Origin of the sequence: Lactobacillus panisapium (assembly GCF_019469265.1) — a bacterium.
Lineage (GTDB): Bacteria > Bacillota > Bacilli > Lactobacillales > Lactobacillaceae > Lactobacillus > Lactobacillus panisapium.
Window position 1 is genome coordinate 1 of the sequence record NZ_CP048268.1, and the last position, 115,000, is coordinate 115,000.

The 115,000-nt window shown below is 37.0% G+C and carries 105 protein-coding genes, 1 tRNA gene and 1 pseudogene (1 of these 107 cut by a window edge); 79 read left to right on the forward strand and 28 right to left on the reverse strand.

What is annotated here, in order from left to right:
• The first annotated feature begins 665 nt into the window (after positions 1-665).
• The 9 genes from dnaA to rpsR all read left to right on the forward strand — a co-directional run bounded on the left by dnaA (position 666) and on the right by rpsR (position 10,705).
• Entirely contained in the window at positions 666-2,033 is a 1,368-nt protein-coding gene (dnaA, locus tag GYM71_RS00005; RefSeq protein WP_220220416.1) for a chromosomal replication initiator protein DnaA, read from the forward strand.
• 172 nt (positions 2,034-2,205) lie between these two features.
• On the forward strand, positions 2,206-3,336 hold the full coding sequence (dnaN, locus tag GYM71_RS00010; RefSeq protein WP_103752639.1) for a DNA polymerase III subunit beta: 1,131 nt from the start codon (positions 2,206-2,208) through the stop codon (positions 3,334-3,336).
• A 217-nt stretch (positions 3,337-3,553) separates the two neighbouring features.
• Positions 3,554-3,775, forward strand: a complete 222-nt coding sequence (yaaA, locus tag GYM71_RS00015) for a S4 domain-containing protein YaaA (protein WP_103752640.1) — start codon at positions 3,554-3,556, stop codon at positions 3,773-3,775.
• Between the two features lie 5 nt (positions 3,776-3,780).
• A complete protein-coding gene (gene recF, locus GYM71_RS00020; protein WP_220220417.1) occupies positions 3,781-4,917 on the forward strand; it encodes a DNA replication/repair protein RecF in 1,137 nt (378 codons plus the stop codon).
• Entirely contained in the window at positions 4,910-6,874 is a 1,965-nt protein-coding gene (gene gyrB, locus GYM71_RS00025) for a DNA topoisomerase (ATP-hydrolyzing) subunit B (protein ID WP_103752642.1), read from the forward strand. Before recF ends, gyrB begins: the two co-directional genes overlap by 8 nt.
• A 9-nt stretch (positions 6,875-6,883) precedes the next feature.
• On the forward strand, positions 6,884-9,373 hold the full coding sequence (gene gyrA, locus GYM71_RS00030; protein ID WP_103752643.1) for a DNA gyrase subunit A: 2,490 nt from the start codon (positions 6,884-6,886) through the stop codon (positions 9,371-9,373).
• A gap of 198 nt (positions 9,374-9,571) precedes the next feature.
• A complete protein-coding gene (gene rpsF, locus GYM71_RS00035) occupies positions 9,572-9,868 on the forward strand; it encodes a 30S ribosomal protein S6 (RefSeq protein WP_220220418.1) in 297 nt (98 codons plus the stop codon).
• A 50-nt stretch (positions 9,869-9,918) separates the two neighbouring features.
• A complete protein-coding gene (ssb, locus tag GYM71_RS00040; protein ID WP_103752645.1) occupies positions 9,919-10,446 on the forward strand; it encodes a single-stranded DNA-binding protein in 528 nt (175 codons plus the stop codon).
• Positions 10,447-10,468: 22 nt separating this feature from the next.
• Positions 10,469-10,705, forward strand: coding sequence for a 30S ribosomal protein S18 (gene rpsR, locus GYM71_RS00045; protein WP_090093298.1), 237 nt, complete (start codon positions 10,469-10,471; stop codon positions 10,703-10,705).
• Between the two features lie 112 nt (positions 10,706-10,817).
• Here the strand turns inward: rpsR and GYM71_RS00050 are convergent, their stop codons facing one another.
• Complete coding sequence (locus GYM71_RS00050; RefSeq protein WP_220220419.1) at positions 10,818-11,141, reverse strand: DUF4260 family protein; 324 nt, start codon at positions 11,139-11,141, stop codon at positions 10,818-10,820.
• 16 nt (positions 11,142-11,157) lie between these two features.
• Entirely contained in the window at positions 11,158-11,556 is a 399-nt protein-coding gene (locus tag GYM71_RS00055; RefSeq protein ID WP_103752647.1) for a MerR family transcriptional regulator, read from the reverse strand.
• Between the two features lie 341 nt (positions 11,557-11,897).
• Here GYM71_RS00055 and GYM71_RS00060 point away from each other — a divergent pair, with 341 nt between their 5' ends.
• The 4 genes from GYM71_RS00060 (at position 11,898) to GYM71_RS00075 (ending at position 16,130) form a co-directional block, all read left to right on the forward strand.
• A complete protein-coding gene (locus GYM71_RS00060) occupies positions 11,898-13,919 on the forward strand; it encodes a DHH family phosphoesterase (RefSeq protein WP_220220420.1) in 2,022 nt (673 codons plus the stop codon).
• Positions 13,920-13,930: 11 nt separating this feature from the next.
• Positions 13,931-14,386 carry a 50S ribosomal protein L9 gene (gene rplI / locus GYM71_RS00065; protein ID WP_103752649.1) on the forward strand — a complete coding sequence of 152 codons (456 nt, stop codon included), beginning with the start codon at positions 13,931-13,933 and terminating at the stop codon, positions 14,384-14,386.
• Between the two features lie 30 nt (positions 14,387-14,416).
• Positions 14,417-15,802 carry a replicative DNA helicase gene (gene dnaB / locus GYM71_RS00070; RefSeq protein WP_220220421.1) on the forward strand — a complete coding sequence of 462 codons (1,386 nt, stop codon included), beginning with the start codon at positions 14,417-14,419 and terminating at the stop codon, positions 15,800-15,802.
• Between the two features lie 169 nt (positions 15,803-15,971).
• Positions 15,972-16,130 carry a YtxH domain-containing protein gene (locus GYM71_RS00075; protein ID WP_127326213.1) on the forward strand — a complete coding sequence of 53 codons (159 nt, stop codon included), beginning with the start codon at positions 15,972-15,974 and terminating at the stop codon, positions 16,128-16,130.
• Positions 16,131-16,198: 68 nt separating this feature from the next.
• Here the strand turns inward: GYM71_RS00075 and GYM71_RS00080 are convergent, their stop codons facing one another.
• The 3 genes from GYM71_RS00080 to GYM71_RS00090 form a co-directional block, all read right to left on the reverse strand.
• On the reverse strand, positions 16,199-17,398 hold the full coding sequence (locus GYM71_RS00080; RefSeq protein ID WP_220220422.1) for a DUF2974 domain-containing protein: 1,200 nt from the start codon (positions 17,396-17,398) through the stop codon (positions 16,199-16,201).
• 118 nt (positions 17,399-17,516) lie between these two features.
• Complete coding sequence (locus GYM71_RS00085) at positions 17,517-18,218, reverse strand: MgtC/SapB family protein (RefSeq protein ID WP_220220423.1); 702 nt, start codon at positions 18,216-18,218, stop codon at positions 17,517-17,519.
• A 217-nt stretch (positions 18,219-18,435) separates the two neighbouring features.
• The gene (locus tag GYM71_RS00090) at positions 18,436-19,191 is read right to left on the reverse strand and encodes a MurR/RpiR family transcriptional regulator (RefSeq protein WP_220220424.1); all 756 of its coding nucleotides are present in this window, start codon (positions 19,189-19,191) and stop codon (positions 18,436-18,438) included.
• Positions 19,192-19,351: 160 nt separating this feature from the next.
• Between GYM71_RS00090 and GYM71_RS00095 the strand changes: the two genes are divergently transcribed.
• The 5 genes from GYM71_RS00095 (at position 19,352) to GYM71_RS00115 (ending at position 24,092) form a co-directional block, all read left to right on the forward strand.
• Entirely contained in the window at positions 19,352-20,755 is a 1,404-nt protein-coding gene (locus GYM71_RS00095; RefSeq protein WP_220220425.1) for a glycoside hydrolase family 1 protein, read from the forward strand.
• Positions 20,756-20,779: 24 nt separating this feature from the next.
• Positions 20,780-22,183: a PTS transporter subunit EIIC gene (locus GYM71_RS00100; protein ID WP_220220426.1), complete on the forward strand. Its 1,404-nt coding sequence runs from the start codon at positions 20,780-20,782 to the stop codon at positions 22,181-22,183.
• A 153-nt stretch (positions 22,184-22,336) separates the two neighbouring features.
• Positions 22,337-22,409 (forward strand) — tRNA-Thr (locus GYM71_RS00105).
• 273 nt (positions 22,410-22,682) lie between these two features.
• On the forward strand, positions 22,683-23,177 hold the full coding sequence (locus tag GYM71_RS00110) for a hypothetical protein (RefSeq protein WP_220220427.1): 495 nt from the start codon (positions 22,683-22,685) through the stop codon (positions 23,175-23,177).
• An 81-nt stretch (positions 23,178-23,258) separates the two neighbouring features.
• Positions 23,259-24,092: a hypothetical protein gene (locus GYM71_RS00115; RefSeq protein WP_220220428.1), complete on the forward strand. Its 834-nt coding sequence runs from the start codon at positions 23,259-23,261 to the stop codon at positions 24,090-24,092.
• A gap of 109 nt (positions 24,093-24,201) precedes the next feature.
• Here the strand turns inward: GYM71_RS00115 and GYM71_RS00120 are convergent, their stop codons facing one another.
• Positions 24,202-25,206, reverse strand: a complete 1,005-nt coding sequence (locus GYM71_RS00120; protein WP_220220429.1) for a hypothetical protein — start codon at positions 25,204-25,206, stop codon at positions 24,202-24,204.
• A gap of 152 nt (positions 25,207-25,358) precedes the next feature.
• On the opposite strand from GYM71_RS00120, the gene GYM71_RS00125 reads away from it, so the two are divergent.
• From GYM71_RS00125 to GYM71_RS00170, 10 genes are all read left to right on the forward strand, one after another.
• A complete protein-coding gene (locus tag GYM71_RS00125) occupies positions 25,359-25,673 on the forward strand; it encodes a hypothetical protein (protein WP_220220430.1) in 315 nt (104 codons plus the stop codon).
• Position 25,674: 1 nt separating this feature from the next.
• Positions 25,675-26,730 (forward strand): AAA family ATPase, encoded by a 1,056-nt coding sequence (locus GYM71_RS00130; RefSeq protein ID WP_220220431.1) that lies wholly within the window; start codon positions 25,675-25,677, stop codon positions 26,728-26,730.
• Positions 26,731-26,748: 18 nt separating this feature from the next.
• Positions 26,749-27,345, forward strand: a complete 597-nt coding sequence (locus GYM71_RS00135; protein ID WP_220220432.1) for a hypothetical protein — start codon at positions 26,749-26,751, stop codon at positions 27,343-27,345.
• A gap of 174 nt (positions 27,346-27,519) precedes the next feature.
• On the forward strand, positions 27,520-28,560 hold the full coding sequence (locus tag GYM71_RS00140; protein WP_220220433.1) for a Rep family protein: 1,041 nt from the start codon (positions 27,520-27,522) through the stop codon (positions 28,558-28,560).
• Between the two features lie 101 nt (positions 28,561-28,661).
• Positions 28,662-29,027: a hypothetical protein gene (locus GYM71_RS00145; RefSeq protein ID WP_220220434.1), complete on the forward strand. Its 366-nt coding sequence runs from the start codon at positions 28,662-28,664 to the stop codon at positions 29,025-29,027.
• Positions 29,024-29,218 (forward strand): helix-turn-helix transcriptional regulator, encoded by a 195-nt coding sequence (locus GYM71_RS00150; protein WP_220220435.1) that lies wholly within the window; start codon positions 29,024-29,026, stop codon positions 29,216-29,218. Before GYM71_RS00145 ends, GYM71_RS00150 begins: the two co-directional genes overlap by 4 nt.
• 85 nt (positions 29,219-29,303) lie before the next feature.
• Positions 29,304-30,506 (forward strand): tyrosine-type recombinase/integrase, encoded by a 1,203-nt coding sequence (locus GYM71_RS00155; RefSeq protein ID WP_220220436.1) that lies wholly within the window; start codon positions 29,304-29,306, stop codon positions 30,504-30,506.
• A gap of 546 nt (positions 30,507-31,052) precedes the next feature.
• Positions 31,053-31,343: a type II toxin-antitoxin system MqsR family toxin gene (locus GYM71_RS00160; protein WP_220220437.1), complete on the forward strand. Its 291-nt coding sequence runs from the start codon at positions 31,053-31,055 to the stop codon at positions 31,341-31,343.
• A 13-nt stretch (positions 31,344-31,356) separates the two neighbouring features.
• A complete protein-coding gene (locus tag GYM71_RS00165) occupies positions 31,357-32,280 on the forward strand; it encodes a type II toxin-antitoxin system antitoxin SocA domain-containing protein (protein WP_220220438.1) in 924 nt (307 codons plus the stop codon).
• A gap of 1,150 nt (positions 32,281-33,430) precedes the next feature.
• Complete coding sequence (locus tag GYM71_RS00170) at positions 33,431-34,027, forward strand: hypothetical protein (RefSeq protein ID WP_220220439.1); 597 nt, start codon at positions 33,431-33,433, stop codon at positions 34,025-34,027.
• Between the two features lie 250 nt (positions 34,028-34,277).
• On the opposite strand, the gene GYM71_RS00175 is transcribed toward GYM71_RS00170, so the two are convergent.
• Positions 34,278-35,126, reverse strand: coding sequence for a helix-turn-helix domain-containing protein (locus GYM71_RS00175; protein WP_220220440.1), 849 nt, complete (start codon positions 35,124-35,126; stop codon positions 34,278-34,280).
• Between the two features lie 126 nt (positions 35,127-35,252).
• Between GYM71_RS00175 and GYM71_RS00180 the strand changes: the two genes are divergently transcribed.
• From GYM71_RS00180 to GYM71_RS00215, 8 genes are all read left to right on the forward strand, one after another.
• Positions 35,253-36,509, forward strand: coding sequence for an MFS transporter (locus GYM71_RS00180; protein WP_220220441.1), 1,257 nt, complete (start codon positions 35,253-35,255; stop codon positions 36,507-36,509).
• 419 nt (positions 36,510-36,928) lie between these two features.
• Positions 36,929-37,603 (forward strand): CPBP family intramembrane glutamic endopeptidase, encoded by a 675-nt coding sequence (locus GYM71_RS00185; protein WP_220220442.1) that lies wholly within the window; start codon positions 36,929-36,931, stop codon positions 37,601-37,603.
• A 108-nt stretch (positions 37,604-37,711) separates the two neighbouring features.
• Positions 37,712-38,317, forward strand: coding sequence for a hypothetical protein (locus GYM71_RS00190; protein ID WP_220220443.1), 606 nt, complete (start codon positions 37,712-37,714; stop codon positions 38,315-38,317).
• Complete coding sequence (locus GYM71_RS00195) at positions 38,314-38,892, forward strand: hypothetical protein (protein WP_220220444.1); 579 nt, start codon at positions 38,314-38,316, stop codon at positions 38,890-38,892. The genes GYM71_RS00190 and GYM71_RS00195 overlap by 4 nt, the downstream gene beginning before the upstream one ends.
• A 372-nt stretch (positions 38,893-39,264) precedes the next feature.
• On the forward strand, positions 39,265-39,471 hold the full coding sequence (locus GYM71_RS00200) for a helix-turn-helix transcriptional regulator (protein ID WP_220220445.1): 207 nt from the start codon (positions 39,265-39,267) through the stop codon (positions 39,469-39,471).
• A 112-nt stretch (positions 39,472-39,583) separates the two neighbouring features.
• The gene (locus GYM71_RS00205) at positions 39,584-40,108 is read left to right on the forward strand and encodes a DUF3278 domain-containing protein (protein ID WP_220220446.1); all 525 of its coding nucleotides are present in this window, start codon (positions 39,584-39,586) and stop codon (positions 40,106-40,108) included.
• Between the two features lie 235 nt (positions 40,109-40,343).
• The gene (locus GYM71_RS00210) at positions 40,344-41,000 is read left to right on the forward strand and encodes a hypothetical protein (RefSeq protein ID WP_220220447.1); all 657 of its coding nucleotides are present in this window, start codon (positions 40,344-40,346) and stop codon (positions 40,998-41,000) included.
• 160 nt (positions 41,001-41,160) lie between these two features.
• Positions 41,161-41,736 carry a hypothetical protein gene (locus GYM71_RS00215; RefSeq protein WP_220220448.1) on the forward strand — a complete coding sequence of 192 codons (576 nt, stop codon included), beginning with the start codon at positions 41,161-41,163 and terminating at the stop codon, positions 41,734-41,736.
• A 226-nt stretch (positions 41,737-41,962) separates the two neighbouring features.
• Here GYM71_RS00215 and GYM71_RS00220 read toward each other — a convergent pair whose 3' ends face one another.
• Positions 41,963-42,805 carry an Rgg/GadR/MutR family transcriptional regulator gene (locus GYM71_RS00220; RefSeq protein ID WP_244986829.1) on the reverse strand — a complete coding sequence of 281 codons (843 nt, stop codon included), beginning with the start codon at positions 42,803-42,805 and terminating at the stop codon, positions 41,963-41,965.
• Positions 42,806-42,918: 113 nt separating this feature from the next.
• Between GYM71_RS00220 and GYM71_RS00225 the strand changes: the two genes are divergently transcribed.
• The gene (locus GYM71_RS00225; protein ID WP_220220449.1) at positions 42,919-44,499 is read left to right on the forward strand and encodes an ATP-binding cassette domain-containing protein; all 1,581 of its coding nucleotides are present in this window, start codon (positions 42,919-42,921) and stop codon (positions 44,497-44,499) included.
• Positions 44,500-44,667: 168 nt separating this feature from the next.
• Here GYM71_RS00225 and GYM71_RS00230 read toward each other — a convergent pair whose 3' ends face one another.
• Positions 44,668-45,225: a hypothetical protein gene (locus tag GYM71_RS00230; protein ID WP_244986830.1), complete on the reverse strand. Its 558-nt coding sequence runs from the start codon at positions 45,223-45,225 to the stop codon at positions 44,668-44,670.
• Between the two features lie 492 nt (positions 45,226-45,717).
• Here GYM71_RS00230 and GYM71_RS00235 point away from each other — a divergent pair, with 492 nt between their 5' ends.
• Positions 45,718-47,301 carry an ATP-binding cassette domain-containing protein gene (locus tag GYM71_RS00235; protein ID WP_220220450.1) on the forward strand — a complete coding sequence of 528 codons (1,584 nt, stop codon included), beginning with the start codon at positions 45,718-45,720 and terminating at the stop codon, positions 47,299-47,301.
• A 444-nt stretch (positions 47,302-47,745) separates the two neighbouring features.
• On the opposite strand, the gene GYM71_RS00240 is transcribed toward GYM71_RS00235, so the two are convergent.
• A complete protein-coding gene (locus tag GYM71_RS00240) occupies positions 47,746-48,279 on the reverse strand; it encodes a hypothetical protein (protein WP_220220451.1) in 534 nt (177 codons plus the stop codon).
• A 307-nt stretch (positions 48,280-48,586) separates the two neighbouring features.
• The gene (locus GYM71_RS00245) at positions 48,587-49,435 is read right to left on the reverse strand and encodes an Rgg family transcriptional regulator (protein WP_220220452.1); all 849 of its coding nucleotides are present in this window, start codon (positions 49,433-49,435) and stop codon (positions 48,587-48,589) included.
• A gap of 704 nt (positions 49,436-50,139) precedes the next feature.
• Between GYM71_RS00245 and GYM71_RS00250 the strand changes: the two genes are divergently transcribed.
• From GYM71_RS00250 to GYM71_RS00275, 6 genes are all read left to right on the forward strand, one after another.
• Entirely contained in the window at positions 50,140-52,086 is a 1,947-nt protein-coding gene (locus GYM71_RS00250) for a M13 family metallopeptidase (RefSeq protein WP_220220453.1), read from the forward strand.
• A gap of 161 nt (positions 52,087-52,247) precedes the next feature.
• Positions 52,248-52,463: a hypothetical protein gene (locus GYM71_RS00255; RefSeq protein WP_220220454.1), complete on the forward strand. Its 216-nt coding sequence runs from the start codon at positions 52,248-52,250 to the stop codon at positions 52,461-52,463.
• A 9-nt stretch (positions 52,464-52,472) separates the two neighbouring features.
• Positions 52,473-53,249: an alpha/beta hydrolase gene (locus tag GYM71_RS00260; RefSeq protein ID WP_220220455.1), complete on the forward strand. Its 777-nt coding sequence runs from the start codon at positions 52,473-52,475 to the stop codon at positions 53,247-53,249.
• A gap of 404 nt (positions 53,250-53,653) precedes the next feature.
• Positions 53,654-54,430 (forward strand): alpha/beta fold hydrolase, encoded by a 777-nt coding sequence (locus tag GYM71_RS00265; protein WP_220220456.1) that lies wholly within the window; start codon positions 53,654-53,656, stop codon positions 54,428-54,430.
• A gap of 160 nt (positions 54,431-54,590) precedes the next feature.
• Positions 54,591-54,956, forward strand: coding sequence for a hypothetical protein (locus tag GYM71_RS00270; protein ID WP_220220457.1), 366 nt, complete (start codon positions 54,591-54,593; stop codon positions 54,954-54,956).
• Between the two features lie 75 nt (positions 54,957-55,031).
• Positions 55,032-55,343, forward strand: coding sequence for a hypothetical protein (locus tag GYM71_RS00275; protein WP_220220458.1), 312 nt, complete (start codon positions 55,032-55,034; stop codon positions 55,341-55,343).
• A 358-nt stretch (positions 55,344-55,701) separates the two neighbouring features.
• Here the strand turns inward: GYM71_RS00275 and GYM71_RS00280 are convergent, their stop codons facing one another.
• Positions 55,702-56,706 (reverse strand): LacI family DNA-binding transcriptional regulator, encoded by a 1,005-nt coding sequence (locus GYM71_RS00280; RefSeq protein WP_220220459.1) that lies wholly within the window; start codon positions 56,704-56,706, stop codon positions 55,702-55,704.
• Between the two features lie 233 nt (positions 56,707-56,939).
• Between GYM71_RS00280 and GYM71_RS00285 the strand changes: the two genes are divergently transcribed.
• The 12 genes and pseudogenes from GYM71_RS00285 (at position 56,940) to GYM71_RS00340 (ending at position 68,540) form a co-directional block, all read left to right on the forward strand.
• Positions 56,940-58,394, forward strand: coding sequence for a PTS galactitol transporter subunit IIC (locus tag GYM71_RS00285; protein ID WP_220220460.1), 1,455 nt, complete (start codon positions 56,940-56,942; stop codon positions 58,392-58,394).
• A gap of 19 nt (positions 58,395-58,413) precedes the next feature.
• Positions 58,414-59,385 (forward strand): amidohydrolase family protein, encoded by a 972-nt coding sequence (locus tag GYM71_RS00290; protein ID WP_220220461.1) that lies wholly within the window; start codon positions 58,414-58,416, stop codon positions 59,383-59,385.
• A gap of 12 nt (positions 59,386-59,397) precedes the next feature.
• Positions 59,398-60,354 (forward strand): NAD(P)-dependent oxidoreductase, encoded by a 957-nt coding sequence (locus GYM71_RS00295; RefSeq protein ID WP_220220462.1) that lies wholly within the window; start codon positions 59,398-59,400, stop codon positions 60,352-60,354.
• Between the two features lie 111 nt (positions 60,355-60,465).
• A complete protein-coding gene (locus GYM71_RS00300; RefSeq protein WP_220220463.1) occupies positions 60,466-61,470 on the forward strand; it encodes a hypothetical protein in 1,005 nt (334 codons plus the stop codon).
• A gap of 10 nt (positions 61,471-61,480) precedes the next feature.
• The gene (locus GYM71_RS00305) at positions 61,481-63,001 is read left to right on the forward strand and encodes an FGGY-family carbohydrate kinase (RefSeq protein WP_220220464.1); all 1,521 of its coding nucleotides are present in this window, start codon (positions 61,481-61,483) and stop codon (positions 62,999-63,001) included.
• 9 nt (positions 63,002-63,010) lie between these two features.
• Complete coding sequence (locus tag GYM71_RS00310; protein ID WP_220220465.1) at positions 63,011-63,889, forward strand: L-ribulose-5-phosphate 3-epimerase; 879 nt, start codon at positions 63,011-63,013, stop codon at positions 63,887-63,889.
• 18 nt (positions 63,890-63,907) lie between these two features.
• Positions 63,908-64,636 (forward strand): L-ribulose-5-phosphate 4-epimerase, encoded by a 729-nt coding sequence (locus tag GYM71_RS00315; RefSeq protein WP_220220466.1) that lies wholly within the window; start codon positions 63,908-63,910, stop codon positions 64,634-64,636.
• Between the two features lie 185 nt (positions 64,637-64,821).
• Positions 64,822-66,117 carry a PTS cellobiose transporter subunit IIC gene (gene celB / locus GYM71_RS00320; RefSeq protein WP_220220467.1) on the forward strand — a complete coding sequence of 432 codons (1,296 nt, stop codon included), beginning with the start codon at positions 64,822-64,824 and terminating at the stop codon, positions 66,115-66,117.
• 25 nt (positions 66,118-66,142) lie between these two features.
• Positions 66,143-66,853, forward strand: coding sequence for a MurR/RpiR family transcriptional regulator (locus GYM71_RS00325; RefSeq protein WP_220220468.1), 711 nt, complete (start codon positions 66,143-66,145; stop codon positions 66,851-66,853).
• Positions 66,854-67,100: 247 nt separating this feature from the next.
• Positions 67,101-67,716 (forward strand): annotated as a pseudogene (locus GYM71_RS00330) (Type 1 glutamine amidotransferase-like domain-containing protein).
• 100 nt (positions 67,717-67,816) lie between these two features.
• On the forward strand, positions 67,817-68,014 hold the full coding sequence (locus GYM71_RS00335) for a hypothetical protein (protein ID WP_220220469.1): 198 nt from the start codon (positions 67,817-67,819) through the stop codon (positions 68,012-68,014).
• A 127-nt stretch (positions 68,015-68,141) separates the two neighbouring features.
• The gene (locus GYM71_RS00340; RefSeq protein ID WP_220220470.1) at positions 68,142-68,540 is read left to right on the forward strand and encodes a DUF2087 domain-containing protein; all 399 of its coding nucleotides are present in this window, start codon (positions 68,142-68,144) and stop codon (positions 68,538-68,540) included.
• 258 nt (positions 68,541-68,798) lie between these two features.
• Here the strand turns inward: GYM71_RS00340 and GYM71_RS00345 are convergent, their stop codons facing one another.
• Positions 68,799-70,610 (reverse strand): FAD-binding protein, encoded by a 1,812-nt coding sequence (locus GYM71_RS00345; RefSeq protein ID WP_220220471.1) that lies wholly within the window; start codon positions 70,608-70,610, stop codon positions 68,799-68,801.
• Between the two features lie 65 nt (positions 70,611-70,675).
• Positions 70,676-72,478 (reverse strand): FAD-dependent oxidoreductase, encoded by a 1,803-nt coding sequence (locus GYM71_RS00350; RefSeq protein WP_220220472.1) that lies wholly within the window; start codon positions 72,476-72,478, stop codon positions 70,676-70,678.
• A gap of 138 nt (positions 72,479-72,616) precedes the next feature.
• On the opposite strand from GYM71_RS00350, the gene GYM71_RS00355 reads away from it, so the two are divergent.
• Positions 72,617-73,498, forward strand: a complete 882-nt coding sequence (locus tag GYM71_RS00355) for a LysR family transcriptional regulator (protein ID WP_220220473.1) — start codon at positions 72,617-72,619, stop codon at positions 73,496-73,498.
• A 14-nt stretch (positions 73,499-73,512) separates the two neighbouring features.
• Here the strand turns inward: GYM71_RS00355 and GYM71_RS00360 are convergent, their stop codons facing one another.
• Positions 73,513-74,055, reverse strand: a complete 543-nt coding sequence (locus GYM71_RS00360) for a PAS domain-containing protein (RefSeq protein ID WP_220220474.1) — start codon at positions 74,053-74,055, stop codon at positions 73,513-73,515.
• A 117-nt stretch (positions 74,056-74,172) separates the two neighbouring features.
• On the opposite strand from GYM71_RS00360, the gene GYM71_RS00365 reads away from it, so the two are divergent.
• Together GYM71_RS00365 and GYM71_RS00370 are read left to right on the forward strand one after the other, a co-directional pair.
• Positions 74,173-75,081 carry a LysR family transcriptional regulator gene (locus GYM71_RS00365; protein ID WP_220220475.1) on the forward strand — a complete coding sequence of 303 codons (909 nt, stop codon included), beginning with the start codon at positions 74,173-74,175 and terminating at the stop codon, positions 75,079-75,081.
• Positions 75,082-75,358: 277 nt separating this feature from the next.
• Positions 75,359-77,335 (forward strand): PTS sugar transporter subunit IIABC, encoded by a 1,977-nt coding sequence (locus tag GYM71_RS00370; protein WP_220220476.1) that lies wholly within the window; start codon positions 75,359-75,361, stop codon positions 77,333-77,335.
• 388 nt (positions 77,336-77,723) lie between these two features.
• Here GYM71_RS00370 and GYM71_RS00375 read toward each other — a convergent pair whose 3' ends face one another.
• Positions 77,724-78,560: an AraC family transcriptional regulator gene (locus GYM71_RS00375; protein WP_220220477.1), complete on the reverse strand. Its 837-nt coding sequence runs from the start codon at positions 78,558-78,560 to the stop codon at positions 77,724-77,726.
• Positions 78,561-78,713: 153 nt separating this feature from the next.
• Here GYM71_RS00375 and bglX point away from each other — a divergent pair, with 153 nt between their 5' ends.
• The 8 genes from bglX (at position 78,714) to GYM71_RS00415 (ending at position 87,963) form a co-directional block, all read left to right on the forward strand.
• Positions 78,714-80,933 (forward strand): beta-glucosidase BglX, encoded by a 2,220-nt coding sequence (bglX, locus tag GYM71_RS00380; RefSeq protein ID WP_220220478.1) that lies wholly within the window; start codon positions 78,714-78,716, stop codon positions 80,931-80,933.
• Between the two features lie 111 nt (positions 80,934-81,044).
• Positions 81,045-82,454, forward strand: coding sequence for a sucrose-specific PTS transporter subunit IIBC (locus tag GYM71_RS00385; protein ID WP_244986831.1), 1,410 nt, complete (start codon positions 81,045-81,047; stop codon positions 82,452-82,454).
• Positions 82,455-82,520: 66 nt separating this feature from the next.
• A complete protein-coding gene (locus GYM71_RS00390; RefSeq protein ID WP_220220479.1) occupies positions 82,521-84,053 on the forward strand; it encodes a sucrose-6-phosphate hydrolase in 1,533 nt (510 codons plus the stop codon).
• 97 nt (positions 84,054-84,150) lie between these two features.
• Positions 84,151-84,828 (forward strand): SDR family oxidoreductase, encoded by a 678-nt coding sequence (locus GYM71_RS00395; protein WP_220220480.1) that lies wholly within the window; start codon positions 84,151-84,153, stop codon positions 84,826-84,828.
• A gap of 27 nt (positions 84,829-84,855) precedes the next feature.
• Positions 84,856-85,155 (forward strand): nucleoside triphosphate pyrophosphohydrolase family protein, encoded by a 300-nt coding sequence (locus tag GYM71_RS00400; RefSeq protein WP_103752673.1) that lies wholly within the window; start codon positions 84,856-84,858, stop codon positions 85,153-85,155.
• 318 nt (positions 85,156-85,473) lie between these two features.
• Positions 85,474-86,424 carry an ABC transporter ATP-binding protein gene (locus GYM71_RS00405; protein ID WP_220220481.1) on the forward strand — a complete coding sequence of 317 codons (951 nt, stop codon included), beginning with the start codon at positions 85,474-85,476 and terminating at the stop codon, positions 86,422-86,424.
• Positions 86,414-87,184, forward strand: a complete 771-nt coding sequence (locus GYM71_RS00410) for an ABC transporter permease (protein ID WP_220220482.1) — start codon at positions 86,414-86,416, stop codon at positions 87,182-87,184. Before GYM71_RS00405 ends, GYM71_RS00410 begins: the two co-directional genes overlap by 11 nt.
• Before the next feature lie 2 nt (positions 87,185-87,186).
• Positions 87,187-87,963, forward strand: a complete 777-nt coding sequence (locus tag GYM71_RS00415) for an ABC transporter permease (RefSeq protein WP_220220483.1) — start codon at positions 87,187-87,189, stop codon at positions 87,961-87,963.
• A gap of 48 nt (positions 87,964-88,011) precedes the next feature.
• Here the strand turns inward: GYM71_RS00415 and GYM71_RS00420 are convergent, their stop codons facing one another.
• Positions 88,012-88,707 (reverse strand): carboxymuconolactone decarboxylase family protein, encoded by a 696-nt coding sequence (locus GYM71_RS00420; protein ID WP_220220484.1) that lies wholly within the window; start codon positions 88,705-88,707, stop codon positions 88,012-88,014.
• Between the two features lie 99 nt (positions 88,708-88,806).
• Complete coding sequence (locus GYM71_RS00425; protein WP_220220485.1) at positions 88,807-89,682, reverse strand: LysR family transcriptional regulator; 876 nt, start codon at positions 89,680-89,682, stop codon at positions 88,807-88,809.
• Between the two features lie 169 nt (positions 89,683-89,851).
• Between GYM71_RS00425 and GYM71_RS00430 the strand changes: the two genes are divergently transcribed.
• The 3 genes from GYM71_RS00430 (at position 89,852) to GYM71_RS00440 (ending at position 92,080) form a co-directional block, all read left to right on the forward strand.
• Positions 89,852-90,235, forward strand: a complete 384-nt coding sequence (locus GYM71_RS00430; protein ID WP_220220486.1) for a DUF2255 family protein — start codon at positions 89,852-89,854, stop codon at positions 90,233-90,235.
• Between the two features lie 928 nt (positions 90,236-91,163).
• Entirely contained in the window at positions 91,164-91,538 is a 375-nt protein-coding gene (locus GYM71_RS00435) for a hypothetical protein (protein ID WP_220220487.1), read from the forward strand.
• A 188-nt stretch (positions 91,539-91,726) separates the two neighbouring features.
• Positions 91,727-92,080, forward strand: coding sequence for a MerR family transcriptional regulator (locus tag GYM71_RS00440; RefSeq protein ID WP_220220488.1), 354 nt, complete (start codon positions 91,727-91,729; stop codon positions 92,078-92,080).
• Between the two features lie 11 nt (positions 92,081-92,091).
• Here the strand turns inward: GYM71_RS00440 and GYM71_RS00445 are convergent, their stop codons facing one another.
• Both GYM71_RS00445 and GYM71_RS00450 read right to left on the reverse strand, forming a co-directional pair.
• Positions 92,092-92,964, reverse strand: coding sequence for an alpha/beta hydrolase (locus tag GYM71_RS00445; protein WP_220220489.1), 873 nt, complete (start codon positions 92,962-92,964; stop codon positions 92,092-92,094).
• A gap of 27 nt (positions 92,965-92,991) precedes the next feature.
• On the reverse strand, positions 92,992-94,737 hold the full coding sequence (locus GYM71_RS00450; protein WP_220220490.1) for a 1-deoxy-D-xylulose-5-phosphate synthase: 1,746 nt from the start codon (positions 94,735-94,737) through the stop codon (positions 92,992-92,994).
• Positions 94,738-94,990: 253 nt separating this feature from the next.
• On the opposite strand from GYM71_RS00450, the gene GYM71_RS00455 reads away from it, so the two are divergent.
• On the forward strand, positions 94,991-95,842 hold the full coding sequence (locus GYM71_RS00455) for a helix-turn-helix domain-containing protein (RefSeq protein ID WP_220220491.1): 852 nt from the start codon (positions 94,991-94,993) through the stop codon (positions 95,840-95,842).
• A 106-nt stretch (positions 95,843-95,948) separates the two neighbouring features.
• Positions 95,949-96,812 (forward strand): NAD(P)-dependent oxidoreductase, encoded by an 864-nt coding sequence (locus GYM71_RS00460; protein WP_220220492.1) that lies wholly within the window; start codon positions 95,949-95,951, stop codon positions 96,810-96,812.
• 82 nt (positions 96,813-96,894) lie between these two features.
• Here the strand turns inward: GYM71_RS00460 and GYM71_RS00465 are convergent, their stop codons facing one another.
• Genes GYM71_RS00465 through nrdJ form a run of 4 tightly spaced genes read right to left on the reverse strand, consistent with a single transcriptional unit; the run spans position 96,895 to position 100,630 of the window.
• Positions 96,895-97,434 (reverse strand): cob(I)yrinic acid a,c-diamide adenosyltransferase, encoded by a 540-nt coding sequence (locus GYM71_RS00465; protein ID WP_220220493.1) that lies wholly within the window; start codon positions 97,432-97,434, stop codon positions 96,895-96,897.
• Entirely contained in the window at positions 97,431-97,946 is a 516-nt protein-coding gene (locus GYM71_RS00470) for an ECF transporter S component (protein ID WP_103752689.1), read from the reverse strand. Before GYM71_RS00470 ends, GYM71_RS00465 begins: the two co-directional genes overlap by 4 nt.
• Before the next feature lie 6 nt (positions 97,947-97,952).
• Positions 97,953-98,342, reverse strand: coding sequence for a DUF4430 domain-containing protein (locus GYM71_RS00475; protein ID WP_103752690.1), 390 nt, complete (start codon positions 98,340-98,342; stop codon positions 97,953-97,955).
• Between the two features lie 53 nt (positions 98,343-98,395).
• Positions 98,396-100,630, reverse strand: a complete 2,235-nt coding sequence (nrdJ, locus tag GYM71_RS00480; protein WP_220220494.1) for a ribonucleoside-triphosphate reductase, adenosylcobalamin-dependent — start codon at positions 100,628-100,630, stop codon at positions 98,396-98,398.
• Positions 100,631-101,253: 623 nt separating this feature from the next.
• Between nrdJ and GYM71_RS00485 the strand changes: the two genes are divergently transcribed.
• The 3 genes from GYM71_RS00485 (at position 101,254) to proC (ending at position 103,683) form a co-directional block, all read left to right on the forward strand.
• Positions 101,254-101,955, forward strand: coding sequence for a YjjG family noncanonical pyrimidine nucleotidase (locus tag GYM71_RS00485; protein WP_220220495.1), 702 nt, complete (start codon positions 101,254-101,256; stop codon positions 101,953-101,955).
• 73 nt (positions 101,956-102,028) lie between these two features.
• Positions 102,029-102,892, forward strand: coding sequence for an aldo/keto reductase (locus tag GYM71_RS00490; RefSeq protein WP_220220496.1), 864 nt, complete (start codon positions 102,029-102,031; stop codon positions 102,890-102,892).
• A gap of 23 nt (positions 102,893-102,915) precedes the next feature.
• The gene (gene proC / locus GYM71_RS00495; RefSeq protein ID WP_220220497.1) at positions 102,916-103,683 is read left to right on the forward strand and encodes a pyrroline-5-carboxylate reductase; all 768 of its coding nucleotides are present in this window, start codon (positions 102,916-102,918) and stop codon (positions 103,681-103,683) included.
• 130 nt (positions 103,684-103,813) lie between these two features.
• Here the strand turns inward: proC and GYM71_RS00500 are convergent, their stop codons facing one another.
• Complete coding sequence (locus tag GYM71_RS00500; protein WP_220220498.1) at positions 103,814-104,536, reverse strand: phosphatase; 723 nt, start codon at positions 104,534-104,536, stop codon at positions 103,814-103,816.
• A gap of 25 nt (positions 104,537-104,561) precedes the next feature.
• Positions 104,562-106,136, reverse strand: coding sequence for an alpha-glucoside-specific PTS transporter subunit IIBC (locus GYM71_RS00505; RefSeq protein WP_220220499.1), 1,575 nt, complete (start codon positions 106,134-106,136; stop codon positions 104,562-104,564).
• A 188-nt stretch (positions 106,137-106,324) separates the two neighbouring features.
• Between GYM71_RS00505 and treR the strand changes: the two genes are divergently transcribed.
• Both treR and treC read left to right on the forward strand, forming a co-directional pair.
• On the forward strand, positions 106,325-107,053 hold the full coding sequence (gene treR, locus GYM71_RS00510; RefSeq protein WP_220220500.1) for a trehalose operon repressor: 729 nt from the start codon (positions 106,325-106,327) through the stop codon (positions 107,051-107,053).
• A 13-nt stretch (positions 107,054-107,066) separates the two neighbouring features.
• Positions 107,067-108,734 (forward strand): alpha,alpha-phosphotrehalase, encoded by a 1,668-nt coding sequence (gene treC / locus GYM71_RS00515; protein ID WP_220220501.1) that lies wholly within the window; start codon positions 107,067-107,069, stop codon positions 108,732-108,734.
• 147 nt (positions 108,735-108,881) lie between these two features.
• Here treC and GYM71_RS00520 read toward each other — a convergent pair whose 3' ends face one another.
• Complete coding sequence (locus GYM71_RS00520; protein WP_220220502.1) at positions 108,882-109,892, reverse strand: D-2-hydroxyacid dehydrogenase; 1,011 nt, start codon at positions 109,890-109,892, stop codon at positions 108,882-108,884.
• Between the two features lie 375 nt (positions 109,893-110,267).
• On the opposite strand from GYM71_RS00520, the gene GYM71_RS00525 reads away from it, so the two are divergent.
• Both GYM71_RS00525 and GYM71_RS00530 read left to right on the forward strand, forming a co-directional pair.
• A complete protein-coding gene (locus tag GYM71_RS00525; protein WP_220220503.1) occupies positions 110,268-111,095 on the forward strand; it encodes an exodeoxyribonuclease III in 828 nt (275 codons plus the stop codon).
• A gap of 88 nt (positions 111,096-111,183) precedes the next feature.
• Positions 111,184-114,033 (forward strand): DEAD/DEAH box helicase, encoded by a 2,850-nt coding sequence (locus GYM71_RS00530; protein ID WP_220220504.1) that lies wholly within the window; start codon positions 111,184-111,186, stop codon positions 114,031-114,033.
• An 87-nt stretch (positions 114,034-114,120) separates the two neighbouring features.
• Here GYM71_RS00530 and GYM71_RS00535 read toward each other — a convergent pair whose 3' ends face one another.
• A protein-coding gene (locus tag GYM71_RS00535) for a serine hydrolase domain-containing protein (RefSeq protein ID WP_244986832.1) crosses the window boundary here: on the reverse strand, positions 114,121-115,000 show its 3' portion. It continues 254 nt past the right edge of the window; only the last 880 of its 1,134 coding nucleotides appear in the window; the start codon falls outside the window, past its right edge; it ends in the stop codon at positions 114,121-114,123.

The following is a 115,000-nucleotide window of genomic DNA, read 5'->3' on the forward strand; positions in this document are numbered from 1 at the left end:
CTAAAATGTAAGCAAGTTATGAAAACAGCCACTAACTAATTCAATGAAGTTGAATTCTTCACGCGTTTACCTTGCAGTTAAGCTAAAAGCAGTTAAGCTAAAAAGCACTGGTATAAGTTTTATTTTATGCATGCTAATCGCTATCATCTTTTTTTAATAAAAAGTGTTTTGCCCATGAACAACCGCTAGCATGAATTAGTTAATTTTGAGCTTTAATTTGTAAAACAAGCAGCCCCTTTTTACCGACAATAGCATTTTTATTATTCAATGTATTTAGGAGCAAATTGGTACCAAGTTTTAACATTTTTTCAGATAATTACTTATGTATCTTGTTTACAAAAGACCGGCATTTTTTATCCACAATTTATGACACACAGCAGTTTGCACAAGTTTATCCACAAGACACAACCTGTTAAAAAAGATATTCACAGCATGTGGATATCTCGCTGCCTTATTCATCTCTTTTACTGGTAAATTAATAAAAATAATCCACAGGATTGCCTGCAAATTTCTCATTTCAAGATTTATTTCTCGCAAAATTTGTGTATCTTTCTAAAATATCTATCCACAACTTGTTGATTTTGGATTAATGTTATTCACTTGTGGAAAACATTTTATTTAGATGGTACAATAAGTTTTGCTTAACGTTATCGGAGGGACTTATTTTGTTTGACATCAATAAATTTTGGCAGCATTTTAACGATGAAATGCGTGAACGTTTTAATGAAGTTGCCTACAATGCTTGGTTTAAAAATACTAAACCCGTTTCCTATAATAAGGAAACTCATGAACTAAAAATTGCCGTCCAAAATCCGGTTACTAAAGGATATTGGGAAAAGAATTTGTCTACGCAGCTCATTCAGTCAGCATACGGATATGCCAATATTGAAGTGATTCCTGTTTTTCAGATCGAAGGCGATAGCAGTACTGAACGGCTCGTAACCCCAAAGCCGCAGACACAGCCATTACGTGAAAAGACGCAAAGACAAGAAACCAATGCATTTGTCCGCAATCTTAAGCTGAATGATAAATATACTTTCGATAACTTTGTTCAAGGTGAAGGAAATAAACTTGCAGCAGGTGCTGCTTTAGCTGTTGCCGATAGTCCTGGTAGTTTTTATAATCCGCTTTTTATCTTTGGTGGCGTGGGGCTAGGTAAGACACACTTGATGCAAGCGATTGGTCACCAAATGCTGGCAGAACGACCAAATGCGAAAGTCGTTTATATCCAAAGTGAAACCTTCGTTAACGACTTCATCAATTCCATTAAAAATAAAACGCAGGATCAATTCCGGGAAAAATATCGTACCTGCGACTTATTGTTAGTCGACGATATCCAATTTTTTGCCAAAAAAGAGGGTATTCAAGAAGAATTCTTCCATACTTTTGAAACACTCTATAACGATCAAAAACAGATTGTTATGACGAGTGACCGGCTGCCAACCGAAATTCCTGACTTGTCCGAAAGACTGGTATCTCGGTTTACCTGGGGGCTGCAAGTTGAGATTACGCCACCCGATCTGGAAACGCGAATTGCAATCTTGCGGAAAAAAGCCGAAGCTGAAAATCTCATTATTGATGACAGCACACTCGATTACATTGCTTCACAAGTTGATACCAATATTCGTGAGCTTGAGGGTGCCTTGGTTAAAGTCCAGGCGCATGCAACAATTGAGCATGAAGACATTAATGTCAATTTAGCTCGCGAAGCCCTAGCAGATCTAAAACTGGTGCAAAAAAATCAAGGCTTACAAATTTCTAAAATCCAAGAAGTCGTTGCTAATTATTTCCAAACTTCAACTTATGAATTGAAAGGAAAAAAGCGGGTAAGGCAGATTGTCGTACCGCGCCAAATTGCAATGTACCTGTCTCGTGAATTAACTGATTCCAGCTTACCTAAAATCGGCCAAGAATTTGGCGGCAAGGACCACACAACGGTGATGCATGCTTGCGATAAAATTAGTCGCGAAATAAAAACGGACTCAGATATCAAAACAGCAGTTTTTGATTTGAAACAGATGCTTGATCGCTAAAAAGTGCTTAAGTGTGGAAAACTTTCAGTCTTGTACACATTTTCTTAACCGTCATAATTACGTTATTTTAGGGCAAATTAAGTTTTTCAACAGAAATCACAGGACCTACTAATACTACTTAATTAAATATATAATTAATAAATAAAACAAATGCCAATCTAGGAGGTAACAAATGAAATTTACCGTAAACAGAAATCTGTTCGTTGATAATCTAAACAATGTAATGCATGCTATTTCTTCTCGCGCTACGATACCGATATTAAGCGGAATCAAACTCAACTTAACTGAAGATGAACTTCTTTTAACTGGTAGTGATTCTGACATTTCAATCGAAATTAGAATTCCGGTAAGTGAAGATTTAACTGTTGAATCAACTGGTGCAATTGTGTTACCAGCCCGGTTTTTCAGTGAAATTATTAGACGTTTGCCAGGTAAGGAATTTTCACTTGAAGTAAAAGAAAGTTTCCAAACACAAATCATCTCTGAAAATAGTGAATTCACGATTAATGGTCTTGATGCCAATAACTATCCAAGATTACCGGAAATTCCTGACGAGTCCTCTTTTATCATCTCAGGAAAAACTTTCCGTGAAATCATTAATGAAACCCAATTTGCAGTTGCAACCCAGGAAAGCCGTCTGGTTTTAACAGGTGTTCACTTTGACTTTGGCCCTGAGCGGATTCACGCTGTAGCGACTGACTCACATCGTCTTTCGAGTCGCGCATTGACGTTAGAAAATGGACCACAAGCTAAAACTGACTTAATTATTCCTGGTAAAAGCCTGCTTGAATTAGCACGTATTATCGGGGAAACTGATCCAGAAATTAAAGTTTGTCCGGGTGAAAATCAAGTACTCTTTGAAATTGGTAATATTCTGTTCTATTCACGTTTGCTTGAGGGCAGCTACCCTGATACTGAACGCTTGATTCCAAGCGAAAGCACGACAAGTGTTGAATTTGATTTAGCTGAGCTTTCTAGCGCACTTGACCGTGCAAGTCTGTTAACTCACGCTGGCCGCAACAATGTTGTTGATTTAACCCTAGATACTGAAAATCAAACAGCTAAATTATCGGGTGAATCGGCAGAAATTGGTAACGTAGAAGAAGATGTTGCCTTTAAGAAATTGGAAGGCAAGAACTTGAAGATTTCCTTCAACCCTGATTATTTGCGTGATGCTCTGCGAGCTTCGGTAACTGATTCGGTTGTAATGGAATTTACCCAGCCGCTGCGGCCTTTCACTGTAAATCCAGATAAAGATGATATCGACTTTGTGCAATTAATCACACCAGTTAGAACTTTTTAAACAAACTTTTAGTTAATAATGAAAAAGGCCATCGAAATGATGGTCTTTTCTTTGGCAATTTTCTCAAAATAGACAAAAAAGGCGTCTTATTCTATTTTTACTGTCATTCACTGTGATATGTTTATTTATAAAAAAATCGTTTATAGGGCTTTATATTGCGCTTAAAGTTGTATTTTACCTGTGAAACGCATATACTTAACTATAGGTAATTAAAGTGATGAAGGTGGATATTATCAAAGAGTTTAAGGTAAAGGGTGAGTATGTCACTCTCAGTCAATTTTTAAAAGAAGAAAGTATCATTTCTTCCGGTGGTCAAGCTAAGTGGTATCTGCAAGAAAATCCCGTTATCTTGAATGGGATTAAGGAAAATCGCCGTGGAAAAAAGATTAGACCTGGCGATCAGATTGAAGTTGCCCAAGAAAGATATGAATTTCGGTAACCTGAATGTATCTCAAGCACTTTATTGCACAAAATTATCGTAATTTACAGCAATTAGACGTAGTTTTTGATCCCAATGTCAATATTTTTATCGGGCAAAATGCGCAGGGCAAGACTAATCTGCTTGAGGCGATTTACTTTTTGGCATTAACGAGATCACATCGGACAAGTAGTGATAAAGAATTAATTGCTTTTGACCAGGATTATGCAAATATTTCTGGTCATGTATATAAAAGCCAAATTGATTTATCCTTAAGGGTATTAATTACCAAAAAGGGTAAAAAAGTCTGGGTTAATCGGATCGAACAAGCCAAACTGTCAAAGTATGTTGGACAGTTAAATGCAATTTTGTTTTCTCCAGAAGATTTAGATTTAATTAAAGGAGCACCGACACAAAGGCGGCGCTTTATGGATCAAGAATTTGGCCAGATTAATTCGGAATATCTTTATTTTGCCGGTAAATACAGACAGGTATTGCAACAAAAAAATAACTATCTGAAATTACTGGCAAAAGGACAAGCACGGGACATGATGTTTCTAGATGTTTTGTCCGATCAATTGGCTGGGGTTGCGGCTGAAGTGATTGTTCGGCGATTTAAATTCTTAAAGTACTTAGATCGTTATGCTCAAAACGCATATGAACACATAAGTTCCAGCAATGAAAAATTGACACTTCATTATCGACCATCAGTCAAGGAAGTAACTGAATCTGATAGTGTCGAAGAGGTATATCGCAAACTACTTGCTAATTACCAAAAAAATCAAAAGGTCGAATTACTGAAAAAAACAACTCTTAGTGGACCTCATCGTGATGATATTGAATTTGAATTAGATGGCAAGGATGCACATTTATATGGCTCGCAAGGCCAACAGCGAACAATTGCGCTTAGTGTTAAACTTGCGGAAATCCAATTAGTACATCATTTAACTGCCGAATATCCATTACTTTTACTCGATGATGTAATGAGTGAGCTTGATCATGACCGTCAAAGTGCTCTGCTCAACTACATTCATGGTAAGACACAAACTTTTATTACAACAACAGATCTCGAAGGTATTTCCTGGGAAATAATTAAAAAGCCTAAGGTATACCGGATTAAATCAGGGAAGATTTATTTAGAAGAGGGGAAATTGAATGGCTGATCAGAAGAAAGACAACCTCGACCAAATCAAGCAATATGAAAAAGAAGCTGATAAATATAATGCCAGCCAAATTCAAGTTTTAGGCGGGCTTGAAGCTGTTCGTAAACGGCCGGGTATGTATATTGGCTCCACAAGTTCTCAAGGCTTGCACCACCTAGTTTGGGAAATAATTGATAATGGTATTGATGAGAGCTTGGCAGGCTTTGCAACTAAGATCGAAGTTACCATCAATGAAGATGGTAGCGTAACTGTTCAAGATGATGGACGGGGAATTCCAGTTGACATTGAGAAAAAGACCGGTCGTCCAGCGCTTGAAACTGTCTTTACTGTTCTTCACGCCGGTGGTAAATTTGGCGGTGGCGGCTATAAAGTATCTGGTGGATTGCACGGTGTTGGTGCTTCAGTAGTTAATGCATTATCAACCAAGCTAGATGTTACAACAATGCGTGATGGCAAAAAGTACTTTATTGACTTTGATCACGGTCGTGTTGATCATGAAATGAAAATGACTGGTACTGTGCCGTTGACTGATCATGGTACAATTGTTCACTTCTTCCCAGATCCTGATATCTTCACTGAAACTACTTCATTTGATGATAAAATCTTAAAAAATAGAATACGTGAATTAGCCTTTTTGAATAAAGGCTTAAAACTGACGTTTACGGATAAGCGAAAAGATAGCGCCGAAACGGATGTTTATCATTACGAGGGTGGTATTCAAGAATACGTTTCGTTCCTAAATCGTGATAATGAAGTTTTATTTGATAAACCAATTTATGTAGAGGGGACTTTCAGCGACATTAATGTCGAAGTTTCTTTGCAATATACTAAGGGTTATAAAACAACTTTGATGACTTTTGCTAATAACATTCATACCTACGAAGGCGGAATGCATGAAGCAGGGTTCAAGACAGCCTTAACGCGTGTAGTTAACGATTATGCTCATAAGACTAAATTACTGAAAGATAATGATGATAATTTGTCTGGTGAAGATATTCGTGAGGGTATGACAGCAATCGTTTCTGTTAAGCACCCAAACCCACAATTCGAAGGTCAGACTAAGACCAAATTAGGTAATTCCGATGCTAGAACGGCAGTTGACCGGGCATTTTCTGAAACTTTCAATGCTTTCTTAATGGAAAATCCGCAAGTTGGCCGAAAGATTGTTGAAAAAGCACAGTTAGCTGAACGTGCTAGAACTGCTGCTAAGCGTGCTCGTGAAGTTACCCGAAAGAAATCAGGCTTAGAAATTGCTAATTTGCCAGGGAAATTGGCAGATAATACAAGTAATGATCCAAGTATTTCAGAATTATTCATTGTCGAGGGTAATTCAGCTGGCGGTTCTGCTAAGCAAGGCCGTTCAAGATTAACACAAGCAATTTTACCGATTCGTGGTAAAATTCTGAATGTTGAAAAAGCTTCGATGGATCGTATTTTGGCCAATGAAGAAATTCGGTCATTATTTACAGCATTAGGAACTGGTTTTGGAGCTGATTTCGATGTTTCCAAGGCCCGTTACCATAAGCTGATTATTATGACTGATGCCGATGTCGACGGGGCCCATATTAGAACGCTGCTGTTAACACTCTTTTACAACTATATGCGTCCAATGATCGACAAAGGATATGTCTATATCGCTCGTCCGCCTCTATACCAAGTTCGTCAAGGCAAGGTAATCAGATATTTAGATACTGATGAGGAATTGCATGACTACCTAGGCAGCTTGCAGCCAAGTCCAAAGCCAACGGTTCAGCGGTATAAGGGATTGGGTGAAATGGACCCAGAACAATTATGGGAAACGACCATGAATCCTGAAAATAGGCGGCTAGATCGGGTTAGTCCGGAATATGCTAAAAATGTCGATGAGGTGTTTGAATTACTTATGGGTAACGAAGTCGCACCGAGACGTAGTTTCATTGAAAGCAACGCTAAGTACGTTGAAAACTTGGATGCTTAGGAGGTTTAAATGGATAACGACAACCAAAGTCAAGATCACAGAATAAGAAACGTTGACTTGACCAACGTGATGAACAGTTCATTTTTGGATTATGCGATGTCAGTTATCGTAGCACGGGCTTTGCCTGATGTTCGCGATGGTTTGAAACCAGTCCAGCGTCGTATTCTTTACGGAATGAGCGAATTAGGCGTTACACCTGATAAACCATATAAGAAATCGGCCAGAATAGTTGGGGAAGTTATGGGTAAGTTTCACCCCCACGGAGATTCCTCAATTTATTTGGCGATGGCGCACATGGCACAAGATTTTAGCTACCGGTATATGCTGGTGGACGGTCACGGTAACTTTGGTTCGGTCGACGGTGATGAACCAGCCGCAATGCGTTATACCGAGGCACGAATGAGTAAAATCGCGGTTGAAATGCTGCGTGATATCAATAAAAATACTATTGATTGGCAACGTAACTACGATGACTCTGAAAATGAACCAGTTGTTTTACCAGCTAGGATTCCTAACCTGCTTGTCAACGGGACAAGTGGAATTGCCGTTGGTATGACCACGAATATTCCACCACATAACCTTTCTGAAGTTATTCAAGGATTGCATATGTTGATGGACAATCCAGAAATAACTACTAAAGAGTTGATGAAGGCAATTCCGGGACCAGATTTTCCAACTGGCGGAACGATTATGGGTCGAGGCGGTATTTACCGCGCTTATGAAACTGGTCGGGGCAACATTGTTGTTCGGGCTAACACTAATATCGAAACCGAAAAAAGTGGTCGTGAGCGAATTGTAGTTACTGAGATTCCGTACTTGGTCAATAAGGCTGAATTAGTAAAGAAGATTGCTGATTTAGCTCGTTCTAAGACAATTGACGGAATCACTGGCGTTCGTGATGAATCCGACCAATCTGGGATGCGAATTACCATTGATGTTCGGCGTGATGCCAGCGCAAGTGTTATTTTGAATAATTTATTCAAGCAGACACAGATGCAGGCCAACTTCGGCATGAATATGGTGGCAATTGTTGATGGCGCCCCACATTTCCTAAGCTTAAAGGAAATGCTGCAATACTACTTGCAACACCAAGAAGATGTTGTTACTAGAAGAACCAAGTTCGATCTTGCTAAAGCTGAAGCTAGAGCTCATATTCTTGAAGGTTTGAAGATTGCACTAGATCACATTGATGAAATTGTTCATATTATTCGTCAAAGTGAATCAAGTGATATTGCTAAAGCTGCTTTAATTAGTCGGTTTGGATTAGATGACAAGCAGTCGCAAGCGATCCTGGATATGCGGTTAGTTCGCCTGACCGGATTGGAACGCGATAAAGTTGAAGCTGAATATAAAGAATTAAAAGCCAAAATTGCGGACTACCAAGATATTCTTGCACGACCAGAAAGAATTAACGAGATTATTTATGACGAACTGCTTGATATTCAAAAGCGCTTTGGTGATGATCGCCGAACCAAGATTGGCGAAGGAGAAGTTGTTTCGATTGAAGATGAAGATTTGATCGAAAAACAAGATGTCTTGTTAACCTTGACTCACAGTGGCTACATTAAGCGGATGCTGATTAATGAATTTAAGACCCAAAACCGTGGTGGTAAAGGGATTAAAGGCATGGGCATTAAAGATGGTGACTTCATCGAAAACTTAATGTATTCAAGCACGCATGATTTATTGTTATTCTTTACTAATAAGGGAAAAGTCTACTCTAAGAAAGCTTACGAAATTCCTGAATTTGGTCGGACAGCTAAGGGTTTGCCGATTGTCAATCTCCTTCAGTTTGAGAAGGGCGAAAAAATCCAGACAATCATTAATATTCCTGAAGATGCAGATGATAAGTACCTCTTCTTCATTACCAAGATGGGAACTGTCAAACGGACCCACGTTAGTGAATTTGCCAATATCAGAAATAGTGGTTTAATTGCTCTAACGCTGCGCGATGGTGATGAATTGAGTAATGTCTTACCAACCGATGGTAAGCAAGATATCTTGATTGGTACTCATTTGGGCTATGCTGTTCGCTTTAACGAAACAACTGTCCGCTCTATGGGACGAACTGCTGCTGGTGTCCGGGGAATTAATCTTCGTGACCATGACTATGTAGTCGGTTCCGGTGTCGTTAAAGATAGCGATGAAGTTTTAGTCATTTCTGAAAAAGGCTACGGCAAACGGACCAGCGCTAGTGAGTATCCGGTTAAAGGCCGTGGCGGTAAGGGAATTAAGACTGCCAATGTCACGGAAAAGAATGGACCATTGTCTGGCGTTACTGTAGTAGATGGTTCACAGGATATTATGGTCATTACGGATGACGGAATTATGATCCGCTTTAAGATTACGGATGTTTCTCAAACTGGTCGAAGCACAATTGGTGTTCGCTTGATTAAAGTTGGTGATGGTAGTAAGGTTGCAAGTCTTGCTGTTGTGCCTGCTGAAGAAGACCAAGAAGTTGCAAATGACGAAGAAACAACTGCTGAATCAGAAGAATAATTAAGAAAAAAATTATCAGACTTTTTTGCGTATTTAATTGTGAGGGATGAAAAAATTCCTTGTAGGATCACGTGAAGATAGTTTGGTAATTTTTTGTTTCTGTGCTAAAATTAGTGCTTGCGAGTAATAAAACTAAATTACTCCTTGTTCTTGAATTTTTAGCAAGAACCATTTAGTCCAAAAGGAGGTGCACTAGTAATGACAACTACTAAGTATGAAATAACTTATATTATTAAGCCTGATATTGATGAAGAATCAAAAAAGGCGCTAGTTGAAAACTATGATAAGGTTATTGCCGATAATGGTGGTACGATGGTTGAGTCAAAAGACTGGGAAAAGCGTCATTTCGCATATGAAATTAACAAATACCGTGAGGGAACTTATCACGTTATGACTTTCACTGCAGACAACGCTGACGCAGTTAACGAATTTGACCGTTTATCTAAGATTGACACTGCTGTTTTGCGTTCAATGACTGTCAAAGTTGGCGAATAAAAAATAGTAACTTATCGTTTTCGTGATTTAGGAAAGGAAGGACCTAAAGTATGATTAATCGAGTTGTACTTGTTGGCCGTTTAACACGTGATCCTGAATTACGTACTACTGGGAGTGGAATCTCGGTTGCTACGTTTACTCTTGCCGTTGATCGTCAGTATACTAACGCTCAAGGCGAGAGAGGTGCGGATTTTATTAGCTGTGTAATTTGGCGAAAAGCAGCAGAAAATTTCTGTAACTTTACGTCTAAAGGATCACTTGTTGGTATTGACGGCCGAATTCAAACCAGAAGTTACGATAATAAAGATGGGCAAAGAGTATATGTGACCGAAGTTGTCGTTGATAACTTTGCATTGCTTGAATCACGTAAAGATCGTGAAGCCCGTGGTCAAAATGGTGGCTTTACACCAACTGATAACGGCAATTTTGGTAATCAAAATACCAATAATTCGCCAAACATGGGACCATCTAATCAGAATAATCCGCTAAATAGCAGTAATCAATCTGATAATACCCAAGATCCATTTGCTGGTTCGGGTGACACGATTGATATTTCTGATGATGATCTTCCATTCTAATTTTAAGGAAAGGACCTAGGATATGGCTCAACAAAGAAGAGGCGGCCATCGTCGTCGTAAGGTTGACTTTATCGCAGCCAACCACATTGATTACGTTGACTACAAGGACGTTGATCTGTTGAAACGTTTTATCTCCGAAAGAGGTAAAATCTTACCACGTCGTGTCACTGGCACTAGCGCTAAGAATCAACGTAAAGTAGCTAAGGCAATCGAAAGAGCTCGCATTATGGGCTTGTTGCCATTCGTTACTGAAGACTAATTAAGTCAAATAAAATAAAAGGCGGAAAAGTTAATTTTCCGCCTTTTTTGTGGTTTATTAAATATTTTTTTGTAAAGCGGCAGTTAATTCCGCCCAAAACTAAAATTATTCTTTATCGCGGCATTAAGCCCCAGCCAAATGTCCGGTCTAAGCAGATATGTGCCAGCCATATTAGGTTAAAGTTGATTAACTGGGTTGTTCTTAAATGGGGAAACAAAGTCAAAATGGTCAAAAAGATTAACGGAAATACAAGTAAATGACCGAGATTATAAAGAACATTTCCCACCTGAGGTGATATTGCATAGCCAGCTGCCCCAAGATCAAAAACTAGGTACCAGGCAATAAAAAATAGTAATGAACCATCGTTTTTCCAGTATGCTACTAATAGAAAAATTAGTGCGGCAAGATAGTCCAATTTATAAAGATAAGCAATCATATTTTTTCCTTCCAGTTTATAATTCGCCTAACTGTTTTAAGCTATTTTCGATTTCGTCAATTGAGGCTTCTTCTTCAATTTTGTTTTTAAGTTCAGCTAGAATTTTTGTCATTTTGGTATAAAAAATGGCTTGTTGCTGACAATCCTGTGCTTTTTTCGTTACTAGTTTTAAGGTCTCTTTGTCGCAGTAATTGCTTTTAGGGCTTTGATATAAGGCAACAGCTTGTTTAACTTCTGGTAACTTGAGCTGTGCGTGACGCAGATTGGTAATAAACTTCATTAATGCAGCATCGGCATCAGTGTAGTCTCTATAGCCATTTCTGTTACGTTGGGGATGCAATAGCCCAATTTTTTCATAGTAACGCAGGGTATCAGTACTAATATTTACTAGTTTAGCGAATGCGGCAATTTTCATTATCCAAAGCCTCCATGAATTCAGTATCACATTGGAGTATACTCCAAAGTCAAGAATTAATAATATAAAAATAGCGCCTAGTACCACCAGCTAGGTGACTTTTTATCCGCTGTTTTGCTGACTTTAATTTTTAAGCACCAATTTTTATTAGAATGATGCAAGGAAAGCAAGCAGCCTGCTCCAGCCTGCGATAATCGTCGACTTTAGCTTAATTTAAAGATAACCCGGTACCTGCTACTTGTTAGCAGCAATAAAAGCTTAATATTCAGGAGTTTCTTATCAAGTGATTACAAGGTATAATAATAATGATGTACTATACATTAATTTAGGAAGGATCTTACATGAAAGATTTTTTACGTAAGCTTGAATTTCCTGCTTTTATCAAGGATTCACGTTTGACAGCTTCTGTCATTATCATCTTGGCACTGTCACTTTTAGGCAGTATTGTTGCGATGATCATGAATCCATTATTCGGTTTGGCAATGGTACTAATTTTTATTTTGACTGTTGCTTGTACCGTTTATGGTGCTTATATACTTGCTGGTAACGCGAATAACTTTGCTGTCAGTTTGTCTTATCGGATTAAGCGCAGCGAACAAGAAGCGATGATTAAAATGCCTCTTGGCATCTTGCTGTATGACAAGGACAGACAAATTCAGTGGGTAAATCCATATTTACAGCTTTATTTAAAGGATGAAGACCTGATTGGACACACGATTAAATCAGTTGATCCAGATTTAGATAAGTTAATTGATGATTTGTTAAAGGCTAAAACTGCTGAAAATCACGTTGTGAATTGGGATGGTCACCAATTTGAAATGGTCATCCAGAATAATTTGGGTGTGATCTATTTACTTGATATTACGCGTTATGCGAAAATTGAACAGAAATATAATAATGAGTTGTTAGCAATTGGCCAAGTATTTATTGATAATTACGATGAACTAAGCGAAACGATGCATGATCAGGAACTTACGACTACGAGTTCTTATGTGCAAAATACTCTGAGTGATTACGCCAAAAATTACAATGCCTACCTTAAGCGGATTGATGAGGATCATTTCTTGCTACTGTTACATATGCAGGATTTAGCTAAAATGGAAAAAGATAAGTTCTCCGTTTTGGATAAAATGCGGCTAGAAACCAGCCGTAATAATACGCCATTGACCTTATCGATTGGAATTGCTTTTGGCAGTAGTTTAATTACCGAATTGGCTGACCAAGCCCAGTCTAACCTTGACTTGGCTTTAGGACGAGGCGGTGACCAGGTTGTTTTAAGTCAACCTGGAAAGGCCGCGCGTTTTTATGGCGGCAAGTCCAATCCAATGGAAAAACGGACACGTGTGCGTGCACGAATGGTTTCCCAAGCAATTAGTGAATTGTTTAAAGAAGCTGACCGGGTTTTTGTTGTTGGTCATGCTAATCCGGATATGGATTCAGTGGGTAGTGGAATTGGTGTCGTTAAGATTGCCAGATTGCATAATGTTAAGGCGAACTTTGTGCTAGACGTCAACAAGACAAACTATGATGTTGGCCGGTTAGTTGCCAAGATGCAAAAAGTTAAAGAAGACACCGATATGTTTATCTCGCCAGACGATGCTTTGGAAAGTTTAACTGACAAGTCAATGCTAGTTATGGTTGATCATTCAAAATATTCGATTACTTATTCAAAAGATTTATACGATCGGCTGAAGAATCGCATTATTGTAATTGATCACCATCGCCGCGGTGAAGAATTCCCTGAAAATCCTATGCTGACATACGTTGAGCCCTATGCCTCGTCCGCATGTGAACTTGTCACTGAAATGGTAGAATACCAACAACCAAGTTCAGGTCAGCGGGTCTTGACCGATTTGGAAGCGACAGCAATGCTAGCTGGTATTACGGTTGATTCACGTGAATTCTCGCTAAGAACGGGAACGCGGACATTTGATGCGGCGAGCTATCTGCGCTCAATTGGTGCTAGCTCTGTTGGCGTAAGCGAGCTGCTTAAGGAGGATATCGATAGTTTCCTTGAGCGCACACGCCTAGTCAGCAGCCTAAAAATGATCGGGCCAAAAATGGCTGTTTTGTGCGGTGATGATGACCAGATTATTGATCCAATAATTACTGCTCAAGCCGCGGATACGGCACTTGATTTGGAAAATGTTGAAGCTAGTTTTGCAATTACTCGGCGCAGTAAAGACACCATTAGCATTTCTGCTCGTTCGATGGGCGAAATCAATGTCCAGGTAATTATGGAAAAATTAGGCGGTGGCGGCCATTTATCTAATGCTGCAACGCAAATTAAAGGTGTTACAGTTCAAGAGGCACTTGCCAAACTGCTTAATGCAGTTGATACTTATGAAAAAGAAAATGAATAGAGGTAAGCAAAATGAAAGTTATTTTTACTAAAGATGTTAAAGGCCGCGGCAAACGTGGTGAAGTTAAGAACGTTCCAGATGGCTACGCCCAAAACTTTTTATTAAAACGCGGTTTAGCTAAAGAGGCTAATAAGGCCAACATGCACACTTTAGAGCGCGTAGAAGCCAATGAAAAGGCTGCTTACGAAAGTGAAAAGGCAGAAGCTGAAAAAATTAAGGCTCAGCTTGACCAAGATGAAACTGTAGTCAACTTTAAGTCAAAGGCTGGTTCAGATTCACGTCTCTTTGGTTCAATTTCCGGCAAGAAAATTGTTGAGGGCTTAGAGGATCAGTTCGGAATTAAGCTCGACAAGCGCAAATTAAACCTGCCTGAGCCAATTAAAACCTTAGGCTATACAAATGTACCTGTTAAGTTATTTAAGGGCATAGAGGGCAAAATTCGTGTCCACGTTACTGAACAGGAATAACTTTAATTTAATAAAAAGTGGTCATGATTAATGGATAATATCGTTTCGCAACAAATACCGCACGATGATGAAGCGGAAAAAGCCGTTTTAGGTGCAATTTTTATTGATCCAGAGGCAATTGCCGACGCCAGTGCGGAGGTTGAGCCGGGTGACTTTTATAAAAAAGCTAATCAATTAATCTTTCAAGCAATGCTTGATTTATCAGATCGCGAAGATGCAATTGATCCGCTAACTTTACAAGATGAATTAACCAAAAAGAATCAGCTGGATGATATTGGCGGAATTGCTTATGTTTCGGAACTTGCCATTGCCACCCCTACGGCTGCTCATATCGTTTATTATGCCAAGATTGTTCACCGTAAGGCATTATTGCGGCGGCTTATTTCTGCCAGTCAAAAAATCATTTCGAACGCAATGCAGGATTCAGACGATGTTACTGCAATTCTAGATGATGCCGAAAGTGAAATCATGAATGTTTCTTCGGAAAACAATGCAAATGGCTTTCGGGGAATCAAGGATATTGTTAATGCCGCAATTGAAGAAATCAATAGTATTCCTGAAGACGGCAACATGGTTACTGGTCTGCCCACAGGCTTTGTCGAACTAGATAAAATGACTACGGGTTTCCACGATGATGAATTAATTATTATTGCTGCCCGTCCAGGTGTTGGTAAAACTTCTTTTGCACTGAATGTTGCTCAGTATGTTGGGTTGCATACTGACAAAACGGTCGCCATGTTTTCTTTGGAAATGAGTGGCGAGCAGCTGGTACAAAGAATGCTAGCCTCTGAAGGCCTAATTAATTCGCAGCATCTAAGGACTGGTCAATTGGACGAAGAGGAGTGGCGCAAATTGATCGTAGCGTCTGGCTCTTTGGCCAATGCCAGCATCTATATTGATGATACGCCAGGAATTAAAATGAGTGAGATTAGAGCACAGGCTCGCCGACTTGCCAAGGAAAAAGGCAACTTAGGCTTAATTGTGATCGATTATCTGCAGCTGATTGAAGGGCCACGCAGCGAATCACGCCAACAAGAAGTCTCGGCAATTTCGCGGCAATTGAAAAAATTGGCTAAAGAACTACATGTGCCGGTTATTGCTCTGTCTCAGTTATCGCGTTCAGTTGAGCAGCGCCAGGACAAGCGGCCTGTCTTATCTGATATCCGTGAATCTGGTTCTATTGAACAGGATGCCGATATTGTTTCTTTTTTGTATCGGGATGATTATTACCGCGAAGAAAATGAGGAAGATGGTGATGATCAACAAGAAGTTGGTGCAGAAGATGATAATGGTGAAGTAGAAGTCATTATTGAAAAGAACCGGTCTGGTAGCCGGGGGACGGTTAAATTAATGTTCTCTAAGCCATATAACCGCTTTTCAAACCTCGATTATAGTCACGATCAACCTGATCAGTAAACAATACTATATAATTTGTGCTTAAAATATAAAAATCCTATTATTACAGCTGTTATTCTGAATACTAATCCAAAAATAAAGCATATTTAATGACTTAGTTAATTTAAGATTGTACTATTAAGGTGTAAATAGATTATTTTGCTTATTTTTTAGGAAAGGACCTAGAATTATGGCTGATAAAGGATTTAAAGATAAAGTAGCAGGAAAAGCTAAAGAATTAAAGGGTAAGGTACAGCAAGCTGCAGGTGATATGAAAGACAAAGCCCAAGATGCTGCTGACAATGTCAAAGATAAAGTCGATGACGCCAAGGATAATATGAAAAAATAATACTTGGTAAAAAAAGAGTTGAGGAATATTTCCTCAACTCTTTTTTGTGTTACACGTGAAACTAATTGCTAACGTAATTTGTTTTTAACTTCTGGGGGCAGCTCCAAATTAGGGTGCTCCGGATCATAAAATTCGTAAAAGACAGGAGCCTTATTTGAATCATTACTCTTAGGATAGAGTTCATAATTATTAGCCATTAACGGCAGCGTCATATTATTTTTATAGGAATCCCAAATCTTACCTAAAATTTGAGCAATTAGCTTACGCTCTTGGGGCTCAAGTGATAAAAAGACCCGACTGAAACGGTAAGTTCCAACCAGTTTATTATTTGTCAGCTGATGTGCTTCCTCAATATCGGCATTTTCAAAGGCTTCGAATAAATCAGAAAATGCTTCACCGCGTTCTTCTTTGGGAATGGAATGATTAAAGTTAATTAGAGCATGACGGAGTACACGACTGCCAGAAGATAATCCTTTTGCCAGGGTAAAACTGTCACGACCAACTGACCAGCGTCGTGGGTCATGCTGGTTGCGCATTGCCGCCGTACTTTTGACAACAATTGTTTGCTCAGGATGGTCAAGCATTGCACCAAAAATTGAACTCTGTGGAATGTAGGTTTTCATTTTAGGCATTGCCTGGACAAAACCGGGACTAGTATAAACCTTATGGAAAAATCCCGGACCATCAAAACTAAGCGCTTTAACCACTCTTTCTTGTGTTTCGGGCTTAGCAGCACTTAGGGCATATTGGGCAAAATTCCCGCCTTTTGAATGACCCAAGAGATAAATTCGCTTTTCAGGAAACTTGGTCGCGATTTCTTCCAAATATTTTGCCGCTACGCTTTGACCGTAAATTTCCGGCAAATAGTTCATGCGCATATCTTCTTTCCAACCAATCATGGTACCATCAGTACCACGAAAGGCGATAGCAATGGTATCTTTTGCAATTGAAAATGTTGCAGCACTGAATTGTAGTGGATACGGGTCGTCTTCTAGCCTGTCAGTCCAGTCAAGAATTTTTATATTGCCGATTCTAGGACTCTCGGCAAGTAAGATGATTTCTGCAGCAGTTTCAGAATGCATCTGGTGCTGAAAAGATGCCAAATTACGCAATTTTTCTGCTAATTCAGCTAATGTGTGTCCAACGCTAGAATCGTCTGCGGGAAGATAAACTAATGAAGATAATAAAGCGGCATCGATACTGTTAAAAGGCTTTTCTGCGAAAGTAAGATCACCGCGCCAACGTAAATAATCAAGTGGACCAGCCATAAAAATTACTCCTTTTTATTAAAATTACCACTTTTCAGCAGCCATTGTAGCTAATTTGATTTTTAAGAACAAAAAATAAGCAATAGTTAATTTCTATTGCTTATTGTAAAACAATCAGTTATTTACCGAGACTATCGTAACTGATTCGTTTAATGTCAGGATATTTCCGCAAGGCCATAATAATATCATTTTCATCAATATTATTATTAATAATACCATCGGCAAAGAAAATAATCTTTTCATCACTAACAAATAAAATTTTGACAGAGGCATTTTCAACGTGATTTGCGGCTAATTCATGTTGAATTGTTTCCAAAATATGGGGGCGATTAACTGCCTCAATTTGAACATTAAACCGGATATGCATGATGATTTTATCAATAATATTGTCATCATGAAATAGCATCTGAATAACAAATAACAGGGCTGTAGCCAGAACGCCTAAGAAGTATAATCCAGAACCAATAGCCATACCAATTGCGGCTGTTGCCCAGATGCCTGCAGCTGTAGTCAATCCAGAAACCTGATCTTTTTTGATCAAGATTGTTCCGGCACCAATAAATGAAATACCAGATACAATTTGCGCGGCTATACGTGAGGCATCAAATTCTATGCCGGAAGTTTTTATCACATCATAGAATCCGTACTTGGAAACGATCATAAATAGTGCAGAAGAAAATGCTACAACAATGTGGGTTCTAACACCCGCACTCTTTCTCTGTATTGCTCGTTCATAGCCGATTAAGGCCCCGCATAAAGAGGCCACCAATAACCTTAATAACCAGGGTAATTGGGCATTAATCGGTGTTATATTTGCCATTATATCAATATCACTCCATTTCTAAATAAACCACGTTATATTATACTCTAAAATAAATGGTATTAGAATATAGTTTTTTAATGTTTACGCAAAAATGGGCGGATAAGACCAGTAAAATCATTGACTTTATCGGGTTTCAGCAGGTTATCAAAGTGAAGTTGCTTTTTAAGTAGTCTATAAAAAATAATTATTAAGGTAGTAGATAATAATTACTTAACTAATATTTATTTGGCTTTGAATACTTAACGACTTCGTTAGTTAATAAATCATTGAAAAGATAAAACAATAAGTGATTGCTAATTGAATATTTATTGAGGTCACGGGCATTAGGCAAGATATAGGTTTCGGTTGTAGCAAAGGGCAGGCTCTTAGCAGCAGTGACGGCAAACACATTTGCCTTACTTTTAACTGCACCGCCAGCAATGCTATTGGTCAAAGCGCTTTTACCGGAAACCGTATAAATGATGACTAAGTCACGTGGTTGAAAGACATAACTAAGATCGTCAGAATAGTAAATTTTTTCAACGACTTCACTATAAATATTCAAAGTCTGCAAATTATACTTCAATTGATCTGCGCAGGGGGACGATTTTCCGGTGGCCACAATCTTAATAGAAACAGATTGGAGGATTTGTTCAGCCAGTTTTTTAAGATTTAAATTAGTCGCAATTAACTGATCCAGCATTTGCTTATATGATTCAATCATCAGATTAATTGACGAGTTGTTTGAATTGCGGTCGATTTTTTGCGCAAAATACGCATTGACGGCATATTTAAATTCGGTGTAACCCTGAAAGCCTAATGTTTTACAAAAGCGCGTAACGGTATTGCGGGATACGCCGATACTTTGCGCTAAGCTAGTTATATTTTTTTCAACGACTAATTCTGGAAATTCTAGTAGAGAATCAGCGACAATTTTTTCTTGCCTGGTTAATTGCGGAAGTGCAGATTTAATTAATAAAAAAATATCCATAACGGTTGCCTTTCTAAAGTTTGTTTCACTTTTTGTGCAGTCGCACATATAAAATATTATAGATGTGCTATTGCATAAGTAAAAGAAACATTTTAAAATTAGTAGTGAATATACAATATAAGTTGTTATTCACTACTTTAAAGTAAAAGGAGGTACTTAGGTGAACAATAGATTTCCAGCAGATTTTTTATGGGGAGGTGCTATTTCAGCTAATCAAAGTGAAGGTAATTGGCGTGCCGATAATAAAGGTCCGTCAGTTGCGGATATCATGCGGACAAATGAGCGTATTTCACCCTCACTAGCAGAGGTTACTGCGCGACTGCAAGATAAGCATGATGAACGCTATCCTAAAAGAAACGGGATCGACTTTTATCATACTTACGAGCAAGACTTGCAATTGCTTGCGCAAACGGGTTGCAAGGTCTTCAGAACATCAATTGCTTGGAGCAGAATATTTCCACGCGGCGATGAAAAAGAGCCTAATCAGGCTGGACTTGACTTTTATTATAAGCTATTTAGTAGTTGTAAAAAACTAGGACTAAAAATAATGGTCACTTTGTCTCATTATGAAATGCCAATTTACTTAGTTGAGCATTATGGTGGTTGGAAAAATCGCCAGTTGATTGATTTTTATGTCAATTATTGTCAGACAGTGGTCAAAGAATACGCGGATTTAGTTGATTTTTGGCTACCATTTAATGAAATCGATAGCGTATTTCGGCATCCGTTTATTAGTGCTGGTTTGGTCAAAGAAGATCAGAGTATGGCTAACTTGTGTCAAGCAATGCATTACCAATTTGTAGCTAGCGCAAAGATAACCAGTTATATTCACCAAATAACTAAGGCGCAAGTGGGTTGTATGATCACAGGAATCCAGATTTATCCGGCAACAAGTAAGCCAGAAGATAATTTCTTAATCGAGCAAGTGCGCCAACAAATGTATCTTGCTGGGCAAGTTCAAATACAGGGCAATTATCCCAAGCGAATTTTAAAGATGATGACAAAAAAGTTCGATTTGGATATTACTGCTGCGGACTTGCACTTGCTTAAGCAAGGTACGGGCGATTTTCTGGCTTTTAGCTACTACACTTCAATCATGAAGGGGGTTGAAAATAGTGGCGCAAAAGCTGAAGGCAATACGATTAGTGGTCAAAGAAATCCATATTTAGCATCGTCGAAATGGGGTTGGCAAATTGACCCTGTGGGCTTGAGAACATTATGTTTAGATTTAGCCGATCGGTTTGATGTTCCCCTTTTTATTGTTGAAAATGGTTTGGGAGCAGAAGATCAAGTAACACAGGATCACCAAATCCACGACGAATATCGCATGCAGTATTTGCAAAAGCACATAGAACAATTGAGTCTGTCTTTGAACGAAGATGGCGTTGATATTATGGGCTATCTTATTTGGGGAATGATTGATATTGTCAGTTCTTCAACTGCGCAAATGAGTAAACGCTATGGTCTAATTTATGTTGATTATGATGATGAAAATCATGGCAGTGGTCGCAGGTTAAAAAAGGATAGCTTTTACTGGTATCAAAATTTGATGAAGGAAAATTAATGTTAATGATTGGGGGTTAAGCGAATGGATGATAGATTATTTGCCCAAAAAATTCTTGAATTAGTGGGCGGTCAGGATAATGTTGAAAAATCCTGGCATTGTGCAACGCGTTTACGGATTATTCCTAATGATGCAGCAAAAATTAACTTGGAGGAGTTAAAGAAACTTAAAGGTGTATTAGGTGTTGTTCAGAGTGGTGAACAATGTCAAATTGTTATTGGTAACCAAGTTGGCAGTATTTACCAAGAGTTTCAAAAATTGCTAACACAGAAAAACGACAATGCAAGTCAGCCAGCTAGCGAAACTAAACCCGAAAAAAAGAAGACTAACATTTTTAGTCGAATGTTATCAGCTTTAGTTGGTTGTATTACGCCGTTAATCCCAGTTTTGATTGCAGGCGGAATGGGCAAATGTATTGTCATGCTATTGCCAATGCTCAAAATCTTAGATAAAACTTCTAGTACTTATCAAATTTTATACTTTATCTTCGATTCATCGTTTTACTTCTTACCTGTTTTTGTAGCTATTGCAGCAGCTAAGCAGTTTAAAACAAATATTTACTTATCAGCCTTAGTTGGCGCGACTTTGATTAATCCGACTTTTATTGCGATGATTCAAAGCGGTAAACCGCAGAACTTGTTTGGTATTCCGGTTGTCCCAGCCAGTTATGCCAACTCTATTATTCCTGCTATTGTGGCAATTTGGGCACTTAGTTATATAGAACATTTCTTTGACCGTTATCTTTGGCGGCCAATTAAAAGCTTTATGGCCCCTTTATTAAGTATTATGATCGTAGTACCGCTAACATTGTTGGCCATTGGACCAGCAATGACATGGGTCTCGAAGGGGATATCGTTAGTCATGTTTTTCCTAAGCGGAAAACTTGGGCCATTTGCTATTGCTATATTTGCACTAATCTACCCATGGATTGTAACTACAGGGATGCATTCGGCCTTAGCAATTGCAGGGCTAGAAGCAATTACCAAGCGCGGATTTGACCCGTTTACACGAGTGCTGACACTATTGCACAACATCACTCAAGGTGCTGCAACATTGGCAGTTGCTGTTAGAACCAAAGATGAGGAATTACGTGCAACAGCCATCTCAGCAGCGTTAACAGTCTTTTGTGCCGGTATTAGTGAGCCATGCTTATACGGTGTAACACTAAAATATCGTAAGCCAATGTATTCTTGTATGATTGGCGGCTTTGCTGGTGGTATTTATGCGGGAATCATGGGCGTTAATGCCTATGTCTTTATGACACCAGGATTAATTACCCTACCAATGTGGATTAACCCCAATAATACCGGTAACTTACAAAACTTACTAAATGCAGTCATTTCAGCAGCAATTGCTGCAATCGTGACTTTTGTTGTTCAGCTCTTCATGGGAATCGACGAGCCAAAACAAGAAGCAGTAAGTGAGTAAAATTATTTGTAAATTAGATTGAAATAGCGATTTTAAGCCTTCAGCTGGCAACAAAATCGCTTTTTTGCTGCAAAAAATAAATTTACTGGTAAAAAGTACTTGCGTAAAGCTAACTGATATGGTTTAATAAATATCGTTGTCGAGTTTGACAATGCTGACTTAGCTCAGTTGGCAGAGCACGTCACTAGTAATGATGAGGTCGGAGGTTCGAATCCTCTAGTCAGCATTTAGAAGAATTATTCAAATTCATTAACCTTGATTTATCAACGTTTTACGCAGGTAAGTTAAGGTTAATTTTAGTTTATAAAAGATAATAAAGAACACAAACGGAACACGCAAAATAGCGTGTTCCGTGAAAAAACTTTTAGATAGAAATAAAAGCTAATATATCAACCTTATTAGCCACTTTTACGTGTGCAGAAGTGTGCACAAAACTAATATTGTATTATTGTTTTAAAATTAGAATTTCTAATAGTATACTGAATTATAAGAGAATTGCTTGAAAATAGAAGGAAGTAAAATTGAAATGAATCAAATGAGTAATAATAGAATAAAAAAAGTAGTAATAAGTACAATTAGTATAGCTTTTACGATTTTATTATTTGGTTTATTTGCTACGCATACTAATAGCAAAAATAATATTACTAATCAGGTACAAGCTTCAAGTCTCACAATTCCAAAAAAGATGCGTGGGACTTGGAAATCAAAACCAATCTACTCGTCCGATGCAAAACATATTAAGAAGAATATGGCTGTTCCGGCTATGAAAATGAAGGTGACTGCTAAAAAAGTTAGATGGCATTTTATTGGCTATGTTCCAGCACCCTATAATAGAAAAAAACATACAATTAAATTGGTTTCTAAACAAAATGGCCAACCAGTATTAAAAGGCCATGGTCCATTTCGTGATGATAATTACTTACAAATGAGTGGGAAAAAATTGATTCTTGCATATCATGGTGGCTTTAATCAATTTACTAAAGTAGCAAAATAAAAAAACTAGCTATTTAGTTAATTAAGAACAAATAGTTAGTTCGAATCGGATAGATCAATTTATACGAAAGAAGTTTTTATCATGAGAAACAAGAAGTTATTAACAAACACAATTATTGCCGGGACCTTATTATCTATTGGAACGAGTGCATTCCTATTTACTGATAATAATGTAGAAGCCAAAGCATTAACTGTAGCAACAGAAAAAGATTATAATAAATTACAAAAATTAGCTAAACAACCAGGAACACACTACACGAAGCATAAAAAGCTATATACAAGCTTTATTCCTGGCAACAATGTAGAAGCTATTTATTATTTCAAGTCACATAAATTAACAGGTGCAAGAACAGATCCCGGAAAAGATGACTATCAACCTTGCATTGGTACTAAAAATATAGGTGGTACTGGTTATTTCATTATGAATAATAAGGAATCAACCGGTAAAGAAAAATTTTTAATTCCTGCTGAGTATTGTCAAGTACCACATGCTTATAAGTTTAAGAAAAAACATAAAGTTGTTCATGATTATTGCGGCTCTTTAGCAAATGCTTGGAATGGCTACAATCCATATCGGGATGGCTATGGCGAAACCTTAACTAAAGAAAACATTATTTATAGTAATCATAAGAATGGTACCTTTACTGTAACTTTAGATGAAGATGGTCAAAATACTGGTAAGAACCAAGGGTTCTGGATCGGTAAAACACCAATTACATTCAGAGTTGATGGTACTAACACCTATGAAGATTACTACCCATTGTACAACTATGATCCATCTGGTGAATTAGTAGTCAGCTACATTAAGACCGAAGATCTGGATCAATTCGAGCCAGCTACGGTTACTTACAATTGGTTAGGTACGATCACCAAGAATCACAAGTTTAAACCAGAAGATAAAAAGTTAGACCTTTAATTATCAGTAACGGAAGATAATTCATAATTCAATAAGTCGTATTATTTAGTATTATGAAAGGAATCATACATGTCTAGATTTAGTAATGTTATTTCTAAGACAAAGATTGTTAAAGATGAAGCGTATCGTTCGAAATAAATTGTTTTTCTAGCATATTCGAAAGACGCAGTTCGGGCATAATTCCAAGTTTTTCTAACAATTTAATATAATGGTTATCTAGTTCTTTTAGCCATTGAATAATTAAGTCTATTGCAACTGTGCAAACAGTTAAAGCCTCATTATTGTTAGTGACTATTAATTTAATTTTGAAATAATTCCAAATAAAGTTTGAATTGAAAGATGATGAAGTATCATTTTTACTTTTTAAAATCATTGCTTGGAATAAAAGTAGTAGTGAATTCAGTTCTGAAGATATTGTCATTAGCATTTCATAAGCTCCATGAGGCACTTTTGTTGATTTTTCGTCAATAACATACATATTCTCCAACGAAAACAGTAAAAAAGTTTTTGGTTGTTCTGAAAAAGAAATATCGATACTTTTGTCTCCCTTATTTCGTTTTTCATTAAGAATGGAGTATTCCTGAACATCTTCATATGTAATTGTTAGTTGTTGAATTAATTCATTTAGATTCCAGTAATTTTTGGCTTCTTTATCGCCAGCTAAGTAAGCAGCTATATTATATCTATTTAGTAACAAAGGGATTTCTGTGGATCTAATAGCAACCCGTGAAAATAGTAATGCTAGTCTATAAACGACTTCCATAGTGTAATCTAGTATTTGCTGATGAGTGATAAAAAATGTTTCTAAATAAGTGATGCCCAGAATCCTTGAAAGGGCTAATCGAATTCTATAATCCGCCGGACGAGTCGGCGGATTTTTTTTGTACCATTTTTTGATTGCTGAATTAGCACTGAGCTTTGGTTTTGAAGGAGCTAAATAATCTTTTGGGATTGAAATTAAAGTTAAGTTTTTATCGCCAGTAATTTTTTGAATTTCTTTATTAATTTGCTCGGCTAGGTCATTTTGTGAAAGGCTATTACTTTTTATGTAGTTACTAATGAACCTAGGCAGTTCATTTGGACAATCGATGATGCATTGTTTGGATTTAGTCATGATCATTCTCCTCTTTATAATTTTTAGTACTTTAAAAAAATTAAAGTGTGCGATCGTAGGTTCTTATCTAATTTTACAATGAAATTATGAAGTTTGGTGAATAGAACTTCATAAAATTTTTTAAGGGCCCATGCCCAGAAAGGATCTCTATCATGAGAACTAAATTAAGAAAAGGCGGCTATTCCGCTGATATAGCAGCCGCTTATATCAATCAAAGTCAACCAGTCCACAATCTTAGTGTAGAACTTGAACCGCAACATAAATGGCAAAATAACGAACCGACCGAAGAAATTACCGGTTATCGCGCATGGTTCAGTCAAAAGGGACTAGAACCTTTTGCAGTCAAATTCGAAAGTAAAGTAAAACTGCCATCCTACTTATCAAAAGTAAGTTTTGACAACCTTGAGGCATGTGAAGTCAGGAATAACGTGTACTTCCGGGCTCAAGCAATTAAGGAGATAAAATAATATGGACATGAAACAATATCTAACCAGGTGCATCGACATGGCGCTAGATGCTGGTAGCAACGAAACCAGCTATAATAATAGCTTTGAAATTGAAGTCAAGCCTAACGGCTTCATATTTGTGCCGAGGTTTCCTGCCGGTTTTATTCTTAATGAAAGCCTCTACCAACGTATTTATGAGATTGCAGCCGCGGCTGTCTACCCGGAGTACACAGTGTTGAAACAGTCTAGCATCTATTTCGTGCCATTAGGTAATCATATCTTCTCCGTTGAGCGTGGCCTATTTTATCCCTGGTTTAAAGGCACACCAACTAGGCTTAACATTGATGATCTTGATAATTTTTTCAATTCTCGTAAAGATTATCGGGAAAAAATGTTGATTCCTTTAATGAAGGATTATTATGTCGATTATGAAAAAGTTACTAGTATTGCCATAGCTGGCTCAACAGGTAGCGGGAAATCAATGTTGCTGACCTATTTTCTTTCTGCATTAAGGCAGATTTCTCAGATAGTTATAATCGATCCGAAGTTCGATATGCCAGCACGTTGGGCTCGTGACCACACTGAGAAAGCAATTACGCCAAGCTCCAATTCATCAAAGTCGGACTTCGTTTCGGCAGTTAATGACGCTTTAGAATCGGCTCTGACTACTATCTACCAACGTCAACAGGCGCTTTTCCAGAATGTAAATGAACGGTTTCGACCACTGAGTATCGTCATCGATGAGTTGGCGGCTCTGACCATAGGCGTTAACAGAAATGTTAAGGACGCGTTCTTATCATTATTAAGTCAAATTTCACTACTCGGGCGGGCAACTAGTGTCCACCTGATACTTGTATCACAGCGCTTTGACCATACCGTAGTACCGACAGCTATTAGAGATCAAATGAACGTATTGATTGAACTAGGTCATATTACGACCAAGAATGTGCAATTCTTGTTCCCAGATCTTGACCCTAGTGGCATCGTGATTCCCCAGGGTCCTGGTGTTGGCATCATCCAGATTATTGATGATCAACATTTTGACAATGTTTTGCCGTTTTTAGCACCAACGTATTAAGAAAAGAGTTAATTAATTATGGAACAAATAAGACGAGCGTACAAAACAACAAAATATGCTGTATTAGAAATTATTGCATTATTAGTAATACTGGTTGGAACACTAATACTCTTACCAGGATTTGCTCAGGCATTTAGCAATTTACCAATACTTGACTTGTGTGTACCTTATATCATCAAATTTAAAGAATTTTTAGTTGAGGTGTCATGGTGGATTGCAATGGTCATATTGATTCAAGTAGTAATTATTATGATTAGTCAAAGATATAAATCATTTAATGAGTACTACCAATCAATTAAAGAAACCTACCAATTACGGCGTTCTAGCTTGCAAACAATCAAATCTATAAGCACCCAAGATGGTCAGCAGATTAAGCAACAAGACCCAACTATTTGGGCTTATAACAAGGCAATTAAGCAGTTCTATGTTGATATTAGTTCTACAACGGTAACTGCCTGGCTCAAAGTACCAGGTACTTTGCAAGGTCAAGAAATATTAAAACAAAATTTACCTATCATAGAAGAGAAAATCAGGACTGATAACCCAGCTTTTACATTTTCACAAGTGGAGCGCAATGGTAATTACTATATCATCGAAGGTACGATGATTGAATAGCGGCTTTGCCGCTTTCGCCACTAGGCGAAGGAGCGGCAAGAAGCCGCCTAAAAACAAATTTAATACAAATGTGCAACAGGCATAAATCCCTTATCAGTCGTGACATTTAACGGGCTCGTTATTAAAATGTCACGAAGTGTGCAACTGTGCAGACGATAGAAAGGAGTGACGCCAATGAAGAAAGAAATAAGAGCCAGACAGTTCATGTACGCCCAAGACCTAAACCATTTGAAAGTTAAGTCCCAAGAACTCCCTAATATACTAGATAATTCTGGCGCAATCGAATGGGCATACATCAATCATAATCACGATCAAGCTGAAAATGGTGAGCCAATTCGTGAACACTATCACGTAGTGCTTAAGTATGAACATCCGCAGACAATCACCAGTATTGCCAAGCTGTTCCAGGATGAACCCCAATATGTGCAAATATGGCATGGCCGGATCAACAACGCCTATTCCTATCTCATTCATGAGACGCAAGACGCCGAAAATGCCGATGGCAAGTACCATTACGCCACTACCTCGGTCAAAGCATCGTTTGACTATCCGAAGCGCTTAGAGCAAATTCGCACCAAAATCAAGCTTAGCCCAAAGTACGAAAATGAACAGATAAGGCGCTACGCCGAGCAAGCTATCAGCCGAGAGCAACTGACTGAAGAGTTAGGTGTCTACGGTATAGCAAGACATCAGCAGCTGATCGACAAGATAGACGCTGAATTATTAGTTCAGAAGCATCAGGAATGGCTCAAAAAATTCAGCGGTCATAAGATGACCACCTTGTGGCTCTATGGCAAAGCAGGCGTTGGTAAAACCCGCTTAGCTGAACATATCTTTCAAGGAAAAGATTACATTACTCTAGGTAGTTCACGTGATCATTTCCAAGAATATCACGGTCAAAGATTCGTTATTCTGAACGACCTGCGGCCCAATGACTTCGAATACAGCGACTTGCTGCGGTTGCTTGACCCTTATCAGCACGATAAGGCCGCACCTAGTCGCTATCACGACAAGCGGCTCAACTTAGAAAAATTAATAATCACGACTCCATATGATCCAATCAGTTTCTATCGCAATATCAATTCGATCAATGATATGGCGGTGGATTCGATTAATCAGTTGTTAAGACGCATTAAGCCAATCAAGGTCACAGATCAAATGGTCAAGACAATTAAGCGCAAGGTCACTCGCCGAAAAAATAAAAAAGCTAGTTAAATCTCCCCAGATCGAAACTAGCCTTCTAAAAAATTTTTCAAATTAAGTATAAAACTAAATTTAGCAAAAAGAAACTTTATTAATATTGAAAGGAAATAAATATGAATAATTCAAAATTAAAAAATAAGTTCTCTTATTATGATACGTGGATTATGCCACCTACATTTCAGCAATTATGCGATTTTGGCTTGATTGGCCGCAGAATCGGCGAAGTCAACATTATTGACTATCATGACAATCCAGGCGATAGCTTTATTGATGATGGAATCATCTGCCAAGTAGAAAATTGTATTAATGACCGAAATAAGCCACTCGAAATTCTTTTATTCTGCGATACAGTTGCCGATTATTCGAAATTCATTAATCAACCGGTTATAGCTGATGTAGGCAACTTTTATTGCCCAGGCTGGCAAGAAATACCTACCTATCAGGTCAAAGGCTTACGAATCGCAGGTGACAAGAAATGACGTCAATTTTATTGAACGGCAAGCAGCTCTGTGAGCAGCTTAATATTAGTACCACCTTACTTTACAAGTTTCGCAAAGCTGGCATGCCTTATCATCAACTGCCACACGGCAGGGCCTATTATAATCTTAATGAAATCAAAGAATGGTTAACATCTGCTGGATATCACCAAGAAAAAACTTGGTCAAAATAATCTAAAATGAGATAGAATAGAAACAAGTGACTAATAACTAAGCTTTTATTTCTATCTTTTTTTATTTAAGAAAGGTAGAAAAATAATGATAAAGAAGGTAACAAAAGGAAAATATAAAGATAAGTATCAAGTTAGAATCCAACCAACAGATAATATAACTGGCAAGCGGATCAGCTGGACAGTACAATATGCCAACACAGAAAAAGATGCCAAAAAGATTGAGAGAAAAATGTGGGCTGAATATGAATCAGGCCTTAATCCAAGCGATGGCAAGGTTGTTTTTGCCAATGATTTTCAGCGTTATGTGAACCAACGGGCAAAATCATTAAGTCCTGTCACTCTAAAAGCCTGGCAAGAAACAGCTAACTCAGTGAAAGATTATTTTGGCAAAGCAACTATTTCCAAAATAACCACGCCACTAATTAGTCAATATGCCCACGATTACGTCGAAAAACACCATGCAACGGTTAGCAACTCATCCAATATTGCTAAAAGATTGGTCCACTTGCGTAATTACTTCAAATTTCTCGAAGGCAAAGTAGTTAAAGAAAATCCAGTCCCAGAAAGAGCCTTAAAATTATTTTTTAAACAAAGTGATTTCACGGTCTCACAGGATTGGCGAATTTTCACTAAATCAGAACTCAAGGCAATGCGGCAATCACTTATCACTGATTTGAAAAATAATCCCGTGGAACTAAATGGCAGTAAATTAGCAATATTGATCGAAAGTTACACTGGCATGCGAGTTGGCGAACTGCAGGCTCTGAAATTTTCAGACATTATGCAGATAGACAATTATTACACCTTCAGGATTAGTGACAGCTGGTCAGATTTGAGCAAGTCTTTTAATGGTTCGCTAAAAGCCCGGCCTAAAGGAGAGTCCCGGACTCTCTTGCCTATTCCGAAAGATGTAATCGATTTAGTAAAAGATTATCAGATTAAGCAAAATAGGTTTTTGACCGACCATAATTTAACCAACTTACTAGATTTAATATTTTTGAATCTGCATGATTATAAAAAGGCTAATAATAAAGAGCCAATTACGCAAAGAAGTATTAATCAAATGCTGCAAAAAGTTTGTCAACAGTTAGATGTAAAATCTAATAAAAAACGTATGAGCCTGTATTCATTTAGGCATACAATTTGTACGCAACTAGCCAATACTCCAAAAATGTCTTATCCTTGGGCGGCTGATAAAATGGGACATTCGCTAAATATGTTTATGAATACGTATGTTGGCCTATCAGACGATATTAACAAGGCGATGGCTAATTTGTGGGTTAGCTGACCTGGGAACATTTTAAGAACATTTTTTCATTATCTTACTGTTGAAAATGTTGATATATAAGGATTTGTTGACTAGAACCTCTATTCTTCTAGTCAGCATAAATTAAACAATCTTTTGATTTTTAAGCCTGTTATTCAAGTTTTAAATAGCTTTGAATAACAGGCTTTTTTGATACTTTTGTATGATTTATACTCAGTTATAGGTAGTCATGAGAATTTAGACTTGCCACAATTTTTGCCACGCGGTTTTATTATTAAAGCTTTAAAAGGACTGTACAAAAAGTAGCGGGATAATGATCAAAATATATCAGTTAACTATAATAAGCAAAAATCGAAGTAAAACTAAAAAGACTAAGTCCGATTGAATATCGGGCATTAGTCCTTGATTAAAATTTATTAAACTGTCCTAATTTTGGGGTTCACATCAAATTGTTGTTTCTATCTCTTTTTTCGAATCCTTATGGAATGATGAAGTAGATTATTTGTTAGTTGCTACTGATTAGTAGTAGATGTTATAATGGCTTGGAAATATACTTGGAGGTTTGTAATGGAAGTTGCTGAGGCATTAGCAAGAGTAAAATTCCTTGTGAAGCATAATCATTTTCAAATGGTTCGAAGAAGAGACAAAATGGCAATGCCAGTTTCAGTGACTTTGGCGAAAGAAATAGTTAAGCAATTGTCGATTAGTGATTTTGTTAAACATGAACGGAATAGAAGTAATCCGTTACAATTTGTCTGGGTATTTAAAACAAGCGATGGACAAGCTTATTACATTAAGTTCGTGTTTACTGAAGATAATCAAAAAGTAGTATTTATTAGTTTCCATCTTGATTATTAAGGGAGTGGATTATATGGCTTACCAAAAGGATTTCATGACTACTTATACCATTAATGGACATAGTTATACAGTAAAGGCACCGGCTCTTTTTGACAGTAAAACCAATGAATTGATTCCGGATAAGGTACTAGATGATCAAGCCGCTGAAATTGCCCGTCAAAAATATCGTGACGAGATGGGCTTATTGACACCAAAAGAAATAAAACAATATCGATCTAAAGTTGGATTAACACAACGCAATTTAGCAGAATTAACCGGATTAAGTCCAAATACGATTGCTCTTTACGAAGCAGGTGCATTTCCAACAAAGGCCAATAATAGGTTGTTAAAGTCTCTCATAAAAAGTGATAATGTACTTGAACAATATATTTCTGATGAGAAGAATAAATATTCTAGTGAATTGATTGCAAAGGTTAATTCTTATTTGAACCATAGTGATCGTGTTGTAGAATCCCAAACTGAGCAGCCTAGATTCACTGCTGTGCAGTTAGCTAATTGGTTTCGAGTTGAGAATTATTTTGAGCGAGAAAATGATTTAAATATTGATCCATTAACGCAAATGAAAGTCATTAAACTTCTCTATTTTGCGTATGGTAGATTTTTAGCTGAAACTAGAAGTAAACTGTTTTCTTCTCCTATTATTCATTTTCAATACGGTCCATTAATAACTGAAGTACATAATAAGTTTAATGGCCAGCGTGTTTTAGATATTGATAAACCAGACAAAGAGGCCATGGATGACTATAATCTGGTTTCTAAAAATGGTGAGATTGTCGATTTACTAGATAAGGTTAATAAGGATTACATTAATTATAATGCTGCTCGATTAAGTAAGCAGACTCATCGGACTGGATCACCATGGGATTTAACTCCGGAGCGAGAGGTAATTAAAGATCAGTTGATTTTTGACTCGTTTAAACGAGGAGTAGAAGAATAATTTTAAAATGCATATAGTGAAAAATATATCATTGAATTTGTGCAATAAAAGCAAATAAATTATCAAAGAGTGGGAAATTAAAATCTAAGCAGGTTTTTCATTGTCTAAAGTTAAAATGTCAAATATCATTAACTTATACTAAGTGGTGTAAAAAGGAATACCGGTATTATTTTAAGACTTCTAATAACCCAAACCTACACTTAAATGGTTGTTCAATGATTACTTCTAAAGGATTTAAAATTTAGAGTGGAGTGATATATAATAAAGGCAAGCATTGATAAATCAATAAAAAGCTGAGAACTATTGTTCTTCTAGTCAGCATAAATATGCTTTGAGTAGTCTATTATCGAGTACTATGAATACCTTGATAATAGGCTTTTTGCTTTCTATTTATAGTTGATGGTTATGCAAAGAAAAACTTGGGCTAACTTTACCCTTCCTGAGATATTTTTGCGGTTATTAGAGAAGTGTTTCATCACTGTCAGATTGACTGATGTGCACTTGTCGGCACACAATAGCAACTAAGCTAGATAACATTCCAGGAATGTCTTTCCGTGTTAGTCATACAGTTAAAAGAATAGTTGCAAATCTAATTGGAAATATAACTACAATCTCTATACGAACAGCGTATGCCGAAAAAAGGATAGCTAGTGAAAAGTAGCGAAATTATTAAACTTTGATTTTCCAATTTCAAGACCTGTGCCAAGGCAATATTCAAGGACATTATTAGCAGACATTGTTGGAAAACTTAAACTCGCAGATTATAATAAGTATTTAAATTGGGAACAATTAAGAGTAATTAGAAATATGTTAGAACAATTATTTTCAAGCAATAAGTTGGCATAATAGTAACATGGTAATAAGCAATTTTTTATTAATTATATTTGCAATAGTGTCATCTTTATCCAGAGGAATAATCTCAGTAATTGATCGCTATCAGATGGGATACCGCCATCAAAGCTCAATTAATGTGAATTTTTTGAATAATCTTTGTAGTACTGCATTAGTAACCATATTTTTAATAGGCTTATTAAATAAGTTTCCCACGCCTAAAATAACGGGAAACTACGTTAGCAAAATTATTATTTATGGTTTGCTTGCACAGCTAGTTGCGTATGGGTACAGTTATGTTTTTAAAAAAGTAACGATAATGCAATCAATTGTCTTAAGCAAACTGACAGACTTGTTCATTCCCTTAGCCATCTGTTTAACCATGGGTTACTTTAACAAATCATCATATTTGATCTCAATTATATCTACGATCATTGTAGTTTGTTACATTATTTTTAAGCAAAGACACAGTCAGATGAATGTGACCACTCTGTTAAAAACATTTATGGTTATTGGTCCCCTGTTGATTGTACAAGCAGCACTATCACCACTATTAACTAAAGGTGTTATAAGGCTGGTTGATCTGGTATATTTCACGATTGCGACGATTTATATTCGTTGTATCATTACAATTATTACTTTTTGGGTTAAGCATCATGGTTTGCGAATTAAGGGTGTAAGAATTAACAAACAGATCTTTTGGATTTATGGTGCCCGTGCAGTTTTGACAATACTAGCACAAGCGACGTATACGTTAGCAACTTCATCACCTAATTCGGGAATTGCGTGGATTTTTCTCAACATGACCAATTTATATAGTGTTATTTTTGGTAGCTTTGCATTAAAGGAAAAAATTCATGTTTCTGATGTGCTGCTGATTATTTGTATATTTGTATTAGCGCTAATATCCAAATAATTAAGTTTAGTGACTGCAAAGGAAGCCATACAGTTTCATTATTCAAGCTTCAAAAGGGCTGTACAAAAAGTAGCGGGATAATGATCAAAATGTATCAGTTACTATAATAAGCAAAGAATCAAAGTAAATTAAAAAGACTAACTCCGATTGAATATCGGGCATTAGTCCTTGGTTAAAATTTATTAAACTGTCCTAATCTTGGGGTTCACATCAATATCAAATACGACTTTTTTGATTTTCTCATGTTTATCTACAATGATTTATCTAGAATTTTTTTCATGTCTTTGCTAAACTCTGGCATACCCAACGAACTAATGTGATCAATTGCCATTCGAGCTTTATTTACATACTCATCCTTTTTTTCATAGTGATAATTCACTATATTTTTAAGTATAAAAATGCAGTTTTTATAAAAAAACAGATTCGGTTTAGTAATAATTTGATCCGCTGCTTGAATAAAGAATTCTGTTTCTTTATATCTACTTTCCCTGATACACATAATTAACATGTTTATCGCTATTCCTAATATTGTTTCTTGAACATTCGAACTTCCCGAATAGCGAAATTGCGTGATTACTCGCCGACTTATTAACAAATTGCTGTCAAGATCATAGAACGCCATCAAGTTACAATACAAATCTAATTTATTTTCGTCAAAATTAGAAATATTAAAAATTTTTTCTTTCAACTTATTTCGTTCTTTTTCATCAAAATCTTCTACGTGATTTCCAACTAAAGCGATAAGTGCATCTATAAATAGCAGCTGATCTTCTTTATCAGCTACTTCGCTATTTGCAATAACATTTTTAATATCCTTAAGCTGATCCTTATCATTATGATAAAACGCTTCATTCATTGCCTCGCCAATATCTCTGTTTTCATCATATCTTACTTTATCTTCTTGACTAAGCTTGCTAAAAAATTCCCACAGCTTAATGTTATTAGCATGCAATAATGCAATTAGATCCTCGGCTGTAATTCTGTGCTGATCTTTTTCAACTTTTGAATAATATGATGTGCTAATCGTATTACCAGCCCATTCTTTTTGAGTTTTCAATCTCTCAATTCGATATTGCTTTAGCAATTGTCCTATTGTCATTCGTGATCCTCCTTAATTTCATTCAAATTTGGCGTTTAACATTCAAATACGACATTTTTGCTATTCCTTATTATACCCACGTTATAACTTAAGATATAAAATATTTAATTTAGGAGTTATCAAATTATGGACATTTTTATAAAGAATAAGGATTATAGAAAATTTACAATCGCCAGTTTCTTATCTGGTGCAGGCAATATTTTGTTTTACTTAGCACTTATTACTTACGCAAGTAAATTAAGAAATTACGCCTTGGCTATTTCATTGATTTCAATTTCAGAATCAGTACCGCAAATTTTTCAAGTTTTTAGTGGATATTTAGCTGATCGTACAAAAAACAAATTCAAGCTAATGGTTTGGTTAGCCGCCATACGCTTTGGGCTCTATCTAATTGTCGGATTACTTTTCGCTAGTGGATTTGCTGGCTGGAACCTAGTTTTAGCTGTTATTGGCATTAACCTAGTATCGGATATTGCTGGCTCATACTCTGGCGGCCTTCAAATGCCTCTAGTTGTTAACATTGTTGGAGATGATGAAGTTGCCGAAGCTGAAGGATTTGTTAGTGGGATCAACGGTATTATCAATATGATTGCACAATTCATTGGTTCTGGTTTATTACTTTTCATGTCTTATTCCAGTCTGGCAATCTTCAATGCCTTAACATTTCTAGCGGCAGGTGCCCTTTTTGCCAGTGTCGGCCGTAATTATTACAAGACTCATCCTCAAAAAGGAACTACTTCAGTTAATGAAGAGGGGTTCTTTAAAACAATTGCTTTATCATTCAAACAAGTAAAAAAGGCAAAGGGATTGTTATCAGTCGTTCTAGTAATTGCGTTATTAAATGGAGTTTTAGGGACAATTGAACCTTTAATTTCAATCGTAATCGCCGGTAATAAGTCTTCTATGGTCATTGGAACATACAGTTTTACGATTGCCCTAATAGGAGGTGTAATGACTGCTAGTATGGCACTTGGTAGTATTGTAGGCACAAAATTATTCAAGAATATGTCATTATTCACTATCGCAATTATTTCAACAGCTTTAAGTATCGCAGTTATTGGTACAATGTTTATTAAAAATATTTTCATTTGTCTGCCAATCATGGCAAGCCTTGCAATATTTATTGGTACGGCTAGCCCTAAATTAACACAGTGGCTTGTTGAAGCAGTTGACCAAAACATTTTGTCATCAACTATGGGAATGCTTAACACAATTTTAGTAGTGACTGCGCCAGTTATGACAACTATTTTTACTACAATTACTGCTTCGTTCGGTATTACTATCGCATTAACACTATTATGTGTAACTTGTTTAATTATTTTAGCAACAATAGTTGGGGTAGTCTATTCTACCAATAAAAATGTAGCTATTAATGAAGCATAGCTATAAACAGATTTATTACATTTAACCTGTCCATAATTTATACCAAAGCAACTTATGTAATGTGCATTAAGCGAAGTTGCTACGAAACCCAGTGCTACTAGGCTAAAAACTGCAGCAAATAATTGTTTGTGAATTTAAAGTTGTATAGCAAAAGAGAAGACTGTTAAATCAGTCTTCCCTTTTTGTTACCTAGTAATTTCACAATTAGACCAATTGCTATATTTTTACTTTGTCTGAACTATGTGAATAGAGCGCAGGTTATAAATATTAATATTTAAAGTAATAATGACTGGAACCCTTATTTTTCTAGTCGGCATAATTGAGATTGCACACTTAAGCGTAAGAAAATTGCTTGAAAGAGGACATCATGAAAGCTATAGTAAACTGAATCAAGGTTAAATAAAGGAATAGTTAGTCATATGAAAGTTTTAAAAGACATTAAAAATAGGGTGTTATACATTTGCTTATTTGTGATATTATTCGTAATTATTCAAATACCCACAATTAGTGAAGACTTTTTTAGGGGAGAAAGTTCGAAAAATATAAATTTATTTTTACATGTTGCTATCTCATTTTTTAGTACAATAATAATATTTTTAATCATTGATACCGTTTATCGTCGCTTGAATCCCAAGCCAATGTTTTTGAAAAATAGTATGATTAGAAACTATAGCTTTGCAGCTATCTTTGCACTATTTTCACAAGCTTTACAATTTATTATTACACTGCTTGAAAAGGGAAATGATCAAGACTTAGAGCTATTTGCTGTTTCGAAATCAAGACTTGCACCGCTTTTAATAATTACGTTAGTTGTAATTTCGCCACTTTTAGAAGTAGTGTTATGGCAAGGAATTTTACAGGGCGGAATTTTAAAAGATCTTTCTCCCCTTTTTTCCATAATAATTACAAGTGTATTATTCGCATTTGCTCATGGTTATTCCTTTAACTATGGCACTTTAGAATTATTATGTTCAGGAATTGCATACTCTCTTTTATATTATGTTACTGATGATTTGGGGTCGGTAGTATTCTGCCACGGTCTGTCAAATTTCATTGTCTATTTAATAAACTTTGTTTTTGAACTTACTATCTAAAAATCTATTTGTGATCGGGGTATTTAAAGAACGTAGCAAGCAATATTACAATCTGTTTCATTAAGTTAAGCCAAAAAGCTAGCGGAATAATAAATAAGGGACCTAAAAATGATAATTGATAAAGTAAACTGGAATACATACTTGAATAAAGAAACTCTATTGGAAATTTTTTGTAATGATAAGTATCCTAATACTTTTTCTTTAGGTTATATGATTGCAAACATTGATAAATATTATATTTTTAAAACGATCGATGAAACTGGCTATCTTGATGGCTATGAATTATATCAAAAAGATTCAATCAATAAGATAAAAAAAGATACTAATTATTGTAAAATGTTTACTTTTTATATTAATTATTTGAAAGAAAAAGATTGTTTTGACAATTTGGATTTAAAAACTGCTTACGATAAGGTACCTAAGGATAGTATTAATGGTATTTTGCAGTATTGCTTTGATCATGGCATGGTAATAACAATAACGCAGGTGGATGGAGAATACTATGAAACTGGAAAAGTTATTTCTGTTACTAATCAAGAAATAGTATTAGATCAAAGAACATATACTGAAGACTTGGAAGAATCAGAGAATTTGGCAAAAGTAAGAAATAAAGCAATTAAAATTGACAATATTTTATCCTTAAAAATAATTACAAAAGAGACATATTTGTATCAGCGATATCTTGAGCAAAAAAATAAGAGGTTCATGCAGTGAAATTAAAAAGAAAAGATTGGGATTCATGTTTACACAAAAATGTTTTGTTAGAAATTTATTTGAAAAGCCGAAATTCTAGCTTTTTTTCTTTGGGTTACATGATTGCCAAAATAGGTAAGTTTTATATTTTTAAAACAATTACTGAATATGGTGATCTTGACGGCTATGTTTTATATAGAAAATACGGCATTGAAAAAATTAAAACAGCTGATAATTATACGAAGGTATTTAATAATTATATTAATTTATTACAAAATGATAATCATTTTGATAACTTAGATCTTGAAAATCTTTATAATAAAATTCCAATTGGCAGTATTAATAGTATTGTTAGATATTGTTATGATCATAACCTAGTGGTGACGATTGATGATTTTTATTGCGACTGTTTGTTGACTGGGACGATCAAATCATTTAATCGGCAAGAATTAGTCTTAGATCAAGAAGAATACTGCAAAGATTACGACGTGAATAATGATGAAAAAATAGTAACCGTCAAACTAAATAATATTTCTGGTTTTGATTTAGTAACGCAAAAGACTTATCTTTACCAGCAGTATCTCAGGCAAAAATAAATTAAGCATTGTGAAAGTTGGAAGGAAGCTTATCTATCCTGATTAAGAGATATCAAATTTTCATACGGTTATATTTTGGAAAAAACAACAAATCACATTCAAAAATTGCATTGATTTTAATATTTATGTTAATTGTGACCTCCTCCACTTTTAGAAGTAGTGTGATGGCAACATTATTACAATCTGTTTCATTAAGTTAAGCCAAAAGCTCAGTTAACTAGTTGTAACTGAGCTTTTGGCTTGTCTTTTAATTGTATTAAATCAGAAGATAAAGAATAAATGTTAAATATTGTTGACATTTTATAAAAATAGTCTAATATATGTGACATAAAGATGTTAGATATATATGACATCATAGAAAAGGATTGATCTATGAATCACGTGAAGGAATATCGTAAACGAAAAGGTTTATCGCAAAAGGCATTGGCTGATGAAATTGGCGTTGCCAGACAAACAATCAACCTAATTGAAAAAAATAAGTATAATCCGTCATTAAACTTATGCTTGAAATTGGCTAATGCTCTAGGGACAGACCTCAATTCATTGTTTTGGTCTGGAAATAACAATATGTCTGAGTAAAAATTGTGTGCTGAAAGCTTTCAGTTAGAAAATACTGAGTATTTCCAAGCAGCAAGTTCAGGTTTTACGATGGAGATTTTTGAGAAATAAATTGATCAAGGAGAAAGATGTTATGGAAAAGAAAAATAGCTTGTTTTTTCGTTATATGAAATATTGGTATGGCATTTATGGTCCATTAGATGAATATAAGAGATCTGAAGTAGAAAGGATTGGTAACAATGCATTCTTCATTGTCTCTTTACCAATGAACTTTGTGATGATACTAGCAATTGTTGTTAGTAATTTACAGATTGCCTATAAAACTACTCTTGCTTATATCATTATGTTGTTTGGCTGGTTTATTCTTGAGTTAACTGCTGATTCTTATATTTTACATCAATTAAAAAAGTTTAAATTGCAAATTTATGAAGTAGAAAATAGTCAAGTTAAAAATGTCAAAAAGAAAATCTGGACTACAAGTTGGATTAGCGGATTATTCTTTGGAGTGTTGATGACAGCAGTAAGTAATGTGATTACTCATCAAGATTTAACTAGCTTCTACACGTTATTTGAATTTTTACTCCTTACTGCTGTGATGGCGTTGGCTAATGGTTTCGAACGAACAAGGCACATTAAACTGGTAGAAGATGAGGATTAGATGCTAAGCTTTAAATGCATTAGATAAATGCAATTTAAAGAGTAAATAGTTAATACAAGTATTAACACTACCTGTCTAGGTAAAGACTAAAATTATTGCTCCTATAAATAATTATAGGTTTAGGCAAAAAACTGCTTAGGTAATGGTAATTAGTTTAAGCACTATAAAACTGTTTTACCTGAAAGTGTAATCGTAATATAAAAATAGAGCTAATTGGTAAAGCAAGGTAGAGATTATGAATAAGAGAAGATTTATTAAATTACATGTTGGAATATTAACAGCAACCTTATTATCACTTGGGGGAATTTCTTCAGTAGTAGTTGCTAAGAATAAACCGATTTATGAAAAGCACGTTTTTCGTACTCCGGCTTATGGTGTAGCCAATTTTCACACTAGTTATTCAGGCAAAACGCATAAGATTACCTTTAGCGGAACGGCGTCGGGATTTCGAGATTTAGTTATTAAGTATGATGGAAAGGTAGTCAAGGAATTTAAACTTAAGAAAGCTGATAGACATTTTAAAACAACAATACCGTTTAAAGGTTATAAGACTTTTAAAATTCACGATGGCAATGGTCATATGCTAAAAGATATCTCTGCTGCACAGTATGCAACTAAAAAGCCAAGAATTAATTCATATTACCAAACAAATGAACATTTAAAAATAGAATTGTCAGGCAAAAAGGGTGATATTGTAACGATTTGGAAAAATGGCAAGGCAGTTAAACGCAAGCGTATAACGGATAAATTTGGTACAATAATAACAGTACCAAATACTTTGTTTGAAGATAATTCTAAGATTACTGTTACCAGGCATACTATTGGAAAGAAAACTAGTAAAGGTGTAAAGATAAATAAATCAAAGGATAACAGCATCTCAATTGATAAATGATAGAAATGAATCACTAAAAATTGTTTTACAATAAGGCCATATGATTCTAATCGCATAAATTAACAATCTTTTGATTTTTAAGTCTGTTTCATTTGAATACTACATTATTCGTGAGATTTTGAATTTATCAGTCGAAAAAAGTATAAATAAGGGGAATAAGTTGAAAATTAATAAAAATGATTGGAATACGTATTTAAATAAAGATGTTTTATTAAAAGTTTATTCTGTGGATGGTGAATCTGATGAATTTTTGTTGGGATATATGGTCAATGATATAGATAGCTACTATATTTTTGAGTCGATTGATGAATATGGTGGGCTAGATGGCTACATTTTATATAAAAAAGACGCTATTCTTAAAATAGAGCGTGATAATGATTATACTGCTGTATTTGATTTTTACATTAGCTACTTAAAAGAGCGAAAAGCTTTTGATGTGTTGAACTTAAGTGCTGTCTATGAAAAAGTTCCAAAAAATAGCATTGATAGCATTCTGCAATATTGCTACAAAAGCAATCTTGTAATAACAATATCGCAGGCTGAAAGCGAAATTTGTCCAACTGGAAAAATTATTTCACTTAATGAAAAAGAAGTGTCTTTGGATCGAAAAAGGTATCGGAATGATTTTGGAATAGAGCAAGAAGCTGAAGATGCTCCTATTAGTATTTCTGATATTTTGACTGTAGATATTACTACAAAAGAAACATATCTTTATCAAAAGTATCTTGAAAAGTAATCATATTATTGCCACGCTATTTCGACGTCAGTGACTGGATATAGCAATAAAGTTCATACGAAGCTTATATTCGCACTATAGAAGTTGATTTAAAATAATTAAGCTTAATTTATCAATGTTTTACAGAGATAAGTTAAGCTTATTTTTTGCGTAACAATCAGTCGAGCTCACAAATAAGAAGATGTCTTTTACTTTAGGTTTTATTATTCAAAACAGTAAATAGCCCTTAGGCTATCAAATTTGCTTTCAGCGAATTGAAAATTTCTAAAAAATAGGATGCCATGTGTTTCATATTTAGTTTTGTTAGCAAGGTGATGATTTGTAAGATTTCTTGGTCATTTTGATTTTCTAAATAATCCATAAGAGAGTTTAAAAAATATCTGCCCATGATTAGTTGCATTTCATTTTCTGGCAATATGACGAGGTCAATCTTATTCAAAATACTTTGAGCGTATTTAAACTCGGAAGCTTTTAATAAACTAATAATTGCTTCAAACAAAGTAGTAATTGCAAAGTGTAAAGTGTTTTTCCCGGCTTTACTGATGAAATCGAAATTGGCAATAACCTGCGAACTAATTTGAAAGATAATTGACGGACTAAGAATGTTTGTAACATTTTGGAATAACGACAAATTTTCTTGCGACCAGATTGTAAGTTTAGAAAGTTGCTTATTCAGTTTATTTTGATCAGCCACTGGAAAAATATTAATTTTGCTGATGCGCTGATATAATGCGCAAGAAAGAGCCGCATAATCAAGACTAAATAATTTATTGTCTTGGTGAAACTTAGCGAGACTTTTTTGAGCGATGATTTTTAATTCCTGCTCATTTTGGGTATTCCATGCGGATTCTAATTCTTGTGCTTCATTGTCAGGCATATCCAGCTTGTTTAAAGCAATATATTCCGAAGTGGTGATATTAATTCGTTCAAATAATTTAATCGCTTTATGAAGGTCCATATTCCCTTGGCCGTTTTCCCAGCGAGATAACATTGGAACAGAACATATTCCTTTAGATGCATCAGTTAGCGTAATATGTTGTTCTTTTCTTAGTTTTTTAAAATTCATCATGAACATCTTTCTTTTATAAAATCTGGCTAAATTTATCATATATGAAAGAACTGCAAATACAACTGAAGTATTTGTGATTTAATATGATCAACTTAAGTCAAGAGGAAAAAATTATGTCATTAAAGTTCGCAAATAAAGGGAAACTGGCACTGTATGTTCTGTTAGCAACAATTAGTGCTTGTGGCAATGTTGTTATTGCTTATATTACCAAAATTATGTTGAATAGTGCGCAATATCATTATGGGACGCTTAAGCAGTTAGTTTTAATTGCGCTTACTGGAGCTGGGATCTTAATTGTAATTATGTTTACTAATTTCGCTTATCGCTACCTTCGCTGTGATATTGTACGTGACATCAACGTTGAGCTTAAGGACAAAACCATTAGCTACATTATTCAGCAGCAATCCGATTCGCAAAAAGATGGTTTAAACTTAATGACTAATGATTTAAAGCAAATCGAAACCTCGAAGATCACTAATGAATTAATGATTATTTCTGAGGCGCTTGCTTTCGCGATTTCAATTATTGTTGGCTTACTTAATTCTTGGGTTCTAACTTTAATTTTCGTCATTGCAACGGCTATTCCTGGCTTTATCCAAAAATTTTTCATTAAGAGTATTCAGGAAAAATCTGCCGAATGGGAAAAACAAAATGCAGAATACACTCAAGCTGTATCAGATGCTATTAATGGCTCAAAAACCGCGATGCTTTATGATGTGCAAATTCCAGTTGTTTCCTATGTGATTAAGCAAGCCAAGCAAATGGAAGATGCCTTGCGTTCGTTGAATTATGCTCAAGGGGCGGTTACAACCGTCATTATAACTGTTGCAGACATTTTTAGTTTTATCATTCCGTTTTTGGTTGGGGCTATTCTGATGTTTAACGGGCAAATTGGTGCTGGTACTTTAGTCATGATTGTCCAATTGTCTAATGACTTCATTAATCCCGTTACGATGATTTTTGATCAGATTAATCAAATTCGATCTACTAAGCCAATGTGGGACAAAGTTGAAAAAGCACTGGCAATTAAAGCAATCAGTTCGGAAAATAAGGCCGCACAATCTTTTACTCAATTGGACGTTGAGAATCTTGCCTATGAGCAAAATAGTAAATTGCTTTTTGCTAACGTTAACTTTTCGCTAAAGTCTGGTGAAAAAATCCTGCTAATGGCACCTAGTGGCTGGGGTAAAACGACTTTACTACGTTTATTGGTAGGGCAAATTTCTCCAAGTAAGGGGACAATCAAAATCGATCAAGAGTCGATTAACGGTAATTGGGCCAAAGCTCACGATTACTTTGGCTACATTAATCAGAAACCGTTTATTTTCGACCGCGATTTAAAATTCAATGTTACTTTAGGCAAGAACGTCACTGATCAGCAACTTGAGGATGCTATCGAAGAAGCTGGCCTGGCTAAACTGGTGAAGGAAAAAGGACTAAATTATGCTGTGGGACAAAATGGCAGTAACTTATCTGGCGGTCAAATTCAAAGAATAGAAATTGCTCGTGCGCTGCTTGCCAAGCGGCCAATTCTGTTAGCAGATGAAGCAACTAGTGCATTAGATGCCAAACTTACTTTACAAATTCATCAAACCTTACTCAATAATCCTAAAGTTGCTGTAATTGAAGTTGCACATAAAATTTCTGAGCAAGAAAAAGCAATGTTTAATCGCATTATTAAACTAGGGAGTTAGTAGGCAAACAAAGCGGTTTATGATAACGGGTTGAATGAGTGGGGCGATTATCTATTAAATAAAAATAATGAGATTATCCAAAGTGATACGAGCTATTTAAGGGAACAGCAAAAAGGAAAACAAAAAACCAGTTCAATTTAATGAACTGGTTAACGTCTAGCTTAATTTTTATTGTACATTATCCATATCATCTTCGGATAATCTCTTGTTATATAAACTTTGATCAGTTTTATCTATATCTGTCGATAAAGCTTCTTCAATGGCTTTTTGTATATCAAGAGCACTCTGCTTATCATAAAATGGAACTTGGATTTCATAAGCAGAACCAGCTTTTTCAATCGATAATTTTGTCATAATCCCATTTAAAAATATACCGACACCAATTAACAACAAAATAACGCCAAATAGTGTGCTAGAACCAAACATTGCAAGCCCAATAAAAGCTATAATGATTCCAAAAATAAAGTCCTTTACTGAATATGATGTATCAACTGAAGCATCAGATATATTTTTTAAGGGAATATTTTGCTTATGTGAACCAGCAGGAATTAAGCCCAAAACAGTGTTTTGTTCAACTACTTTTACAAATCTGTAATCAACAGATACGGATCCCTTAATCCAAAAAAGCAATGCACTAGCAGAAAATTCTTTTTTAAACCACGTTCTATCACGTGATTTATTCATTTCTACTTTGGTTTCTCCTGTTTCCCTATTTACTTCTGGCATAATTGTTCCTCCCACCAAATATTAATCAAAATTTTGAAAAGTCTTATAACACTATATCACATTATATGCCTTACTTACAGTGGAATATAATATTTTTATTTGCTTTATATTTAAATGAAAATTGTGCAGGAAGTGTATCTTTATTACGGAACTTGCGATTAAATATTCTGTTGATAAGCATGTTCATGAGTAGTGATATTGAAACTAATTTTTATATAGAAAAGTTAATTTGGCCCCACTATTACAATTGCTTATTATGGGATGCTTTTACGTTAATAAATTGGTTTTCAGAGCTTTGTAATTTTATGCTATTTAAAATTGCTAATAGCTAAAAATATTGACAGGCTTTTTTACTGCCCAAAAAAGACCGCTTATCCTCAAATTCATTACCAATAACGCGAAAAGCATTGTAAATTTTATTTTTATCAGGTTTAATAATAGCAATATCTTTAAATAAAAATAATAACAATATTAAAATCGCGGAGAACAGCAATGATTTACCACAATTACTCACATTTTAGATTCTTTTGGTTAAATATTTTTGGCCTGATTTATAGTACTGAAAACATTATTATGGCGTATATTGTCGGCAGTTTGACTAATATGGCTGCTAAAAGACAATTCGTTGCCTTACCATCGCTGATCGGCCAAATCATTGTTGCATTGGTGATCGTGTTAGCTTCTGGCTTAATGTTTAATTACCTTAAGACTGATGCGATTAAGCAAGTCAACGTCAAATTGCGTACTAAAGTATTAAAAGGAATGTTGCTAAATAATCGAGAAGATAGCAGTGATCTGGGCTTTTTAACTAATGACTTTAAGTTGCTTGAAACCAACCGTTATGAGGCTGAAATTCAAATTTTGATTTATACTTACACGGTTGTTTTGGCACTGGGCTATGCACTTTACTTAAATTGGTTTGTTACCTTGATTTACTTGGTAGGATCGCTCTTGCCAACAATTGCTTCAAGCTTTTTTCAAAAATCGATTCAAAAAGCTTCGGGTGACTGGACCGCGGCTAGTGACAAGTATGTAAGTCAAACCAAAAATACCTTAGCTGGAACTGGTACTTTTAACTTATATGGCAAACAAGATAATGCTGTCAAACAAAATAAGCGTGTGGTTGAACGGCTAGAAGAAAAACTGGCCAAAATGAACTTACTTAATGAGAATACCAATACTTATTTAAATATTATTGCAATTGGTGGCACGTTTTTACTTCCATTTGCAATTGGTACAGGACTAGTAATTAAAGGCCATATTACGTTAGGAGCTCTTTTTGCAATAACGCAGCTGTCTAACTCATTTGTGAATCCTATTTTACAGATTTTAAATGAACGAAATAACTTATCGACAACAAAGGGAATAGTTAAGAAAATTAAGCAGTATATTGCTAAAAGTGAGCAGAAGGAAAATAGTGCAAACCTCCCTAAAAACTTTGCTGAGCTAAAGGTGCAGGAGCTTGCACTCGTACGCCAGGATAAAAAACTGGCAGATCACATCAACCTTACGGTTAAAAAAGGTCAAAAGATTGCAGTAATTGGCCCTTCAGGTTCAGGTAAATCAACGATGCTGCAATACTTGATGTATGGCGACTATGGTAAAGCTGAGAAAGTACTGCTTAATGAGAAAGACGCTGCGGCCGGCAATTTTACAAAGTTATTTTCATATTCTAGCCAAAGTGCTGTGATTTTTGCCGATACGCTTTGGTTTAATCTGACTCTCGGAGAAACTTTTGCTCACGACGAGGTTAAACAGGTTTGTCAGAATCTTGGTCTAGGACAGCTAATTAAGGAAAAAGGTTTTGACTATCAGTTAGGGGATAATGCGGATCAACTGTCAGGTGGACAGTTGTCACGAATTGAACTTGCACGGGCCATTTTAGCTGGCCGGCCAGTTATGCTGCTGGATGAGGTCAATGCATCGCTTGATAAGCCAACTTCAAAAATGATTCATGATTATTTATTTAACACTGACTTTACTTTTATTGAGGTAATTCACCATTATGAGCCTGAAGAACTAAGGCGTTATGATGTGGTGATTGATTTTGACAACTACATAGACAAATTAAAATAAAAATTAGACAAGTGGATGAGTGAAAATTGGCCTGAGATTAAAGCAAAAGATGGATAATTTTTTACAAAGTAAGTGTATTAATTTAAAAAGAATGAAATGGGATCAACCTGAGGATGCCATAAAAAAACCACCAGACTTTCTGGTGGTTTTTTATGCATGATATTTTTTCGAAAAATGGTCAATACATTTTTGATAAATCATTGGTGCAGGGAAAATAAATACGAAAAGATATGCGAAACATATCAGATCATCCGGAAGTTTGCTAAAGATACCTATACTATGAATAAAATTTAGTATTTGAGTTTTAAACTCACCTAGCAAAAACATAATCAATACAAGCCAAAAGAAATATATGATAAATAGCAAACGCTTATTTTTTTTGAATTCATTTTTATCTTTCATAGAGAATATTCCCGACCTTTTACGTATATATAAAAATTATTTTTATTGATATCCCCAACTAATTGCGGAACCTTTATTACTAAATCTTACGTAAATTCCTCTGTCACAAGCTTTACTTCCAGCACTATTAGCAATAGAAGTTATAGTTGCTGCTACGGTTCCTGCAAGGTAAGGATGTCCAGCTGCAGTCAATGCGGCTCCGATAGCCGTAGCAACAGCTGCAGATCCACCATAAACTGCTAACTTAACAATAGCACTGTTTACATAAACGGTAAAGCCATGCTTATTGGTTTTAATATACGTACCACCACGCCGCATCATATCTTGCATTAAAGCAGCTTGATAATCTTCTTTACCTAAAATACTTTTTACATCATAGCCTTTGGCTTCAAGTGTATCAAAAATTTCTTTGTTAGAAATTGATACGACTTGATCATCATTATTGGATTGTTTAACATTTGTAATAGTATCAGCATGTACAACCTGGGTTGTTAAAATACTATTTCCTAGTGTTGATGCTACTGGACTCAATGCTAATGTAGTCAATCCTGCAATCACTGCTTTTTTAAATTTCATAATTATTTACTCCTTCTAAATTTAATAAACAGATTATATAGTCATGATTATAATAATTACTAACCTTAAGTTGTTGATTAAGCTTTAAACATTAATTTCGTTATAATCACCTCCTTTAATTAAGTGTGCCAAACATCTTACATAAAATTATCTCAACAATACTTAGAAACAAGTAATATTAACTCGCGTAATAATTTAAACATTTATATTTCTCCTACTAATTTATATTTTCAGTATATTAATAATTAAATTAAAATACTAAAAATGTCATATTTGATTCTCAAAAACCAAATATGACATTTTTAGTTTATTCATTTGCAATTAAAAGTTCTTCTAATTCTTTACTGTAATCTGGCATGCCCGCTAGTTTGATACTTTTAATTATTATTTCTGTTTCATCTAGGTACTTTTTATTATATGTATTCTGATATTTAACAATATTATAAAATGCTGGTACTAGCATCTTATAAAAGAAAATTGCTGGCGTTGTTTTTATTTGATCTGCATAATTGACAAATACGTCAGCTTCTTCAAAGCGTTTATTTCTAATACAAAAAATCAACATATTAATAATAATGGCTAAAATTTTTCCTTGTATTTTAACACTACTGGTTCCAATGCACTGTTTAATTATTTTTTTAGACAGCAATAAATTACTATTCAAATCATAGAAACTCATAAAATTACAATATAGAATCAAACCATCTTCGTCGAAATTAGAAATATTAAAAACTTTCTCTTTTATTTTATTTATGGCTTCTTTACCCAACATCGTGGGATCTTTACTAATTACCGCAATATAGGCATCAATCAGCAGTAATTCATCGCTTTTATTTGGCAATTTACTTTCTGCAACTACATCTCGTATTTGCTGTAATTCTTTTTTAGAATTTTGGTAATAAGCTTCATTTATGAGCCGATCTATTTCCAATTCTTGTTGATGAATCAATTTATCTTTTGGACGTAACTTGCTAAAAAAATCGATTAGGGGAATTTGATTGAAATGTAGTAATTCAATTAAGTCATCGGCAGAAATTCGGCTTAGATTTTTTTCAACTTTCGCATAAAAAGAGGCACTGATCACGTCACCAGCCCATTGCTTTTGTGTTTTACACTGACTAATCCGGTAGTCTTTTAATAATTCTCCTGTTGTCATGATTATTCCTTCTAACTTTTGCTTGCTAAATGAGCCATATTTTCTTTATTATAACGAAAATATAGTTAAGTCATAGAAAAGAAGAATAAATTAATTCAAGAAGTCAGCTTAAATGACCAATAATTGATGGTCAGAATACTTACACGTAACAATGCACTTAAAAAGAAAAAACCACCAATGATTTTGGTGGTCAAAATTATTCTGCTTTTTTGGGCCATAAATAAATTAAAATCAAAATTTGAATAATAATTAATACCAAATTTAACCAAATTGGTAAATGGCGGAAAAAGTATTGTTGAATATTACAATTAATAATATTGGTTGCAAAAAAGATATATCCTAATAATTCTATTACAACGTAACCATAAAATAGGTTATTTCTATGCGATCTTATCCAATTTATCATGCTTTTATACCTTAAAAGAAAAAGATAACAGTTTTGACAATAGCAATGATACCCGCTAATTTTTATTTTAATGAAATTGTGTATTCCTTATATGCTTGTAAATATTTAGTATAGCAGAAAAAATAAATTTAAATAAAAAATGGCTAACATGACAATTTTTAATCATATTAGTCATTTTTTTCTACTAATCAGAGCACGGTTTTTCCATAAAAAGTCGAATACGACTTTTTATGAGAATTTGCTAAATTGCTTATATACTTAAAAGCATATTTAGAAGTTAGTGAAAAGGAGAAAATAAATGATTAATTTTAATGTGCGCGGTGGCGCTGGTAATTCGACTAAAGCCGATCCTAATGTCCGGCTACAAGATAACTTTTATCTTGCTGTTAATTCACAATGGATGAAAGACAATCCAATTCCCCAGGGCGAGCCGTGGATAAATAGTTTTGATGAAATTGCTAAAAAGACGCGTGAGCGGCTAATGCAAGATTTTGAAGAATTTGCCGATGGCCAAAAAACAATTCCGGCAGTTAGGAACTTTGACAAAGCCATTGAATTTTATCGTATTGTTAAAGACTTTGCCAAAAGAGAAGAAGATGGTGCAGCTCCAATTAAAGCTGATCTAGCTTTTTTGGAAGGTTTAACTAGTATTGATGATATTAATCAAAACCTGTCGCGACTACTACTAGATGGTAATTTGCCTTTTGGTTTTGAAGTTATGCCCGATTTTAAGGACGCGCAATTAAATGTTGTCACGTTTAATCGACATACTCTAATTTTAAATGATACCAGTTATTATGATGGAAAACGGACGGATGAATTGCTTGCAACTTGGCAAAGACAGACTACAAATTTGCTGACAATGGCGGGGATCGAAGAAAATAAGGCACAACAATATGCAAGTGATAGTGTAAAACTAGATCGGCGGCTTGCAAAGGTCTACCAGTCTGCCCAAGATAACGCCCAGATTGAAAACACTTATCATCCAATGAGTGTTGCAGAATTTACAAAAAAGAGTCAGAACCTTAATTTAGCCGGACTGTTAGAAGAGATGGGGCTTGAACAGACTAAATTTGTGATTGTAAGTGAACCAAAATACCTGGACAGTTTTGATAATCTATTCAATGACAAACATTTTGCCGAGCTAAAGGGGTGGCTGATTTCACAGTTTATTAATTATAGTGCTACCTATTTGTCACGCGCCTTTAGAGCTGCCACGTTACCGCTTAGAAAAGCAATGTGGGGCATTAATGAATTGCCCGTAGATAAACAATTTGTTTACGATCAAACGACTAAATTGTTTGGAGATGTGATTGGGCAATATTATGGCCAGAAATACTTGGGCGAAAAGGCTAAGACAATTGCAACTGAAATGGTTGAAAATATGGTCGAAGTCTATCAAGAAAGGCTGCATAATAATTCCTGGTTGTCATCTGTGACTAAAGAAAAGGCAATCAAGAAGCTGGCTACTTTAAAACTAAAAATTGGTTATCCAGAGCATATCCAGAAATTTTATGATCAATTTAAGGTGGTTCCTACGCAAGCCGGTGGTACTTTTTACTCGAATGTCAGGGACAATCAGCGTGTTAAAATTAAAGCTAATTTTAGCAAGATAAGTCAGCCAGTTGATCATTCTATCTGGACCATGTCGGCAATTGATGCCAATGCTTGTTACGATCCGCAAAATAACGATGTCACTTTACCGGCAATCATTTTGCAAAAGCCTTTTTATAGTTTAGATCAGGACCGCGCTGCTAATTATGGCGGTTTCGGCACGGTGATTGGCCATGAAATTTCCCATGCTTTTGACAATAATGGTGCTCAGTTTGATGAACTGGGCAATATGAAAAATTGGTGGACAGATAAGGACTTCGCTGAATTTAATCAGCGGGTTAAAGCAGAAATTGCTTTGTTTGATGGGGTAGAAGTTGGTTCAGTAAAATTAAACGGCAAATTGTGTGTTTCTGAAAATATTGGCGATCAAGGTGGGTTGACTGTCGCACTTGAGGCCAATAAGAAGGATGGTGGCGATGCAGCCACTTTGTTTAATAGCTATGCTCGGATTTGGGAGACCAATTCAACTACTGAATTTTTACAGTTGCTTACTTCAATTGATGTTCATGCTTTGCCTCAAGCTAGGGTAAATGTTCAAGTGCAGTGCCAAGACGAATTCTACCGGGCTTATGATGTTAACCCAACTGATGGTATGTGGCTTGAACCCGCTAAACGAGTACAGATCTGGTAAAGCTGACAGATATAATCCTATAGAAAGTAAACTTAACAGAGGATTGCTAAAACTATTTAAAATAATTTTAAAAAGTTAATAATCTAACTATAATTCAATAAATCTCATTGTTAGAATATATTTATGTTAATTTATTTTTGAAATTTTGATAGGAGAAAGTTATGAGATTAGTGCAAAAAATAATGGAAATACTGGCAATTGTTTTATGGATTTTAGTAATTGGTACATTTGCTGTGGCAATTGTTAAACATCAATTATGGAGCATGGGACCAATAATAACGTATAATCGGCCGCGTAACTTTCTTGGCTGGATGATTGTTGGTGCAATTGCTTCAACAGCAGTCAGTGCGGTTTTAAAATTGGTGCAAGGAAAGTAAATATTATAAATGGATAAAAAGTATTACGCTACGAAGTTGGGTCAAATTGCATATTCCGGTAGAGCAGGCAAGCCACTAATTGTTTTTCTCAATAGTTTTGGCAGCTTTGATACTGCGCAGAGTTTTAGCAAAGTAATCGACGAGTTGCCCGCAGAAGATGGCATATTTGCACCTGATTATTTGAATACCGGCTTTAGCGGCAAATCAACTGTGTCTTACACAATCACAGCAGAAGCAGATGAACTAGCCAAAATGATTAATAGTTTTAATGCCGCAAAAGTAATCATCGTGGCGCACAGTATTGGCGGCGTTTATGCTTTTCAAATGCAAGCAAAAGTAAAAAATCTGCGTGCCCTAATTTTGATTGAACCGACGACGAGGGAAATAATATTAAATCCGCCAAGAGAGCAGGGCTATCTTGACCAGGAAAAACAAGAACGCAATGCAGAACAGTTTATTCATGACAAAATTTTTAGCTTATTTTCTGAACAAGAAGCAATGGCTTTTTGGCAAACTACAGAAAAGAATGCAGATCAGTTTGATGACCAAGCAAGCCAAAATGCCATTAGTGCGATGAAAAACGACCATTTCTGGCAGTCAACTATGCGAATGAACGATGACATTCCGGTATTTATTTTTACGGAGGCATACCGCCAAAAAGAATACGAACGTTCAGAATACAATAATCGCAAAGCTAAAATTATCCCGTTAGGTACATTTCATTATATTCAGTGGGAATATCCTGAAGAAATTGCTCAAGCAGCTATCTTGTCTTCTGGCAGTTAATTTACTAAAACGAATAACTGACTTTATTAAAAAAGCGCCTTAGTATAATCTGATTCCCTAATCTTTCTTTTTTAGGGTCTGGTATTAGTAACGGTAAGTACACTTTTTTCTTTTATAAATTTTAATCTAGGATTTCTAATTTAGCTGGCTTGATATTTAACTATATCAACGATATCGGTATCAATATATATTTATAATTAGATCCGCTTAATGTATAATCAATATCATCTTTGATTAATGACAGAAAAATGAGAAATAGTATTGGCAATCGCTGTGCTTAGCTTAAATATCATTGATTGTCATTTGAAAGTACTAGGTAAAAATTAGTCATAAGCATAAATAATCTGATTACTTTGCTAATGTCAGGCTACTATAGCCTTCAAGTTGATACGGAGAAAATAATAATGGATAAAAAGTATTACGCTACGAAATTGGGCCAAATCGCATATGCTGGTAAAGAAGGCAAGCCACTAATTGTTTTTCTTAATGTTTTTGGTACTATGGATACCGAGCAAAATTTTGCTAAAGTAATTGCTAGATTGCCTAAAGAATATGGCATTTTTGCCCCCGACTATCTGAATACGGGCTTTAGCGGAAAATCAAATGCACAATATTCACTCACAACGGAAGCAGACGAATTGGCCGCAATAATTAATGGTTTTAATGCCGCAAAAGTAATTATCGTGGCGCACAGTGTGGGTGGTGTTTATGCGTTTCAAATGCAAGCTAAGATTAAGAATTTACACGCTCTTATCTTTATTGAACCGACGACGAGGGAAATAATATTAGATCCGCCAAAAGAAAAAAGTTATCTAGATCATGATAAAGAAACCGCTGATACTGATCAATTTATTCATGATAAAATTTTTGCATTGTTTTCTGACCGAAAAGCAAATGATTTTTGGCAAACAACATTGGCAAATGAGGCTCGTTTCGATGAGCAATCAGAACAAGAGCTTGCTAGTGCGATAGAAGAAGATGGCTTTTGGCAGTCAAGTAAAAAACTGGATGGTAAAGTACCCGTGACTATTTTTACGGAGGCATACCGGCAAAAAGAATATGAGCGTTCAGAATACAATAATCAGAATACTAAGATCATTCCGTTAGGTACATTTCATTACATCCAGTGGGAATATCCTGAAGAAATTGCTCAAGAGATTATCTCGGCGAGTGCTGATTAATCAATAGTGAACTGGCATGATTTTAAACCAAAAAAGTTTAAAACGATCCTCATTGTGTAAGCTTTTAGCTAAACTTTGGGGAAGCGCAATCGAATAGTATAATGAGTTTCAAAGTTGTTTAGACTTTGAAACTTTTTTTGCTAAATTGGTGGTGATCCATATGAATAAAGGGCATAAATTCACTTATATTTTATCGGTATTAATTGCTTTACTAGTAAGCTATCTCTGGTATTTTTTTCACTCGGAATTATATATTTCCTATGAGTTAGACTATCAAGTTAACGCGATGATCAAAAATCATGATATTAAAAAGATGAGAGCGGTATCTAAAGACAAAAAGATTTATACTTTCTTAGTTCATCTTAATAAGAATGATTCTTGCCAAAATACCTCTGATTACCAGGGCGGAACTCAGAATATTTATTGGTATGGAACAGAAATCAAGAAAAAAGCAATAGGAGTTGATATGAAAAAAGAAAATAACATCTACTGGAAAGTGGACAAACTATATTTTACGAAAAGGTAAAGTAGTGCTGTTAAAGCAGGAAGGAATACTTAAAATTAGATTGTGACGAGATAAAGAATGGAGTTTAGTAATATAATGATTAAATATAAAACTACTATCGCTGAGCATCTGTTAACACCACATGCTTATAAAATTATACGGTGGATTGCGCTATGCGAATTCGTAATAGTTTTAATCTTACCGTGGTTTAAGCTAATGGATTTAAGCATCGGTGCTTTAGGCTGTCATTCGCTGACTTTAATGGATTTGTTGACAGAATTCTTTCAGCGTCACTATGTTAATTTCTTTATAAGCTTGTTTTTAGGAACAATTTTGACTCTAATAGTTTGTGTTATTTTTCTTGTTTATATTATCTGGGCTTCAGGCAATATGTACTTTGAAAAATAAGAGGTAATATTGAAAATAACTGCCACTATTTGTTAACACCGCCTATATGTTAATTCAATGAAGTGGCTGATAAGAGGTTTACTAGACGAGAGGGGCGATCCACATATGGATCGCTTTTTTATTGGCTTTATTAGATTTCAAACAAAAATTTACGCGCATCTTGGGTAATACCAAGGAGCCAAAAATAATTTTTTAGTAACTTGCGGTGGTCTTCTCAGTCACCCCTTTAGTGGGTAAACATTGAAAAGGAAAAGCAAAAAAAGCCTTGACAACTATTGGGAAGCGCATACAATATGAACTATAAACTTTGTTAACCGGTTAACAAAAAATAAACAACAAATCACTGTAAAGGAGCTGATTAAAAACTGGCACGCAAAATTTGCTGAGTCGGAATCAATTTTAAAGTGGGCTGACGCAGCAGCTTATGTTCAAGCTTTTGCTTAAGAATGTGCATAGCAACTTTACCAATGGAATATGAATCTTGGTGGATGCAGCTAATTGCTGGTGTCATTACTTGCATCCAGTCAAATTCTTCATAAGTTGCTACACCATAGTCTTGAGGGTAGGAATAACCGAGTTGCTGCATTGCCTGAAGTAGACGTAAAAGTACGCGAGCATTCATACAAAAGAAACCAATCTTGCTGGTATTATTGCGCTGCATGATTGAACTGATATTTTGCGTGAATTGCTGATATTCAATTTCTTTACCGTGATGAGGCACGGCAATCAAATGGTTTAGAGTTGAATAATTTGTCGCCCTGATAAATCCTTCGTAGCGCTGGGTTCTAGTACTGATATTTTGGAACGGCCAAGTGACAAAATAAAGGTTGTCATAATCTTTGTTTTTCATCTGTTCAACCAAATTTTGAACTGATGTCATATTATCTGTTGCCACGGTATCAATAATTAATTTATTAGACTGGCGGTCAACCATTACTGTATTTTGGTTTGATAAGGATTCATAAATAGGGCTATCAGGATTAACCGGATCAACAATAATTCCGGCAACACCTTCATTTTGTAAACGTGTAATATTATCAATTTCTTTTTGCTCACTATTACCAGCATTAGTGAATAGGACACGGTAGCGGTAATTATCGCACTGCTCATAAATACCTGATAAAACCTGTGAAGTGAACGGGTTGGTAATATCTGCAATGGAAACGCCAATAGTTTTATTTTCGTTTTTTGCTAAATTGCGAGCGGTAGAGTTAGGCCGAAACTTAGTATCACTAATTATTTGGCTGAGATTTTTACGCGTTTCTAAAGACATGTGATCATAATTGCCATTAAGGTAATTTGATACAGTAGCAGTTGAAACATTAGCCATCGTAGCAATGTCTTTGATTGTTAGTTTTCCCATAATTATTCCTCAATAAATACTTTATATCTTAAGTATAACAAGTATAGCGTACTTTTTTATGACTTAAAGGGATAAATCTCGTAAATTTGTTAACCGATTAACATTGATCACAACTGATCAATGTTGCTGAATGGCTACCATGAATGTGGTAAAGATAGCCGATCACAGCAGAAATCAGCCGCAAATTTACGGTTGGTTAAATAATTTCCTTTTTAAAAAAGGGGGATGAGGTTGTGTTAGAAACTGTTAATCGCATTTTTCAAATTTTTGGTGCTAGCGTTGTAGTACCACTGATGATTTTTATAGTTGCATTATGTTTAAGAGTTAAACCAAAAACGGCGATGATGAGCGCTTTTTATGCAGGCGTTGGCTTAACCGGCTTTGGCTGGATAATCCAAGCGTTCACGCCCACTATCACTAAGATTATTAGGCAAATGGTGAGTATTACCGGCATTAAATTACCAATTGTTGATATTGGCTGGCAAGCCGGCTCACTTGCTTCCTTCGGCTCAACGGTCGGACTTAGTTTCTTTGTTTTTGGGTTGATCGCTGAAGTTTTACTGTTTGCCTTGGGCGTAACCAAAATATTTATGGCTTCCAATTTGTGGAATAACTTTGGTTTTATGATTTGGGGCACGATGTGTTATTACGTTACCCATAATTTTTGGTTGTCACTGGGCTTATCATTTTTTATGTTGCTTTACGCACTAGTTTTAGCAGAAATCCAGGCAGATCGTTGGTCAGATTATTATGGTGTAAAAAACGCTTCGGTTGCCTCCCTGCATAATATTGAGCAGGTTATCCCGGCGATCTTGCTAGATCCACTGTGGAATCTGCTTGGATTCAATAAGGTAAAAATGACGCCGGAATATTTTAAAAACAAACTTGGCGTTTTCGGCGAACCAACGACCCTAGGAGCGCTATTAGGTTTGTTAATCGGTATTTTGGGTAATTTAACGAGTCTGGGCAAATTGCAAGCCTGGGGTCAAATCTTAACGGTAGCAGTTCAATTGTCAGCTGTTATGACCATTTTTCCATTAATTACTAACGTTTTTTCTAAAGCTTTTACGCCATTAGCTGATGAAATTGATAAAAATACGCATAAAAATGCATCGCCTTCAAAGGAAGATGCAGTGGCTGCAACGAGTAAAAAGCGCTGGTTCTTGGGCGTTGATGATGGTGTTGGTTATGGCGAGCCCGCAACGATTATTGCCGGCGTCATTCTAATTCCGATTATGGTAGTGATTGCCTTCATTCTTCCCGGTAATAAAACATTACCCATTGTGGATTTGATTTCTTTGCCCTTTATGGTGGAATCAATCGTTGCTTTAACTCGTGGTAATATTTTAAAGGTAATTGCTAACGGAATTGTTTGGTTCAGTTTGGGCTTATATGCGTCAAGCTGGCTTGGCACTTTTTACACTGGGGCGGTAGCACATTATGGTGTTGCTTTACCTGCTGGCATTGTTTTGATTACCAGCTTCAACTTGATGGCACGGCCACTAAATGCTTTAGTATTTGCGGCTTTTGTATCACAAAATCCGCTTTATATTGGCTTAGCCATCTTAGTTTATTTGGCTTTATTGTACGGCTTGCGGCGCTATCGGCCTCAGATTTGGCAATACTTAGACAACATGGCTGCCAAAAATGTTGGCTATTCTGGGAGTAATGAAAAGATAACTTATTAATAAAAAGGAGATAATTACGATGAAGAGAATTGATGGACACTTGCATTTGGTTCGGTCAGTAGCAGGCTTATCTGCCAAGGGCCGAATGACGCCTTTAGGCAATGGCAAGGCGATTTGGGATAACGGCATGTTCTTAAACCTGATCCCAGAAGGCTGGGGCGATCATGATTTTACGGCTGAATCAGCATTGAAGGTAATGCAAGAGAATGATGTCGAAAAAGCTGTGCTGCTTCAGGGCAGTTTATACGGTTTTCAAAATTATTATTCTTACCAGGCTGCTAAAAAATATCCCGATAAGTTTATTGCCGCTTTTTCAGTCGATCCGTTTGCGGATAATGCCATGGAAATTGTCAGACGTCATGTTGAGGATTTGGGCTTTCGGGCAATTAAGTTGGAGATTAGCCAGGGTGGAGGTCTGCACGGCTACCACAAGCCATTCCGTCTGGATACGTCACCCGAATTGGGAAAAATTTTCCATTTCTTCGCTGATTATCCTGGCTTTGTCATAACCGTTGATTACGGCGACTACACGCAATATAGCTATGAGCCAGAGGCAATTGTTAATTTGGCTCAGAGGTACCCCAAATTAGACTTTGTCGTCTGTCACCTATCGTTTCCGAATGCCGATCATTTAAATCGTTTGGAAAACGCACTTCAGCAATGGGAGCCGTATGCTAACATCTACACCGAGATTTCCGCAATTCAAGATATTGAAAAAGAAACAGAATTTCCGTTTCCACGTTGTCAAAAAGATGTTGCTTTAGCTAAAAAGGTGCTAGGTGCTAAAAGAATCTTTTGGGGAACTGATTCGCCATGGTCATCAACGTTCAATTCCTATCACAACTTGGCAACATGGCTAGAAGCAACGGATATCTTTACTGAATCAGAACTAGAAGACGTTATGTATAATAATGCCAACCGCATTTACTTTAAGCCGCAAAACGTGCAAGCAATGCGTGATAGTGTAGATCCAGTTTTTAAAAATAAATAAAGGAGCTAGAAGATGAGCAAAATAAAAGTATTGGTAACAGGGATTATTCCCGAGGCAGGACTTACCGAATTAAGGAAAAACTTTGATGTAACCTATGAGCCTGAGAAGGAAACGCGCGAATGGGTGTTAGAGCATTTATCTGAATATGAGGGCCTACTCATTATGGGGCTGAAAGGTGACCGTGAATTGATTGATGCGGGAACCAATCTCAAAATTATTACCGCTAACGGTGTGGGCTTTGATCATATTGATATTGAATATGCTAAACAAAAAGGGATTGTTGTCGCTAATTGTCCGCAAGGCGTCCGGGTTCCAACTGCTGAAATGACCTTTACCCTATTATTAGCTACTGTGCGTCATTTGCATTTTTATGATAAAGTCGTGCGCTCAGGTAACTGGATTGATGTTTCAGAACCCAAATATATGGGGATGAGCTTACAGGGTAAAACACTAGGTGTTTATGGTATGGGCAGAATTGGCTCTGAAGTTGCTAAATTTGCTCAGGTATTCGGCATGAAAGTAATTTATAATGATGCGCATCGCTTGGATAGTGCATTAGAAACAAAGCTTGACGTTAAGTACGTTGATTTTGCCACAATGGTTAAAAATTCAGATGTGATTACGCTGCATGCGCCAGCGCTACCATCAACTACGGGAATTTTTAATGCGGAAGTCTTTAAGGAAATGAAAAACTCGGCTTATATCATCAATGCTGCGCGGGGTCAGCTGATTAAACAGGATGATTTAATTGCAGCTCTTAAAAATGGTGACATTGCTGGTGCTGGTCTGGACGTTTATGAAACAGAACCAAATATTCCGCAAGCACTGCGTGACTTAGATAATGTAGTTTTATCCCCACACGCTGGAACCGGAACTTTAGAAGCAAGGACTGCGATTGCGGCTGAAGCATCACAGAACTTGATTTCTTATTTACGAGATCATCAACCGTTAAACCAAGTTAACCAGTAAAATTTTTCTAGCTCTTAGGTCAAGGTGCTTGATTGCTAGTGCATTCACAGAGCAATCTCCAAGTTCATCCGGGGATTGCTTTTTTTAAAGTTAATTACTTGAGGTAAATAGATGAAATTTAGCAAAATTTTTAGCGACCAGTTGGATCACTGTTATGCAATCATGCGTCTGCAAGCTTTAGACCGTGATTTTATCATTGTCGCTTCGGAAGAAAACCAACCATGTTACGCCTATGATTTGGATAATCACTTTAAAAAAACGACGGTTTGGTCAACTGTTGGCGGCACAATGACTTTAGTGCCGCTACCGGGAAGTCTGAATTTTTTAGCTACACAAAAGTTCTATCCCGGTTTCAACTCCCAGCATTGCCGCATTGTGAAGGAGACCTTTAACGGGACAGGCTGGGACCAAACTGTCATCGGCGAATTTCCGTATATTCACCGTTTTGACCTGATTCCGCAACCTGAAAGTGGTGCTTACTGGTACGTTGGCTGTTCGATTGCCAACTCCAAAAAATTTACTGATGATTGGTTAGATCCTGGCAAAGTCTGGGTTGGCACTTATGACGATGAACAAGCAAAATTGACGGATTTACGTGCTTTACCAATTAGAATTACTAAAAATCACGGCTATCACCGCATGGCGGGTTATTCACTAATTACCGGTGCTGAGGGTATCTTCAGACTTGATTATCCCAGCCAAACGAGTGATTGGCACTTGCAGCAGTTAGCACAAAAAGAAACTTCAGATATTGCCGCAGCAGATATTAACGGTGATGGTCAACTGGAATATTTGGCAATTGAGGGTTTCCATGGCTCGCGTTTGCGAATGTATGATGCGAATTTTAATTCTGTAGCAACTAGCAAATTTGCAACACCGTTTGGCCACGCAATTTGGGGTGGAGAAATTGCTGGACGTGATTATTTCTTATTCGGCTGGCGTGCAGGAAAGCAGGGCCTTGAATTAATTAAAGATCTTCAGTTAGACGCGACACTGATTGGTGAGCACTTAGGACCAAGTAATGTGACCGTTTTTGCCAAAAATAAGCAGCAATATTTATTATCCGCCAACCGCGAAGCTAATGAAGTAGCGGTTTATCAAATCAGTACTAAATAGGGTGAATAAAATGAATTACTTTTTAACCATTGATAATGGAGGAACTAATACTAAGGCAATCATTATTGATGCACAAGGTCACCAGCTAGGTAAGGCGTCATTTGGCACTAAGAGACTAACACCTCAGCCTGATTTTCAAGAAATTGCTCTAACTACGCTGTTAACCGATATTGGTCATGTCATTCAAAAGGCCTTGCAAAACGCCCAGATTATGCCCGAGCAAATTAGTGCGGTAGCTGTTGTTGGACACGGTAAGGGATTATACGTGCTTGACCAAAATGGCAAGATTTTTATGAACGGTATTTTGTCAACGGATAATCGTGCTAAAAAGATTGCGGCAGCGTTAAATAAGCAAGTAGCACGGATTTATCCGCTTAGCCATCAACAAGTTATGGCTAGTCAGGCACCGGTTATTTTGCACTGGTTAAAGGAAAACCAACCAGAAAAGTATCGACGGATTGGTTATGTTTTATCCAATAAAGATTTTATTCGCTATTTATTAACGGGAAAAATTTACCAGGAATTGGGTGATGCTTCTGGTAATAACCTAGTTAATTTGAATACCGGTTCGTATGATTTACACCTGTTAGACTTTTTTGGAATACCAGAAATTTATCCTAAACTGCCACCAATCATTCATGCAACTGATTATGCTGGTGAAATTACTGCTGCGGCTGCCCAAGCTACTGGTTTACGGCAAGAAACGCCGGTTTATGGTGGGATGTTTGATATTGATGCTTGTGCCCTGGCAACAGGAGTGTTGGATGAGCAATTATTCAGTATGATTGCTGGGACGTGGAACATGAACATTTTTCCTAGCAAGCAGCAAGCTCCGATTACGGCAGGCTTAATGAATTCAATCTTTCCAACGGGTGAAAATCTCATCGAGGCTTCTAGTCCAACTTCCGCTGGTAACCTTGATTTGATGCTGAAAATGTTGCTAGCAGACGAAAGGCAAAACGCCCAAGCCAATCACAAATCAATCTATGATTATTTGGAAACAATGCTCGAAAACACTGATGCAAATTATGCACAGCTGGTGTTTTTCCCATTTTTATACGGTAGTAACGTTGATCCAAACGCTGAAGGTGCCTTTATGGGGATTCAAAGCTCAACAACGAAGTCAGAAATGATTAGGGCCGTTTATGAAGGAATCTGTTTTGCCCATCATTATCACGTTGATCAGTTGTTAAAGGTTTTAGGGCATCCACCAGTTGCCATTCGCATGTCTGGGGGAGCTTGCAATTCTAAACAATGGGTTCAAATGTTTGCGGATGTTTTAAATTTACCGATTGAGCTCACGGCAGCAACTGAACTTGGTGGGTTAGGTGGCGCAATTGCTTGTGCCGTCGGTTCTGGTGTTTATCCGGATTTTCTGACGGCAGTGAGCAAAATGACCCGGGTAGTTGCGCGCTATGAGCCGCGCGAAGCAGCAACAAAGATATATGAGCAAAAATATCATGTGTACAGGTCCTTATTGCAGGCGCTTGATGGCAATTGGGCTGGATTAAACGACTTAAAAAGGAGTTGAATAGTAATTATGACCGTTAATTCACTAGGTATTTATGAAAAAGCTCTGCCACAAGAACTATCTTGGCGAGAGACCTTTGAACTCACCCATGAACTGGGCTTTAATTTTTACGAATTTTCCGTTGATGAAAGCGATGCTCGCTTGGCCCGGCTTGACTGGAGTTACGAGGAACGCAGCCGCATGCGCAGCTTAATGTGGCAAACGGGGATGCGGATCAACAACTTAATGCTGTCCGGACACCGCCGCTTTCCGCTGGGGTCAAAGGATCCTGCTGTCCGGCAAAAGTCTGTGCAGATGCTAGCTAAAGCCGTCGACTTATGCGTTGATTTAGGCATTCACAATATTCAGATGGCTGGCTATGACGTCTATTATGAGGACAAAAGTGCCTTATCGCGCGAATTATACGTTGAAAATCTAACTAAATGCGTGCACCTAGCAGCTAAAAAGAATGTGATGCTATCGATTGAAACCATGGATGACCCGTTTATTAATAACCTAGCCAAGATCAGTCACTACCATGACTTGGTTAAAAGCCCGTGGCTGCAGGCTTACCCTGATTTAGGTAATTTAAGCGCCTGGCCGGAAAACGATGTCCCAGCAGAACTAGAAAACTACATTGACACCATTTGCGCGATTCACCTAAAGGACAGTAAACCGGTAACGGCCACTTCTAAGGGGCAGTTCAAGAACGTGCCCTTTGGCCAGGGTTGCGTTGACTTTGCCGGTCTGCTGCGGCTGCTTGTCCGGTTAAACTATAGTGGCAGTTTTACCATTGAGATGTGGTCTGGTGATAATGGCGATGAACAGGCAGTGGAGGAAGTCAAGGCTGCCAAAGCCTTTTTCGATCAAATTTTTGCTCAAGTAGGGATTGAGCAGGAAGCAATTTAAGTAAGAAAGGAGCTAAAGATGCTCGAACAATTAAAGCAAGAAGTCTATGAAGCCAACATGCAGCTGCCTAAGCTGGATCTAGTCACCTTTACCTGGGGTAATGTTTCTGGCATTGACCGCAAGCAGGGCTTATTCGTTATTAAGCCTTCTGGTGTGCCATACGAAGAACTGACGCCCGAGGATTTGGTCGTGGTTAATTTAAAGGGCGAAGTGGTGGAAGGCAGCCGCAACCCGTCGAGCGACACGCCGACACACACTTATTTATACAATCATTTTCCTAAGATTGGCGGAATCGTCCACACGCATTCACCATGGGCGGTAGCCTTTGCGGCGGCACAACTGGATATTCCGGCACTAAACACGACGCATGCCGATACCTTCTATACTGATGTCCCGGCCGCTGATGCTCTGACTAAAGCCGAAATCGAAGAAGACTATGAGGGCAACACTGGCAAGACGATTGTGCGTACCTTCAAAGAGCGCCACCTCGATTATGAAGCAACGCCAGGCTGTTTGGTCAGTCAACACGGTCCGTTTACTTGGGGTGAAACTGCTGCTAAGGCGGTTTATAATGCAAAAGTCTTAGAAGTAGTGGCTGAGGAAGATTACCACACCTTGCAGTTAACGCGGGCAAACAGCCGCTTGCCGCAATATCTGCTGGATAAGCATTACTACCGCAAGCATGGTCAAAACGCCTATTATGGGCAGGACAATGCGCAATCAAAGACGCATGCTAAACGAAAATAAGGCAAATTAATAATAAAAAGTAGGCCTAGATACCATGAGAATGATGATAGAAGGCCTACTTTTTCTTTTTGGCTATTGAAACATGTTTCATAAATTAATTGACTTTTTGAAACAAAATGCTATTATTTAATGTAAGCGATTGCAAATATTAGCAGTCACAAATTAATTTGTAGGAGTAGATAAAAATGGCTGAAAACAATAAGGAGAATTTTCTTAATGAGAAAGTAATTCCCTTTTTTAACCGCATTTCGAGTGCTAGGCACATGGTTGCCTTACGTGACGGGATGACTGCCGCAGTGCCAATGATTATAATTGGTTCTCTTTTTATGATTGTGGGGCAGTTCCCTGTCAAAGGCTATCTGGACTTTATGACACATATTTTTGGTCCTAACTGGGCGAATGTTGTGCAATATGTTACTAACGCATCGTTTAATATTATGGGCTTAATTGCTGTTGCCGGGATTTCTTATAGCTTAGCTAAAAGCTACCGCGACATTGATCCTTTTTCCGCGATGATTGTGGCGATTGCTGCCTTTATTTTGACCATCCCACTTCAGGTCGGTAAAGATGGCGGATTGCTGATCCCGTTGAAACAGTTTGACTCATCAGGTCTGTTTACTGCCTTGTTAGTAGGGTTATTTGTTACCGACCTATATGTTTGGTTGATGCATAAAAACCTGGTTTTCAAAATGCCGGATACGGTTCCGCCAGCAGTCAGCAATTCTTTTGCAGCTCTGTTTCCGGGGGCAATTTCCTTATTCGTAGTTTGGCTAATTAGAATTGGTGTTGAAGCGACGCCAATGAAAAGCATCCCTAACGTTATTACCTTCTTCTTGCAAGACCCAATGAGCAAGGTAACCAATACTCTTGGCGGTGCTTTAGTTATTGAACTAGTTATTTGTATCTTGTGGTTCTTCGGTATCCATGGTGCCAACGCAATTTCCGGTATCATTGATCCAATTATGTATGCGGCACTTGCTGCTAATGCTGCTGCAATGAAGGCTCACCAACCATTACCTAACATTATTACGAAAACCTTTTTTGATAACTTTGTTCATATCGGTGGTTGTGGTGCTACTTTGGGCTTTGTCATTTTGATGACTTTTGTTGCCAAAGACCAGGAAATGAAGGCATTAGGAAAACTATCAATTGCTCCAGCCTTTTTTAACATTAATGAACCGGTTATTTTTGGGGTACCAATTGTTTTAAACTACCGCATTATTATTCCATTTATTTTGGCACCAATGGCTAATATCATTGCGACATATTTTGCTATGAAAATGGGCTGGGTAGCTAAGACAATCGGTATTTATCCGCCATGGACCACGCCACCATTTTTATCAGGAATTTTGGCAACGGGTCACATCTCCGGTGGTATAATGCAATTGTTTAACATTGTCATGGATACAATAATTTACTATGGTTTCTTTAAGAGCATGGATCGCGCTAAATTAAAAGTTGAACAAAAAGCGACCGATTAATTAAGATTGAGCTGAAGGTGTAAAGGTGCGCAAAAATAAGAAGCTGACGGCCACGCAGTCACAGATTTACAATTACATCGTGGCTAACAAAGAACAGGTAATAACTATTACCTTACGCGAACTGGCACAGATTTTACACGTTGCACCAGCTTCTGTTGTGCGCACTCTGACAGCCTTAGGATACAAGCATTACTATGAATTGCAAAGCCAAATTAGGGAAGAGTTAAGTCGAAATAAGGTTGTCGACGACATTACGTATCAAGCACAATATTATTTTTCAGCGAACTTTTTGCCGGATTATGAAGAAAAAATTGAGCAGTTTAAGCAATTTGCCCGTGAAACTAAGGACTTTATCTTTTTCGGAATTGGCACTTCTGGAGATCTATGTGATTATGGCGCACGCCAATTTGTTAACAATGGCCGTAATGCCTTTGCAATCGGTGACCCATATTATCCTATCGAACTTAGTCGTGACTCTTATCAAAATAAAACGGTTATTGTCCTATCTGTCAGTGGTGAAGGACAGCCGACAATTGACCAAGTCAAGCATTTTCGCGAGCAAGGTGCTAAGATTGTTAGCATTACTAATGATGAGGATAATACGATTGCCAATCTTTCGGATCTTAATTTTTCCTATCATTTAGAGTTCAAAATTATTGATCGGACAATTAATTTAACTACGCAGGTTCCGGTTGTCTACCTACTTGAGCGGCTATCACGGGCCCTTGCTGGATAACTAATGAAATTAACTAAGCTGGTGAATCATTCTGATTTGTCGGCTTTTTGTTTTAACGAGTGCTATTTTTCAGCGCAATGGCATTTTTCAACAGTCATATTTTGATTAGAAACGGGAGTGACAGAGCTACTAATCAATGATATAGTAATAAAAATATTGACTTAATTAGCTATTAAATTGCAGTTAATAAGCCGTCTATTTAAAAATAAAATAGTAAAAGTTAGATTTAACTTCTAAAGGGGATAACATGGAAAAAGTTTTTTTAGCATCATACTTTGCCGGCGTAACCGCACAATTTCAAGATTTTATTAAGAGCTAAGCAATTACCGACCGAGAAATTGTCTTTATCCCAACTGCGGGTAATGTTGAGGATTATACTGACTATATTGATGAAGGACGAGCAGCTTTAACGGCAATGGGCTATCAGGTTGACGAATTAGATGTTGCTAGTGAAAGCCAAGCTGCAGCAATTGCCAAAATAAAGGCTGCGCAAATAATTTATATTAGCGGCGGCAATACGTTTTATTTATTACAAGAATTAAAGCGCAAGCAGTTATTGCCGGTAATTAATGAGAAAATCAATGCTGGGGTACCCTACATTGGCGAATCAGCCGGGGCGATTATTATGGCACCTAACATTGAATATAATAGTTTGATGGACGATACAAGTGTAGCTCCTGATTTAACCGATTACTCTGCTTTAGCACAAACTGATTTTTATACGCTGCCACACTTTTGAGGAAGAGCCGTTTGTTGAAGCAGATGAAAAAGTTATTGCTACTTATCAAAATCAAATTAATTTGGTACCGATTAATAATTCTCAGGCAATTATTAGTGATGGCGAAACCTATCAAATAGTTTAAGTTTAACCTAACTTTCTGCTAAGTTCGTGCACAGATTGCATAAATAGTCCTAAACTAATTTTAAAAGTAAAAGACTTTAAGTGATGCATGGAGGTGCGTTATGGGCTTTTGGATAATGATTTTGTCTCTTGTCATTGGAATTGCACTGATCGTTATGGCTTTTAAGCGGGACTTTTCAAACACAAAAAATGTTTTACTTTTAAAAGCATCATTAACAGTCTTAGGTGCCATATTAGTAGTATTTGCAGTTTTTTTGGCTACTCCTTTTGGGGCGGAGATTATTATGGAATTAACCTAGTAAATGTAGTGTACTAATTTAAAACTGCGAATTTGATTGTATTTTAAAGGGGTCACGATGTTGACTCCTTTTTTACTATTTAAAATTTGGATTGCGCTAATTATTTTCGTAGTGCGGAGTATTTGAAGTGATACATGCAGTAGAATCAACCGCACTTGCAGCTTTAATTTCGGAAAAAGGCCGAGTGGATGATATTATCAAATTGAATAGATATATCAAATTGAATAATAGTGGGGCGATGAATGTGGAAAAAGATGAAGTGCTGAAGCGATATTTAGATGCCAATGGAGTAGTTAAAGCCTGGCCAGGTAAAGCCCAAAATAGGTTGGTAATTTTAGAATACTTAGCTTCTAAGTTTAAACCAGGAAAGCAGTATTCGGAGCAGGAAATTAATTTGATTTTAATGAAGTACCTTGATGATTACGTCACGCGAAGACGCGATTTAATTGAGTATCATTTTTTAACCCGGACTGATGACGGTCGTTTTTACTGGGTTAACCAACAAAAGCAAAAAAATGCTGATTAATGACAAGAAAAAATAATTTTAACTTTTTGAATTTCGAAAGAATCCTGTTCTAGAGCCGATCTCGCCTATTACTGTTGTTATCGATGCTAAAAGTTTAAATATTAACCGTGATTTTTTTGCTTGATTGTGTTTAAATAAATTATAGGAAGAATGATTATGCGAACAAAAAACTGGTAAATCTATTAGGTTTATCAGTTTTTTGCTGTCTATTTTTGGAATATAAGTATTTAGTGAATCCGTTTATTATAGCAGTGCTAGTTAATGTACTTTTTTCAATGCATCATTAACTGCACTTTTGACGGCTTTAGATGTGAGCGAGGCACCGGCTATTGCATCAACTTTAGTTGAGCCTGTTTGAATGATTTTAGCGAGAAGTGGCTTAATCACTTTTTGCCCAATTTCTTTAGTTTCACTCTGTTTAACTACATCAATTTGCGTAATTTTCTTAGTGTCCTGATTGACTGTTACTTTAAGGACTAATTCATTGCCCATCCCCTGATCGCTTTTACCTAAATACTGGTTAGAGGCAAGTTGATAATTAGTTATTTGCTCATCGCTAACTAAAAATTCAGGCGGCAGCAAGACTAGTTTATCAGTTAAATCATCCTGCTCGTTAGCGACATTTTCACCAGCAATTTTACCAAAGATTAGCAGTTCAGCAACATCTTGCCCTGCTTGATATTGGTTTGTTGTGATACTGCCAGCTTCACCAGCACCATATAATCCTCTGATTGCGGTGTTATTAGGACGAATAATTTCAGCTTTTTCATTGCGTCTAGGTCCACCTTGTGTATTTAAAGCGGCTGGCTGCAACTTGATGGCATAAAGTTTGCCATCGGTCAGCGGGCGCATAGTTGTCTTTTTTCGTCCAAAAGTATAGTCTTTGCCTAATTTGGCTAAAGTATTAAAATCATTGATTGTCTGTATAAAAACGGTAGGATCAAATTTTAGTTTAGTTGCCAAAGCACGATCAGTGTCGGCAACAATTGCGTTGTTTAAGGCATTTTGTAAAGCAGGGTCTTGAATCTGTTCAAGTTCTGCTTTTTGCTTTTCGTCAAAAATAATCCAAGACTGAGAAGTTAAGTAGGGATGTCTGCCAAAGCCGTGAATGAAAAGATAACCGGCTTTAGAATGTTGGTCTTCAGGGAAATAGCGGGTTCCATCATTGCCAACAACGAAGATACTGCCCGTGTAAAGCTGCGGCCAAGTAAAAGATAAGGTGCCACGTTCACCTTTAGAAACGGCATAAGTTAATCCGTGGTAGAGTCCGCCACCGTTAAAAACGCTAGTGTGCCATTGATCAGCACCGACTTCAAGGCTTAGGTTAATGGCATCGCCGTTATTATAAAGGGTGCCCAGTGGCACCATTTTTGGTACGCCTAAATAATCCTGGATTCGCTTTGGATCGTTTTCAAAACCACCAGCCGCTAGTACAACGCCTTTTTTGGCATGAACAGCAATTTCTTGCCCATTTCGGCGAATCAAGGCACCAACTACTCGGCCAGCAGAGTTTTGAAGTAAGTGGATAGCAGGCGATTTGTACCAAATTGTAATGTGGTCCAGCCGCTTTAAAACTTCATTCCTGAGGACTTTCCATAATGCACCATCTTCGATTTGCTTACCATCGTGTACAGTATAGAGGTTATATTCAGAAGCACCCGGATAATCTGGATAGTCTGGAAAATCGCCTTGAACTGATTGAACTGCTGGGCGATCCGGATGATCTAAAAAACTGAACGGCTCAACGTGAAGATATTTTCTTAAATAATTCGGCATGTTGGTAACGCCATTAATAAACGTATCCATCACTTTTTGGTCTAGGGTGAATGGGGCAGTCATTTTGGCATAGTACTTTTGATAGGCTTCTTTACTCTTAGTCCCAGCAATCATCTGGCCGCAGTAACGGGTATTGCCGCCTTCATGACCAGCTGGGGCGACATCAGTTAATAAGACTTGGCAGTTGTGATCGGCAGCAAATCTGGCAGCAGTGGCACCGGCGCCACCAAAGCCAATTACAATGACATCGTAATCAGCTTGCCAAGTAAAATCTTGTAATTGTGTAGTTAACATTCGTGAGTTCCTTTATTAATTACTTGAATAGCAGTAATCACAGTCGCTATTCATGAAAATTTTTTCTATTCTAAGCCAAGAATGGACTTGGCTGCTCGTCGTCCTTGGTGAATAATGCCACCGATAGCTGTTCCTGAGCCGGGATAGTATGATCCGATCCAGCCGCCAGCATTGAGTCCTGCGGCGTAAAGCCCATTAATCGGTTGATTATAAACATCGAGTACGTTGCATTGTTGATTAATTTTGAGACCACCAATTGCGCCAAGATTGCCCGGCGTGTTGCGGTAAGCATAATAAGGTGCAGAAAAAGCAGCAAGTCCAACTGTTCGGCCATATTCTGGATCACGACCAGCGGTAGCATTTTTGTTCCACGTGGAAACACTCGCACGTAAATTTTCAACTGGTATGTTAATTTTGGTTGCTAGTTCTTCAAGAGTAGCCGCCTTAATCACAAGCCCTTTTTTGACATCACGCAGTAATGTTTCCTCATTCCATGGACTGGCTTTTCCTGTGATTGAGTCTTGCCCAAAGATTTGGTAAGTTGGCTTATTTAACTGTTTTTCTTGGTTAAAGATTGCCCGAAATTCATAGGCATAGGTAGCATCTTCGTTGACGAATCTTAAACCATTGCCATTGACAAAAATTGAAGGAATCGTTGGTACTCGATCATCGGTTCCGTTGCCAGTTCGGGCATCAAAGTCAATAGTACCGCCAAAGCCAGTTACGGCTGCACCTGCTGCCATCCCCATGATAATGCCGTCACCGCGGTCAGTAGGGACAGACCAGCAATGATGGGCCTTAACATCCTCATAGTGCTGCGGGCTAAGGTCTTTTGCCAGTGCAAGATTCTGGTCGATTGAAGCTGTGGCTAAGATAACGCCACGTCTTGCTCTTAGGTACTTGAGCGTGTGATTTTGATTCTCAGTAACGACACCAACAACCTTGCGCATATCATCGGCACCACTCACAATCAGTCCAACAACAGCGGTGTTGTAGGTAATGTTAGCACCGTGAGCTAGGGCATATTTAAGTAAATGTTGCGTAAGAATAATGCCGTTGCCGCTAGCTCCACCGCCTTCATAGACATGGATACGGTCAGCGAAATATTGTTTGGCGTAAGGAATTTCCGTGTGTCCATATACATTGGTCCACTTGATTCCCATCTGAGCTAACCACGCAATATTAGCGGGCGAGTTTTGGGTAAAATCGTGAATTAGCTCTGGGTATACGCGGCCTTCGCCTGCAGCTAGGTATTCCTGTTCATGCTTTTGGGGCGTATCATCTTGATAATCAGTGGTTTCTTTTTGCAATTTTGTTCCCGCTGCCTGAATAACTCCACCGGAATAGTTCGTTGTTCCACCAGCAATTCCCTGCTTTTCGATGACCATCACGGCAGCATTATTTTCGGCTGCGGTGGCAGCAGCAGCCAAACCCGCACCACCAGAGCCAACCACGATTAAATCATATTCACCGTCATAGTTAGCAATGTCGCAAGCGGTAATTGTTTCCTTAAGGAGAGGATAATTGGCTAATTCCTGAACTTGGTTATTCGGCGTGTCTGACTGGGAAGCACCCGTAGCAGTATCGGTATCATCAGCTATTTCTATCCCGCTTGCTTTATTAGCTGCCTTAATGGCCGCTGTCCGCAATGCACCAGTGGAAATTGAGGCACCAGAGATTGCATCAACATCAACCGTTTTGGCTCGGTTAGCATTGGCAAGCCAAGTAGTAATGCCGGCGGCACCGATTGTGTTGGGCATGACATTTTCGGCCCAGATACGCTTAATTTTGCCAGTAGTTTCATCAACATCAACCACTGCTTTTATTTGGTTATGAAATCCCTGTTCTTCTGCACTGTATTGACTCATTAGTATTACCTCGTATTTCGTCTTTTGTTCTAACAAGTAGCTAATTATGATAAAAATTAACTTTTACAGCAAAATTATAGATGATATATATCTATAATAGAAATAGAAGTATTTTATGCTTAATAAGGAAAAACAATTATGGAAATTAATAAACTTAGGGTTTTTGTAAGTGTGATTGAAACGCAAAATTTCACGCGGACAGCGCAAAATTTACATCTTAGCCAGCCGAGTGTTAGTTATATTATTAAAGCCATTGAGGATGAAATTGGCCAGCAATTATTTATTCGTAATAAAAGACGCGTTGTACCAACAAAAAATGGCTTGATTTTTTATAATCAAATCAAGCCACTAATTAATAAATATTACTTAGCTTTGCAAAGCATTCAGATTAATGAAACTCAAGAAGCTAATATCATCAATATCGGTTGTGCAGTTACACCTTATCATATCAAGACTATTCCGGACTGGATAAAGAAATTTAGTTTGAAATATCCAAAAGTAAAGTTCAATGTCACCATCTTGGATCATAACAAGCTAAAGCAATACTTAGAAAATGAAGATATTGATATCTTTTTAACCAGTGAGGGTGATGCCAAAGATCTAAAAGGGACTACTTTTTATCCGCTGATGACCGATCACTTTTTTGCGCTTGTTCCACAAAATAATCCTCTCGCAAGTAAACGTCAATTGACGTTAACCGATTTTGACCGTCAAAGCTTGATTTTCATTGATAATAACATCGCCGGAGTCGAATTAATTAGGCTACAAAATAAGGTTAAAAATACTTGTCAAACGCTTAATATTACCTATACTAACGATATTGCCAGTGCCTTAATTCTAGTCAATGCCTTACAAGGTATCACATTTGGACTCAATTTTATTTATATCGGGTTAAATGAAGCACTCACCCAGGTGCCGTTACAGACTAGCCCAGAGGTAACTTATGGAGCTGTGATCAACAGCCATAATGAACGTAAAATCGTCAAGGAATTTATTAAGTTTATTCAAAATGAAGTCTAGAATTGACGCCAATACTATGCCTTTTTAGAGGCACCTGAACTAGCATCTACCGTCTTCTTAGTTTCATCGGGCACCAATTTTTGGCCAGTTTGATCTAGGTACCAGTTAATAATCGGTAATAAATCAACAATCCATTCTGTTACGCCAGCGTATTGGTCATTTTTATCCTTCATATCCTTGAATGAAGCAACCATGTATTCATTTTCACTCGGCTTAACTAGCTCATAGGTCTTGCCCGTTTTGGCATAATCCATGATTGCTTGAACATGGGGCAGAGAAGAACTTTGATGAACTTGAGCCAAAGTTTGTCCTAATTTTTCTGGCCAGCGGGGTGATAAAAGCATCTTCTTTGGAATTTCATTATTGCAGTAAACGTAGCGATCATCTTTATCGATTGTAATCAGTTCAAGTGGCAAGCAGTTAAAAACCGCATCAATTTGGTCAACCGTCATTAAGCCTTGATCTAGTTCAACGTAATCTGAACCTTTAGCAGCATTAACTTTTTTAGAAGTCTCAGTAACCCAACTACTGGTGGACTCTTCCGTATGTTCAACCATTTTTAATCCTCCATAATTTTTCCAAATTCAATTACACCAAAAGTATATTTTATTTATACTTATAAGTGAAATTAATATCAGTTATTAATAATAGGAATTACTTATAAGGAAAATACGATGGATATTAAACGATTAGTAACATTTATAAATTTAGTTGAAACACAGAATTTTACGCAAACCGCTAAAATAATGCACGTAACGCAGCCAACGGTTACTAACGATATCAATGCAATTGAGAACGAGCTAGGGGTAAAATTGTTTAATCGTAATAAGCGGTCTGTACATGTTACGCCAAACGGCTGGGCGTTTTGCCAGAAAATCAGACCACTTATTAATAGTTATTATTCCGCGGTGCAAGATATTCAGAAAAAGAATGCGGAGGATAGCTCACAGATAACTCTTGGCTATTCGTATTCTCTTTTTAATGACTTGTATTTACCGATTTGGATTAAACAATTTAAAAAAATTCACCCGGAAGTAAAATTTGTTTTAGAAAATCTTACTCATAATGAGTTAAAGCAGCGTCTATTGGCAGGTGAATTAGACGTAATGATCACAACCAGTAAAGAAAGTGCGGATTTAAATAGTATTAAAAGCTATCAGATTGAGTCAGAGACTTTTCAAGCAATTGTACCTAAAGCTAATCCTCTTAGTAAGCGGTCCTCATTAAAATTAGACGACTTTCAGGGCGAAAGAATGCTATTTTTAGATGGTAATTGGGCGGCCGTTGATTTAATTAGCTTGCAAAATCGCCTGATTCAGCTAAATGATCAACTAAACGTTACTTATGCGAGCGATTTGCCATCTCTTAATATCCTTATTAAAAGTGGTCAGGGAATTGCAGTAGGACTGTATTGTATCTACGCAGAGCTTGATGCCAGCTTGACATATGTGCCGCTAGAATGGGAGCCAACAGTTGATTTAATAATGATTATGCAAAAAAATAATGACCAAAGACTACCACATCAATTTATCAGGTTCATTCAAGACTTTGAGAAGCAGCGCATGCAAAAAAAGACACTTTAAAGTGCCTTTTTTTGTTGGTTTCACGTGAAACTTTGTAGCTATGATTTACTTAACTAAACTATAACTAGCTAGAAGATGCTTGCCGGTCATTGACTGTTCAAGATAATAGATTGTCTATTCAACTGTGTTTATTAAGTAGAAGAAAAAAAGATAATGAAAATATTGAGCTTGCGATAGTCACAAATAACTAATTGACACTTGTCTAGACAAGCTATATAATTTCTAAGAAAGCGATATCATTATCGTAATAGGCAAGATAAGCAAAAGAGGTTGAAAGATGAATAAGAAGATTAAATTGCTGGCACCAACTGCTGGCGAGGTTATTAATCTCAGCGATGTTAGTGATCCAGTTTTTGCACAAAAGACACTGGGTGAAGGCTTCGCGCTAAAGCCTAGTTCGGGAGAAATTGTTTCTCCGGTGAGTGGTCAGGTAGTGATGGTTGCTGAGACTAAGCATGCAATAAGCTTCAAAACAGCTGAAGGTATGGAGATACTAATCCATCTAGGCATTGATACAGTTGAACTTGACGGTAAGCCATTTACGATTAGCGTCAAAGCAAATGACCAAGTTAAGGCTGGTCAGAGCTTAGGGAAAATGGACTTAGATGCAATTAGTGCAGCTGGTAAAGAAAACACGGTAATTGTTGCGGTAACCAATACGGCAACAGTTTTAGCTGATATCGAGCTTAAAAAGGGGCAAGTTGCTGCAGGCGATTGTGCCGCAGTAGTTACCCTGAAAGAAGCAAAACAAGCGACGAAAAATTCTAAGGAATCAAAATACCAAGCAACGGCTAAAGCAATCGTTGATGCAGTAGGCGGTGCAGATAATGTTAAGAGCGTTATTTACTGTTTTACAAGGTTGCGCTTTACTTTAAAAGACGACAGCATTCCTAATGACGATGAAGTTAGTCAAATAAATGGAGTCTTAGACGTAGCCCGTGCTAATAACCAATACCAAGTTGTGATTGGGCAAACTGTTGACGATGTTTATGACGAAGTGATTAAGCTGCTAGGGCCAGATTTTGCGGTCCAAGAGCAAACCGGCACCGTTGACAATTCGGCTGCTAAACAAAACTTGAGTTTTGGCGGCAAAATCAAGAATGCTTTCTTCCAATTAATCGGGGTTATTACGGGATCAATGATGCCGGTAATTGGGTTGTTAGCTGCCAGTGGTATGTTAAAAGGTATTCTTAATATCTTAACCAATTTTTGCCACATGTCGACGAATTCGCCAACATATACCATTATTAATGCGATGGGGGATGCAGCCTTTTACTTTTTGCCTTTAATCGTTGGCTTTACTGCAGCCCAAAAATTAGGTTCTAACCCGGTTATTGTTGCTATTATTGGTGGTTTCCTAATTTATCCTGATTTAGTAAAAATTTATGCCAGTGGCAAGTTTAGTTATTTCCTTGCTGGTGTAGGGATTAATGCCAATTTCTTCGGTATCCCAATTCATATTCCGCAATACACCTATTCAATCTTTCCGATGATTTTTGCGGCTTGGATGGCTGCCAAAATTGAACCGTGGATTAAAAAATGGATGCCAGTTACATTACGGCAGATTTTTACCCCGTTGGTTGAAATTTTCTTAGTCGGGATGACGGTTTTAATTATCGTCGGGCCAGTGATTTCCTTTATTTCTGAAGGAATTGCAACAGTTCTGCAATGGTTATTAACTGTTAACACCGCATTGTCTGGTTTGATTATTGGTGCGTTCTACCAAGTTCTGGTTATCTTTGGTCTGCATTGGGCGGTCATCCCAATTATTGCCAATGATATTGCATCTACCGGACACAGTGTTTTGAATGGAATCGTTTCGGTAACGATGATTGTGCAAGGTGCTGGTGCCTTAGCCGTTTGGTTCAAGACTAAGCATAATCCTGAATTAAAAGGTTTATCACTTAGTGCAGCTATTTCAGCAGCAGTTGGTATCACTGAACCAGCGATGTATGGGGTCAACTTAAAATATGGTCGCGTCTTTATTACTTCCAGCATTGGAGCAGCGATCGGTGGTTTAGTCAATGGCCTACTAAAAGTTGATATGTATGGCTTTACTGGTAGTTTGATTGGTTTTCCATCATTTGTTGCTAAGGCAGGGCAAGGCAACCCGAACAACCTGCTTAATTTCTGGATTGCTTCAATCGTGACAATTATCGCTGCCTTTTTACTAACCTACTTCTTTGGTTACCAAGAAGGCGATGCAACTAGTCCAAAACAGGCACCGAAAAAGAAAAATCTAGCTGATCTATAAGCAATTATTTTAAGTAAAAAAGCTTAATTAATTTGATAAACCATATGGAAAGAATAAGACTAACTCAGATAGATTAATCAAGAACTTGATTAACTTCTTGTGCAAAATTGATTTACCCATGCTAAAATATAGTCATAAAGAAAAAGAAGCCTTGCAAAAGCAAGACCTCTTATCTGAATTTCAAGCAGCCGCTTTAAAGGCGGTTGACTAAAAGTTATAGGTTAATCAAAAAGACCTGTCCCATAACTCGCCAAAGTTATTGTTGGGACGGTCTTTTTGTTTATTTGCGTTTGTCGATATCCGTCAACAAGACAATAATAAACGTGGCAAATGCCAGCGCTAATTCTAGTGCATGTTGCACGCTAGTCACATAACTTCCGAATAACTGCTACATTGACTCACTCAAAAACTGTTTAGGCGACATACCATAGACTGAATAAAATGCATTGTACAAATTGCGGTAAGTTTTAAAGCCGGTTTCTTGTGCAATCTGCTCAAGAGAGCGTTTGCCCTTTTGTGCCTCGAGTACTACTTTTTCAAGTCTAATAATATCCAGAATTTCTTTAAAATTGGTTCCTAGGTTTTTCTTAATGACTTTAGAACAATAACTTGGTGAATAGCCCAAAAACTTTGCCATATCAGTTAAAGTAATACTTTTGGAATAATTGATATTAATGTAATCAATTGCCTTGTTTAAAATGCTGATGCTTTTATCATCAGCATTATTTTTATTTACTTTAACAGAATATGAGGAAATGAGCTCTTTTAAAATCAGTAGACCAGAAGAATATAAGTCTAAAAAGTATTGAATATTTTTGGGATGATTTTCGGTTTGATATATTGCCTGATTAAATAATGCAATTATTCGTTCACTAGCTTCTTGCTCAGTAGGGAAGTTAATGTCTTTAAAGATAAATACTTTATCAAATTGATTATTCGTGACTAGTTTTAAAAAAGATAATGGCAACTGAATACAAAGTACCCAGTTTTTAGATAGGCTCCTAGTTGAATGAATAATGTTGGGATTAATAACTACAAATTCATTTTTATGTAGAAGATAAGTTTTATTTTGTAGGGTAATCTTTAGTGTACCTTCTTTAACAAAAAGAATTTCAGTGCTTTGATGCCAATGCGGTGCAATAATGCGATCAAGATTTTTTGCTCTGAAACTGAAAATCTTAAAAGGAATCATTGCCGCATGTGTAATTTCTTCATATTTAATCATTAGTTAAAACCTCTATTGCTAGTATTTTACTTTAATAGAACAAAAAGTTACAGGTTAGTCTGCTTTTTTATGTATGTTGAACAAGTAAAATCAAAATTATAATAGTTAATAAGTAAATAAGCGCTTAACAGCTTTAAAAAGGTAATGATAAAAATGAATCAAAAAGAAATAATACGTTTGTTAAAAGACATGAGTTTAGACGAAAAAATAGGTCAACTAATTCAATTATCTGGTGAGTTTTTTAGTGCTAATGATATCTCAATTGGGCCAATTGAGAAACTAGGAATTTCAAAGAAAATGGTTGACTTGACAGGTTCAATACTCAATGTAGTCGGTGCAAAAGAAACGCACGAAGTACAAGAAAGACAGATGCAAAAGCAACCCCATCATATCCCAGTGTTATTCATGTCAGATGTAATTTACGGTTATAAAACAATTTTACCGATTCCTTTAGGCTTGGGAGCAACTTGGGATTTAAAAAATGTGCGCCAAGCTTTTGTAAACGCTGCTGATGAAGCTTCGGCAGCTGGCAATCACGTTGCCTTTGCACCGATGGTTGACGTTGTTCGTGATGCTAGATGGGGACGAGTGCTTGAGTCGCCAGGTGAGGATCCGTATTTAAATGCTAGATTTGCGGAAAACATGGTTAACGGCCTACAAGAAAATTTAAAAAATAAAAAAGGCCAGGCTGCCTGCGTTAAGCACTATGCTGCTTATGGTGCAGTTGAAGGTGGTAAAGAATATAACTCAGTAGATATGTCGATAAGCAATCTGTTTCAGAACTATTTACCGCCTTATAAAGCGGCTGTTGCTGCTGGCAGCGAAATGGTGATGACATCTTTAACAACACTTAACGGTGTGCCAGCCACTGCTAGTAAAGCACTTTTATCTACAATTTTGCGCCAAAAATGGGGCTTTGATGGTGTGATTATTTCAGATTATGCTTCGATTTTTGAACTGATTAAGCACGGATTTGCAGCAAATGAGATTCAGGCTAGTGAAGAAGCTTTCAACGCTAGCGTTGATATTGATATGAAATCGCCATGTTATGCTAATGGCTTACAGCCCTTAGTTACTAACGGTCAACTTGATGAAGAAAAAATCGATCAGGCTGTTTTACGTGTTCTTAATTTGAAAAATCGATTGGGCCTTTTTGAAGATCCATTCTACGGTGCGAGTCCTGAGCGTGAGGCTAAAAGCATTCTAACCTCTACGAAAAGACAACATGCGCGAAAATTAAGTCAAGAATCACTGGTTTTATTGCAAAATGATAACCACGTCTTGCCCCTAAATAAAGAGCAAAAAGTTGTGCTAATTGGTCCATATGCTAGTCGTAAGACCCTAATTGGCATGTGGGCGATTCATGGCAATCCGCAAGATACAATTACTATTGCTGATGGAATGAAGAGATTTATTCCTGATTTGAAAGTATATCAAGGGACAGATCTGCAGAGAAGTAAAAAGCTACTGAAGAATCTTGGCTTTCTTAATGAAAAAGAAATTGCTGAAGCTATTTCAACGCCGAAGCAGGAACAAAAAAATAATCAAGAAGCACTTGAAGCTGCTAAAAAGGCTGACACAGTGGTATTAGCTTTAGGCGAAGAAACTTATGAGGATGGAGAAGCAGGTTCTAAAACAGACTTGCGCTTACCGAAAAATCAACGTCAATTAATTGATCAATTGGCTAATTTAGGCAAGAAGATTATTTTGGTTTTAATAAATGGTAGACCGCTAGTATTAAATGATATTAAAGATAAAGTTGATGCAATAATTGAGGCTTGGTTCCCAGGAACAGAGGGGGGAAATGCGATTGCCGATGTACTTTTTGGGGAATGCAATCCTTCTGGCAGGCTGACAATGGAATTTCCTTATTCTAGTGCTGAAGAGCCGTTATATTACAATCATTTATCAACTGGTAGGCCAGAAAGCAATTCACAGCATAAAGGTAGATTTGTTTCTAAGTATTTAGATTGTCCTTCAGGTGCATTGTATCCATTCGGCTATGGTTTGTCTTATTGCGATGTGGACTACAGTAGTCTGCAATTAAGTGCAAACGAAATTACACCTGATCAGGATATCAAGGTTTCAATTAACGTGACTAATACTGGAAAATGTTCAACAACTGAAACGGTGCAGCTATATTTTAGAGATGAGGTAGCATCTGTTGCTCAGCCAGTTAAGCGATTAATTAATTTTCAAAAAGTCCAGTTAAAACCAATGGAAAAGAAGCCTGTAGAATTTGTACTTTCGCTCAGTGAATTAAGCTTTTTTGATAATACTGGAAATGAAAAAATAGAACCAGGATTTTTCACAATTATGGTGGGACCCAACTCTCGGGATGTTTCTTCTGCTAGATTGTATTTTGCTGGTTAAACACAAATGACAATTTTTTACATGTTTTTAGCGTGAAACATGTATAGGATTAAGCTTATCAAGCGCTTACAATTATCGTGCAAAGTAAAAATTGTACTTAAGGAGGAGAGAATGATGGCTTCAAAAGAGAACCAAAAAATTGCCAAACAAGTCTTTGACGCGATTGGTGGCAAAAATAATATTGTGTCAACTGCTCATTGTGCTACGAGGCTAAGGCTAGTCGTTCATGACCGAACAAAAGTTGATGAGAAGAAGTTAGATCAAATCGATAAAGCTAAAGGACATTTTTTTACGTCTGGGCAGTATCAAATCATTTTTGGAACGGGGCTCGTTAATGACGTCTATGAGGCAGTTAAAGAAGCAGGCGCAGCAACGACAAGTAGCGCAGATTTAAATGATGTTGCCGCAGAAAAATCAGGTTGGTTCCGCAAGGCAATCAGAATGTTTGCAGATGTTTTTGTTCCGATTATTCCAGCACTAGTTGCAACGGGTTTGTTTATGGGACTAAAAGGGCTGATTACTCAACCGCAGATCCTGCAAATTTTTGGCATGACGCCTAAACAAATACCAGCACAATTTAATACTTATTTTAGTATTCTTACCGGAACTGCTTTTGACTTCTTACCTGTTTTGGTCTGCTGGTCAGCATTTCGCGTATTTGGCGGTAGTCCTATTTTAGGGGTATTACTAGGGCTAATGTTAGTTAATCCGTCTTTGCCATCTGCTTGGGATGTTGCCCAGGGAACTAAGCCTGCATTAATGTTTTTCGGTGTGATTCCAGTTGCAGGGTACCAGGCCTCTGTTTTACCAGCTTTTATTCTGGGCTTTTTAGGAGCAAAAACAGAAAAGTGGATTCATAAACATGTGGTCAATTCCTTGGACTTAATCGTGACGCCTTTTGCAACGCTACTGATAATGAGTATGCTGGGGCTGTTTATTGTTGGTCCCATCTTTAGATCAGTAGAGCGGGGAATACTTTATGCGACTGAGTGGATTGTTCAACTACCATATGGTTTAGGCGGCCTCATTTGGGGCGGTATCAATCAGATGGTTGTCGTTACTGGATTGCATCATGCCTTGAATATTGTTGAAATTCAATTGCTAGCGAATACGCACTGGAATCAGGTTAATCCTATCAGTTCTGCTTCAATTGCAGCGCAAGCTGGTGCAGTTCTTGCGGTCGCTGTAAAAAGCCATTCAAGTAAGATTAAGCAAATAGCTTTTCCATCAACCATTTCAGCTTTACTTGGTATCACTGAACCGGCAATTTACGGCATAAATATTAGATTCTTAAAGCCATTTTTGTTTGGCTGTGTTGGAGGAGCAGCAGGAGGATTTCTTTCAAGTATTTTCAACTTAAGGGCAACAGGCATGTCAATTACGGTTATTCCCGGAATATTACTATTTCTTAATCAGCAATTGCCTTTATATATCTTGGTTTGCCTAGTTGGCTTTGGGGTTGCATTTACACTAACTTACTTTTTTGGCTATAACGATCGGATGTTAAAAGAAGAACGATAGAAAATAAGTAAAGGACTGTTTGATTACCAATAATTAAACGGTCTTTTTGTTGTTGAGGATAATTAAATGACTGATAGAAGAAAAGAGTTTAGAAATTTAGTATCTAATTTAAGTTCGGTACCTCAAAATGTGATAACTGAGCAAAAAAAGCGTGTTGGCCAATCTCCATATCGTCAGCAATTTCATCTGGAAAGTATAATGGGGCAGCTAAATGATCCTAATGGTTTTTCTTTTTTTGCTGGCTATTACCACTTGTTTTATCAATCTTTCCCCCTTAAATTTACGCAAAATCCCACTTATTTTGAGCAGGGTTGGCAACACTTAAAATCAAGAAACTTAATTGATTGGCAGGATTTAGGCCAAGCAATGGCCAATGACACTAAATATGATCAATATGGCGTTTATTCAGGAAGTGCAATTCAAGCCAATAATCGTTTATTTTTAATGTATACGGGAAATTCGTGGATTGGGACTAACACGCCACACTGGCACCGGATGCCGACTCAATTAGGAGCCTGGATGGATCGAAATGATTGTGTGACTAAATTAAAAAGTCCCTTAATTAAGGGTCGAATCAAAGGCTATACTGGTCACTTTAGAGATCCAAAGATTTTTCAGAAAAAAGGAATATATTATGCTGTAATTGGGGCACAGAAAACTAATCAAAAAGGGACAGTTCTGCTATATAAGAGTCAAGACTTATTGACTTGGGAAAAAATAGGAGAAGTCAAAACCAATTTTGATAAAAACATGGGCTATATGTGTGAATGTCCAGATTATTTTGAACTTGCGCATCATGGTGTCCTCCTTTTTTGTCCGCAAGGACTTAATACGAAAAATAATCGTTTTCTTAATCAATATCAGGCTTGTTATTCTATCGGACAACCCTTAAATCTAAATACTGGTCTGTTTACCGGCACCGAGTTTAATGAGATTGATCAGGGATTTGACTTTTATGCTCCGCAAACAATGCTCACACCTGATGGGAGAAGGGTTTTAATTGCTTGGATGAGTATCTTAAATGGTAATGATCCAACAGTAGATTATGACTATACTGGCTGCTTAACTTTTCCACGGGAATTAACTTGTGATGGCAAGTATCTTTACCAAAAGCCAATTGATGAGATTAAAGACTTAGCCATTGCACAATTGATTGCCGAAAAAACGGTTAGGCAAGAGAAAAAAATTGCCGAGGGCAGGAATCAACGAGACCTAAAATTGACCATAAAATGTGGCTCAAAATCAATTTTTGTCCTTGATTTATTTAGTGATGATAAAAATAGTAAACACTTGCGCCTAATACTAAATGCTATTAAAAATCGCTTTATCGTTAACCGAGCTAATGCAGGTGCTAATTTTGAAGATGAATATGGAACTGAACGCAGTTGTGCAATTGATTTGAGTAAAAAAATTCAATTACGGATTTTGCAGGACACGTCTTCTGCCGAAATCTTTTTAGAAAATGGTAAATATGTTTTTACGATGAGAGTTTTTACTTCAATTGAACAAAATAAAATATTCGTAACAAGTTTGAATGAAGCGACCAAAATTGAGTATGAAATTAATTGTTTGCGAGCAATAAAGAGGACTGGTAATTAGAGACTTGCCCGTTTTATTTGCAGGCCTAAATTGCCTAAAAGTTGTCACCGTGATTAAATAAAGAAAATATAGATTAGTATTGAACGGGAGATAAACCATGAAAATTTTGGTAATTGGAGCACATGGTCAGATTGGCCGGCAGTTAGTACAGATTTTACAAGCAAAGGAAAACTGCCAAGTAATTGCGGGCTTGCGCTCAGCTAGCCAACAGGAAGAATATCAACAACAAAATATTATGACTGCGTATGTTGATTTGACAAAAGCGCAAGCACAACTTGAACAAGTGATGCAAGGAGTCGACGTAGTCGTATTTGCTGCTGGCTCAGGTGGAAAAACTGGTGCGGATGCAACGATGATGATTGACCTTGATGGTGCGGTTAAGGCAATTAATGCTGCTGAAAAGACAAATGTTAGTCGGTTCATCATGATTAGTTCAATTAAGGCCAATGACCGAGGCTTTTGGTCAGATAATGTTCCACCTAGAGCTCCAGAAAGCTATTATTACGCAGCCAAGTACTATGCCGATGAGTGGCTTTTGCACAGTTCTTTGGATTACACGATTCTGCGGCCAGCAAGATTAATTAATCAACCTGCTACTGGAAAAATTCAGATAGCTTCACAATTGACGCAGTCAATAGATGATATAAGCATTACTAGAGCAGATGTTGCCGAAACGGTTGCTACTATTATTGAAAGTTCTAGATTGCATAAGCAGCAATTTGATTTAGCTAACGGTGATACACCGATTGCGCAGGCAGTTGAGCAATTCAACTAAACAAGTTATTAAATTAGGTGAATAAAAATGATAATTGATACCAAAAAACTCCAGAAGGAAGTTCTTGATAATAAAAGAAGACATAATTTTAATACGACAGATATCAAGTTTGAATTGCTGCTATTGTATGGCGAAGTAAATGAGCTGTTTAAAGGCTGGCTTAAGCAAGATGATGATAATATCAATGAAGAATTAGCAGATGTTGGTATTTTTTTGCTGGGTATATCCGAAATGTTGGGAAGCGACTTAGGAAAAGACATAGTTGATAAAATTGAAATAAATAAAAACAGGATTTATAAAAACGGAGTAAAAGTAAGTAAAAAATAGTCCGAAAACAAAGAGTCTGGGAAGAAACTAGCTCTTTAAGCAAAAAAGAAGCAGCCAAAACACCGAAAAAGTGTTTTAGCTGCTTTTTGCTTCTTTCTGCCCGCTAAAGTTGACTATTAGGATCACTCCTTTGCCAATATTTTTTCATATTCTTTTGTCTTTTGACGTTGCATTAATTCTGTTAGCCTAAATAAGAATGCTAATATTAAAAATAAATGATATAATTAATTAAGACTTTTATGACTGGCTCATTATAGGTTGTGTCAATTTCGTTGTGGGGATGAAATTGACAGTTTAATCTTATTGAGTGGAGACATAATGATAATTAAAACGGAAAATTTAACAAAACAATATCAGAAAGTAACTTCCGTCGACTTTTTTCACCGAACAAAACAAACTATTGCTGCGGTTAAAAATGTTTCTTTGCAAATTAACCAAGGCGATCATGTGGGTCTTGTTGGCCTAAATGGTTCAGGCAAATCTACCTTAATCAAAATGATCTTAGGAATTTTGCAGCCTAATGGAGGTAAAATTACAACTTTTGGTGTGAATCCAGTTGATAATCGACAAATAAATGCCCGCAAAATTGGTGTCGTGTTTGGGCAAAGAAGTCAGTTACGCTGGGACTTGCCGGTAATGGATACCTTGCTATTAAACCGGGAACTTTACCAGGTAGATAACAAAGACTTTCATAGCAGACTGAACCAATTAACTAAAACGCTTGGTGCTGAGGACTTTCTAAGTCAGCCAGTGCGTACGCTTAGTTTAGGTCAACGAATGAAAGTAGAATTTATTGCGGCCTTAATTCATGATCCTGAACTAATTATTCTTGATGAACCAACAATCGGTCTTGATGTTTTAACTAAAAACAGTCTGATTGCTTTTTTAAAAGGGCTAACAAATAAAACAATTATTTTCACCTCGCATGATCTAATTGAAGTGGAGCAGACGTGCTCCCGAATCATGATTATGAATGCGGGTAATTTGGTGCTCAATCTTGACAGCGCAAAAATTGCCAATTTAGCAGTACCAGCGACGATTACTTTTACTAGTAGCAGCAGTAACTATGCTGATTTACGCCAAACGTGGCCCCAATTAATGCAGCTTACAAACGGTGACTTTCAACTAGCTGACATTGAACAAAAAAATATTAAAGAAATTCTGAGCCAATTAACTGCCAGTGTTCCAATTGAGAATATTGAAGTTAAAAATAATAAGCTTGAATACTTGCTCAGTCATATTGCAGGGGGTAATGCCCATGAAATATAGATTGACCTTAATGAAAATAGGTATCAAAAATGGTTTTGCATCGAAATCTGCCTTAGTTTTTTGGCTTTTTTCAGCGCTAATTTCATTTATTGTCCAGTATTTTTTGTGGAAAGCTGTTTTAATAGGACGGCCAAACGCAGTTTTTCGGCAGACAGTTAGTTATCTGTTATTAATGCAGTTATTAACGATTTTGTTTCCTAAATCTAGCTATACGCTTAACGATAAGGTACGTTCGGGTGATATTGCGCTTGATTTGCTAAAGCCACTGGCTGTTCGAACTCAGTTACTCTGGGAAAGTTTAGGTTATTCTATTGCTAAGTTTTTAGTAATTGGCTTAGTCATTTTAGTACTTTATTTTTGGCTCCTAAACTTCCAAGTCTCTTTATCAGCGATATTAATGGTCATAGTAGCTGGTTTCTTAGCGTACTTTTTATATTTTGAGTTAGAACTAATTCTGGGAACATTCTCTTTTTATACATATAGTATTTGGGGAATTTCTACCTTTAAGGAAGCAGTTTTGCTTGTTCTTGCCGGAAATGTTTTTCCAGCTAACTTCTATCCAGATGCTTTAAAAACGCTGTCTTCTTATTTGCCGTTTCAGTATTCGTTTGGTGCGGTCGGAATGTTGGCTGAAACACCATCTTGGTCATTTTTTAGCCAAGTAGTGCTGATCCAAATTTTATATTTATTACTATTTAGCTTCGTGTATAAGTACCTTTTTAAGCATGCAGTTACTAAAACAGTAGTTCAAGGAGGCTAAAAATGAGATATCTAAAATTGTTTTTTGCCTATTTAAAAGTTAATTTAAAATCTCTTGCTGTTTATGATCTTGATTTTTACTTTGCGATTGCTGGCATGATTATTCAGAATGTACTTAATATTGTTGCTTTAAGGTTTATTTTCAATTTAGTGCCACGAATCAAAGGCTATAGTTTTGAGCAATTACTGCTTACTTATGCCTTGGCGACGCTAGCATTTGCAATCTTTCGCTGCTTTTTTATTAATGCGCTTAATATTTCGGACTATCTTCATCAGGGTAAGCTTGATACGATTCTAATTAAACCGGTTAGCCCGCTTTTCCAGCTAATCAATGAGCGTGTAGATGAAGACGCGTGGGGTGATTTGCTGGTTGCACTTTTATTGTTAGTGCTGGTTGATATTCGGCTGCATAATCCCTGGTACATAACGGTGATGTTTATTTTTATTTCACTGTTTACTTCTTTAATTTTCTTAAGCTTAGCAATTCTGGGCAATATTGTCTCACTTTGGTCTAATGGTTTAGCCGACTTGGCTGAAACCACGTTTGACTTTTTTGAGATGAGCAAGTACCCGTTATCAATCTATGCGGAAGGATTTAGATTGGTTTTAACTTTTGTGTTGCCATTAGGTTGGGTAGCCTCAATTCCGCAAGAAAAAATTGCTCAAGAGCATGAATGGATTTGGCTGGGAATTATTCCGGCAGTTTGTATTTTATTCTTTTTACTTATTTACCAATTGTGGCGACTCTTTTTACAGAGATACCAAAGTACTGGTAGCTAATTTAAGTAAGTAAAAAGCCTTTGATTTTTCAGTCAAAGGCTTTTTTTCTTAGGAGTTTTCTTCGGCTAATTGACCTGCAGCCTGATGAATTACTTGCACACTATTGATAACAAAGGGGAAACCAACATAAGGCAAAAGCTGGATTACTGACCAAATTAATTCACTTTCGGTATTGCCAGCCCTTAAGCTTCCGCGTGCATGGGCCTTGATTTGAAATTCAACATTTAATGTAATAAGAGCTAGTAATTCATAGCGTTCACGGTCGCGAACCGGCAAAGTCTTCCGGTTATAAAAATCATTAAAAAAGTGCTGTGTTAACGCATATGGAATAAATTGACCTGCTTCATCGGGCAAATCTTTTAGTAAGTTTTTGATTTCTGTACTGTAAAGCCTACTTTGCACTCTAGCGCCAAAATCCTGATCGGTGGCGGTTTCAGTTAGAAACAGCTGAACTTGATGCTGAGCAAAAACTTTTTGAATAGAAGGCAATGCCTGCTCAACTTTTAATGTGCCGATAACAGGCACTAATTGGTAAATTACTTCGGCAATTGTTTCAGGCTCAACCTGCTTATTTAGTGCTTGCTCAACTTGATCAGGTAGCTGCTTAATTATTCCCTGGGTAATACTAGCAATTATTGGAATTAAAAAGCGATCTTTTTGTAAATGCTTTGTACAATGATTGTTAACATCACTAACAAAAGGGGCAACTAGTTGGTTAAATTCTTCGATAAGTGCTTTATTCACAGTATTCTCTCCTTTATCAACTAAATTCTAGTGTGAATTATTTGTAGTGTAAAATGCTTATCGTGCATGATCAAAGATAATTTTAAGTAATTATAACGGTTAAAAGATTGACTCCTTTAGCAATTTTAAAAATAGCTCCGCTACAGGTGATAGACTGACCTCGCGTTTCCAGACGACTTTAATTGGGTATTGCAACTGGGGCGCAAGCTTTCTAAAAGTGACGCCAGAGCCGGGTGAAGTGTTAACTAGGTTATCCAGGGTTAGCATCAGTGCAGCATTATTTTTGACCAGCAAAGTGCCATTGAAGTTTAGATTATAAGTACCAATAAAGTTGACCTTTTCTTTGTAATTGCCCAGCCAATTTTGAAAAGTATGAAAATTGACCGCCTGCTGTGAATTTAAAACTGACCGACCAGCTAAGTCCTGCGGCGTAATCATTTCTTGTTTGACTAGCGCGTCGCTAGTATTCATTAATACGCCCCAAGTGTCTTTTTCAGGCAAAGTTAAAGAGGCGTAATTTGGTGTGGGTGCATCCCCAATAATAACCGCAAAATCAACTGTGCCGTTAGTTAGCTTACGTTCAGCATAACTATAGTCGCCGCTTAAAAGGTGAATTTTAACGGTTGGGTGCTCTTTAATAACCGCACTCACAACATTCATGATGCGCTGCATACCAATACTTTCGCCAGCAGCAATGGTTAAGTCGCCACTAATAAAAGAAGATGATTCTAGATTGCTTTTAGTCTTGGCAGTTAAAGCCAAGATTTCTTTAGCTTGCTCTAGTAGGTATTGTCCAGCAGGAGTAAGCGTCAATCGCCGTGACTTGCGGCTAAATAACTTAACGCCTAATTCATCTTCTAGATCCGCAATTTGTCTAGACAATGCGGGTTGGGAGATTAACAGTTTTTGTGCTGCGTGTGTCATATTGCCTTCTTGTGCAACCGCAACGAAGTAATTTAAAACTCGTAATTCCATTTTCCTTCTCTTTATATGTTTATCTGTTTTTAGTTAGTGATTTTTGACTATTTTTTAATGCAAATTGGTTATGTTTAGTAATCATTAATGAGTATTTCACATCGGTAAAGTAAGTATCTACAATTAAGATATCATCATCTTTTAACTAGTATTGAAAGGAGTCTTTCAAATGAATGAATGGTCAAAAGTGGTCCTAGATAATTTTATTCATGACGAGACGATTAAAATTGAGCCTTTTTATGAAGATGGCAAAACTCACGCCACACCGGTAACGATTTGGTTTGTGATTATTGCAGGTAGAATTTATATTAGGGCATATCACGGACACGATTCTAAGTGGTATCAAGCAGCCGTAAAGCAAGGTGCAGGTCAAATCACAGCTGGCAATCAAACTTATCAAGTTAACTTTACTGCTGCTAGCAACAATACTGAAATGGGTCAGCGAATAAATCAGGCATATCATCAAAAATATGAGGGTCAGAGTCCATTAGAAGGGATGACTTCTCCGGCGGCAATTAAAGCAGCAATATGTATTATGCCAAAGCAAGATTAAGCTAGTCTAGAAGATATTAGTAAGCGAAAAGCTCCGACTACTAGGAAGTTTAAGGTGCTAAATTGGAATAGTAGTAAGCCGGATCCGATCAACTGTGCAACCAAATAAATGATACCATTAATGCTATTTTTCAAAGCCTTCGGCATCAGCAAGTTCTTCGGTATCAACAATTAGAGGCATTTCGAGCCTACCGAAATAAAAGCCGGCAATATCTGACATTAGGTTAATTCCGATAACAATTAAAACTAAATTACTACCAGCAAAGCTACGTTTAAAAAGTAAACTAACAATGATATATGGTCTAAAGCAAATGCTGGCTAAGAACCTAGCGATTGTAAGTTTTTGCTAGCTTTTTTACAAAATAGCCATAGTTTTATACCTCCTAATCAATAAGAAATTTAAGTGCTTGTCAATATATAAGATATAACATGGGTATAATCAATATGGATTGAAGAATAGAAAAAACAATAGGACGATTTTAAAGCAGTATTGAATAGATTATGGTAGGTTGTTAATTTGAAGTTAATAACAAAATATTATTGTTAAGAAAGGGAGCTTTTTTGTCAGTAGGGGAATTACTTAAAAAATATCGAATCGAGAAGATGAAGACACAAAAAGAATGGGCTGGCAATGTAATTAGTCCATCATTTTATGCCAAGGTGGAAAAATATTCATCATATATTTGTAGAAGATCTACTTGCGTTACTTCATTTTAATTATATACTTAAGACATAAACGAATAGGTATATACATCTAAATTAAGAAGCAATATTATGAATGATTCGTTACGTGGCACACCAATTATTATTTTTTTCAGTGAATGAAATCGCATTTTGGAAATTAATGATGTTGACAGATGTGCAATAAGTTTAGATGGATTACTTATAAAGTTTAGGCAAAAATAATTAGATTTTATAAGGTATAAATTATGAAGATAAAACTTAGTAAAATTGTTCCTATTTCAATAGGCATTATATTATTAATAATTGCGATAAAAGATTTTTCTCCTTGGCGTAGTCCAAGGGAAATAATAATAGGACTATTAACATTAGCAGTGGCATTATGGCCCACAAGTAAAAATCAAAAATCAACTTCTTCTGAAACTGATTACTTAGTTGATCACAAAGTTGTAGTTTATTCAGAGCGTATTTATTTAGCAATGTTCTTCGTCTTTATAGTTTTATACTACTTAGATGGGAAAAATATCTTACTGGGTGTTATATCTATTTATTCATTATTACTTTGGCTTGTTCAGCAGGTAATAATAATTGTTTTAGACTTATTAAAAAGTAAAAGAAAATAATTAATTTTAGAGGCATACTCTATAAAAAGGCTAGCTTAATTCCACCAATAAAGCGCAAAGACGGCATTAGAAGTATAACGAAGCTGATATAAATTGGATAGGTACTTTTGTCTTTTGGGCCGCGTAAAAGACTTATTGTTAAGTCAAATTATACTTTGTTTAAAGTAAAAAATTGGGAGATTAACAGGATGAAAATAGCAGAAGCAGCGCAAAAAACTAACGTAACTCCAGTTACCCTGCGCTATTATGAAAAAGTTGGCTTAATTCCGCCAATAGAGCGCAAAGACGGCATTAGAAATTATAGCGAAGCTGATTTAAATTGGATTGACTTTATCAGATGCATGCGTCAAGTGAGAATTCCCGTTAATGACTTACTCGAATATACTAAATTGGTTCAAAAGGGCACGGATACTAGAAAAAACCGGCGCGCAATTTTAGTTAAAGAATTAGAAAAACTTGAACAAGAAAATCACAACATCCAGCAAACAATTACGCGCTTAAAAACTAAAATCACTTTGTACGATCAGGGCAAAATTAAGTAAAGTGTTATTTTTTATTTTGCCCATAAAAATTTAACCAGTAATTGAGCTACCTGCTTGTTTTCATGTAGCTTGCTGTGCTGAGCATTTTGCCCGTGAAATTCGTGTTCTTGGTAAGAACGTGCGCGTTTACTAACTAAGTAACGGTAAGAGCGGGAAGAGTTATTGTCAACTGAACCATCTGTTCCGTTACCAGTATTACCGTAGATATTTAGTACGCGGGCATTTTGCGGGAAAGTCCTTTTTAAAGGCAGTAGTCCTTTGTAGCCAGTATCCATTTTTTCTGGCTTACCATTTTTCGTTAAAATAGTATGCTTGGGTGCGCCGAGTTCGCCAAGATAGCCGTTATAATGGCCTGCAATAGAAACTTGTTTATTCAATTGCGGCATTTTGGAATTAGCTGCATTATTTTTTAAATAATAGGCAATTTGCAGGTTGCCCATGGAATGACCGACTAAATTGATTTTATTAAAATGGTATTTCTTCTGCAGCGCTACTACTACGTCTTTAACGTAATTACTACTTTTAGTTAAAGCACGAGCCTGATCGGTTTCATCTGGGAAAATACTTTTATTATTAAGTAAGTTAACCTCAATGATGGGATTTTTAGCATTAGCACTGATGGTCCTATCAAACGTAACTTTACCGTCTTGACTAACGTCAGCTCTTATAATTGAGTTAGTCGCATTACAAGCGCGGGCATAATTTGTCATGCTTTCTTCTGCATGATAGCTGCTGCCCCAACCATGAACAAAGATGGTGGGAGTAGCAATTGTTTTAGCTGGATTTTGCTTTTGCTCTGCCTTATTAAAGAAGAGCCACCAGCAAGCTAGTAACACAAAAATTGCTAACAAGCCGCTCAGAACTATCTTGCTTTTTTTCGTCATTTTTTATCCTTAGTAGACTTTGAGAGTCTAAAGTATATTTTTAATATCAGCTGTAATTTGCTTAACCGTTAAATGATTATCCTGGTAGATTTGCTCAACAGGAGTTTGATCGGTATAAACCCGCTTTTGCCCGTAATTAAGGACTTTGACATCTTTTTGACCAAGATAAGAAGCTACTTTTTGACCAAAACCGCCGTCTAAGGTGTTATCTTCCAAGGTAACAATGACTTCGTGGTTAGCTGCTAGCTTGTCTAAAGCTGCCTGATCCAAAATATTGGCGGAAACAGGATTGACTAATGTTGCATTTAGTGCGGTAGCAACTTGTTTTCCGAGGCCGTAGAAGTCGCCTAGGGCAAGAATTGCAACCTTTTGCCCAGGATTGATGCGGTATGTTAATTCGCTATAATCGGTGGCAACTTCTTGGTCATCACTGACAGGAACGTTAGCGGGTAATTTAATGGCAACTGGATGCCTTCTTTGCTTGATTGCCCATTCAAGCATTGCTTGTTCTTCTTTTAAAGTCGTTGGGGCTAAGTAAAGCCAGTTGGGCAAGTTGGCAACCATTACTTGATCAAAAATGCCAAGGTGAGTCTTAGAACCATTTGAAATTCGGCCACCAGCAACAAGCATGACTACTGGCAGGTCGTTGGCTGCAACGTCATGAGAAAGCTGGTCAAAAGCGCGCTGTAAGAAGGTGGAATTTTCCATTAAAACTGGAATACCGCCTTCTTTAGCAAAACCAGCAGCAAAGGCAACTGATTCCTGCTCGGCAATGCCAACATCGGTATAGTTTGCCGGGAACTCTTGCTTAAAGTGGTCAAGATCAAAGACGCCAGGAATGGCAGCATTAATTGCCATGATTTTTTGGCCAGCATTGATTTGCTCCTTGATGACATCTAGTGCAATCGAATTAGGAGTCGGTGCAGATGAAGCTGCGGCTGTCGGTTGATCAGTAGCTAAATTAAAGGGACTAACCCAATGGTGGGCCTCTTCATCTTGAATGGCAGGCTTATAGCCTTTACCCTTAAGCGTGTTGATATGCAGCAAGATTGGGTGATCGACATCTTTGACTGCTTTAAAAGCGTTAATCATTGCTTGAAGGTCATTGCCATCTGCAACGTAACGGTAATCAAAGCCCATTGCCTTGAAAGGATTTTCTGCCGCTTCGCCATTAGAATCACGCAATTTCTGCAGTGCCGTAACCAGTCCGCCAACATTTTTATCAATTGACCACTGATTATCATTAACGACGACAACTAGGTTATGTTGTTCAATTGCGGCATTATTAAGACCTTCAAAAGCTAGGCCGCCAGTCATTGAGCCGTCACCAATTAAAGCCATGATGTTTTCATGTCCGCCTAGTAAATCACGTGCCTTGGCCATTCCGCTTGCCAGGGCAATTGAGGTTGAAGTGTGGCCGATTGAGTAATAATCATAGGGACTTTCATCAGGATTAGTATATGGCGTAACGTCTTCATAATGATCAGGATCAAGCCAAGCTTTTGCTCGTCCTGTTAGCATTTTATGGGGATAAGTTTGGTGGGAAACATCCCAGACGATCTTGTCTTTTGGCGCATTAAATACGTAGTGATAGGCGATGGTTGCTTCAACAATTCCTAAGTCAGGGCCGAGGTGTCCGCCTTCATATGCGTCTTTTTCCAAAATTAGTGTCCTAATTTCTGTGGCTAATTGTTCCATTTCTGCGATACTTAATTTTTTAAGGTCTTGGGGACCAGAAATTTTATTTAATAAAAAATCTTCATGCTTATTCATGAAAAAGTGCCTCCCTGCACAATTAAATAGATGATTGTTGACTGCTTTAATTATAAAATACTTTATTTGGGATGAAGAAAGTTCGTAGGTTAATTTACGATCTGGATACCCGCAATAAAGCGATTAATAATTAAAATTGTAATACTTAGAGCTAAGGTTAAGTCAAATATTAATTGCAAATTTTTTAACCGGTTTTTAGTATTATAATCATTATTAAGAATAATGTTTGGAACTAAAATAATGGGATAGCAAAATGACAATTGGCGCTTTATTAAAACAGTACCGACTTGAAAACGGCAAGACGCAAAAAGAATGGGCGGCTGGCATTGTCAGCCCTTCGTATTATTCAAAAGTTGAACAAAATAAGCATCGCATTACCGCCGAAGACTTGATTGCAGTCTTGCGCGCAAACCAAATTGGCTTGTGGGATTTCTTTCAAAGGCTGGATGATAGTGAACAGCAACAATTTGATGAATTTAAATTTGTTGATCATGCAATTAACCAAGCATGGTATCAAAATGATCAGGCCAAGCTGAAAGAAATTAGGCAATATGTTGAAGATAGTACAATGGCCAATCAAGACAAATGGCTGCTTTACCTTGATGCAGTCGAGGTGGAAATTAATAATCAGCCAGAAAAATTAAGTGCAGAAAAACGTGCACGATTACAAGAATGGCTGTTTGATTTTACTGATTTTGACGAAACCAAATTACGAGTTTATATCAATTTGATGCCATTTTATGACCTTGACAGCAACCTGCTCTTTAGCAAAAAAGTTATTGCTAAATTGCAAAAGTCGGATAAGTCGCGGCATCAAGCAGAATTATTAGGCATAATTGGCAATTTGTTGATTGATTTAATTAAAGCCAAGCGATATGAGGATACCGGCTGGTTGATTGAAGCAGCAGCTAAGGTGGCAACAAGGCCAGAGCTGTTTTTCTATAAAAATATTTTAGTATTGCTTGAAAACATGGTTAATTATCATTTTGACCATCAAGATAAGTATTTGGAAAAGTGTGAATGGGCAATTAAAAACTTTACCTTAATAGGGATGCCTGAGTATGGCAATGAAGTGGATTCTTTTTTCCGCCAATACTGCGATTAGGAGCGCTGGCTAATATAAAAATCTATTGGCTTGCTAGCAAATAAAAAAACTGGTGCTATGATAGGTTTATATATGAAAACCATTGGTTATAAAGGAGTGATTCTTAATGAAAGTTGGTTTTATTGGAACCGGGGTAATGGGAAATGCGATTTGCCTCAATTTATTGCAAGCTGGTCATGAGCTCTGGGTTTACAACCGAACAAAAAGTAAAACGGATAACTTGGTTGCTAAGGGTGCGACTTGGTGTGAAAGCCCAAAAGCGGTAGTTGAACAAGCCGAAGTGATCTTTTCAATCGTTGGTTTTCCTAAAGATGTCGAGCAAGTTTACTTTGGCGAAAATGGGATTTTGACAGCAACCGTTAAGGATAAGTATTTGATTGACATGACCACATCAAAACCGGCACTTGCTCAGCGCATTTTTACTGAAGGTGAAAAGCTTGGCGCTAAAGTTTTAGATGCACCTGTATCTGGTGGTGATTTGGGTGCTAAAAATGGTACGCTGACGATTATGGTCGGTGGTGATAAGGCAGCCTACGATGATTTGGTAGATCTTTTTAAAGACTTTGGCAAGTCAGTTCATTATTTTGGCCCAGCTGGTTCAGGACAAAATACAAAGATGGCTAATCAAATTATGATTGCAGGTACAATGACTGGAATGACAGAGATGCTGGTTTATGCCAAGAAGGCTGGACTTGATCTTAATGCCGTGCTAGAAACTGTGGGTGCTGGTAGTGCGGCAAACTGGAGCTTAAGTAATTATGGTCCCCGAGTTTTAAAGGGTGATTACACTCCGGGCTTTTTTAGCAAGCACTTTTTAAAGGATCTCAGAATTGCGCTAGATACGGCTAAGGAAATGAAACTTGAATTGCCGGCAACCGAGAAAGCGGCTGAGCTTTACGCTAAACTGGTTGATGAAAAAGGACTAGGCGATTTAGGAACGCAGGGTTTAATTAAACTTTGGTGGAATTAGCTGCGTTAAAATTGCAAACTAAAAAACGACCGATACTAATGGGGGTTCTTATCAGTATTAGTCGTTTTTTTAATGCCTAAACTTATAGTTTGCTTTTAACTTCTGCTACACCGTCCAAAACGTTCGCGTAACGAGCCAAAATAAAAAGATAGTCAGATAATCGGTTAATGTATTTTAAGCAAGCAGGAGCCAATTTTTGCTCTTCAGCGTCCAATTTAACCATTGCTCGCTCAGCTCGTCTGGCAATTGTGCGAGCATAATGTAAGTGTGATGCTGTTAGTGATCCGCCGGGTAAAATAAAGTGGGTTGTTTTTGGAATTTGCTGGTTAAGCTCATCGATTTGTTTTTCAAGCGCGGTAACTTTAGCGCTAGTAATCTGCTCATGCCGTTTGACAACAATGTCACTTTCAAGTTCGTATAGATCACGTTGCAAATTTTGCACTGGCGCTAATAACTTTTGGCAATTAGCGGATAAACTTGCGGCTACAACGCCGAGATATGAATCAAGTTCATCAATGTCACCTACGGCAACAATTTGGAGGTCATATTTGGGCACCATTTTGCCCGTAACTTGTTTGGTAAAACCGTGATCGCCAACTTTGGTGTAAATTTTGATAGTCATGATAGCCTCTTTTGGTAATGATCAAGTGCGATGTTAAGGGGTTTGTATAAAATAGGATAAAAAACTAAATTACCAATGGCATGGTAAGTATCAAAGGTCAGGCTGCCGGCCCAATAAGCTAGGAAGGCCTGGAAACCGCCAAAAATGGACATCCCGAAATCAACAAAACAACCATATTCCCAGCCTAAAAACGTGACAAGTATCAGTTGCAAAATAAAGTGCTTTTTTAATGGCGTAAATTTTGCAAATAACGCCACGGTTAGAACACAGCCGCCATAGGCAAGAACCTGCGAAACGGTCCAAATGCCAAAGCCCAGATAGATGTTAGAAACGACCATCGTTAAAATGGCCAAAGCAAAACCAAAAGTAAAGCCCAAATTTAGCGTAACGATCATTAAAATTGCAGTAACTGGTTGAACATTAGGTACAGGAATAATTTTAAAAATTCTAAGCGCCACGCACATTGCGGTTAAGATCGCAAGTAGTGCTATTTTTTTGGTTGAGTTGTGCATAATTAATTAGTTCATCTTAGCTAGAGTGAATTTAACCTTGTCTTTATTACCCACTCTTTGCTCAGTTGCGCCCTTGTTAGCGAATTTGCCGTTAATGGTATATGTCCAGTAAACGTGTTTTGCCTTATTTTGACTCTTACCAGCAATCGAAGTAATGAAGCCGTTAGTACTCTTTACGTGCCATAGTTTTCTAAGTCCTTGCATAACCGTTGAATGCTTAGCTAATTTAACAGTCCGCTTTTTATAATTCTTGTTATTTACTTTAAGAGTGTAGGTAACGTGAATTTTGCTTGCTGCACTAACCGTAGTAGGTGTTTGCGTAGTTTCATAACCTGCAAAGGTAAAAGTGAAAATTGTTGCTAAACCGGTAATGACTGCTAATTTATTTTTTTTCATGATAAAAACTCCTCGTAATGTTTTTCTGATAACGTAATAATTTGTAATTTTGACTATTTAACTGGGCAAGCGCCGTTTTCACAATCTTCTTGATCAACAAGTTCTAAGTCTTTTTGATCGTCGTGTTGTTTGGCAAAGACACTGGCAACATCGCCTGAAATCTGGGCTTTGCGCTTTTCATAAGTTTCCTTATCAATTGGCTCTTTTGGTGCTTGTTCTAATGAACCACCATAATAAGGCAATAAAGAAGTTGACTTAATTACATGACGATATTGCTTAAACAGCGAATTAATCTTATCGCCTTCCTCTTTTTGGAAGGTAACGGTACAACTAACAGCATTGTCGGACCAGTATGTTTGTAAAAACGCTTGGGTGGCAAATTGCTCTTCGATTGAAACCGTTCCGGCAGAAGCAAAGTTTTCACTATCCGCATGGGCTGCCCGTAATGGAAATTCAACACAAGTAGTGTTTGGTGAATAAATATCGGGTTCAGAATAATAGCCGCAAGCTGCTAATGCTTTTAATAATGGATCGGAAGCTTGGAAACGAATTCGCTGAATTAAATAGCCAGCATAGTGGAAGTGCATTCCTTCAGATGCACCTGCAAGTTTGGCTACAGTTCCTGATGGCTTAACAGTAGTATGCTTAATTGATGGCTCGCAGTGCAGCGCCTTGCTATACTCATTGTCTGCATCAACAACGGCTTGATACGCAGAAGTAACCATTTTGATTCCTTTAGGATCGTAGATTGGCACCTTGATTTTTTCACCAGTTTCTTGATCAACCTCATCCTTAAAGCCGGTGACAACCCGGTGGCCTAGATCATTTAAGAGCCAATCTTGAATTCCTGACATGGAAACACCGATACGCCGATTTTTATAAATAATCTGGCGAGAAATCTCCCAGTCGTAGGCACTAAAGGTTACGCGCTTGGTGTAGCGTGCGGCAAGCTTGAAGACATCTTGAAGATTCCAGCCTTGTTTTTCAGCGATATAAGGAAAAACTTCGAATAGGTTGCATGGCTCGCCATTTCCAAGCGAGATCTCACCACACGGATTGGTTCCCTCGACTTCGCCATCAATGTCTTTTTGATAGCCATCAATTATACGGCCGTAATTGCGCGATAAATCAAGGTTAACAATTCCCGGCTCACCGTTTTCCCGAATACCATTGGCGATAGGTTCATAATCATTAAATTCAGCGTCGATTGCGACACTATTATTAGAAGCCCAGCGATGATGATAAAGCTTATCTTTATCCTGTTTCATTGTGATGAAGTCTTGGTCATCATTTGAACCAAGTGCCAATTCTGCTGATCTTCTGACATTGCCAGCAACAACGGTTTTACCGATTAAATTGCAGATATCGGTGCCATCAACTGAAGTTAGGTGACCGCCAAAGCGATCGTTAATAATTTGGTTAATTTCAAAAACCATTTCTACTAGTGGCATTGGTCCTGAAGCTGTTCCACCAAAACCATGAATCTTGGCGCCATAAGGCCGAATATCACTGATATCTAAAACTAGCTTTTGCTTGTTTTCAGGATTGGTTTGGTTAAAGTGCATATCAATTAGGCGTGCATTAGCTAAAACCCAGCCTTCGCGAGTATCGGGCAGCTTATAGTAAACATAATCGGTAGCGCCGCCGTTTTGCTCTTCCCAAGTTGCTTTGTCAGTTGCACCTAACTTAACTGAGTCTTGGTAAGAAGCACTCTTCTTATCAATTACAACAGTTAAATCAACTTTTTGATCAACTGGTGGAATTTTGGCAATATTTTCTTTTACGACAGAAAAACCAACACCGCCGCCTTTCATGAGCTGATCAAAAACAAAAGAAAAAGGCATTGAAACAGCTTGTTCATCCTTAGATAAGTACGAAGGAACAATATGACTGTCACCGTATTTTTGCGGTCGAATTGCGATAAACCAGCAATTGTTTAGTGAGTCACCGTTGCGCTTTTGGTACTCAGTTCCAGACACCCAGAGATTACGTCCAGATGGAGTGGCGGCAAGCCCATAAACTAGCCGGTACAATTCGCGGGCCTCATTGGTTAATTCGGTAATGACTTCTTCAGAAGGTGAGTCAGCAAGCCGTGGGTCAAGGTTAATGTTTCCTTCAACCACACGTTTGACGGTTTCGTCCCACTCTTCAGACCGGTTTTCTTGTGGAAGCCACCGGGCATAAGTCCGCTTGTAGGTGACCCAGCCTAATTCGCCCCAGTGAGGTGAAATATTTTGTTTCACTTGATCAATATAAGCCTGATCTAAGCTTATTGTTGTGTTTTTCATGTGTAAAATAGCTCCTAAAAACTAACAATTGTTTCACACATACATTATGTATGGCTACAGAAAGAACTATACCACAATATCTTGTATTTGATAGTCGATATGCTACACTAAAACACGAACAAAAAAACTCTAACTAAAGTGGGAGTAAGATTCGGCGGAAATAAAAAAATCATATAGGAATAACTGTACACAAAAAGCACGACAAGTATAAGATATTACTTATCGTGCTTAGCTAATCTTTAGTGGATTTTTATTTAAGAACCTAATAGTGCAAAGGCAATAAAAATTATAGCTCCTAGTATGATTAACGGAACTAACAGGTGAATGAAAAAAACAAATACAAAACCGCAAGCCAGCAAGAAAAATAGGATTTTGAGCGTTCCGATCCCTAACTTAACAAAAGCCCATATTAGAAAAATAATCAATAAAAGAGTAAGCATGTTTAATTATTCCTCCAAGTCATAGTTTTAGGGCATTATATGCGTCATTATTAAAATAAAGTAGTCTTTTGCCTAAATTTAAGAAAAAGATAATTTTCTCATTATAAATAAAATACTGGTATAATAATTTTCCATGTTAGTATGTGTTATTTCCTAGGAAATAACTAGAAAGGATGAAGTTACTTGTACTTCAAACAGATTATATTTGATGTTGATGATACATTGATTGATTTTGCCGATACGGAGAATTTTGCTCTTCATAGCCTTTTTAATGCACATCAATGGGAACTTACGGATGAAATCCAGCGGCAATATCATGCGTATAATCAGGGGCTTTGGCGTCAGCTAGAAAATGGCGCTCTTACTTATCAAGAATTAAGTGAAATGGTTTTTCATAATTTTCTGAAAGATACTTTTAATATTGAAGTTAATGGTCTTGCTGTCATGGATGAATATCGTTCTTATTTTTCTCGTGCGTATAAGCTTTTACCGGGTGTCGAGGACACTTTGCGTTTTGCTCAGAAACAAAATCTGGAATTAACAATTTTGACTAATGGCGAGACTTTTATGCAGAGACATCGCCTTGAACTGGCTGGAATTAAAGATTATTTTGATTTAATCGTTACTTCTGAAGAGGCTGGCTATTCTAAACCAGATAGTCGCATTTTTGATTATTTCTTTGCTCGGACCAAGTTTGGCCCAGAAGATACGGTCTTCTTTGGTGATGGACTGCAGTCTGATATCTTAGGCGCGGAGAATTATGGTTTTAGCAGTATTTGGTATAATCATCGTCATCGGAAAAATAACATGAATTTGCATCCGCTGTTTGAAGTAACAACTTATCCACAATTTGTAAAACTTCTTAAAAACAATTTCCAAAAGTAGTCGAAATCTGTTAATGTATTAATGATATCAATATTTAATTTGCTAAAATATAACGAATCGAGAGGTGAAAATAATGACTGTTGATATTCATTCTATGTCTGACACCTACCAATTAAATAACGGAGTTAAGATTCCAGCTATTGGATTAGGTACATGGCAAACGCCAGACGGCGATATTGCAAAAAATGCTGTCAAAGACGCTATTAATTTGGGCTATCGACTAATTGATACGGCCGCAGCTTATGGTAATGAAGTAAGTATTGGTAAAGGAATTAGAGAAAGCGGTGTTAACCGTTATGACTTATTTATTACGACTAAGCTGTGGAATGATATGCATGGCTACAAAAAGACCAATGAAGCAATTGATAAAAGCTTAGAAAAGTTAGATGTAGATTATATTGATCTGTATTTAATCCATTGGCCTAATCCTGTCGGTATTCGCGACCACTGGGCAGAATTAAATGCAGAAAGTTGGCGTGCAATGGAGGAAGCTCAGATTGCTGGGAAAATTCGTGCAATTGGTGTATCAAACTTTAGGCGAGAACACCTCGATGAAATACTAAAAACGGCATCCCTTCGTCCAGCGGTTAATCAAATTTATCTTAATCCAAGCGACATGCAAGAAGATGTAACTTCATATAATGAAGAATTGGGAATTCTTAATGAAGCTTATAGTCCTTTAGGACGAGGCGGCTTATTTAACAATGAGACTGTTGTCGAAGTTGCTAAGCATTATGATAAGACTCCTGCACAAGTTTTGTTGCGCTGGTCATTGCAGCATCAATTTGTACCGTTGCCTAAGTCTGTCCACCGTGACCGAATGAAAGAAAACGCCGCTATTTTCGATTTCGCAATTAGTGAAGAAGATATGCAAGCTTTAGATCATTTACATGGTGTAGCAGAAATGGCTACTGATCCAGATAACACTGATTTTTAATAAGATAAATTTTAAGGTGATAAATGATGAAAGTAGGATTTATTGGAACTGGCAAAATTGGTAAGGCAATTATTTTGGGCTTATTACAAGGTAAGACGGCCAGTCAAGATATTTATGTTTTTGACGGTGGTCACCGGTCAGCACAAAAGGTTGCAACTGAACTGAATTTGCACCTAGTAGATGACTATGCTGCTTTTAACGACTGCCAGGCAGTGATTGTGGCTGTCGGTGGCTCAGTTATAACATCAATTTTTCATGAACTTGGGCAAAAGTACCATGGTATCATTTTGTCAACTGGTGGTGGGGATCTTACTACAATCAACCAGGAATTACCGGATGATTCTTCTTTTGTCAAAATTGTTCCTAATACGCCAGTTCAAATTGGTGAGGGGATTACAGCGATGAGCTTTGTTCCCGGAGAAAAGAAGCAGGTAATTGACACTGTTAAAGCTCTGTTTGAGCAAATGGGCAGTGTTTATGTCGTTCCTGCGGATTTATTAGGAATTTATGGGACTGTTGCAGGTTGCACACCAGCATATGTTAATATGATGATTGAGGCTTTAAGCGACGCTGCTGTCCAAAATGGCGTTAAGCGGGCCGAATCTTACCAAATTGTGGAACAGATGCTGGTAGGCACTGCGAAACTTGCATTATCTAGCAAGAAATTGCCTGAGGAATTAAAGGATGAAGTAACTACTCCAGGTGGATCTACCATAAGAGGTGTAGTTAAATTGGAACAGGAAGGTTTCAGAAATGCCTTAATTCAGGCAGTTAATGCTTCAGCTAATTAAAAAATAAAAGTATTTGGAAAAAGACTGTTTGTAATTAAAACTACAACAATATTTATAAGCAAAAAACTGATAAATCAGCTAGATTTATCAGTTTTTTTATTTACTATTATGTATGTGTTGCTCTTAAAAATTATTTTTCAATTCGCGGAAAAGCTGAAGAAAATGTTTCTAAATCACGATTTACGATTAGTTCTTGCGGAAAATCAATTTCTTCTAGCATTTTTAGCGCCTCAGTAAAGTTACCAATATTACTGGCAAAATGTGCATCAGAACTAACGGTAACTCTTACGCCGTATTTTTTACATAAAAGAGCAATGTCTCGGCAGTTTTTACGTGCATTTTTTCTATACGGAAAAGATGAAGAATTAATTTCAACAATTTTATGATATTGTTTGAACAGCTTAATAATTTTTTCGTGAGAAAAGGCATAATTGTCATTTCCACAATGTCCAATAATATCGATCCATGGATTTTTTGCTACGGCTTCCCAAATTTGATCATGTTCTTTATTTGTGGCAGGTTTAAGTACTTTTTCATGACATGAGGCAATCACTATATCTAGCTTGTTTAATGTGTAAGTTGGCATATCAATATTGCCATTATAATCAGTAATACTTGTTTCAATTCCCTTAAAAACGCGAATTCCATTTACAACTTTAGGAATAGCTTTGCGCATGTTACCAAAATAAGAGGTTGGGAAAGTTTCTCCTGTGCCTAGGCCAGGAGCGTGATCTGTAACAACCAGGCCAGTTAATCCTTTTTCTTTTGCAACCTTAACATTTTCCATCACTGTACTATATGCATGAACTGATGCGAGCGTATGTGTATGTGTGTCAATTTTTGCTTGTAACATTTTTTACTCTTTTCTATATTTTGATTTATAAGAGCTTATCAAAAGCATCTTTCACTTGTGGAACGCTTGTGCCCACAACTACCTGAATATTGTCGTCTTTTCGAATGACTGCAATTGCACCATTATCGCGGAAATAATCGTCATCCTTTACTAAAGAAGGATCCTTCACCGTTGTTCGTAAACGGGTGGCACAATTTGTTACACTTATGATATTTTCTTTACCGCCTAATCCATCAAGGTAAGCTTGTGCTTTAGTTTCAAAGGAAGAAAGTTTATTTGTTGCTGCCTTACCAGAACTCTTTTTTTCTTTATAGTCTTTTTTAGTATAAAGTTTTGTTTCGCCACTGTCTTGCCGACCAGGTGTTTTAATATCAAATTTTATAATTAAAAAGTACATTACAATAAAGAAAATAAAGGTAAAAATTAATCCAACGATAATTTGCTTAATATATTCGTTATGATGATTTTGCCATAAGGGAATCCAGTTCTTCGCTAACCATGTAATTAGACCACTGGTAAAATCACCCCGAGTTCCAATAGCATATTCTGCCCATGATAGGGTTGCACAAAGAATAGCGTACACCACATATAACGGTGGTGAAACAAACAAAAATGTAAATTCTAGTGGTTCGGTAATGCCACCAATAATGGCTGAAATTGCTGCTGGCACAACTAAAGCTGCTGTTTTCTTCTTGTTTTCCGGTTTAGCAGCAAAATATAACGCTGCTGCTACGCCTGGAGCTCCGAAAATTTTATTGTGACCATATAATTTAAAGGCAGCACCTGGAAACAGCTTAGCCAAAGGGGTAGTAGTTTGGCTAAATTTGACTAAATGGTCAAGCCAATAGGTTGTGATTCCGCCATTTACAATGACTGGGCCATATGAAAACGGCTGAGTTAATAAGTGGTGTAATCCGGTTGGAAGTAAAAGTCTCTCTAATAACGTATAGCACCAAATGCCAAAACCGCCACTAGCTACAAAAAAATGCTGAATAGAGCCCATTCCTTTTTGAAATACAGGCCAGATAAAACAAAAAATAAGTGCTATTACAATTGAGCACATCATACCTAAGAAGACAACAAGTGACGAGCCGTTAAACATAGCTAACCAATCTGGAACTTTTTTATCAAAAAAGTGGTCATGAAGATAAACAACTAGTAGCGCTATAATAATGGCACCCACTAAACCAGTGTCTAGAGTTTTAATTCCGCCAATTAGTTTTAGACCTGAACCCTCAATGGGGTCAACTGAAAAGTCTATTCCAAAAAATTTGCCAAAATTAGTTAAAATAGCTCCAATAAAATAATTGAATGACATGTAGACAACAAAAGACTCCATGCTAACTCGTGCTAAAGATTTTGTTGCTAATCCAATTGGTAGCGCAATAACAAAAAGTAATTCTAGGTTATTGAATACTGTCCACATTCCGGCGCTAACCACGCTCCATATGCGGTACCACACAGTACCTTCATTTGCAATTGATCCCATAATGATAGGATTTTGAAAAATAATGGTGATTGCCAGAATAATACCTGAAAAAGATAATAACATTACGGGTGTAAACATAGCGCCACCAAATTTTTGTAGTTTTTCTTTCAATGTAGTCCTCCTCTATATCCCATCTTTTTATAAAACGCTTTCAAATAAAAGCTTATACTTGTACATACATGTTGTCAATCAGCTAAAAAAGATAGATATTTCGGAGCTACTAAATAATAATTAATTTAATTTCGCTCTTGTACAGACATCATTGGATATAATAGAATAAAAGTGAAAGGATTTAAAAAATGACAGATTCAAAAGCAACCTTAATTGCCCAAGATATTGCAGAAAAAATCCGGCATAAGCAATTTAAAGTAGGTAGTTTCCTTCCAAGTGAAAATCAGTTGACTAAGCTATACGGCACTTCACGCGAAACGGTGAGAAAGGCATTAGAGCAACTTAATTCTTTAGGAATGATTCAAAAAATTCAGGGAAAAGGCTCAATGGTGTTAGATTTGGGCAGGTATTCGTTTCCTATTTCTGGGATTGAAAGCTTTGCTGAGCTTAATAAATCATTGGGAATGAACGCTGAAACCAAAGTTTTAAATTTGACTAAAACCAAAATGCTACCTGGTCTATTTGCAGAGAAATTTCCCCAAGAAAAGCAAAATGAGGGAATATATCTTGAGCGGCTGCGTTTACTAGCAAATGAACCAGCTGTTTTGGACTGTGATTTTTTATTTACACCCCCAATTGCTGAATTACCGCTATCGGCAGCCCAAAATTCAATTTATCAATATCTTGAAAACGACTTGGGGTTAGAAGTTTCTTATGCCACTAAGACAATTACGGTTGAAAAAGCAACTGAAAATCTTCGGCGAAAGCTAGCACTTGAAAATGATATGGTTGTTTTAGTAGCAAGTCGCAGCTTTTTAAGCGATACAACGCCGTTTCAATTGACCCTGTCCTTTCACAACCCAGCAAAATTCAAATTCGTTGATTTTGCACGCAGGCAGAATATTAAGCCGCAATAATTAGGAGAAAAGTATGACCGCTCTGGGAAAAAAAGTAATTTATCAAATCTATCCTAAGTCTTTCTATGATTCAAATAATGACGGGATTGGTGACCTTCGTGGCATTATTGCTAAGATTGATTACATTAAAAAATTAAATGTTGATATGATTTGGTTTAACCCCTTTTTTGTGTCACCACAAAATGATAATGGCTATGATGTAGCGGACTATTACAAGATTGATCCGCTATTTGGTACCATGGCCGACTTTGAAGAACTAGTTGCTAAGCTAAAAGAAATTAACGTTGGCATTATGCTGGATATGGTACTTAATCATTGCTCAACTTCTAATGAATGGTTTCAAAAGGCACTGGCAGGTGATAAAAAATATCAAGACTATTTTTATTTGCGTAAAGCCAAAAAAGATGGCAGCTTGCCAACTAATTGGCAAAGTAAATTCGGTGGCCCAGCTTGGAGCAAGTTTGGTCAAACGGATTATTATTATCTTCATCTTTATGATCCGAGCCAAGCTGACTTAGATTGGCATAATCCAGAAGTGAGAAAAGAAGCTGCCAAAGTAGTTAATTTTTGGCGAGGAAAAGGTGTGCAAGGATTCCGCTTTGATGTCATTAATGTCACCGGAAAAGCAGAAACGCTCGTTGATTCGACCAATCCGGTTGAAGAAAAAGCTTTATATACTGATACGCCCGTGGTTCATCAATATCTCAAGGAATTAAATCGAGCTAGCTTTGGTCAAGATCAAAATAGTGTTACTGTTGGTGAAATGTCATCGACAACTATCGAAAATTCGATTGAGTATACGAAACCAAGCGAGCATGAGTTATCGATGGTTTTTAATTTTCATCATTTAAAGGTCGATTATCAAAATGGCCAGAAATGGACAAAAGAACCATTTGACTTTATGCAATTAAAGCAAATTTTCACTTCGTGGCAGGAAAAAATGGACGAAGGAGGAGGCTGGAACGCACTCTTTTGGAATAATCATGACCAGCCAATGGCCATTAACCGGTTCGGGGCAACGGGCAAGTACCGTGTGAAATCTGCTGAGATGCTCGCTGCAGCCCTACATTTAATGCGTGGAACGCCATTTATTTATATGGGTGAAGAAATTGGGGCGGTCAACCCAACTTATTCGTCAATGAAAGACTATGTCGATATTGAGAGTATTAATGCATTTACCGAATTAAAAAAGGCCGGAATGAGTGAGCAAGAAGCCTTTGAGATTGTTAAAACAAAATCTCGCGATAATTCGCGGACACCAATGCATTGGACTAAAGATCAATATGCAGGTTTTAGCAAGCACAAGCCGTGGCTAATGCCAACAGGTCAAGCTGAAATTAACGTTGCACAAGAATTGAAAGATGGTGAAATCTTCAATTTTTACCAAAAGCTGATCCAATTGCGTAAGAGTGAGGAGTTAATTTCGGACGGACATATCAAAATGTTTTTAAACAATGATCCACAAGTTTTTGCTTATGTCCGTTATTTACAGCACCAGTCGCAAAAGATTGTTGTGCTCAGTAACTTTTATGGTAAAAAACATGAAGTGGAACTGCCAGACGGCTTGAAAAATCAGCAAGTCGAAATTTTGCTTAGTAATTATGCCAAGACTAGCTCTACTTTAGGGGAGAAAATTAGTCTTCGACCATATGAAACTTTGGCCGTTAAACTGGCAAAGTAATTTTTAGCATAATAAAAAGACGCCTAGATTTTTAAGTAAATTCTAGACGTCTTTTTTAAGTAAAAGAGGTATCAAGTAAGTAAATTGCTACCTTTTTTTAAAGTCAAATCATTAAATGTGTTTAAGAAGGGAAATAAGTTTATGAAATTAAAATTCTTTATCTAAATCAACTGGAGTATCAGGTTTTTCACCATTGATTAACTTCAAGTTGTTGTCAAATGAATTGATAACCATGTTACGAACAGCATGTGTTGTGTAGAAAGCTGTGTGTGGAGTTACCAAAACGTTTGGACGAGCAATTAAATCTGCTAAACGCTTATCAGGCAATTCTTTGTTGCTGAAATCTTCGTTGAAGATACCAACTTCACCTTCGTAAGTATCCATTACAAAGCCGAAGATTTTACCTGAATCAAGACCACGAACAATAGCATCAGTGTCAACAAGTGGACCACGTGATACGTTAACGATAACTACGTCGTCTTTCATCTTCTTGATTGAGTCGTCATTGATCATGTGGATGTTTTCAGGAACATCAGGTACGTGAAGTGAAATGACATCAGATTGAGCATAAAGTTCGTCTAAAGTATCAACGTAGTAGCCCTTCTTCTTAAGAATAGGGTTTTGGAAGATATCATAAGCGATAACCTTAGCGCCAAAGCCTTCCATAATTCTCATAAATACTTGACCAATGTGACCAGTACCGATAACACCAACAGTTTGGTCACGAACTTCACGACCAATTGTAGGTGCCCAACGGAAGTCGTGCTTAGCAAGTTTTTCATCCATTGCCTTGTCTTGACGCAAAACTCTTGCAGCTTGAATAGCAGCGTGTTCAGCAATAGCATCTGGTGAGTAAACTGGTACGTTAGTTAACTTGAAGCCAAGTTCTTTAGCTTTCTTCAAGTCAATGTTGTCAATACCAACGTTACGAATTGACCAGTTGTGAATACCAAGCTTGTCTAAAGCTTCAATGGTATCTGCCTTATAGTCTAATTGTTGGTAAGTTACAACACCATCAGCACCGTTAGCTAATTCAGCAGTTTCTGGAGTCAAAAGTTGATCAGTGTAATCAACTTCGACATCTGGATGAGCGTCTTTCCACTCGTGGACATATGGCTCTTCGTCTTTACGAATCGCATAAGCATAAATTTTAGTCATAAAATCTAACCTCCATAAATCGTTATTACTATCTCTTGTGCTATTATACACTTGTACTAGACGAATTAAAAATACAAAATTGTGAAATGGATCATTTTGAAAAAACGCTCAGTTTGTAACAACCGCTTACATTTGCAGAGTACCAGTTAATCAAGAAAGAAAAATAATTTATTGGATTTTTACCTAAAGTCGTGAAATTTGTAACAATTTTATAATTACTTAAATATTTTTAAATGTGCTTAAAATGATTTTTGGGGTTAGGCTGCTGGCAGAATTATGTTCTGTTTACTAAAAATTGCCAAATTAAGTTAATGAAGTTGTGAGTCCGTTTTAAAAAACTATATAATGTATAAGATGGATACAAAGGAGAAAAATATGATCTTAATTTCGTGGAATATTGATTCACTGAATGCTGCGTTAACGGGGACTTCTTCTAGGGCTGTAGAAACACGGAAAGTTTTAGAAAAAATCCATGAGCAAAACGCGGATATTATTGCAATTCAAGAAACTAAACTTCGGTCAACAGGACCAACAAAAAAGCATTTAGAAGTGTTAACAAACGAGTTTCCGGAATATGAAATTGTATGGCGTTCATCAGAAGAGCCCGCTCGTAAAGGCTATGCTGGTACGATGTACTTATATAAAAAGGACTTAGAGCCGACGGTTACTTTTCCTGAAATTGGTGCACCAGAACCAATGGACCAGGAAGGCAGAATCATTACGCTAGAATTTCCCGCTTATTTTGTTACACAAGTTTACACGCCTAATTCAGGAAACGGGTTGAAACGTCTAAGTGAACGACAAGTTTGGGATGAAAAATACATCGCTTATTTGAAGCAGCTGGATAAGCAAAAACCGGTGTTAGCTTGTGGCGATTATAACTGTGCTCATGAAGAAATTGACCTGAAGCACCCCGAAACAAATCATCACTCTGCTGGTTTTACTGATGAAGAGCGTGAAGATTTCACCCAGCTTCTTAATGCTGGTTTTACTGACTCTTTTAGAAAAATCAATGGTGACGTTGAAGGCGTTTATTCTTGGTGGGCGCAAAGAGTTAGGACAGCGAAGGCTAATAACTCAGGCTGGAGAATCGATTATTGGATTACAAGCAATCGAATTGCCGATAAGGTGACTCGCTCAGAAATGATGGATACTGGTGTACGTGCAGACCACTGTCCAATATTGTTAGATATTGACTTGTAAATAAAATTTGAGAGAAATCCTAATGACTGGATTTCTCTTTCTTTATATTATAGATAGAAAAATAAGAAATTTAGAGGCATAAAAATCAATGAATGAACCACTGCAAGATGCCATACTTAATGGTCTCTATGATCAATCATACCCTGGCCATGAGCTTCTCAGTCCTAAATTGTTGCAGAATAATCAAAACGACAACATTTGGTTAACCTTGCGGCAGGAACTGCTCAGTTGCCGCTCATTCACATGGGCAGTTGCATTTATCACACAGGATATGCTCGTCCCCTTAAAAGTCGTTTTGGCGGATTTGGCACGAAAAAATGTTTCCGGGACCTTAATTACGGGTGATTATTTAGCTTTTAATAATCCCCGCGTTTTTCATGAATTAATGAAAATTACTAATCTGACGGTTAAAATTGCCCCTAATACGGGCTTTCACGCAAAAGGCTATCTTTTTGATCATGAGAATTGGGAAACTCTTGTCATAGGTAGCGCCAATTTCACGCGAGCAGCTCTTCTTAGTAATTATGAGTGGGCGCTAAAAGTCAGTTCGAAAGAAAATGCAGCTTTAACTGAGCAAATTAAGCAGCAATTAGAGCAACTTGATGAAACTAGCCAGCCATTAACTACTGCTTGGTTAAGTGAATACGAAGCTAACTGGGTTAGCCCTAAGCCAAATGCTATTCAGACTCGCTTTACCCCAACAAAAATACAGAAGATAACCCCGAATCAGATGCAAAAAGAGGCTCTAAAGGAGCTAACGGGCTTAATTGCTTCGGGACAAAAGCGAGGATTGATTGTTTCGGCGACCGGTACCGGTAAGACATATTTGGGAGCTTTTGCAGTCAAGGATTTTCATCCTAAGAAATTTTTGTATGTGGTACACCGGGAACAAATTGCCAAGAAGGCATTAGAAAGTTTTTACCAGGTAATTGGCGGTGATCGCAAAGATTATGGTCTATTGACAGGGCACAAGCACCAACTTGAACGAAAGTATGTTTTTGCCACTGTCCAAACTTTAAGCCAGCCCGAAATGCTCGCTAATTTAAGTGCAACGGAATTTGATTATATTCTAATTGATGAAGCCCACCGGGCAGCGGCTCCCAGCTATCAGCGGGTCTTTGCTAAATTTACGCCGCAGTTTTGGCTGGGGATGACGGCTACGCCCGAACGAATGGATGACCAGGATGTTTACCAGTTATTTGATTATAATTTAGCTTATGAAATTCGGCTCCGTGGCGCGTTAGAAAATAAGATGCTTGCACCATTTCATTATGTTGGGGTAGAAGACTATGAAGTAGATGGGGAAAGCATTGATGAAACGACTAATTTGCGTAGGCTCCTTGCGCCTAAGCGAGTTGATTACGTACTAAAGCAGCTCGATTATTATGGTTATTGCGGTAAGCAGGCTAAAGGCCTGATTTTTTGCAGTAGGCAGGAAGAGGCCCGCGAATTAGCGCAGATTTTTACGGCTAAAAACCATCCGGCAATTGCCCTGACTAATGAAGATAGTGAAAAGCGGCGAATGCAGGTAGTTAAGCAGCTCGAGCAAGGAAACATTGAATATATCGTTACTGTTGATCTTTTTAACGAGGGAATTGATATTCCGGCACTGAATCAAATAATTATGTTGCGCAATACCCAGTCTAGTATTGTTTTTATTCAACAGTTAGGCCGAGGATTGCGTAAATATCCGGGCAAGGACTACGTAACTGTCATTGACTTTATTGGTAATTATAAAAACAATTATTTAATTCCAATTTCTTTAAATCAAGATAATAGTCGAGACCTGGACAAGGCACGTGAGGAAAGCAAACTACCAGGATTTATTGATGTTTCAACTATTAACTTCAGCCAGGTGGCTTCGGCAAAGATTTTAGCTTCGCTAGATCGCATTAAACTTGATAGTATGAAAGAATTGCGTCAGTCATATTTGGATTTAAAGGAAAAAATTGGGCGACCACCGCTTTTGCTTGATTTTTATCATTATGGTTCAACCTCGCCAATGGTTTTTGCTAATAATCATGCCTTAAAACACTACGGCCAATTTCTAGTAAAAATGGGTGAACCGGTTGCCTTGAATAAAGAACAAAGTGCTATTTTATCTTTTGTTACGAAAGAATTACTCAATGGCAAGAGACCGCATGAATTAGTTTTATTACAATTATTATTAGAAAAAGACAAGGTAACTCAGTCAGAATTTGAAGAAGCGTTAGCTAAATATAATGCATATATTAATCCTGCAGTACTCAACTCCGTTGAAGATATTTTGACATTAAGCTTTTTTGACATTAAGCAGGGTAAAACGACCAAAAAAGAGCAGTATGGCAATCACGCTTTAATCGAACGCCCAGATTTGTTTACTTATCTGCTCGCACCTGAATTGAAACAAGCGCTACATGATAGTCAAGATTTTTACCGGCTGTTTTTGGATGCAGTTAAAACAGGCTTGGCGCTTAACCGAGACTATGATAACCAAGAGCAATTTACGCTTTATCAGCAATATGATCGTAAAGATGCTTGCCGCCTATTGAACTGGCCTAAGGATGTTTCGGCCCCAATGTATGGCTACCGGGTTGATAAAAATGAAACCCCAATTTTCATCACTTATAAGAAAGATTCTGCCAAAAAGCGAAGTGCTTTGTACCATAATACGCTTGAAGATGGACGCTCTTTGCGATGGTATACGCGCTCGCCAAGGCACCTGGATTCTGATGAAGTAAAGCGATTGTTAAATACGCCCGACATGAAATTACACATTTTTGTTAAAAAAAGTGATGCAATCGGTAAGCAGTTTTTCTATTTGGGCCAAGCTAATATTCAAAAAGAAACGGTTAAAGAAGAGCAGCTGGGACCAAAGAAAAAAGCAACTGTGGGGATGAACCTGCTGCTTAATAAACCACTACGAGCTAAAATGTACGAATTATTATTTGCAGACTAAAAATTTATCAATTCAACTAAAAAAACTCCTATCTGGTATTTGTTGTTACCAAATAGGAGTTTTGATTTTTAACAAAAAAGAGATTATTTAACGTGAGACAAATGTATTTGGCTTAATATGTTGAAGGATTTCGTAACCAACATCTTTTTCGGCATTTTCATTATCATTAGTTTGATTTAAAAACATGACGATGCCATTTTGATTATCGGTAGTCAATTGTACCCACGTGCCAAAGTGCATACCGTAGAAACTTCCGTATGCGCTTTTTAGCGATTCGTTTTGCTTGAGATACATTCCCCCGCAATACTCAGTGATTTTGCTGTTTAAGTGTGTCAAATAGTGAAAATCACTTTTATCTAAAATTGAACCGTCGCTTAACCCAACTTGAATGCGGTAGTATTCATCTGGCGTAGTAAATAAGTTGCCGGCTCCCGGTATTTGCGAGGCGAGGCTTGCTTTGATGTAATTGGCATTTTGATAATTTTTCCCGCCATTTGAATAATAAGAAATAGGATCTGTTATTCCTTTAGGGATGTTCTGGTAAAGGTAAGTATTCTTAAGACCTAATTTTTGAATTATTCTGGTTTGGATGTTTTGTTCATAAGATAGTCCGGTAATTTGGCGAATAATTCCAGTTAACAAAATAAAATTGCTGTTGTTGTAATGATAAGTTCCAACATTATCGGAAGGCGAATTATTGATATTTTTAACGACCCAATCAAGAGCGTCTGCTTCTGAATAAACAATTCCCCGGTTTATTTCTGTTTTAGCAGCTGTGATGCCAGATGTATGCGTCATTAAATTGCCAACAGAAATATTATTGGCATTTTTCAAGTTAGGGTACCAACGTGAAATTTTAGTGTTTTGGTTAAATGCCTTGTCAGTATTTTTGGTTTCGTTAATTAGCTGGACAATGATTGCAGCGGTGATTACTTTTTGTAAAGAAGCTGTTGGATAAGTGACCTTG

Bases quoted from the DNA above. Each gene is read 5' to 3' on its own strand.
- dnaN (WP_103752639.1), top strand. From the start codon at position 2,206: ATGAAATTTACCGTAAACAGAAATCTGTTCGTTGATAATCTAAACAAT.
- yaaA (WP_103752640.1), top strand. From the start codon at position 3,554: ATGAAGGTGGATATTATCAAAGAGTTTAAGGTAAAGGGTGAGTATGTC.
- recF (WP_220220417.1), top strand. From the start codon at position 3,781: ATGTATCTCAAGCACTTTATTGCACAAAATTATCGTAATTTACAGCAA.
- gyrB (WP_103752642.1), top strand. From the start codon at position 4,910: ATGGCTGATCAGAAGAAAGACAACCTCGACCAAATCAAGCAATATGAA.
- gyrA (WP_103752643.1), top strand. From the start codon at position 6,884: ATGGATAACGACAACCAAAGTCAAGATCACAGAATAAGAAACGTTGAC.
- rpsF (WP_220220418.1), top strand. From the start codon at position 9,572: ATGACAACTACTAAGTATGAAATAACTTATATTATTAAGCCTGATATT.
- ssb (WP_103752645.1), top strand. From the start codon at position 9,919: ATGATTAATCGAGTTGTACTTGTTGGCCGTTTAACACGTGATCCTGAA.
- rpsR (WP_090093298.1), top strand. From the start codon at position 10,469: ATGGCTCAACAAAGAAGAGGCGGCCATCGTCGTCGTAAGGTTGACTTT.
- GYM71_RS00050 (WP_220220419.1), bottom strand. From the start codon at position 11,141: ATGATTGCTTATCTTTATAAATTGGACTATCTTGCCGCACTAATTTTT.
- GYM71_RS00055 (WP_103752647.1), bottom strand. From the start codon at position 11,556: ATGAAAATTGCCGCATTCGCTAAACTAGTAAATATTAGTACTGATACC.
- GYM71_RS00060 (WP_220220420.1), top strand. From the start codon at position 11,898: ATGAAAGATTTTTTACGTAAGCTTGAATTTCCTGCTTTTATCAAGGAT.
- rplI (WP_103752649.1), top strand. From the start codon at position 13,931: ATGAAAGTTATTTTTACTAAAGATGTTAAAGGCCGCGGCAAACGTGGT.
- dnaB (WP_220220421.1), top strand. From the start codon at position 14,417: ATGGATAATATCGTTTCGCAACAAATACCGCACGATGATGAAGCGGAA.
- GYM71_RS00075 (WP_127326213.1), top strand. From the start codon at position 15,972: ATGGCTGATAAAGGATTTAAAGATAAAGTAGCAGGAAAAGCTAAAGAA.
- GYM71_RS00080 (WP_220220422.1), bottom strand. From the start codon at position 17,398: ATGGCTGGTCCACTTGATTATTTACGTTGGCGCGGTGATCTTACTTTC.
- GYM71_RS00085 (WP_220220423.1), bottom strand. From the start codon at position 18,218: ATGGCAAATATAACACCGATTAATGCCCAATTACCCTGGTTATTAAGG.
- GYM71_RS00090 (WP_220220424.1), bottom strand. From the start codon at position 19,191: ATGGATATTTTTTTATTAATTAAATCTGCACTTCCGCAATTAACCAGG.
- GYM71_RS00100 (WP_220220426.1), top strand. From the start codon at position 20,780: ATGGATGATAGATTATTTGCCCAAAAAATTCTTGAATTAGTGGGCGGT.
- GYM71_RS00115 (WP_220220428.1), top strand. From the start codon at position 23,259: ATGAGAAACAAGAAGTTATTAACAAACACAATTATTGCCGGGACCTTA.
- GYM71_RS00120 (WP_220220429.1), bottom strand. From the start codon at position 25,206: ATGACTAAATCCAAACAATGCATCATCGATTGTCCAAATGAACTGCCT.
- GYM71_RS00125 (WP_220220430.1), top strand. From the start codon at position 25,359: ATGAGAACTAAATTAAGAAAAGGCGGCTATTCCGCTGATATAGCAGCC.
- GYM71_RS00130 (WP_220220431.1), top strand. From the start codon at position 25,675: ATGGACATGAAACAATATCTAACCAGGTGCATCGACATGGCGCTAGAT.
- GYM71_RS00135 (WP_220220432.1), top strand. From the start codon at position 26,749: ATGGAACAAATAAGACGAGCGTACAAAACAACAAAATATGCTGTATTA.
- GYM71_RS00140 (WP_220220433.1), top strand. From the start codon at position 27,520: ATGAAGAAAGAAATAAGAGCCAGACAGTTCATGTACGCCCAAGACCTA.
- GYM71_RS00145 (WP_220220434.1), top strand. From the start codon at position 28,662: ATGAATAATTCAAAATTAAAAAATAAGTTCTCTTATTATGATACGTGG.
- GYM71_RS00150 (WP_220220435.1), top strand. From the start codon at position 29,024: ATGACGTCAATTTTATTGAACGGCAAGCAGCTCTGTGAGCAGCTTAAT.
- GYM71_RS00155 (WP_220220436.1), top strand. From the start codon at position 29,304: ATGATAAAGAAGGTAACAAAAGGAAAATATAAAGATAAGTATCAAGTT.
- GYM71_RS00160 (WP_220220437.1), top strand. From the start codon at position 31,053: ATGGAAGTTGCTGAGGCATTAGCAAGAGTAAAATTCCTTGTGAAGCAT.
- GYM71_RS00165 (WP_220220438.1), top strand. From the start codon at position 31,357: ATGGCTTACCAAAAGGATTTCATGACTACTTATACCATTAATGGACAT.
- GYM71_RS00170 (WP_220220439.1), top strand. From the start codon at position 33,431: ATGCAATCAATTGTCTTAAGCAAACTGACAGACTTGTTCATTCCCTTA.
- GYM71_RS00175 (WP_220220440.1), bottom strand. From the start codon at position 35,126: ATGACAATAGGACAATTGCTAAAGCAATATCGAATTGAGAGATTGAAA.
- GYM71_RS00180 (WP_220220441.1), top strand. From the start codon at position 35,253: ATGGACATTTTTATAAAGAATAAGGATTATAGAAAATTTACAATCGCC.
- GYM71_RS00185 (WP_220220442.1), top strand. From the start codon at position 36,929: ATGAAAGTTTTAAAAGACATTAAAAATAGGGTGTTATACATTTGCTTA.
- GYM71_RS00190 (WP_220220443.1), top strand. From the start codon at position 37,712: ATGATAATTGATAAAGTAAACTGGAATACATACTTGAATAAAGAAACT.
- GYM71_RS00200 (WP_220220445.1), top strand. From the start codon at position 39,265: ATGAATCACGTGAAGGAATATCGTAAACGAAAAGGTTTATCGCAAAAG.
- GYM71_RS00205 (WP_220220446.1), top strand. From the start codon at position 39,584: ATGGAAAAGAAAAATAGCTTGTTTTTTCGTTATATGAAATATTGGTAT.
- GYM71_RS00210 (WP_220220447.1), top strand. From the start codon at position 40,344: ATGAATAAGAGAAGATTTATTAAATTACATGTTGGAATATTAACAGCA.
- GYM71_RS00220 (WP_244986829.1), bottom strand. From the start codon at position 42,805: ATGATGAATTTTAAAAAACTAAGAAAAGAACAACATATTACGCTAACT.
- GYM71_RS00225 (WP_220220449.1), top strand. From the start codon at position 42,919: ATGTCATTAAAGTTCGCAAATAAAGGGAAACTGGCACTGTATGTTCTG.
- GYM71_RS00230 (WP_244986830.1), bottom strand. From the start codon at position 45,225: ATGCCAGAAGTAAATAGGGAAACAGGAGAAACCAAAGTAGAAATGAAT.
- GYM71_RS00235 (WP_220220450.1), top strand. From the start codon at position 45,718: ATGATTTACCACAATTACTCACATTTTAGATTCTTTTGGTTAAATATT.
- GYM71_RS00240 (WP_220220451.1), bottom strand. From the start codon at position 48,279: ATGAAATTTAAAAAAGCAGTGATTGCAGGATTGACTACATTAGCATTG.
- GYM71_RS00245 (WP_220220452.1), bottom strand. From the start codon at position 49,435: ATGACAACAGGAGAATTATTAAAAGACTACCGGATTAGTCAGTGTAAA.
- GYM71_RS00250 (WP_220220453.1), top strand. From the start codon at position 50,140: ATGATTAATTTTAATGTGCGCGGTGGCGCTGGTAATTCGACTAAAGCC.
- GYM71_RS00255 (WP_220220454.1), top strand. From the start codon at position 52,248: ATGAGATTAGTGCAAAAAATAATGGAAATACTGGCAATTGTTTTATGG.
- GYM71_RS00260 (WP_220220455.1), top strand. From the start codon at position 52,473: ATGGATAAAAAGTATTACGCTACGAAGTTGGGTCAAATTGCATATTCC.
- GYM71_RS00265 (WP_220220456.1), top strand. From the start codon at position 53,654: ATGGATAAAAAGTATTACGCTACGAAATTGGGCCAAATCGCATATGCT.
- GYM71_RS00270 (WP_220220457.1), top strand. From the start codon at position 54,591: ATGAATAAAGGGCATAAATTCACTTATATTTTATCGGTATTAATTGCT.
- GYM71_RS00275 (WP_220220458.1), top strand. From the start codon at position 55,032: ATGATTAAATATAAAACTACTATCGCTGAGCATCTGTTAACACCACAT.
- GYM71_RS00280 (WP_220220459.1), bottom strand. From the start codon at position 56,706: ATGGGAAAACTAACAATCAAAGACATTGCTACGATGGCTAATGTTTCA.
- GYM71_RS00290 (WP_220220461.1), top strand. From the start codon at position 58,414: ATGAAGAGAATTGATGGACACTTGCATTTGGTTCGGTCAGTAGCAGGC.
- GYM71_RS00295 (WP_220220462.1), top strand. From the start codon at position 59,398: ATGAGCAAAATAAAAGTATTGGTAACAGGGATTATTCCCGAGGCAGGA.
- GYM71_RS00300 (WP_220220463.1), top strand. From the start codon at position 60,466: ATGAAATTTAGCAAAATTTTTAGCGACCAGTTGGATCACTGTTATGCA.
- GYM71_RS00305 (WP_220220464.1), top strand. From the start codon at position 61,481: ATGAATTACTTTTTAACCATTGATAATGGAGGAACTAATACTAAGGCA.
- GYM71_RS00310 (WP_220220465.1), top strand. From the start codon at position 63,011: ATGACCGTTAATTCACTAGGTATTTATGAAAAAGCTCTGCCACAAGAA.
- GYM71_RS00315 (WP_220220466.1), top strand. From the start codon at position 63,908: ATGCTCGAACAATTAAAGCAAGAAGTCTATGAAGCCAACATGCAGCTG.
- celB (WP_220220467.1), top strand. From the start codon at position 64,822: ATGGCTGAAAACAATAAGGAGAATTTTCTTAATGAGAAAGTAATTCCC.
- GYM71_RS00335 (WP_220220469.1), top strand. From the start codon at position 67,817: ATGGGCTTTTGGATAATGATTTTGTCTCTTGTCATTGGAATTGCACTG.
- GYM71_RS00345 (WP_220220471.1), bottom strand. From the start codon at position 70,610: ATGTTAACTACACAATTACAAGATTTTACTTGGCAAGCTGATTACGAT.
- GYM71_RS00350 (WP_220220472.1), bottom strand. From the start codon at position 72,478: ATGAGTCAATACAGTGCAGAAGAACAGGGATTTCATAACCAAATAAAA.
- GYM71_RS00355 (WP_220220473.1), top strand. From the start codon at position 72,617: ATGGAAATTAATAAACTTAGGGTTTTTGTAAGTGTGATTGAAACGCAA.
- GYM71_RS00360 (WP_220220474.1), bottom strand. From the start codon at position 74,055: ATGGTTGAACATACGGAAGAGTCCACCAGTAGTTGGGTTACTGAGACT.
- GYM71_RS00365 (WP_220220475.1), top strand. From the start codon at position 74,173: ATGGATATTAAACGATTAGTAACATTTATAAATTTAGTTGAAACACAG.
- GYM71_RS00370 (WP_220220476.1), top strand. From the start codon at position 75,359: ATGAATAAGAAGATTAAATTGCTGGCACCAACTGCTGGCGAGGTTATT.
- GYM71_RS00375 (WP_220220477.1), bottom strand. From the start codon at position 78,560: ATGATTAAATATGAAGAAATTACACATGCGGCAATGATTCCTTTTAAG.
- bglX (WP_220220478.1), top strand. From the start codon at position 78,714: ATGAATCAAAAAGAAATAATACGTTTGTTAAAAGACATGAGTTTAGAC.
- GYM71_RS00385 (WP_244986831.1), top strand. From the start codon at position 81,045: ATGATGGCTTCAAAAGAGAACCAAAAAATTGCCAAACAAGTCTTTGAC.
- GYM71_RS00390 (WP_220220479.1), top strand. From the start codon at position 82,521: ATGACTGATAGAAGAAAAGAGTTTAGAAATTTAGTATCTAATTTAAGT.
- GYM71_RS00395 (WP_220220480.1), top strand. From the start codon at position 84,151: ATGAAAATTTTGGTAATTGGAGCACATGGTCAGATTGGCCGGCAGTTA.
- GYM71_RS00400 (WP_103752673.1), top strand. From the start codon at position 84,856: ATGATAATTGATACCAAAAAACTCCAGAAGGAAGTTCTTGATAATAAA.
- GYM71_RS00405 (WP_220220481.1), top strand. From the start codon at position 85,474: ATGATAATTAAAACGGAAAATTTAACAAAACAATATCAGAAAGTAACT.
- GYM71_RS00410 (WP_220220482.1), top strand. From the start codon at position 86,414: ATGAAATATAGATTGACCTTAATGAAAATAGGTATCAAAAATGGTTTT.
- GYM71_RS00415 (WP_220220483.1), top strand. From the start codon at position 87,187: ATGAGATATCTAAAATTGTTTTTTGCCTATTTAAAAGTTAATTTAAAA.
- GYM71_RS00425 (WP_220220485.1), bottom strand. From the start codon at position 89,682: ATGGAATTACGAGTTTTAAATTACTTCGTTGCGGTTGCACAAGAAGGC.
- GYM71_RS00430 (WP_220220486.1), top strand. From the start codon at position 89,852: ATGAATGAATGGTCAAAAGTGGTCCTAGATAATTTTATTCATGACGAG.
- GYM71_RS00435 (WP_220220487.1), top strand. From the start codon at position 91,164: ATGAAGATAAAACTTAGTAAAATTGTTCCTATTTCAATAGGCATTATA.
- GYM71_RS00440 (WP_220220488.1), top strand. From the start codon at position 91,727: ATGAAAATAGCAGAAGCAGCGCAAAAAACTAACGTAACTCCAGTTACC.
- GYM71_RS00445 (WP_220220489.1), bottom strand. From the start codon at position 92,964: ATGACGAAAAAAAGCAAGATAGTTCTGAGCGGCTTGTTAGCAATTTTT.
- GYM71_RS00450 (WP_220220490.1), bottom strand. From the start codon at position 94,737: ATGAATAAGCATGAAGATTTTTTATTAAATAAAATTTCTGGTCCCCAA.
- GYM71_RS00455 (WP_220220491.1), top strand. From the start codon at position 94,991: ATGACAATTGGCGCTTTATTAAAACAGTACCGACTTGAAAACGGCAAG.
- GYM71_RS00460 (WP_220220492.1), top strand. From the start codon at position 95,949: ATGAAAGTTGGTTTTATTGGAACCGGGGTAATGGGAAATGCGATTTGC.
- GYM71_RS00465 (WP_220220493.1), bottom strand. From the start codon at position 97,434: ATGACTATCAAAATTTACACCAAAGTTGGCGATCACGGTTTTACCAAA.
- GYM71_RS00470 (WP_103752689.1), bottom strand. From the start codon at position 97,946: ATGCACAACTCAACCAAAAAAATAGCACTACTTGCGATCTTAACCGCA.
- GYM71_RS00475 (WP_103752690.1), bottom strand. From the start codon at position 98,342: ATGAAAAAAAATAAATTAGCAGTCATTACCGGTTTAGCAACAATTTTC.
- nrdJ (WP_220220494.1), bottom strand. From the start codon at position 100,630: ATGAAAAACACAACAATAAGCTTAGATCAGGCTTATATTGATCAAGTG.
- GYM71_RS00490 (WP_220220496.1), top strand. From the start codon at position 102,029: ATGACTGTTGATATTCATTCTATGTCTGACACCTACCAATTAAATAAC.
- proC (WP_220220497.1), top strand. From the start codon at position 102,916: ATGATGAAAGTAGGATTTATTGGAACTGGCAAAATTGGTAAGGCAATT.
- GYM71_RS00500 (WP_220220498.1), bottom strand. From the start codon at position 104,536: ATGTTACAAGCAAAAATTGACACACATACACATACGCTCGCATCAGTT.
- treR (WP_220220500.1), top strand. From the start codon at position 106,325: ATGACAGATTCAAAAGCAACCTTAATTGCCCAAGATATTGCAGAAAAA.
- treC (WP_220220501.1), top strand. From the start codon at position 107,067: ATGACCGCTCTGGGAAAAAAAGTAATTTATCAAATCTATCCTAAGTCT.
- GYM71_RS00520 (WP_220220502.1), bottom strand. From the start codon at position 109,892: ATGACTAAAATTTATGCTTATGCGATTCGTAAAGACGAAGAGCCATAT.
- GYM71_RS00525 (WP_220220503.1), top strand. From the start codon at position 110,268: ATGATCTTAATTTCGTGGAATATTGATTCACTGAATGCTGCGTTAACG.
- GYM71_RS00530 (WP_220220504.1), top strand. From the start codon at position 111,184: ATGAATGAACCACTGCAAGATGCCATACTTAATGGTCTCTATGATCAA.